This is a genomic window from Caulobacter sp. (assembly GCF_039596335.1).
Taxonomy (GTDB): domain Bacteria; phylum Pseudomonadota; class Alphaproteobacteria; order Caulobacterales; family Caulobacteraceae; genus Caulobacter.
Genome location: NZ_JBCNJZ010000013.1, coordinates 1 through 112,035, shown reverse-complemented (window position 1 = coordinate 112,035; position 112,035 = coordinate 1). Strand labels below are relative to the sequence as shown.

Genomic DNA, 112,035 nt, shown 5'->3' with positions numbered 1-112,035 from the left:
GCCAGCGACAGATCAGGTGGCGTTCTTCAATCGTGATATGGTCGTAGCGCGATCCCATGTGAAAAATCTCCGTGGACGTAAGTCCATAAAAACCCTCACAAATCGCACTTCAAAATAGAATCCGCCCGACTACACGTATTTTGCGTCTAATAAACATTATCGGAAATAATACGTACTGGCCTTCGAGGGGCAATACGCTCGGGTCGGCCGTCGGTTCTTGAATTACGCTACGCGGCCTTGCCGTTCACGAACCGCATGATCTCCGACAGGTCGACCATCTTTTTGATATAGTCCGTCCAGATAAGCGTGTTGCTGTGATCGACATTGCTGGGATTCACGCACAGTGTCCGCGCGCCTGACCGGCTTGCCCAGCTATCGTTTAGGGAATTGCCCACGAACAGGACTTCCAGCGGTGCGCACCGCTGCTCCTCGATCACCCTGGTGATGAAATGCGCCTTGCCCTCGAAGTCGAACTGATGGCCACGAATTTCCTTTATGACGCCCGTGTCGTCGTAAATGAACTCATTGGCCTTGACCTCGCTGAACAGCTTATAGGTTGCGTCTCCAATGACGTTGGAGATGATCTCCTTAATGGAGCCTGATACGACATATAGGGCGATGCCGGCGTCGTGCAGAGTCTTGATTGTTTCAGGAAGTCCGGCGACAGGATATATATCGCCGATAATCGACTTCATTTCTTTGCGGCCGAAATTTCGCTCGCGTAGCTTTGTGCAGGTCAGATTGCACCACTCTTGGTGAGTGATCTTTTTTGCAAGAAACTGACGGTGCAGCTCGGCGGCATCCTCTATCTGATAGCCCACCGAAGCCCAGATGCGCTCCCAAGTGCTAAGCTCGCTGCTGGAGAGGGCAAGGGTGCCTCCAAAGTCGAAAACGACCGCCTTGGTTTGGGGCTTGAAGTCCAGCGGCTTCGTCGTACTGGAGGCCTTCACTACGCCCCGGTTCACCGTGTAGTATAAAATGTAGGTCGCAAGAAAATCGTCGGGACGGCCAAATTCGAGTTCCCCAATACATTCCAGCGCGTGTTCAAGCCGAGCAAGATTTTCCCGCTGTATTGACCCAAAGCACTTCGCCGATGCGGAGACCTTTGTTTTCACTTGTTCGAGATTGTTGATTTCGCGTGCGTCGATCCCTGTCAGCTGGCTGAGGCGCTTCACTGTCATCTGGCGACGAGTGCGGTGGAAATAGAGCTTGTAGCCGTTGACGATCGCGCGATCGAACGAGAGCGTCGGTGCGCCGTTCGGGCGAGGCGCTTCCTTCCGCCGAGGTGGCGAAATGGCCTGGCGCCGTTTCAGCGCCTCGCCGAGCTGGGCGAAGGCTCTGACCCAGTCCTCGTCGTTTTCGATCGGAAGGGCTGTGATTTCGTCGCGCTTGTCGAGCAACGTCCGCTGTTCGGCATTGATCCGCCACATCCACGCATAGTGGCGCTTTCCTCGGCCGGTCATCGCTGTCCGGATCCAAGGCAGGAGGCCTGACATCAGGTGTGGATCGGAGAATGAATAGCCGGCGAAGAGGATGGTCTTGTTCAGCGCGACGTTCTTTAGGTTCGCATAGCCGAGCGGGTTCTTCTCCGGCCAAAGAGAGTAGTCAGAGCCGGTCAGCGTTCCAAGATTGTCCAATGTTCCGTGGAGGTGGATAAGGCGTGGGCGACTCCCGTCTTCCCGCGCCATCCACTCATACTTCTGATCGGTGTCTACAACTGTCTTCTCGCCCAACACCCGGGATAGAAGGTTGTCGTAATTGGTCGTGTAAACGGTATGCCAGGGAAGCTTTGCGAGCTCGAGATGCGCTGGTGACGGATCAAAGTCGTTTTCGGGGATGGCGCGGCGCACGGCCTCCTCGAGTGTCATCCGCGACTGGTTCGCCTTGATGGCGTCGAACAGGTCCAGGATGTTGCCATTATACGCAGACATGTCCTCGCCGGTTTCACGGGCGACTTTCTCCGCCAGATCCTTCCAGAGCGGCATCTGGTCGGTGGGGTCGATGTTCTTCTTGGGGATCGCTTGGCGGGAGATGCCCGCGCCAACGAACAAAACTAAACGGTCAGTCGCCAGTAAGTCGGCAAGGTAGTCGACGTGGGCCTGCAGCAAAGGTCCGGGCATTGTTCACCGATTGCTAGGCCCGCGGGCCCGTGACTGACAAACTCGCACTCACTACTCGGCAGGGTTTAAGCTTGGCCTTTCGCTCGTAAACCATGCAAGTGGTTTTTGGGCGCGCGGGCGATTGCTGTCTGAAAATTGTGGCGTCGGGCCGGGCGTTGCCTGCGATCGGGCTCGCGGGGCACAGGTTCCAAGAGGGCCAAGCCATCTCCGTCGACCAATTGGTCCGACAGACCGCGCTGTCGCCTCAAGAAGGCCATGGCGACGGAGCCTGACTTCTTCATGCGCCTTCTGAAGCTTGTCTTACGACCTGATCCAGAGAGCGGCGTAGAAGAGCCGCCACGGCGCCCAGGAGCGGGTTCTGGTCCAACGCTACCGTGACGAGGCGAGAAAGGTGGGTCACCGTTTTCCCCGCATGGGCAGAGTTTTGGAGCGCGTGGCCGCCTATTATGAGGCCAACGCGGTCCGGGAAGACCAGTCCGCCGAGCGTCGGGACTGGTAGGCGCTTCGGCGGCGGAATTTCGGGGAAGCGGCCAGGGCGATGGTCTAGCCCTCGTCGTCCCCCTTCAGAAGTTTGCTGGCTAGCGCGCGCGCCGACTGCGGATCGGCGACCAGCTTCTCCAGCTCGGCCAGGCGTTCATAGGGCAGCCTGGCCATCCAGTGCTCGTCGCGGACGTCGTAGCCGAAATGAAGCTCCACAGCGTGGCCAGTCTCACGTACATGCTGGTGGGCCCAGGCGCGAGCATCGTCAAAGTGCTTGCGGTCGCACGTCTTGCAGTAGGCCTTCCCGAATACCTCTTCCTCGACGGGGGTGAAGCTGGTCGGCAGGAAATCTGACGCGTCGGCCATCGGTGGCTCCATGTTCGCAACGACGTTGAGGCGGACTCAGCAGGTTGGTCAATCTTCTGCGGGACGCGGGCGCTGAAAGGCTCCCCGACGCGAACGAGGCGCGCTCGTTCCGGCCGAAGCGCTAGGCCTAGTCGTCATGCCCCTGTCGGCCCTGGGCGAAGTGGTGGTCACGGGCAAGGTTGCCGAAGCGGGTGGTGTCACTATCGAACGACAGACGCACGGTGCCGATAGGGCCGTGACGCTGCTTGGCGATGATCACCTCGGCCAGGCCTTGTAGGCGGTCCATCTCGTCGCGCCAGGTCAGGTGTTCGGGTGTGCCCTCGCGCGGTTCGGCGCGACCGACGTAGTAGCTCTCCCGATAAACGAACCAGACCATGTCAGCGTCCTGCTCGATCGAGCCCGACTCCCGAAGATCGGAGAGCTGGGGTCGTTTGTCTGGTCGCTTTTCGACTTCTCGCGACAACTGCGACAGGGCGATGACCGGACAGGCCAACTCCTTGGCGAGTGCCTTGAGGCCCATGGTGATCTGGCTGACCTCGGCGACCCGATTGGCATTCGAGCCGAGGTCGGAGCCGGTGACCAGCTGGAGGTAGTCGACCACGACCAGATCAAGGCCCACCTGGCGCTTCAGGCGACGGGCGCGGGCGGTCAGCTTGGCGATCGAGATGCCGCCGGTGGCGTCGATGAAGAGGGGCGCTTCCTGCAGCTCCATGGCCGCGTCGCGGACCCGGCCGAACTCCGAAGCGTCGATCTCGCCCTTGCGGAGCTTGTCGCCCGACACGCCGGAGGCGTCGGCCAGCATACGCAGGGCCAGCTGCTCGGCGCTCATTTCCAGCGAGTAGAAGGCCACCACCCCGCCCTGGACGGTCTTCTTGGTGCCGTCAGGCTGGATCTCGTAGGCGTACTTCTTGGCGATGTTGAAGGCGATGTTGGTCGCCAGCGCCGTCTTGCCCATCGAGGGACGACCGGCCAGGACGATCAAGTCGGAGGGGTGCAGGCCGCCGATCTTCTGGTCCAGGTCCATCAGATCGGTCGAGACGCCCGACATGCCGCCGTCGCGGCTGTAGGCCTCGGCGGTCATCTCGACCGCGCCGCGCAGGGCGTCGCCGAACGACACGAAGCCGGACGAGGCCGCGCCGCTTTCGGCCAGGCTGTAGAGCTGCTGTTCGGCCGCCTCGATCTGGTCGCGGGCGGTGCGCTTTTCCTCGTTGCCGCCTTGGGCCGCCGTGGCGATGTCGCCGCCGATGCGGATCAACTCGCGGCGCAACGACAGGTCGAAGATCACCCGGGCATAGTCGCCGGCATTGGCCGCCGGCGGGGCGCGGTCGACCAGGTCGGCCATGTAGCGCAGGCCGCCCAGCTCCTGGAACGCCGGATCGGCCTTGAACTCGTCGGCCAGCAGGATCGGCTCGGCCAGCTGGCCCTTGCGGACATGGGTCTCGACCGCCTGGAACAGGCGCTGGTGGAAGGGCTCGTAGAAGCAGCGCCCCTGCAGGCTGTCGGTCAGCCGTTCGTAGGCGGCGTTGTCGTAGAGCAGGATCCCGAGCAGCGCCTGCTCGGCTTCCATGTTGTGGGGAGCCGCGTTGATCGTGGGCGTGGATACGGGATCCGGTTCGAAAACGACGGCACGCGCGGCACTAGTCATCGACGACCTCACGGCGCTCTAAAGCGAGGTGTGGATAACTGTGGATGGATTCGGCGAACGACGTCACCCAGCGCGTGGCGCCTCTCGCCTATCCGCCTGCTTGGCGTTCGCGCAGGGCTTCGACTACCACGGTGGCACGATACCGTTCCTCCGGGTCGAGACCGGCGACGACGTCAAGGAGCGCGGCCCGATAGGCCGAACCGCCGGCCTTGGACAGGCTGGCGCCCGTAACCAGGGCCTGGACGAAATTGTCCTTCAGATACTGGTCGCCCGCACCCCAACCGAGATCGCCGATCCGCCTCACAAGGTAGCCGACGATGCTTTGTTTGATCTCGGCGTCGAGGAAGAGGCTGTCGACGACGTGCTTGAGACTGATGGCCATGCAGCGCAGCGCCGCCTGCGGTACGCTATTGGTCGGTTCTTCTAGCTGGGCAGCGTCGAGGTAGTGGTGCGTCGAGCCCTCCGGCCGACTCGGCGCCAGGCGGATCCACTTCACATAGGTCTCGAAGATCTCGTAGAGCAGCCGCGCGCCGAAGGTCGAAAACTCTTCATCGAGGCGGGCTTCCGCGGCCGACTGATCGTGGGCCTGGACGAGGCCTTTGACGATGTCGGGCCAGTAGGCCAGCCACATGGTGTCGGCGACGTCCTGGAAGACCGCCTCGGTCACCATCATGTCGAAAAACGAAAGCGCCGCCCAGGTAGGGTCCTTCAAGCTGTCGGCCTCGAAGCGGTTGGCCGGACGATTGAGGGCAAGCCGATAGACCGGGTCGGTCTCCGGCTGAAGCAGCGCCAGGACGTGGTTGCCGACAGGGGTCCAGGCGCCGAGCCGTTGAGCGCGGGTCACATCGTCGAAGAGGTAGCGAAGCAGGCGCGCGCGCTCGGAGATTTGGTAGCGTTGAGGAACGCCCGTCAGAACCTGGCTCTCCTCAAGTTCCGCATAGAGGATGCTCGACGGCGTGGCGATCAGACGTCCCAGGAACCGGTCGGCGTAGTCGCCAACCCGAACACCGTCCATTTCCAAGAGCGCGAGCCCGAAATAGGGCCGCAGCGCCACGGTGAAGTCCAGGAGCGCCGGCGAAGTGTAGAACGTCTGGGTCAGGTCGCGCCCGATTGTCTCGGCCCATTTCATCGACGGCGCCCAGACACCAGCCCAGCCGACCAGGGGAAGGGCTCGCCGCCATGCTGACCAGCCGGTGTCGGGCAAGTCCGGCTGACCGGTGAGCATCGCGCGCATTTGCCCCCGCGGCGTGTGGCGGTTGCGCCAGATCCAGAACTGGTCGGCGAGCTTTTGCCGACGCAGGCGCCGCCGAGCGACCTGGCCGATCATCGGCAGGGACGGCGCGATGGCGTCGACAAGTTCGGCCTCCCGTCGCTCGTAGAGCAGTTTCTCGACCAGACGCTGCAACGTCGGCAGCGCGTCCGTTCCAGGGCGCGAGACGCGATGCAGAACGAAGGCGCCCAGCATCCAAGCCACCAGCACGAGGAACGCGACCTGGTTGGGCTTGATGCCGTTCTCGTGGAACGTGATCAGGCGACAGAGATCGGCCGACAGCCAGCAGGGCCGTCCCGCCCAATCGAAGAACTCCAAGTAGATTGCTGCGCCGAACGCGAGCGTGGCCAAGCTCAGCTGCGCCGCCATGCCGAGGCGCGCCTGAAGGCGCTGCACGGGCGACATGACCGCGTAGATCGCCGCCAGCAGGCCCAGAACCGTCAGGATACCGTCGAGCGTCACGTCAGGCCGGGCCCGTCACCATTCGACCTCGAGGTCGTCGTCATAGCGCATTCCCTGCAGGTAGCCGCCGACATAGTGGTCGGGAAACAGCTTGCCGACCTTTTGACGACGTTCGTCGTAACCCGGATAGGCATCGCCCAGGATCGTCCAGAGCTGCTGTTGAAGGTTCGGCTCCAGCGCCTCGATGATCTCCACAAGCATCATGTGGGTGGCCTCGTAGTCCGCCACGGCGTCCAGCGGCCGGTAGTGTTTGGCCAGCGAGGCCTTGAACTTGCCTATGTGGTCGCCGCCTTCGGGATAGAGCGGGCGCTTGCCGTCGAAGTACACGGTTTCGATGCCTTCGCGGACCGGATCGATGTTGCCGTGAATGGAATTGTTGCGCTTGTCCATGACGCGCTTGAAGGCCTTGGCGACGTCGGACTTCATGTCGACGGCTGTGGCGAAACCCCGGCATTTGTAGGAGAGGTCCGCGATCTTGAGGTCGATCTGCTCGCGGATGAACGCGTCGTAGCGGCGCTTGTCGGTCCGAACCTCCGGACGGCACAGCACCAGGATCACCATGTTGATGAAGGCCTCGGCCATGATCGGGGTCAGGAGCGCCAGCTGTAAACAGGCGCCATACAGCGCCGCGTCGGGAGACTCGACCATGCGGGTCTTGCCCGGTTCATCGTCTTCAGGCCGATGCGCTGCGACGGCGGATCGGCCGTCGAATTCAAACGGGTCACCGCCGGCCAGGACGTCGGTGATGACGGCGTGATGGTCGGCGCATAGCCCGGCGATGGCCACGTATTTGTTGGGAAACAGAGACCACTTCTCAAGACCGTCCAGGATGGTCTTCTTCTCCGGGCCGACCCGGGCGAAATCCGCTTTCAGCGCGAGGATAAGGGCCTTCCAGTCGGCGTCGGCCATGGGCTCGGCGATCATGAAATGAACCTCGCGCGAGGTGGCTATGATGTAGACGTCCGCCGCGCCGGCCTTCAGGTTGAAGTCCCAGTGGACCAGATTGTCGCTGTCGTCGCGGCGCAGGAAGCTTTGGATGCCGTTGGGCGCTCCGAAGCGCGCCATGAGATAGCAATACATGTCCAGCGTGCTCAGGTGATGCCGGACGCTGAGCGCATCGCCCTTGGCGCCCGCTGCGCTCTCCGATGAGGTCTTGTCCTTGAGCTTGCCGACATAGGCCAAGTGCTCTGCACGCGTTGGCGTCCGCCACGCCTGGACGTCAAGGCAGCAAGGTCTCTTCGGCGACGTCATCAGGCCCTCCCCTGCCCCGAAGGTGGATCGTCGGCGTGGCGCTTGCAATGCCAAGCTTGAAGGCTATTTCGGTCACGCCCCGCGCGATCGCACCGCAAGGCCAAGGTTGTGGCGCCGAACGCGGACGCGGACCATGTTTGGGTTGTGGCGCACGCGGACGGCGATCATAGCCGCTGGCGACAGGGGACCGTCAGGCTGGCCTACGGCGCGGTGACAGCGCCCATGGGCTACTTAGTGACCTTGCCGCCGAGCAGCCCGAAGATCGCGCCCACGCCCATCTGGGCGATGGTCTTCGACCATTCCAGGGCCGCGCTCTGAAGCGGCGTCGGATGGGCTCCCAACATCATCGACGAAGCGAGGAAGAAAAGGCCGGTCACGCCGGTGATCACCAGCACTGACACGAACACCAACTTGAACTGAGGACTGATCGGCGCCGGACTTTTAGGCCCAGGGACGCGGCGCGTGACCGTGCCTGCCTTTGTGTTGAAGGTCAAAACCTCCTGGTCGATGCCGAACTCGGTCGTCGTCAAGGGATGGGCTACGCTCTCGATCGCGATGACCGCGGCGTTGGCGAACGCATTGTTTTGGTCCTTGACCGATCGTCTCTCGCCCATCGCCGCCTGCCGCTCCGACCCGCGCCCAAGACGCCCTGAGTCGGGGCCGCACGCACACGGAAATGTCCGCGAAAAAGCGTGGCGTCCGGGTCAGCCCGGGACATGGCCTTGCGGCTCTAATCTTCGACCATCACCTGGATCGCATCCTTCGACCACGGGCGGCCGCGGGCCAGCGTGACGAGTTCACGCGCCAGCTGGTCCTGTTCGAACTGACCCAATGGCGTCTCGTCTTCGTCGCTTCGGTCCCCCACCGTGAAACTGGCGGGCCCCTCTCCAGCGAGAAGAATGAACTCATGCAGGCCGGCCGGCGGCCCGAAATCGGCGCTGCCGGCCGGGCCCGGCACGCGGCCAAAACCACGGCTGTCCAGTCGCCCGCCCTGCCCCGCGATCGGTTCGGCAAGATGCAGTCCGACGGGGCTGCTGATGAGGAGGATAAACCAGCCGCCGAAGGGGCCGTCGATGTCCAGTTCGAAAAAGTCGCCGACGGAGGCGCGCAATCCTGGCCAGTCCGGCTCCTGGCGCCGGAATCGCACCAAATGCCGTTGGCCTGAGGCAAGCTTGCGGAAGGTCAGCATCTTGCGGCGCGGCGCATTGGCCAGGACGTCGGCCAGGCGCGGATCCGCCGCATCGCGGATCGCCCGCTCGAAGGCGTCGAGCGGACCATGCCAAAGGTCCCTGGCCTGGTCGATCGTCAGGGCGTCGACAATGTCGGCCAGCGCCTCAGCCAGAGGCTGAAGCATCGCCTCGGGCGTCTCGCCCGGCGCTGAGGTCCTCGTGCCGTTCGCCCAGCCTGAGACCGTCTGCTTGCTGCGATCGAGGCGTTCGGCCAACGCCTCGGCGGTGACGCCGCGAAGATGGCTCAGGAGCCCGAGCTTCTCGCGCATGGCCTCGATGATCACGCCCAACCGGTCCCCCTGTTTCTCGCGCGCGCGTGGCCGGGCTCCCGAACCAGGTTCGGGAATCGGCGTGACCACGCTCCCTGTCGTGATCCTATTGAGGCGGTCGCTTTCCTTGAACTGGAGACGACCATGTCCATCCAACATTCCATCCAAACCTACGCCCTCGACGCTCAGACCCATATCCGCCTCGCGGACGGCTTCGCTGATTTCCAGTTGCCGACCGCCATCAGCGCCGTCGACGCCGCCGTGTCCGACGCCGTGGACCGCTGGCGTCGCCTCGCGCCCCCGGCCCTGCTGGCCGCGACGACCGCCATGGCCGATGGCCGCGGCGCGGCGGCTGTCCTTGTCACCAACCTGCCGTTCGATCCGACCCTGACCCACGGCCCCGAGGACACCGATCAGGAAATGGTCTGCAAGCCCAGCCGGCTCAGTGAAGGCCTGCTGCTGGGCGCGGCGGGACATGTCGGCGCCCCCTACGGCGTCGCGCCCGAAGGACGGGGCCTGATCAACAACCTCAGCCCGCGCCGTCGGGATCGGTCGGCCCTTACCGGCTTGGGGTCGCGCGAGCCGCTCGATCTCCACATCGAGACCGCGGCCGCGCGTCGCTGCTCCGGCGACCCTTGCGCCGACGGCCTGGCGCTGATCGGTCTCGTCGCCGATCCCAGCGGCGCGCCGGCCACCCGCGTGGCCGATGCGCGCGCCGCCTTCGAGCGCCTATCGCCCGAGGACCAGGCCGTTCTGCGCCAGGCTCGGTACTCGATCTCCTTGCCCAAGCGTTGGTTGGGTGAAGGCGAGACCCGCCGCCAGGTCTGCGCGATCGTCGCGGGCGAGGACGAGGATCTCAGCTTCGCCTTCGCCTTCTACGGCGACATGACCCTGCCTCTGGACGCGGAAGCCGGAGCCGTCCTGACCCGCTTCCACGCCGCCCTGGACAGTGTGGCCGGCGAGGTGATCCTGCAGCCGGGTATGCTGCTGCTGATCAACAACCGCGTGGCGGGTCACGGACGCGGCGCCTTCGAGCCGAGCTATACGGCCGACGGCGCGCCGATCCGGTGGGTCCAGCGCGTCTTCTGGATCCGCGATCTGCGGCGCCTGGGCGCCTGGCGCGAACTGAGCGGCCGGGTGTTCCAGCCGACCTTGTGAGCTCTGCAGGGCGGTTCGCGACTGCGGACCGCCTTTGCCCGTAAACCCTAGGCGCCACGCCTTTTGCGTGATGACCTTGGCCATGACCATCGGCGGAGAGCAGGTGATGGGTGAAAGCTCAAGCGAGCGCAATGTCATCAACCTGCGCGGCCGCCGGGCCCAGGCCCCTTCCCTGGCCGCGCTCGTCCACGATCTGCAGCGGGCGGCCTATGTCGACGCGCCCTGGCTGATGCGCCAGCTGGACGTCGACAGCACGGCCGGCTTTCTGGACGACCTGGCGCAAGCCTACGGTCGCGTCGGGGTCGAGCTGCCCTCGGACGCCCAACATCTCCTCGGGCAGTTCAACGACACGGCGGCCGGGCCGCCGCCGCGATCGCCGCTGACCTTACAGGATCCGTGGGCCTATGAGGGCCTGCGGCGCCTGTGGGGCCGTGTCGACGCCCTCAACCGCTCCCGCGGCCGCACGCTTGGCAAGCCCCCTTTGCTGGCCACCCTGCCGACGGGCCAGATCAACGCACGCGCCATCCGCGCCGACCAAGGCGAGATCGCGATCCTGTTCGACGACGAGATCCGGTCGTTCGCCTACATGATGAGCAAGGTGGTGGCGACCGTCCTGATAACGCCCGCCAGCGCCACCGAGGATCACGCCGATCTCGACTTCGAACGCGCGGCCGATCCGGTCTCCTTGGCGCCAAAGGCGGCGCAGTGGTTCGCCGCCGTTCTCGACAACTATATCGGCCAGGGCTGGGTGCGCACCCTGCCGCCATGGGTGGTCACCCGGCCGGTCCTGGAGCTGGCGCTTGTCCTCTGCGGCGGCTTCGAGACCTTCGTCATGGCCCATGAGTTCGCCCATCACGCACAAGGCCATCTCGTCGGCGCCGTTCCCGACGCCATCGCCGATATGGGCGAGCTCACTGCGCTGGAACGCGCCCAGGCCCAAGAGATGGAAGCTGATGCTTTCGGGTTGCAGATCGCATGCGACGCGGCCCTGGATGAACGCGGCGACGCGCTGACGGGGTTCTGGGGCGCCTATCTGGCCTTCAAGAGTTTCGAACTGATCGAACGGACGCTCTACACTGTCGCTCACGGCACAGATTGGGCCCGCGTCCACGCCGAGGTCGCCGCCTGGCGCAGCGAGCAGGACGCCCATCCCGCGCCGGGGATCCGGGCGGCGGCCTTGTTTTTCTGGTTCGCCAAGGGTGACTATGAGGGGCCGGCGGCGACGTTCGCCAACGCCATCGACCTGATGTTCGACAAGCTGTTCATGAACGCCTTCCCCGCTCTCGTGCGCCTGGGCCACGCCGGCGTGCACCCGCGCTTCCACGAGGCGCTGGCTGTCTATAGAGACGCGCCCCGGCCGACCTACGCGGAGCTCTGAGCCGTGCCGATCGGCGCTCAGGCCGCGCCTCTGGACCTTCGCGAGATCGTGGCCCGGCTCCAGGCCCGGGCCTGGGCGCGGATCGGCGTCGACGAAGGCGCCTTGGCCGAGCGCTTCGAACAACGCCGGCAGGCCTACAGGCGCCTCGCCGATGCGGCGCCTGGCTATCTCGACTTCGACTGGGGACTGGATCCGTCCGTCACCCTCGATCACGGGCTGGTCGGCAGCCTCGAGGAAATGTTCTCGATCACCCCCGCCACGCCGTTGCAGGACCCAGCCCTGCAGGCCTGGCTGCAATTGGTCTGGCGCTACACCGCCGTGCACCTGCCGTTCCAGTCGGACTACGTGCGGGACGTGATCCTGGCCACCGCCCCGACCGGCGACTTCAACGCCATGGCCGTGCCGCTCGGCGACCGCGGCGCCATCGTTGTGGAGGAAGGCCTCGTCCGGCTGGCCCGCCGGCTTTGCGCCCTCGTCACGCCTTTGTTGTTCTTCGAGCGCGACGGCGCAATCCTCGTGCGCACCAAACAGCAGGTCGAGGCCTTCGTCGCGGCCGACGAGGGCCCGTGTTTCGACATCGCCCAGCTCTTCATCGACTACATCACCCAGGGCGAGGTCGACTTCCCCTCCCCGCGGCTGGCCGGATCCAGCCTGGTCGAGCGTTATGCCGACACGCTTTTCCAATCGTTCATCGCGTTCGTGCTCTGGCATGAGGCGCTGCACCTGGAAGTCGGCTGCGGCAACCCCACAGCGGTCAACCACGAGTCGGTTGAGCGCGACGCCGAGCGCATGGCCGCCGCCCTCGCGGAGGCTTGCCTTCGCGCCGGGTTGACCCTCGACCCCGAGCGGCTGCGACAGACCTATCGTCACCAGCGCGAGGAGTCCGACGCCGACGCCTACGCGATGATCCGCGTGGCCGTCTACGGATCGCGAACCAACAGCCTGCCGGGCAACGTGACGGGCGCGGGCGCCTTCTTGCTGGCGCTCGACACCGTCCACCGCATGCTGACCCAGATCGTCAGCCCCGAGCTCTTCGCCCGGGAGCAGGCGAGCGACCTTGCCCAACTGAAAGCCGCCGCCTTCCTGGGCGGGCGCGATCATCCCCATCCTCGCGTGCGACGCGCCGAGGTCATCGGCTTGATCAGCGCGCTCGACCCTGGCGTCGGCGCGATGGTCGGGTTCGAGATCGACCGCTTGGCCCTTGTCTTCGATAGGGTCTGGGGCCTGCTCGCCGCTACGATCGCGCTCGAACACGATCGGATTGGCGCGGCCGCGTCGCGCTGGCTGACGCCGGCGAGCGCGGACCGCGAGCGAATGATCCGCGCTCTGGCCCCCTTGGACGGAATCGCATGGATCACCGACGCGGCGGACTGAACGGCGCAGCATCGGGTTGAGGACCGTCCATGCTCGGGCGAAGCTGTGTCATGCTCACGACCGACACCCTGATCGAGATCGTCCAGGCCGACCTGCCCCGCCTGACCCGCATCGCCCGTCAGGCCGCGGTCGCGGCCGCCGGACAGCTTCGTATCCAGGGCGTCGTGGCCACCCGCGACAGCGCGGAATCAAGATCACTGCGATCGATGCTCACCGTCGCACCGGATTTGTTCGCGCCGAGCGCCCTGGGTCGGTTCGACAGGGTCGAGCTCTATGGCGTCGCATCGCCCTTGCCCCTGGCCTCGGTTCGCTTCGACGGCGCCCAGCATCAGATCGTGATCTTCAATGGCCTGATCCAGCAGGTCCATTTCTTCGCCGATCTGATCACCGTGCTCGACGGTCTGATCGCCCTTCGCCCCGAGACAAGGGTCGACCCACGCGAGGGCGCTCTATTGGAGGCCGAAGCGTTCTCCATGGCGGGCTTTTCGTTGCTCTCGGCCTTTCTGCGCACCGGCCAGCCCCTACCGCCCCTACACGACATGCTCGGGCCGGGTCGGCGCCAGAACGTCAAACTGGGCGTGGCCGCCGCCATCGCCTTCGCTCTGCTGCACGAACTTTCCCATGTCGAGCTTGGGCACCTGGCCGGCGGCGCACGAAACGATATTGGCCATATGGCCCTGCTCGAACCCGAGCACCTCAGCCTTTACCAAGCCGAGGAGCTTGAGGCCGACCGCCACGCGCTTGAACTGATCGAACCGCACTATCGCCAGGATATCCAGTCCAGCCTGATCTTCCTGTTCGGAAGCTATGCTTTCCTTGAGGCGTTCAGCGGCGGCGAGGAAAGCCATCCGCTGGCCATCAACCGGCTGGCGGCCCTGGCCGACGCGGCCGCCCTACCTGAAGACGTGCGCGACATCGTGGTCGGATGGATTACGGCGCGGTCTCGGCAGTTCCGCGCCCTGGCCGAGGCGCGGTCCAGCGCAGGCGGGGATGCCGCCCAAAGGATCGAGGAGGTGATGCCCGCGGCCCTGGCCCTGCAGATGATCGCCGAGATCAAACAGCGGGTTCTGGCCGAACATGGCCTGATCGATTGAAGCGGCCAGAAGCCCATTTCGTCCGCACTATCGGGCCTCTGACGCAGTCGTGTCTTGGCGGCGATCGACATCTCGGGCGATCCTTGGTCGAACAAGGAGACTTCGATGACCGAACGCGTTTTTCGCCAGGGCGATCAGCTGGTGCGTACGGGCGTCAGCCTGCCTCATCTTGGCGTGCATTCTGGTCAGATCTACGAAGTCGAGGACTACGACGGAGAGCGCGACGGCTTGTTCCTGAAGGGCGTGGCCGAGGGCCTGGACCCAGCCAGCTTCCAGCCGGCCGACCTCTAGCGCGCCATTCCGGATCGGATGATCCAGCCGCGCGGCGCTGGAACGCCATGCGGGACAACTCTTGTGACCTGCCCTCTTGGCCGGGCCGTCCGCCGCGCCATCGACGCCCGACGGGCTTCAGGGCTTTGGCGCGGGTTGGGGTTGCGCGAGGTCCGGTCCGCCATCGATAAATCTGCGTTTGACGCCCAGGCGGTCATCGACTGGTAACCGCCTCGCCCTTGTATGGCGAAGGGGGGCCAAAGAGGGTTCGTCATGGATTTTCAGGAACAAGCACAGCGTCACCTTCAAGTTCGCGATGAGCTGCATGAGGCCATCGCCAGCCAGTCCCGCGTCGATGCGCGCGCCTTGCGCGCAGACAGCACGTGCGACTTGGGCTGCTGGCTGCAGGGCGAGGGCCGGCGACGCTGGCCGGGAAATCACGCGTATCTGAGCCTCCTCGAGGCGCACCGCGACTTCCACGCCGCCGCCGCCGACGTCGCCGAACTCATCAATCGCGGTGATTTCACCGAGGCCCAACGCCGTCTGCGCGCCAACACGCCGCTCTCGGTGGCCTCGGCCGCCCTGACGGCTGGGGCGCGCCGCATGCGTCTGGCCGTCGAAGAGACTGTCGGCTGACCGTCCACCGCGATGGGGCGATGGATCGACGTTAAGTCCGCTAAGCCGCCGAGGATGATCGATACGGTCCCAACCGAGCAGGATGTTTGGGCGTTGGCGCCGGCCTTGGACCGTCGAACCCGCCGATCAACGGCGCGGCCGGATCGGGAGGAAAGAGAAACCGCCCCGCCCGCGCCCCGCCGCGCAGCTTGATCTCAAGTACAGCCGGCTCGCCCGCGTCAGCCAGGCGTTGGCAAAGGTCGCGTGCGGCGGCCTCGGCCTCTGCCCCGGTGCGATAGAACATGCCGTTCTCGACCTGACAGGCGCGGACCGCCCAGCCCTGATCGATCGGCTCGACAAAAACTCGAACTGTCATGGCGAAACTTCGTGACGGACGAGTGGGTTGACGGCCGGCCCCGGAGGCCGACCGTCCGCCCCAACTCATGAGAAGCCCAAGCTATCTAGCCGGCTGAGCGCCGAAAGCACTTCGCTCAGCGGCACGGGGGCTGGGGTTCCCAAGAGCCATCTCTGGCTTGGCCGATGGGGCACGGCGCTGGCGTCCGAGGCCCAGGCGGCGAGGATTTCGCGCTTGGCCTGCACATCGAGGTCGCCATCCTTAAGGACCTCGAGCGGGTGCAGGAAGCCGACGGCGGGCCGCACCGGCCAAGGTCGAGCACCGTCCCAGGAATTCCATGCAGCCGGGGCAAGGCCCTCGTGCTCGTTCGGCCGCCCACGCGACGGAGCCGCACGGGCTCTGGCCGACAGACCCTCCGGCGAAGCGTTCGGAGGGGTGTGATCGAACGCAATGCTCATTTCCATCTCCTCGCATAGCAAGTTGGATATGAGGGGCGCGTCGAAGCGCTCGGCGCCCCAAGTCCGAGCCCTGCGGGGCCCGGCGGCGCATTTGAATTAGTCAGCGCACGCCCATCGTCAAGAGCCGAATCCTTCGGTCTTGACCGTCCTTAGGACGACCGTCTCGGCCAGGCCCGGGTCCTCCAAGGAACAGGCTTTGGTCTCCTGCCGTTGGCACCAGATGGACAAAGCCTTCGGCAAGATGCTTACGCGGCTTGGCGTACTCTCCGCCGATCCCTATCGCACGGTCGACGAGGTCTGGCGTCGCGCCCAGATCGGTCCGGGCGCGCTCTCACGCCTGGCCGAGGCCGACGCCTTTCGCCCGAGCCTTGGCCTGGCCCGTCGCGAGGCCGGCTGGAAGATCAAGGGCCTGCGCGAGGCCGCCCTCCCCCTCTTCGACCAGGCGGGTGCCTCGGAGCTGAACGAGCCGGCCCCGGACCTGAAGGCCATGACCGAGGGCCGCGAGATCGTCGAGGACTACGGCCACGTCGGTCTGAGCCTTCGCCGCCATCCGTTGGCGCTGCTGCGCGACGAACTCGCTGGTCAGGGCTATCGGCCATGCCAGGCCGCCGCCGGCGGACGCGATCGCCAGTTCATCAAGACCGCCGGCCTCGTGCTCGTGCGGCAGATGCCCGGCACGGCCAAGGGCGTGATGTTTATGACCCTGGAGGACGAGACCGGGGTGTCAAACCTGGTGATCTGGAAGACGCTCTACGAGAAGCAGCGCCGGGTGGCGCTGTCGGCGCACCTGCTGGGCGTGGAGGGTCGGATCCAGCGCGAGGGCGATGTCGTCCACCTGGTCGCCTACAAGCTTCATGATCTCGGCGCTGTGCTGTCGAGCCTGCAGGATCGCGGCGCGGACGCCGGCGACCTGTCCTGGGCCAAGCGCAGCCGAAATTTCTGCTGACCTCTCTAATGAACCGTCGGCGCCTCGAAGTTCTCGTCGAGAAAGGTTCGAATGAACTGCGCCCCGTCGATCCATAATCGCTCGGCGACCTCCGGATCGGGGGCTTCATCCATCTGGCGCGTGATCTGATCCACTTGCCGGCCCAGATCGCGATAGGCCTCGACCTGACGCGCCGAAAGACGTCCGGCGCGAAGCTCATCGCGCAGAGCCCGAATGCGCGCGAGAAGCGCGTCAGCCTCTTGATCCATGTCCATCGCCGCAGGCTGACCCCTCGGCCCATCGAGCGCAAGGGCGCTGGACCAAGGTCTAGCTCTGGGCGTCGCCGCCAAGATCCAGGGAGACCAGGAAGGCCTCGATCAACGGCCCTGCCACCATCTCGAAGCGCGCGGCGGAGATTTTGGGAATCCGCGCGCCCAGGCCTTGATGACTCTTCACGAGGCTTCCGCCCGTGAGGCCGACAATCAGCTCCAGCTGGGCGTGGGCGGCCCGCATTTCGCCAGACGGCCCCATCGCCCTGACGGTCGCCCCCTCCGGAAACGTAAAACGATAGATCAGGACGGGTCGGGACGCCTCGGCATAGGCCAGCAGGGCCTCGCGCCGCTGAAGGACTTCGTCGAGATCAACGACCACGCCAACACGAAGCGCGTCGTCCTCGAAGACGATCGGCTGAGCGGCCTGGGCCGCGAGGGGTTTGGGCATGACCAGGATATGGGGTGGAGCGCGCCCTGTCGCCAGGGGTCGGCCGGCCCGCGGACGCAAGAGGGCGTGCACACGAGCCGGCCCCCGTCCACCAGAAACGCGACGCGGCGGACGCTAGATAAGCGATCCGCCATGGGACGCGGTTCCCAGCGAGCTAGTGCTTTTGCCGATCGCCCTTGTCGCCTTGGCCTCGGCCGGCGTCATGGCTGGAATGGCGACGTTGGTCGACGGCCGAAGACTTGCCGACGTCGACTTCCTCGGAAAAGTGACCCTGGTCATCGCGGCGGACATAGCGCTTGTCGCCGGGGGTGGGCTCGATGAGTTCACGTTTGGACATGGCGGTCTCCTTTGTAAAAGACGAATCCGCAGGTCATCCAAACCGTTCCCGCGGCCTGGGAACGCAGTCGCGACGGCAACGGTTGAGCCGGTGTGCGCATCGCCACCTACAACATCAACGACGTGCTCAAGCGCTTCGACCCGCTGCTGGAATGGTTGGATGACGCCCAACCCGACGTCGTCTGCCTGCAGGAACTGAAGACGGAGCAGGGCCGGTTTCCGGCCGAGGCCCTTCAACAGATGGGCTACGGCGCGGTCTGGAAGGGCCAACGCACCTGGAACGGCGTCGCGATTCTGGCGCGCGGCGCCGAGCCCGTGCTGACCCGCTCGGCCCTGCCGGGCGAGCCCGATCCTGCCCAGTCCCGCTACATCGAGGCAGCGGTCAACGGCGTGTTGATCGGCTGCCTCTACCTACCCAACGGCAACCCGGTCCCAGGCCCCAAGTTCGACTACAAGCTGGCCTGGTTCGAGGCCCTGGCGCTTCACGCCCAAGCGCTGCTGGCGACTGGCGCGCCCGTCGTCCTGGCCGGCGACTACAACGTCGTGCCGACAGAGGCCGACATCTATCCCAACCACTCCTACGGCGGTGACGCCCTGCTCCGCCCCGAGAGCCGCGCGGCCTTCCATCGCCCGCTCGATCAGGGCTGGACCGACGCCTTGCGCGCCCTGCATCCCAGTGATGCGCCCTGGACCTTTTGGTCGTACCTGCGCGAGCGATGGCCGCGAGACAAGGGCCTGCGCATCGACCATCTCCTAATCTCGCCCAATCTCGCGGAAGACCTGAGGGACGCCGGGGTCGATCGCTGGGTTCGGGGTCTGGAGGGCGCGAGCGATCACGCCCCGACCTGGATCGACATCGATCAATGAGCACGCCGCCAGTCACGCCGGACGGTCGCTACATCGTCGTGCGCGGTCGGCTCTGGCGACGAAGCAACCCCGACCTTGCTCCCGAGGTGCGCCAGTGCTTTGTCGACGTCCTGATGGCCGCGCGCCGTTCGGTCCGTGAGGCCTTGGCCTCGTGCGACGGGACGGCGCTTTCGGCGGCCCGCGCCAAGGTCCACGCCGCCAAGGTCAGCTTGGGCGAGCGCGGCCCGGTCTGGTGGACCGACGGCGCGCCCGACCTCAACCGTCATATGGCCAGGAACACGCCCTATGCAGAATGGTGGGCGCGACACGGCGACGCCTAGCGTCGCCATATGCGGCGCCTTAGATTGCCATTATGCCTGCTCGCTCCCGCCCGACCGGTCGTCTTCTGTCCCCCACCGGCTGGGCGGGCCTGGCGATGGTTGTTGCCGCCCTTGCAGCCGCGGCCATCGTGGCGTTCGTTTTGGTCCACCCGCACCTAGCCTAGCGCGTCCGGCAGACGCCGATCCGGTTTCCGGTGATCCCAACGCCAAAGGTCCGCCGTGACGATCACCGCCTTCGACTTGACCGTGGCGCTGCACGATGAGGACGGCAGATAATCTCCCGCCGACGGGGAACGCCTTTCCTGTCCACGACTTTTCATAGCGTCCGCACGGCGCCATTTGGCCCTGGGGACGCCAGCGGCCCGGCCAGACGCCCCCCGACGATCGCCGGGCCGCACCCTTTCTTGCTTCTTCCACAGCTTTGCCCGCAGCCACACGCGAGCGTGAGCGTTGTGGCACTATGCCAAGATCTTCGAAACCTCCCCGGACCGGCCAAGGCGAACTGAAGCTCGCCCGTCAGGCCCATCCAGTCGCCTTCTCCTTCCAGATGCTGGACAGCAACCGCGGCACACGCTCGGCCAAGGGCGGCTTGACGGGAGATCCGGAAGCGATGCGCGCGGCCTTTCGTGAAGGCCGGGCCAGCTTAGCGCTCGACGACGGCAAGACCCTCGACATCGCCATTGTCGCCCATGCTGAGGGAAGCGACACGGCCTATTTCGAGAGCCCAGAGACCCTCCGGTAGCACCGCGAGTCGCCCAGGCTGAATTCTTCTTTCGCCCCGGGCGTTTGGAGCCGGCAGGAAATGCGCGACATCGAGCGCCTCGTCCAGCTGATCGGCTGATCTCTCAGCCCTGTGCCGCGTCGTTGTCCTCGTGCCACGGCGCGGCGGCGTTCAGCTCAGCCTCGAGCCGAGAGACGCTGGCCATCACCACATCGAAGTCGGGGACTGGCCCGAAGATCATGCCGCTCATGTCGACATAGTCGGCCCGCAGCCGATCGATCATCCCATCGTGGGGCACGAGGGCGAAGCTGCCGGGACGAGCGCTGGCCTGGTCGGCGTCGGCGCGGAAGAAGAACAAGCGCGCGTGCAGGACGCAGTTGGCGCCAAGGTCCATGTCCGCCAAGGCGCGCGCGGCCACCCCCGCCTCCATCAGCCGGTGCAGGTCGTAGTAGTGACGCGACACCCTCTGTCCATCACCACGCAGGATACCCTTGGCGTCGAACGTGCGCCGTAGGCCATGGACGATCACCACCTTGTCCCAGAAGGTTCGTTCCGGCGCGACCGTGGTGACGTTGGGCACGGCAAGGTCGATCTCGGGGAGGTCGTCGTCGGCGTAGGGCCTGACGGTCCGGGACGTATGCGGGTCCAGCGCCGACTTGGCGCCGCTCTCGATCTTCACGACCTTGCGGACATAGGCGTCCTCGGCCGTCACGGCCGGATAGCGCAGCAAGAGGGTTTGTCCGTCCTTGTCGTCGGGATCGACCTCGACAGTGAAGGCGGTTTCCTCCAGCCCATTGCGCGCGATGCAGGCCCGGGTCAGGTCGGTCAGCTGGGCCCGGAAGTCACCTTGGATGTAGGCCGAGCAGGTCGCCTTCAGGGCGTCGAGCCACTTGCCGCGCGCCGTCTTCGACATGTCCTTGATCGTCTCGACCGTGGTCGTCGAGTCCAGATCCTCACGGAACACCGTCACGTCGATGTCTTCGGAGAAGCGGCTGATCAGGCCAAAGCCCTTGGACAATGACGTGCCGCCCTTGAACAGCAGGCGATGATCGCCCGGCAGGCCGTTGAAGAGAACGTCCAGGGTCCAGCAGACCCAGAAGTCCTTTTCGATGTTCGAGGGCGTCGACCCCAGGCGCTGGGCCGTGGTGTTGAAGACGCCCTCGCGGGTTTCGGCGTCGGCTCTGACCAGCTGGTCGAAGTTGATGTTCATCATGGAGCGATGGCCTGCTCGGTCAGGGCGTCGGCAAGATGTGGGCGGATCAAGTCCTGCATCCAGCTGGGCAGGGCCGAGAAACCTTCGGCCAGGTCCTTGCGCATGGCCGGCCCTGCCTTCGGGTCCTGGAGCAGCTTGGCCACGCGCCGGCTGTAGTCCTGGCCGATCTCGTCTTGATCGAAGGTGTCGCGCAGCCAATGCAGGGCCTGGACCAGGCGCATGGCCGGCCGGCCGGCCCAGAAGAGCTTGCTGGCCGCCGTCGGCCGGAAGGTAATGGCCAGCTGGCCCAGCTGGATCGGCCGCAGGCGCGCGTCGGCATGGACCACGATCTTGGCCGGCACCGCGTTGGTCAGGCCCAGGTCGTTGGCCGCCGTCATGCCGTCGACGAGCAGACGGATGTGGTCTCGCCGCGCCACCGCGTCGATCACCGCCGCCGGATCGGGCGGATTGAGTTTCTTGGTCAGGCTGTTGAGCTTGGGCTTGTCGTAGAGGCCCCGATCTATCCGGCGCAGGACGCCCTGGTGGGCTCGCCGCTGCAGGGCCTTGTCCACGGCATCGCGACCGCCCAGGTCGGTGAAGTCCGACGGCGTCCAGACCTGCCGGCCGGAAGCCTTGGCGATCCGGTCATCCATGATCGAGGTCAGATATGATCTCGGGGCGCTCATGTCCGAAATATGTATACAAATTTCGGACATTGGCAAGTGATGAGTGTCCGAAATTTGTATACATATTTCGGACGCACCTACGCACTGCCTGCTGGATCCGCTCCGTCCTTTCCGCCGCGCGGTTTGAATGTCGGCTTGGCGGGCGGCTCCTGGCCCGCCTTCGCCGCAGCATCGATCTCGGTCTGGGTCGGCTGGTAGGCGACATCAAGCACGACGACGTCCACGAAGCCTCGCGCCGCGTCTGGCAATTGGCTCGTCAGGGCCTGTTGCAGCGCCTTGGCGCTATCGATTGGCTCTAAACCGGCGGGAACCTTCGGCACCTTTTCGTACTCGGCGCCAAACCAGAACACCAAGTAGACGCCGTGGCCCGACGATCGCAGGCTCAATGCGTAGTCGACGACCTGGTCCTGAACCGCCGTCCAAATTTCCTTGTTGTAGTGCCGCTTGGCCTCGATCGGCAGAGAGGCTGCGTTCTCGCCGATCAGCACCAGATCTACGCGACGGTTCCCCCGACTGCGATGCTCCGTGGACGGCGCCACCGGGATGCGGAACGGTCTCAGACGGTCGTTGAGGCGGTCGGTCAGGAGATCGCGGCAGTCGTTCTCGTCCTTGGGCGAGCCGTCCGCGCCGGAGGGAAAATTCCAGTATCCGCGCCAAGGCGACGTCGGACCGGTGAGGATATCCTGGCCCAAGTCCGCCAGCACTTCACGCAGCACCGCCCTCAGGTCGGCCGGCGTCGCCGGCGGACCACCCGTCAAGGCGCGCGCGACATCGCCAGGGGCGGGCGCAACGAACTCGGCCTCTCTTCTGACAGCGTCTTGAGCGCTCATCCGATTGCGCAAGAGCTCGTTCCAGACCGCAAGCGCCGGCGCCTCGGTCAAATCCTTGAGGATCACACCGGCCGCCGCGAGCGGCGAATCCGCGAGGCGGTGAATGGCCCCGGACACAAGCTGCTGCAGCACGCCTTGCTGGTGAGGACTGGCCGCCGGCGCCGTCAGCGACCCAAGCCGCTCGACGATAATACGATCTCGATCCAGGGCCTCGGTCGCGCCTTGGCTTAGGCCGCGTTCCACCGCAGCCTTCACCACTTCACTCAGGCGACGATAACCATCGTCATCGACCACGTCCTGATCGAACAGGGTCCCGGTCGACCCAGGAGTGAGGGCGAAGGCGAGGATCCGCCACTGCCGTTCAACTTCAAAGGAGAGACCCTTCGCCAAGCTCTCGGTCACCAGCGTGCGGAGATCTCCAGGACTCAAGAGCCGTGCTGCGGCCATGATGGCCGGCCACAAGCCCTCAACAGGAAGATCGGGATGCTGCCGCAGGAGGCTCTCGACTACGGCCGCCAAGCCCGAGCCCACGGACTCGAAATCCGTAAGGTGCGGCACGTGGGTGGCCCCAGTCCTGAGCGCCTCGGCCCAGAAGGTCAGCAAGGCGTCTCGGCCGCCCTGATCGCGCAAGATCCGGTCGATGGCGATCCTGGCGACGGCCATGCGAGCGGCGTCTTCGCTAAGCATGTACGCCCCGCGCAGTACGGCGAAGGCCGTCGGCAGCGGCAAGGCGAAGCTCTGGTCCGCGGCGAGACGCTCGGCCATGAAGACCACGGCGACGGTCTCGAGATGGTCCGTCAGCCGCCGCCCTTCATATTGACCCTGCTCCTCCACCGAGCAGGGAAAATCCGTCGCCAGCCGCTCCCAGCCTTCCCGAATGTCGCTCGCGATCTCGGATCCGAACCGGGAGATCAGCCGGTCTTCGCCCCCCTCGACGGCGTCACCATCCTCATGACCCAGGGCGACGCCGGCGGCGAAGACCAGAGCGCCGGTCTGGAAGCCACTGCGAACGGACTCGGCATGCTCGGCAAGCCATTTACGGTCCGAGTCCTGCTGAGCTTGGCGTTCGGCCGCCTGGCGTTCAAGGCGCTCGGCCTCGTCCTGTTCCCAAGGCCGCGTTCGCGAGGACACCACCCAAGTCAGAGTATTGCCGTGAAGCGTCGGGCGCAGGTCCAAGACTGCCTGCGTTCGGTCGCCAAGCTCGTCCTGCTGGCGGCCCGCCAGGGTCAGACGCGCGGCCAGTTCGCCGAGGTCGACCAGCTTTTCCTCGTCGGGTTGCCCCTCAGCGGCAGCGGCCTCCAGCCTGGCGACCACGGTTTCCCTGACGGTCTCCGGGACTTGGCTGCCGACCATCGTGCCGTACAGATAGTTGGCGTTCCAAAGTCCTCTCCGTTGCTGGGAGGCGACGATGGCGTCGTACAGCGCCTGTGGCCGTTCGGGCGCAGCGGCCGCCCAATCCGCAATCGCCTCCTTAAGAACGGCCTTGTAGTCCGAATAGGGCTGCAGTCCGAGATTCGCGACCCATGTGACGATCGTTTTGCCAGTGACGTCCGGTGAAGCCCGGACGGTCGCAGCGAGAATGCGTTCCAGAGCGTCTGCCAGCTCATAGCCCCGGGAAAGCGGCCGGGAGGCCTCGGTGAAGGGGGCGTCGAACAGCTCAGGGATAGGCGTCGCGATGAGCGCATCGGTCAAAGGACGCAGGTTTCCGGTCGTTCGGTCCCGTGTGGATCCATATTCCCGAAGTAGCGTGTGAACTTCAGCGGCGGTCGCGCCCTTCCCGATCAGTCCGGAAAGCGCGAAGAGGCGCAACAACAGCGGGCCGCCGTCAGGTTCAGTCGAGAACCCACCGAGGAGTGCGCGACCAATCTCCACCGGATCGGCAGCGCCGTTCAGCGCCGCGTTGAGGGCGCGCCGGCGGAACCCTTCGACGAGGTTCGGATCAGCGGCCATCGCCAGCAATCGAGGTCGCAAACTCTCGACCGGCTTGCCGATCGAAAGCGCCTCCAGCACCAGGATCCGCCGGTGATCGCTCTCATCTGGATCCTCGGCTACGGCGATCAGGTCCGCCGCCAGGTCTTCGCCCGCCAGCCCGCCGATCGCGGTGGCGCCGCGGGCTGAGCTGAGGAACCACGGATCGCTTCGGCCAATCTCGCCGAGGACGGCGCGCCGATGCTCGGTCGGCAGCATGGCTGGGTCCCCATGGAAGACGATCATCTCGGCGCTATCGCGCGCCAGCTCGAGCGCCCGAGCAACATGGCGCGTCCTCGAAAGTTCGGAAACGAACCAGGCGAAGACACCTGAAAGCGCCGGCGCGGGCCGATCCTCCGCGCCGCCCAGAAACGCCAGCGCGCGGTCCACGGTGATCGCCGCGCCGTGGGCGGGGTCCGTCGCGCGCGCCAGGGCCCGGCCGGCCAAATATTCCGCCACGATGCGATGGGTCGGTTTGAACGCGCCACCGGCGCCAACGAACAGCGGCGTGTCGAGCGCGAACCTCAGGGCCAGCGTGTCGACCCGGGCTTCCAGCAGATGGTCCTGGGTGACGAACTGGTTTCCGACCGGCGCACGTCCCGAGCTCCAGATGTCCTCGCGCCCCGAAAGCAGAAGAACGAGGCTGGCGACCTCGGCGGCCGCCAGGATGCGGCTTGGCTCCGGCCGATCGTCTCGGTCCGGAAGATCGGGATTGATCTCGTGGGCCATCTGATGCGTCGCCTCGCGCAGCAGCGCGCCCCGCGTGGAGATGTCGGCCGACGTCAGAACCGTCGACTTCAGAAGCTTCAGCGTGGCGGGATTGGTCATCAATCCACCGGCGGCCATGGCGTCGACGCGCCCCATGAAGCCCAGGGGGTCGCCCTCACCCCAGAAGGTCAAGATCGTGCGGATGTCGAAACGGCTGAGGGGCTGCAGCAGCCAGGTCTCGAACGCCCCGAGTTCGCGGTCGAGATAACGGATCTCCGGTTCCGGCAACGAGATCGCCCTGCAGGCGATGCGCCAGCGGGTGCAGTTCGACGCCTTCAGGACCCTGACGATGTCAGCGAGCCGGTTTCGCGCCGGCTCGCCGATCCGGTACTCCTCCAGGGCGTCGATGAAGACGGCGCCCCCGACGGACCGACCGTTCTGTACAAGGTCCTGGGCCCTGACGACCTCTGCCCCTTCATCTGCGGCTGCCTGCGCGAACGCGGTCGATTTGCCGATGCCTGGCTCGCCCAACAGGACCAGCCGGTCGCTGGCGGCCAGATCGCTCATCGACTTGAAGTCGCCCGGCTCCGGATCCGACCCACGCTTGACCACGAGACGATCAATCCGGGCGTAGTCGAGGGTCGAGGACATGGGCGATCTTTCAACCAGAGCTTGGCTGTTATCTAGAATTCGCCTCGCCGTCCGTCATCAAGAACCCGCCGCCACTGGCGACATCTTGTAGTCGCCATCGATCCAGCCCTCGACCCGGACCAACGCGTCGAGCACCGGGCCATTAGGTCCACGCTTGAGGAATGCGATCAGGTTGATGGCCTGGCCGATGGCGCGATGGGGAATGGTCGGCACGACCTCGCCGATCAGGTCCTCCAGACGGCTGAGCGCTTCGCGCGCGCTGTTGGCGTGAAGGGTGGCCAGCCCTCCCGGGTGACCCGTGTTCCAGGCCTTGAGCATGTCCAGGGCGCTGCCGTCCCGCACCTCGCCAACGACGATGCGGTCGGGCCGCAGGCGAAGGGCGGCGCGCACCAGGTCGGCCATGGTCACGACCGGCGCCGTGCGCTTGGTCAGCAGAGCGATCTGATCCAGGGCCGAGCACTTCAGCTCGGTCGTGTCCTCGGCGATCAACACCCGATCCCCGGCGAACGCGGGCTCGGCGAGGATGGCGTTGGCGAAGGTGGTCTTGCCGCTGCTGGTGCCGCCGGCGATGAGGATGTTGTCGCGGTCGGTGGCGGCCGCGCGCAGCGCCTTAGCCTGGTCAATCGTCATCGCGTCGCGGTCGACGTAGTCGCCGAGCGTGTAGATCAGCGCCGGCGGCTTTCGGATGGCCAAGGCGGGTCCGGCGGTCACGGGCGAGAACACGCCCTGCACGCGCTCGCCGGTGAGCGGAAGGGTGGCGCTGAGCAGCGGCTGGTCAGCGGTGATCACCTCGCCCACGTGATCCGCGACCAGGCGCAAAATCCGCTCGGCGTCAGCCCGCGCCATGGTCTGGCCGCTGAACACCCTCCCCTGCCCCAGGCGCTCCACCCAGATCTTGCCGTCCGGATTGACCATCACCTCCACCACTAATGGCTCGGCCAAGGCCTGGGCCACGACCGGCCCCATGGCCTGCCGCAAGGCCGCATTCTTCCGGTCCAGCGCTTCTTGCGGGACGATGCTCATAGGTCCTCCTCGTCGCTGTAGATCAGGTCCACGACGCTGAGGCCGTCCGCGCAGGCCATGTTCATGGCGACGTCGGCTGTGCGCATCGGGGGCTCGAATGGCTCGACGGCCTGGACGCCCAGCCAGTCGATCGGGGGCGGACCCGGGGTGTCCAAGGTCTCCGGGGTCTGGACGAACTGAGCCCGCTCGCCATGGAAGAAGTCGCGGGTGTGAGCCGAAAAAAGCGGTTCTTCCCAGAAGCGGATCTTCTCGGCCATGAAGGGCTTGGCGTTGTTGACGAACAGGAACTGCTTGTCGCCCGGCAGCGCCCGCACATCCTGCTCGGCCAGCACATAGCGCTCGACCTCGCTCTGGCTGCGGCTGCGATGGCCCGTCCCGAACGCCAGGCGCGGGTCGCTGAAGCTTTCGCGCATCTCCAGGGCCCGGCCGGCTCGCTTGACGATGCGCTCAATACTGGTCGGCTCGGACGTCGCGAAGGCCGCCGTCACGTGGCAGTTATCGAAGATCGAGGTGTGCACCCCGTAGTGCTTGAAGACGTCATTGAACGACTGACAGATGAGATGCGCGGTCAGCCCGTAGCCCGCCATCTCGCCGAGCGCGTTCTCCAGGAACGGCAGTGCTCCAAGTTTCGAAAACTCGTCGATCACCTTGAGCAGGCGATGTCGTTTTTTCCGGCCGCGGCTGTCGGCGTCGATCGTCTCCATCAGGCTGTTGATGCTCTGGCGCAGCATCACCCGGACCAGGAACGCCAGGCGGTCGGCGTGGGCCTGCGGCGTGATCAGATAAAAGCTCACCGGCGCCTCGGCGCAGACCAGGTCGCCGATGCAGAAGTCCGACCAGGAGGTGGCGTTGGACACCAACGGGTCGGCCCACAGCGCCAAGGATTTCTGGGCCGTGGCCAGGACGCTGGAGCGAACCCTTGGCTCCATGCTGCGAAACGCCGTCGCTCCAAGCCAGACCTCAGGATGGACCTCGGCGATCGGCTCGCCGTAGGCGTCGCGCGCCAGGCCGTCGGCCGCGCGCGGGTCGGGCCGCCAGCGATGCTTGGTGCCCAGCATGGCGTCCAGGGTCGCGTTGATGTCGATCAGCAGACGCCGGACATAGGTCAGGTTCTTCAAGTCGTCGGGCGCGGTGTACAGCGCGTGCAGGATCACGCCGGTGAAGAAGTTGGCCGCGCTCTGGTCGAAGAAGTCGAGATTGCCCTGCTTTAGGCCGATGGGATCGACCAGGATGCCGACGATGTTCTGGATGTCGGCGATCTCCATGGGGCCCTTGCGGACCTCGAACAGCGGATTCCACCGCGCGGTGTTGAGATCGGTCGGTGCGAAATAAAAGGTGTGGGAGAACTTGCGGCGATGATCGGCGGTGATGTGCCAAAGCTCGCCCTTGCGGTCGTAGACAAAGAGGCTCTCGGGCCACGAGATCACCGTCGGCACCACGTGCCCCGCGCCCTTGCCCGAGCGAGAGGCGCCGACAATGATGCAGTGCTCCACGCCGGTGAAGGTCAGCAGGCGGCGCTTGAGCCGGCCAAGCACGCGCCCGGTCAGGCGCTCGCCGTTCAGGAGGCTCGCACCCTTGGCCTCTGCAAGACGGCCCCAGGCCGCTGTCCCGAAAGGCTTTGGGCGGGCGATGAAGCGGCGGGTCAATCCCGCGATCATCAGGATCGGCCAGACGAAGACGCCCAGGCCCACGAGCACGGCCTGGTCGAAGGCGTGGGGATAGGTCGCCGCCCATCGACCATACCAGCCGAGGATGGACCAGGGCGCGTAGAGCCGTACCGCGCCAAAGCCGGCCCAACCCGGACCGAAGGCCTTGGGATAGGCGAAGAGATGGCCGGCCATCTGGGTTGCGGCCGACAGGCCAAGGAGCGCCAGGACGAGGGCGAGCGGGACGAGCCAGCGGGCCTGAGGAGAGGTGCTCATGGCGCCAGCTGAGATCAGTCGACGCCGGCGGCCAATTCCGCAATTCTCTAGGGGTCGCCCCGGCCTGCGCTGGCGCTATCGCTCAGGTCCGATGCCGGGGATCTTGCCCTGGACCAGCGCCATCACCTTGCTCAGGGCCCGCTCCTGGGCGACCGGCGCGTGCGCCTTGACCACATCGACGACGCGGCGATCGACCTCCCGCACGGCTTGACCAACGCCAAGATCCATCCTTGTCGGCGCGACCATGCTGTCATGTCCAAGCTCGCGGGCCACCAGGAGCTTGACCCGCGTGCGGGCCACAGCCTCGATCCGGCGGTCGGCGCGCTTGATCTTGCGCTCGAGGGTCCGGGCTTCGCGCCGCGCATCCGCCGCCGCCTGCCGCGGAGGATCCAGGCGTGATGCGAGATAGGCCTGGCCAGCCTCGCTGCGCAGCCACTCCTGGCGAACCTTGAGGTCGATTTCCGCGCGCCGGTCCGCCGCCCGCGCGCGATCGATCGCGTTCAGTTCGGCATGCGCCGCCCAGATCATCCGGGCCGGGTTTCGGACCCATCGCATCAGGCTCTGGCGACGCGCCCTGCCCCGCTCGATCCGGTTCTGGGTCCAGTCCAGCCGCCGGGCCGCCATCGCCCGCCGCGAGAAGGCGTCGCCCATCACCTCGCTCACCACGGACCGTGCCGTCGGGACCTCGATCGGCGCGGCGACGCGCGCCTGGGCGCGGGCCCAGCTGTCGCGCTCACGAACCATGGACTGGTGGATGGCCTCGAACTCACGGATCACCGCATCGATCGGATAGGCCTGGCGCGGACGCCCCGCCGCCATCTGGTCCTCCAGCTCGCGCACCTGGCCTGGGCGCGTTTGGCGCTCGGCGTTGCGGGTCTGGACCCGGCGGTTGATGTCACCACGATCGGACGCCTCGCCGCGTCGCTCCATCCCCGAGGCGGCCGGTCCCAGGTGGATGGTCGGCTCCTGGTCCAGGCCCTGGTCGTTCAGGCTGCGGCTAGTGACCTGCGGCGCCTCCTGACCAAGATGCTGGCGCAGATGCAGGTTCTGGATCTGCTCCCACTCCAGGCGCAGCGCTTTCACTGCATCCGGGTTGTCCCACTCCCGAGCCTTCAAGCCGAAGCCTTCCGGGCCAACACGGCGGGTCGTCACCAGGATGTGGGCATGATGGTTTCGCTCATCGCCGTGGGCGTCGGGATAGTGGATGCCGTAGTCGGCGATCATGCCCTTGCCGACCAGGCTCTCGGCGATGAAGGCGCGGACGAGGTCATGGCGTTGATCGTCCGACAGCTCGTGGGGCAGCGACACCAGGATCTCGCGGGCGGTGCGCGAGTCCGCGCGCTTGTCGGCCGCCTCGGCCGCGTTCCATAGCCGCTCGCGGTTCTGCAGCTCAGCGGGCGCGGCGTCCGGAGCCATGATCCCGCTGAAGGCCACCCCGCCCTTGTCGGTGTAGTCGAACACCATTTCGAGGCGCTCGTCGAAGAGCTTGCCGGCGGCGCGATAGGCCGACGCGGCCACGGCCGAGCGGCCGTCGCTGCGTTTGATCGCCTTCATCTCCAGCCGATAGTGGGCCACTGGATCCTTCCCTTGCTGGGCGTGGAGCGCCCGATCTTCTAGCCGCGCAGCGAACGGGATCGCTAAGGGGCTTGCCCCTTGGCTCGACGCCAGACGACGCCCCGATCTTTCGGCGTCGGCGGGCTGCCGGGTCTCCCGGTCGCAGGCATTGCAACGCAACGCATAACTGCGCCCTTGTCACTAAGTGCTGAGAAGGGGTACGCTCAATCCGTCGTCAGTTCAAGCCGAAGCCTTTCGATGGACGCCGCCTTCAGACCTAAGCGCGCTCCCCGCCGCGCTCCCGAAAGCCCAGCCGCCAAGGCGCGTCGGCTGCAGAACCTCGCCGTGCAGCTGGCCGACCGCGAGCACCGCGCCAAGTCGGCTCTGGCCAACCTGACCGGCGCCCTGCCCCGGCATCGCGGGCATGTGACGCGGCTCGATCAGATCGAGGACGAAGGACGCCGCCTTCAGGTCTGGAGGGCCAGGGTCGAGCGCCTCGAAGCCCTGCTCGATCAAACCGAGCGCAAGCGCGAGACCCGCGCCAAGATCGTGCTGGGCGGCGCGCTGCTGGCCGAGGCGCGGGCCGATGACGAGGGCGCGGCGCTGATGGCGCGACTGCTCGACGTGCTCGATCGACGGGTCAGTCGCCCCCGAGATCGCAAGGCCCTGGCCGATACGCTCGGGCTGGCCATTGCGCCGCTGCCAGGCGCGCCGGCGCCGTCCCTGCCGGATTTCGACGCCATGGCGCGGGCGAGGTTGGAGGGCGCGGCCGCAGAGCCAGGCGCTGAGGGTCGCGGGCGCAAAAAGGGGGCTTAGCGCGCCCCCTCCTCCGCGTTTGCCCACCGCTCGAACATCGCGTCCAGGGCCTCGTCGCATTCGGCTTGCAGCTGCTCGGCCGACTTGCTGTTGGCCGGAAAGGCCACATCCAAGGCCCAGACCGTCATGTGGTCGAATGCAATGGCCCAGGACAGTTTCGGGTCGGCCCGGTCGGCCTGCAACTGGGTACGGGCCTCGGCCTCGTCGTCGGTCCAGCGCCGGATGAAGCCGCCGCCGGAGAGATGAAGCGTGTTGCTATATCGCGGCATGCCGCTGGCCAGATGCTGGGCGATCAGGTCGTCGTCGATGTGATCGAACGTGGTCTTGGTGAACTCGAACATGGGACATCTCCGGCTAGGCCGACGCTCCCCTTGAGCGCCTTTGTCCCTTCCCCGCTGTCGGGCCCCGGCCAGTCACCGGAGGGGTCGCGCTCGCGCGGCCCCGGAGGGAAACCCGCGCAGCGGGTTGACGGGCTGGGTGACAGGGTAGGATTGGAAGAGGCGCCTCCAGGCTCAGTAGCCGAAGCCGCGCCGTCGCCAGTCGACGGCGACGAGCGCCATCAAGGCGCTCGCCAGCGAGGCGGGCCCTCGGGTGGACGCCGAGGCGACCGGGACCTGGCGCCCTGCGCCAGGCCCGTGGAGACGAGCGGGCGCCGAGGCTCAGGAAGGGCGCGCCCCGATGAGGCGCAACCCTGGCCCAGCGTCAGGCAAGGAGAGGGCTCACGCCCCCTCCCCGCCGCGCGACTTGCCGACCAGCGCCTGGCAGAGGGCGAGATAGGCCATGGCCACCAGATCGACCGCCAGCAGCGCCCCGAAGAGCACCAGGGCCTTGGGACCGGCTGGACGCCCGATGAAGAAGGACGCCGTCAGCCCAAGGCAGGCGAAGAAGCCGACGACGAGGGTCAGCTTGAACCCGATCAGGACGATGAGCTTTTCAGTGCGCGTGAAGGTCATGGGTCTGGTCTCCGATCGACGCTCCCGATGAGCGTCTTCGTCGACCGGGCCTGTCGGGCCCCGGACCGTCACCGTCCGCGCCCCGCGCGGCGGGACACCCGCGCCAGCGGGTTGACGGACCGGGTGACAGGGCAGGATCGGCAGAAGCGTTCGCGGGCTCGGGCAGCCCATACCCTCAGCAGCCTGCCAAGGCGCGGTTCGGTCGCTCAGGGTTGGGGCGCGGCGAGCCGTGCGGGGTCTTCGACGATCTCGCCGGTCGGCAGCACGATCAGGCCGCGCGGACCCGCGGCGGCCAGCGCCGGGGACCCGGGCGCTGGGACCGCGACAATGATCGTATCGGGCGAACGCCCCTGATCGGGAAAGATCGCGCCACCCGCCGGCGCGAGGGGATCGACCGGGGCGGCAGCCGTCCCGCCCCCCTGGTCCGGGTAGAAGGCGTGGTCGCCAATCACCACGCTGGGCGCGGCCCCGCCGAAGTGCACCAGGCGGGGCGACACCGTGCCGGCCGCCGCGCGCGCGGCCACGATCTTGGGGTTCTGGAAAAAGAGCGCCCCACCCGTCAGATCCGGCAGCCGCCCCTCCAGGGCCAGGTTCAGGATGGTGTCGATACGCGCGCGCTCGGCCGGACGCACCGCCGGCAGGGCGCGCCAGTCGCCGCCGGCGCGCAGCACCGGCTCGAACTGGGCGCGGGCGTTGACGACCTGGTCGATACTCTCCCCCCAGCGCCCGGCGGAGAGCCGGTTGAGGATGGTGTAGACCACCCCGGCAAGGCCACTGTCGCCCTGTCCGGCCGCCTCGGCCCAGGTCACCCGGGCGATGGCGTCGCGCGCCCCGGGCGCCTCCACCACGGCCCGCAGCCGCGCAAGGTCCGGCCGCTCGGCGGAGACCTGGCCCCAGGCGCAAGCGGGAGCCGCCGACAGGGTGACGAGGGCCAGCGCGCCGGCGAGGACCCGCCCCTGGCTCACGAAGGCCTCCCTGAGGTGAGAAGCGGCGTGTAGACGCCGAGGATCTCCGCCCGATGGACAGGACCGTAGTAGCGGCTGTCGAAACTGTTGGGGATCCGCGTCGAGAGCACGAAGACCTCGTCGGCCGCCAGGCGCCGGCAATCGCGCCATTGCGGTAGGAGACGACCGCGCCGATCGAACCGCGCCGCGGCCGGCCAGACCTGGTCGTTGACGAGCACGCGCCGCTCGTTGGCGCAGACGAGATCCCCTTCCCCGCCGCGCACGGCTTTGAGGATGCTCGTGCGTGCGCGCTCGGGCATGGCGTCTGCGACATAGGGATAGGCGCCGGGCGGCGGACGGAAGGCGATGATCCGCCCGACCGCCGGCGAACGAGGCGAGCGAATATAGAGTCCGGTCGGCTCGCTGGGCGAGGTGTTGACCAGGACCATCGGCGCCGGTGTGAAGGCTTGGACCGCCGCGATCGGCGCGGGGATCAGGCCGAGCAAGGCGATGCGGAACCCTCGATGCATGGCCAAGGCTCTCACCAGGCCCATAGCTTCGGCAATTCCGGAGAAATCGGGGGTCGGTGGGACTTCTCGGGTTTCCCCGGCCTGGGTCGCAGACCCCGAGCCGGGGAAACAGGGCCCCTCTTTTGGCCCTGTGTTTCCCGGCGGCGCCTCAGCTGCGCCGTTAGAGATAGTGTTATGTACAAAGTTAGATAAGTTAAGTGGCCCGGAAGGGTTGAAAACCCCATATTTTCCCGTGGTTTGTCGAAACCCCGAGTGGGCGATCCCCCGTGGATTGGTGTCTGTTCCCCCGAAGGTCGGGTGGGCGTTCCCCCGCGTGGCGCGTGGGTGAAATCCCGTGCTGTCCACAGGCTGGACCGGTGGGCGAAACACCGAACCCGGCCAGAAGACCCTCCGGTGGGCGAAACCCCGACGCTTCCAGGCCGCTGAGGTCGCAAAGTCCCCGCCAAATGGGCGCTTTGTCGATCGGGCGTACCTACGAGGGGACAAAACTCCGCCCTTGGATGGCCCAGCGCTTCCGCGAAGGCGCCTCGGTGGGCGAAACCCCGACATCCGGACCGGTTGCGGTGTGCGAAACCCCGAAGCCAAGCCGAGTGCACGGTGGGTGAAACCCCGAAGCGGCGCCCGAGCGTGCGGTGTGCGAAACCCCGAACGATGAGCGCGTCCATGGTGTGTGAAACCCCGTCGCGACGCCCTCGCCTCGGGTGTGTGAAACCCCGAGGGGCGGCCCCTCCCCCGGTGGGCGTTCCCCCGACAGATCAGAGACGTGCCGGTGGGTGAAACCCCGAAGGAAGGCCAAGATGGTGTGCGAAACCCCGACGAACCGGGTCCTATCGGGTGTGTGAAACCCCGACGAGTCCCTTCGACGGCCGCAGCCGGCGTTTTCGGGCTGAAAATCGACGTCAGCGCCCGGTTTTAACCCGCTGTTTACCAATTTGGCGGGCGCCGAGGGCGACTCTGGTGTGTGAAAGACCGTCCCTCAGGGCCGAAACGCCACTTGAGGTCTTCGCAACAAGCGCTTGAAAATATGAGGAATCGGCAATTGCGGTGTGCGATAGACCGTTAGTGGTCGTCGCGCACGACCCGGCGCTTGGTCCAGGGCTCCATCAGCCCATCGAGCTCGACAGCGCGACGATCTTCCCGCTCCCGGCGGGCCCGCGTGGCCGTCTCGACCTCCAGCTCGGCCTGGACCTGGAGGCGCTCGACGACCGAGCGGCGGATGAACCGCACCGCCTGGGAGCCGTCGCCGGCCGTCGTATAGGCCATGTCGTATTCGGGCAGGTCGTTGGCCTCGACGATCTTGCGCAGCATGCGCGCAAATTCCTTGGGCGCGCTGTCGGACCCGCTCTTTTCGTGCAGCAGGCTGACCCGGCAGGTCCAGCCGTCATCCTGGTCGCCGGCGTGCTTGCGCGCGATGCGGTAGATGATGCGCTCGAGACCGCCGGAGATCTGGAAGTAGTCGGGGTGCATGGTCAGCACCGCCTTCTCGTTCATGATCCCTTCCCAGACCCAGTTCGACAGCACGATGCGCAGCGCGACCGGGTTGCCCTGGCCGTCGGTCTCCACGCCCCATTCGTCCAGCCAGCTGAAGCGCGCGTCGTGGCCCTTGCGGGGCCGGCGGATGGAGGTGTGGATCGACGTGGTCGCGAGGCGATCCAGCGCCGCCTTCAGGTCGGCATAGCCCTTGCCGCCGGTGTCGCGCTGAATGGTGCGCAAGAGGTCGTAGGCGGTGACGTGCAGGGTCCTGGGCACGTCGTTGCGGCCCTCGGCCTTCATGCGGTTGAGCGCGCTGGTCGCCCAGATCAGGATGTCGGCGTCCCAGATGGTGGCCATGCCGTAGGCGGGCATCGCCTCGACCTTCACGGTGACCTCGCCGTCGGCGCTCTTGTACTCGATGGGCTTGAGGCGCTTGCGCTTCTGTAGCGAGAAGAACGGCCGCTCCATCGTCTCGCGCTGATCCTTCAGCGAAAGATCGCGCATCAACGGAATGAAGAGGTCGAACTGGTTCTTGCTGTCTTTGGGGGCCGTCATGCGCCCTGCCCTACTTTCGATTGGTCCGACCTAACGCGATTCGTCGGCGTACTGGCCGTCACGCCGAACCTGCAACGTTCGGTCCGAGGTCTTGGGGAGATGGGTAAAGCCGAACTTCCCTATTTCCCCCTTTCCACACTTACCTACTTCTTGGCCCGGCGACCGTCCTGGGGAAGGTTGACCAGGTCGATGGGGTAGCCCTTGGCGGCCAGGGCCTCGAGGATGATGTACTTCACCGTCACCCGTCGCTGGACCGCGTCCAGCTTCAGCGCCGTGGAGAGCTCGTCGGAGATCGCGAACTTGATCGAGGTCTCGCGGTCCTCGAAGGCCGGCGCGGGCTCCACCTTCGCCGTCTTGGGCTTGGGCGCGATCTTGGTGACCGGGGCCGGAGCGACCGGAGCCGGCTGCGCGGCCCGAGGCGCGACGACGGGGGCCGGCGCGGGCGCCGGCACGGGCTTGGCGGCCGCGGCGACGGGAGCCTGAGCCTCCGGCGGCGCGGCCTCCTCGGCGCTGGTCTTGCGGGTGAAGCCCAGGTCGCGGGTCGCCTCCTGCAGCGCCTCGGCGCTACCGGCGGGATTGATCGGCCGCGGACGGGGCGCGGGTTGGAAACTCGGGCGGGTCGTCTTGTCGGTCATGGTCCTCCCCTCCCCTATCAGGCCGCCTGGGCCTGGCGGGCGAGCGCCTCGAGAAGCTCGGCCAGCACGGCGGCGATCTCCTTGGCGGCCTTCGGCTCGCCGCCAGGCGCGCTCGGGGTCATGCCGGTGAAGTGGATCTGCTGATAGGCGGCGCGCTGGATGACCTCGGTGTTGAGCACCGGGATGTCGTTGTCGCGGATCTCTTGGCGGGCATGGCCGGCCACCCGGCTATAGAGCGGGTTCATCTGGCTGAACACGACACGCGCGGGGATGCCGCGCTTGAGCATCTTTTCGGCGCGCTTGACCACCTCGTAGGTGCGATAGACCTCCTGCAGGTCCATGCCCGAGATCTTGGTCGGGATCAGAACCATGTCGCTTTCGGCGATGGCGTAGGTCACTGCCTGCGAGGCGGCCCCTTCCAGGTCCACGAACACCAGGGCGTACTCGCTGGCGGCGTTGGCGATGACGTCCTGGATCTTGGTCTCGTTGGCCTCGCTGATGACGGTGACCTTGCAGTCGTCGCCGGCGCGCTCGCGCCAGCTGGCGACGTGTCCGTTGGGATCGCCGTCGACGATGGCAACCGAGCCCCCCTGGCGGGCGAAGGCGTCGGCCAGACACATCACGAGCGTGGTCTTGCCGACCCCGCCCTTCGTCGAACACACGCTGATGACCGCCATGGGGAATTCCCTTCAGTGGAAATGGACAAGAGGACATTTCGGCGCTTGGGGAAGACCCCATTTGCTCACTTGAGGATATGGGGAAAGGGTGAACATCCCTTTAACCCAAGTCCGCATTTCACCTTTTGGGTAAGCGTGGAAACCCGCTTTTCCACAGAAACGCATCACCGGTTTTCCACATCCGAGATTTTGCCCAGGCGTGGACACCCACACTTCCGCAACGCCGCACTTACACAAGCGCACTTTCACCCAAAACCGGAGAAGCGGAAATTCACAAAAGCGGGAACGCGGAGATGCTGATTTCCACAAAAGGGGAACTTCCCCATTTACCCCTTACCACTTTCGTGGAGGTGGGGACCTGAGGTCTTCCGCATCACCGGCGATCCTCATTGCCCCTTGGTGAGGCGCTTCGCCTGGGCCGGCAAGTCCACGCTTCCACGAGAGGGCAAGTCCACACTTCCACATTTACCCATGAGCGACGGGCACGAGGCTAGAGCCGCCAGGCCCGATAGCGCGAGCGCCCGCTGACCTCCATCAGGGACGAGCCCAGGCCGCTCAGCAGCCGGCGCGCCGAGTGAGGGGCCACACCCAGATGCTCGGCCGCCATGGGGGCGCTGACCAGGGGCCTGGCCAGCAGCAGGTCGAGCAGGTCACCAGCCCGGTCATTGGCGCGGCGATCACCGATCCTGCGAAGCACCACCTGTCGCGCGAGCTCCAGGCGCTTCATCTCCGCCAGGCCCGTTTCAGCGCCGACCGTCATGATCCTCAGCCAATAGGCCAACCGCACCGGGATCGGAGCCATAAAGCCGCGCGGAGGCTGAAGGTGGGTCCGGCGCGCGGTCTCGAAACCAAGCAGGCAAGCGCGCGTCCGCCCCGAGAGTTTCAGCGCCTGGGCGACCATGACGCCGCCGACGAAGTTCTGACGGGGCAGGGGATTGACCAGGCGCCACCCCTCGACCGCCGCGGCGGCCCTGAGCAGGGCCGGGGCGCGCTCGGGAAGGCCATGGCTCCAGGCTACCCATTCGGCGATGGCCTCGTCCGGATCGGCCGTCTCGCCCCGGCTCAACGTGCGCAGCTGATGGACGAGCTCGGCGACGAGGTCCCGCGCCTGGCTCTCGCTGGAAGGCTGCGGCGGATCGGGCAGGGGCGGCGCACCCTGGGGCGCGCCGCCGCGCCGGCCCGCCAGCCAGGCCGCGCCCTGCGCCGACTGCAGCTCCGCCCCGGCCCGGCGCGCCTTGCGACGGGCGCGCACGACGCCGTAGGTGGCGCGCAGCATCTGGTCGGGGAGGCGCGCGTCCATCTCCGCGTCGTGGAGCACCAGGTCCTCCATGTCGACGATCTCGCCGCTGACCCAACCCCAGGCGTGGGCCTCGTTGAAGTCGATGCGCGCGGCCCAGCCCTCGGCGAAGGCGCAGGCCTGGGCGCGCGCATCGACTCGGCTGACCATGTCCTCGGCCCGCGCGAGCGCCAGAAACAGGGCTTCGGCAGAAGCGTCCAAAAAGCCCTCCGAGGGGCGTCAAAACCCCGAACCTATGTGACGCACATTTATAGGCCTTAAGTGTGCGTTACGCCACTGGCGTCCACCGTTGAGTTCGGTCCGCCGACGGGTCGGGCGCCGCCGCGCCCGGTCATGGCGGCTGACCGACCGTCTTCACTGTGAGACGACGAAACCCCGCCCCGGACGGTTCCGGGGCGGGGCGGCGCCGATCGTCAGGCTTCTTCCTCGGCCGCCGGCTCGGGATTGGTCTCGGGACGATCGAGCGACTTCAGCTCGTGCCCCGGGCCGGCGACCACCACCTTGGTGAAGTAGCGCTCCTGGCCGTCCTTGTCGGTGTAGTGCTCGTTGCGGATCTCGCCTTCGACATAGACCTTCGAGCCCTTCGGCAGGGGCCGCGAGGACAGCCACTTGACGGTCGCCGGGCTCCAGATCTCGACCGTGTGCCAGGTGGTGAAGTCCTGACGGTCGCCGTTCTTCTTGGTGTAGCGGCTGGTGGCGACCCGCAGGACCGCCAGGGCCTTGCCGCCCGAGGTGGCGCGGATTTCAGCGTCGGCGCCGGTGAAGCCGATCATTTGAACCTTGTTCAGCATGGTCTCTCTCCGTCTTCCGCCGGGAAGGGCCCCGGCGGCTCGCGGTCCCTGCCGCGATCACGCGTCCTGGAAGGGCGGGGCAGGAGGGCCGGGCCAAAGCCCGCGGTCGGTGGACACCGGCCTGCACGGAGCACAGCGAAGGAAGGCCGGAGGCTCCGCCGGCCCGCGCCTCGCCGCGCGAGGTCGGCTTTGACCCGGCCCGCCCCGCCCTAGGGATGGCGTGAGCGATCGCGCGGGTCCGCACGGCGCTCCGGGCCAGGAGCCGAAGACGTCGAAGACGCTCTGGACGAGGGGCTGATCACTCGCACGGCGACGACCCGATCCATCCCACCTTGCGGCACGGTCGCGATCCGCTGGGCGCCCGCCTCGCCAACCAAATTGATGGAGACGCGGGCTCCGGCCGCCAGGGCGAGATCACGCCCGTGCGCCCGCGTGGCGGCCTTGGCCCTGAACCGAGCGCGGACGGTCTCGTCGACGGCGCGCAGGGCGCTGCGCACAACGGCCGGCGCTCTAGGAGCTGAGGGGATCGTCCGCGCGGCCTCGGCGACGCGCTGGAGCGTCCATCGCCGATACCGGACGGAGAGGGGGAGGAGAGGGAAGGCGGCGCAGCGCCGCGTTTCCGGAGGCCCAGGGACGAGGGGAGGGGGCCGATGTGAACGAATCGCCAACCGCTACAGCTAGGGTGACGTCTCCGTCACAGCGGTAGATGTTGCATTCCGTTCCTGATCGGTTCCGGCGCTAGACGGGCTCGTCCGCCATGGCCCGAACGAGCTGAAGAACTTGCCGGCGCACGCGCCCAGGCCCGATACGGGCGAAGTTTTCGGCAAGCTCGAACCCTTCTGGCGTGCTCAAGAAGCTGTCCACGGCGCGGACAGCGACCGCGTCGGCGGCGTCGGCCTGGTCATCGGCCGGGTCGGCCAGGCCTTCGAAGAAATAGGCGATCGGCGCCTTCAGGAACGCGGCGATCTCGTAGAGCTTGGAGGCGCTGATCCGATTGGCGCCACGCTCGTACTTCTGGATCTGCTGGAAGGTCAGCTTCAAAGCCGAGGCCAGTTGCTCCTGGCTGACCCCGGCGACCTTGCGCCGGGTGCGCACGCGCGCCCCGACATGCAGATCGATGGGATTGGGCGGTCGGGAATCGGGGGGAGAGGTGGCCACTGTTACTCGGTCCTTCGTCTAGCGTCGCTGGGCTTTCGCGGCGGCAAGCGCTGGCCGAAACAAAAACCTCCGGGGTTGGGTTTTCAACCCTAACGTTCTCCAGGGACGAGGCGGCGCGCCCGACCCGCACGAAAGCGGCGCGACGACCCATCGGCCGCCGCGCCGCTGTCTTCAGGCCCGCAGCTTCACCGAAACGCAGCGGATACCGCGCTCGGCCGCCTTCTGGGCCAGGTTGAGGGCCGGCCCGAACGGCTTGAGGTCCGCGCCGCGCGCCGCGTCCAGCGAATTGGCCAGGGTCAGGACGCAGACCGGCTCGAGCTCCAGAAGCTCGTCATTGGCCCGGAAGGGCGCGGCCCGGCCGTTGCGATCGAAGTCGGCTCGCGCCAGCACGGTCGTGACCCCGTGCGAGCGGGCCCACTTCTGGGCCAGCTTCTCGCCGCCCCGGGCGCCGGTCACGGCCAGGGCCATGTCCGGCCAGGTCTGGCGGGCCCAGTTCAGCGCGTCGAAGATCCTGCCGGCGTCGAGCGCGGTGTCGGCGTGGGGCGCGGCCCGGAAGCCCACGACCACGGCGCCCGGGTCGACGGCGCGAGTCCGCCGCGCCTTGATGGCGCGGATCGCCTCGCGGGCCTCGATCTGGGCGGCCGACAGGCGCGAGGCCCTCACGCTCCCGCGCCAGGGCTGCCAGGCCTCGCCGGTGGCCAGACCATAGGCCTGGGCCGCGGCGTCGCGGATCATCTCCACGGCCCGGACGGCGACGTCGGCGGCGCGGGTCCGCTGCGTGGCCTCCTGCAGGTCGGTGTCGGCGACTTCCGAGCCGTTGAAATCGCGGACCTGGCGCTGGAGCTCGTCGCGGGCCCGATCGGCCTCGCGCTCGATCCGCTGGGCGGCCGAATGGAAGGCGCCGATCAGCGTCTCGGCCAGGGTGGTCTGGAAATCCTCGAGGGCCGTGTCGGCGACGAGGTCGAGCAGCTCGGTCATCACACAGTGGCCCAGCTGGACGAGGGCGTCCTCGGGCGGGTGCGGCCGCGGATCGTCCAGGGTCAGGGCCTGAGCCTCGAAGGCGGTGAGCGGGCCGGTGAGGAGGGCAGGGGCGTTGACGGTCATGGGACCAGTCCTTCGAACGGTGGGAGGGGCGAGCCCTTCGGCTCCCGACCGCCCCCCGCGCCGACGGCCCGGCCCCGGCCACAAGGGCTTTGAGCGCAGCGCCCCTTGTGGCCGGGGCCGGCCGGTGGCGAGGTCGCTGGAGCCAAGGGCCGCCGCCCCCGTCGGACCTGGTCACCCCACGATCCGGCCCCCCGCCCGCCGCCTTTCCCGCCCGCATCGGCGGTCGGGCTCGACCTGCAGGCGCGGCGGATAGGCCGCCTGGTGATGTCCTGGACAGTAGGGGCCCTGGGCGAGGACGGCCGCGCCGCAGAAGCCGAAGCCGGGGACCTTCGGATCGCCGACCGGCCAGCGGCACAGACGCCGGGTCAGCGCCGTGGCGTCGAAGATGCGGGCGATGGCTTCGACGGGCTCGGCCGGGGCCGCGCGTCTGCGAACGGCCGGCGCCGCGGGCGGGGGAGGGGGCTTTGGCGGACCCGGCCGCCTCGGCGCCTTGGCCACCGGACGGTCCGGCCGGCTGCGGCGCGGCGCGGACGGCTCCATGCGACCCGACAGCCCCAGGCGGTGGACCTTGCCGATGACGGCGTTGCGGGAGACCCCGCCGAGGGCCTTGGCGATCTCGGCGGCGCTAGAGCCGTTCAGCCAGAGGGTCTTGAGGGTTGTGACGCGCTCGGCGTTCCAGGGGGAAGACGGCATGGGAGATCCTCGTCTGCTCGCGCCTCACACGGCGCGCAGACCCACCCCCTCTCTTTCCCCTCCGGCCGGGACGGCGACCGCTACTGAGATTCTTCAGTATTGGCAGAGGCCTCACGGCCCCCTAATGGCTAGATCCTCGATCCAGGCCCCGCCCCATCGGGGCGCGCCCGGGAGGCCAGCGTTATGTCCAGGCTTCGGCTAAAGACGCTGGCGGGTGTCTATCAAGCGCCTTCTCAACTCCCGGAGCGGCTGATCGACCGGCGACACGCGGACCAAGGACCTCCATGTCGATCATCAAGGCCACGCCCTTGCTTCCCGGCGACGTGCTTCTGGAACCGGGTGATCCGAAGATCGCCGCCGGCGCCGAGGGCGGCGTCTTCGGACATGCCAGTCTGGCGGTGACCCGGCTCACCTGGATGCAGGTCGGTCTGCGCGCCATCATGCTGCAGGCCCGACCGATCGCCCGCTACCGCTCCGGGTCCGAGACGTTCATCGGCTTTGAGATCGACGGCCAGGCCCTGGTGCGCCGACGCCACGCGCCGCGGACCGCGACGGACGTCTGGGCCGAGGTCACCTCGGAGCTGGGGCGCAAATACGCCTCCCGGGTCAAGCTGCAGCAGATCAAGGATCTGATGCCCGATGCGATCGAGGCCTTGGCCCAGCCGCTAGATTACGTGCCGGAGACCGACGACCCGCTCGCCCCCGGCCGACTCTGTTCCGAGGCCTGCGCCGTGGTCCTGGGCCTGTCCGAAACCCTCATCAGTCCCGGCGCCTTGGCGCTGACCGACGAGCTGATGGATCCGCCGGGCCTCGTGGTTCCACACGCGACCTTCATCGAGGCGCACCCCCGATCGGACGAGCTCGCCGAGCTGGTCAACACCATCTCCCGCCGCGCCGCCCCCAGGCTCTCGCGCGCCTTGCAGGATTGCGCCGAGCGTCTGAAGGCGGGCGAGGACATTGACCGGGACGCCTTCTTCGCGTCGATCGAGGCTGAATTCACCGATACGGTCGGGGCCAATTCGCAGCTGGTCCGACAGATCGAAGCGCTCGAAGCCCTGATCCTGGACGCCTGACGATCGAAACGTCGCTTTTGCTTGTGACGACCGGGCGACGACGCCAGAATCGCAGGCGATGAACTCGAATCTCGACTACCTGCCCGACCGCCAGCACCGGGAGCTGGACAAGATCGTCGGCCACCTGCTGGCCGGCTTCGAGACGGCCGTGGCCGGCGGCACCCAACCGTGGCGGCGCGGGGCCAAGATCTACAAGATCATCCTGTTTGGCAGCTACGCGCGCGGCGACTTCGTCGACGAGCCGCACAACGGCTATCTCTCCGACTTCGACATCCTGGTGGTGGTCAGCGACGAGAAGCTGACCGATATCGCCGACTACTGGTACGAGACCGAGGAGAAGGTCGCCCACGACCCGTCGATTGGGCGGATCGTCAACCTGATCGTCCACGACCTTGGCGAGATCAACGCCGCCCTCGACGCGGGCCAGTACTTTTTTCGGGAGGTCATCGAGCAGGGCGTCGTCCTTTACGAGGTGCCCGGCCATGCCTTCCACCCGCCCAAGCCCCTGACGCCCCAGGCCGAACTGGACCTGGCGACGATGTACCATCGCAAGATCTTCGACACGATCCAGACCTCGTTCGAGACGGCGATCTTCCAAATGTCGAAGGGCGAGCAGCTGGACTGGCCTCACAAGGCCGCCTTCAACCTGCACCAGACGGTCGAGGCGGCCTATATCGCCATCCTGCTGCTGACCGGCTTCTACGCGCCGCGCTCGCACAACATCCTGTTCCTGCGCGGCCTGGCGGAGGCCAAGGCCCCGTCGCTGGTCCCCGTCTGGCCGCGCGACACGCGGGCGGCGCGCAAGCCGTTCGGCAAGCTCAAGCGCGCCTATGTCGACGCCCGCTACAACCAGGAAACCTTCCACATCACGCAGGACGAGCTGGAGCACCTGAAGGCCAGCGCCGAGCAGTTGATCGGCCTGGTGCGCACCGTCTGCGACCAGCGACTGGACGACCTCAAGCGCGCGGCCGGCGAGGGCTAGGACGATCCCATGGACCTGATGCTCGAGCACAACAAGGTCGCGGCGCTGAGCGTGCGCGCGGTCGGGCTGCGCGCGGCGGTCGGCGCGTTCGATCTGGTGGTTTCGACGGAGATCGCGCCGACGCCACCAAGCGCCTTTCCAGGCCAGCCCCCGGCGCCGCGTTGGATCACCATCGACGGCCTGGAACTCTACATCCACCCCCCGGCCAAAACCGCGTGCGGCTGACGACCCTGCGCGCGAGCGCGCCGACGCGCGTGGCGCAAACGAACGGCCAGGGCCAACGCACCCTCGACTTCCAGGCGCAGTTGACACCGCGCCAGATGCTCGCGCTGGAGGACCTGCGCGACGGCGGCGCCCTGGCCTTGCAGCTGCAGCCGTTCGGGGTCGGCGGGCTCGCCGACGACCTCGTCGGTCACTCGTCCCTGCAGGGCGACGGCTATCACACGATCGCGCAGTCGGACTAGATCGCGCAGCTCAAAGGCGCGGGCGCGCTTGGCGTGATCCTGCTCGAGACGAGCCTGCCGCTGTCGCTCGGCGGCAAGGACGACGCGGTGATCGCCCGCCAGCTCGAGAAGGCCGAGAACGCCTTTCACAACGGCGACTACCAGAACTGCGTCGGTACGTGCCGGCTCGCCTATGAACGACTCAAGCTCGGTCCCCAGGGAAAGCTCAAGACGCCCGCCGACCCCAAGACCATGGCCTTTCCAGAACGCCTTGAACTGCTGTTCGCCTCGGCCCGCCACGCCACGCAGCTGGCCCACCACGACGACGGCGGAGCCTTGAGCCAGCACGTCTATAGCCGCGACGAGGCGCGGCTGCTGCTGCAGGTGACGGCCGCGGCGATGACGTTCCACCTCAAGCGCTAGCCCCAGCCACAGCCCGCGTCAGGGATCGTGACCCGCCAGGGCCAAGACCCGCCGACGCGCCAGCCAGGGCGGGGCTTGGGGCGGCTCGGCCGCCTAGAGCCCGGCCGCCGAAGGCGGCGACGCCCCTTCTGCTCTATCAGTAGCCGACCTCGGCGGCCTGAACGTCCGGATAGCGGGCGAGCAGAGCCTGCACGGTCGCGACCCGACCGCCCGTCAATCCACGGCTGGTCAGCAGGTGATCGAGGCACTCCAACCGCGCCTTCAGCTTGTTAACCGGAGCGGTCGGCAGGTTCTGACGGCGCAAGCGGCTCGGTTGTTTCTGGAAGATCCGATTGAACAGTCGGTCGTGATGGGCGCAGACGTTGCGAAGATCGACCAGACACTCCAGCCAGTTGGTGAGCACCTCGTGGGTGGGCATGCCGAAGTCGTGGGCCACGGCGGCTTTTATCGGATTGGACAGAAGGGCGTAGAACCTCACGGCGGCCCCGAAGGTCAGAAATTCCTTCATGGTCCAGAATGGCGGCAGCACCGGATCGCTGTACTTGGCCATGTAGTTGTGAGCGCGCGCGTCCCTGGACTTGGCGTAGAGAGTCGACAGCTGGTCGAGGGCTACACGGCGTGAGCTGCCGTCCTTGAAGGCGTCCTCGGCCTTGTGGGGATGGCTGCCGTGTGCGCGGGTCAAGGCCTCGGACATGCTGTTGCGGAAGGCCAGCTCGAAGTCACCGCAGGCGTCGAAGCAGATTGCCCGCAGGCGCCGGTCGCAATCATATAGGTTGAGGATTTGGTTGTAGGTGGTGCCGGCTCGGAACGGCTTTCCCGGCAAATGGGTCTGGCGTCGCGCGATGAAGTAGATGCGCAGGCGCTCGTACCCGACCCGCTCGATCTTGCGGGCCGCGACATTGGGCCGAGGCACCACCAGACCGCGGGCGCGCAGATGCGCGACCCAGTCGGTGGGCGTGGCGTGCGGCTTGGTGTAGGGAGGAAGCGCCATCTCAAACGAGAAGGACCGCCCTTTTGCACTCCACCCGAAGGTGGATCGTGTGGCGGCCCGTGACCCCTTATAAATAGCCTTTCGGCCTTTAAGTTCAAGTAAAAAGGCCCGCTGGCGTCGCACGTCCGCCAGGGCGCCCACTAGACTTGGCAATATTGGCGGTCGTCGCGCTCCTGGCAAGCCGGCCGCCCCGGATGGAAATCCCGCCGATTTCGCCGTAGGATCACCGCCAACCCCGCCCGGCGGACGTTTTTTCGCGCCCACCCCGGGGCGCCAGCGCCTCCCGGGGAAGACCTCGGCGTCGCCCGCCCCCCAGGCAACCCCGTCGCCCCAGCGGGAGACCCCCACGCCCGACCAAGCAGATTGCCGCCATGCTGTATCCCGTGGGAGCTGCATGCCCTGTCGCTCATTCCCAGATTCCCGCAACCGGGGGGCGCCCGTGCCTCCCCCTCGAAGTTGCGCCGGGCCCGGCGCGGGCTCATATCGGTTTCAGCAAGACCGGAGCCGAAGCGATGAGCGCCAAGGAAAAGGGCAAGGCCGCCGACGCGGACCTGCGCACGAACGAGAAGAAGTGGTCCAAGCCTCTGATCGAGGCCGGCTACACGGTGTTCCCCACCGTGATCATCGAGAACCAGCGCCAGCTGGGCCTCGACGCCGTCGACGTCAACATCCTGATGCACCTGGCGTCCAAGTGGTGGAAGGCCGAGGGCAAGCCTTATCCCTCAAAGGGCACGATCGCCCAGGCCATGAACCTGGACCCGCGCACGGTGCAGCGCCGGATCGCGGCTCTGGAAAAGGCCGGCTATGTCCACCGCGAGGAGCGGCGAGAGACCCCGACCGGCAGCAAGACCAATATTTACCACCTGGACGGCCTGATCGCCGCGGCCAAGCCCTTCGCCGAGGAGAAGATCGCCGACATCGCCGAACGGGTGGCCATCAACAAGGCCAAGGCCGCCCGCAAGGGCGCCCCCAAGCCCAAGCTCACCCTCGTGGCCACCGAGGAGGACTAGGACCCCAGCCCTCCTCCCTGACGCGGCGTAGCTCAGCCAGGATAGAGCCCCTGTTTTCGACATGGACTGGACGGTGACGCGCCAGACTATGGGCAGGGAGGTCGCGGGTTCAAGTCCCGCCGCCGCGTCCCATCCCTTTCCGCCGGCGACGTCCCTCGCGCCGCCCGGCCCTTCTCCGAGCCGCTCGATGCGCCCCGAACTCGAAGACCATCCCGCCATCCTGTCGATCCGCGCCGAGGGGTTCCTGTCCCCGGCCATCGCGGCCTTCACCCCGTCGCTCCGGGCGATGCACGCCGCGTGGTTCGCGCTGGCTGAGGACATTAGCCGCCACGGCCAGGGGCTGATGAACGGCCTGGAGCGCGTTTGCCACGGCCGCTCGACCCACGACCCGGTGTGCCTGACCACCCGCCTGCTGATGCGCAGCCTCTCGGGATTCCAGGGCGCGGTCCTGCTGGCCGAGCGCGGCATGGCCGTCGACGCCGAGACGCTGGCGCGCGGGGTCCTGGAGAACGCCTTCTGGCTGGGCTATCTGGCGCGCACGCCGCAGGAGGCCGTGGCGGCCCTGACCGCCGAGGAGCAGTTCAGCCAGAGGGCCCGCGACCGGGCGCTGCTCAAGGATCTTCAACAGGACCGCTCCGGCCGCCAGGCCCTGGCGGCGAGCCTGCGCGCCCGCATCGCCAGGGCCGATGCGGACCTGAAGGGCGCCAAGCCGATCAGCCTCCCGCTTCTGGCCGAGCGGGGCGGCGGTCCGGCGGACTATTTCGCCTACAAGATGCTGTCCTCGGGCGCGGCTCACGCCTCGCTCCACTCGCTGTCCAAACACCTGGCAAGCGACGGGGAGGGGACCTGGTCGGGCCACGTCACCGGACCGGACGCGGACGGCGCCCAGCGGGCCCTGGTGCTGGCCACCCACGCCTTGCTGACGGGCCTACGCGCCGTCGAGAGCCGAGACGGCGCCGCGCCCAGCGACGTCCTGGTCGCTCTCAGCCAGACGCAGGCCGACCTGTGGGCCAATCTTCCCTCGACAGGAGAGCCGCTGTGATCGACATCGACGAGATACGCGAGGTCGAACTGGCCATGGGACTGCCGCGTCTGAACGCGGTGTTCACCCTCTACTACGACGAGACCAACAACATCCGTCGCCTGCACATTCGGCCCGATGGGCTGAACGTCAAACAGCCCAAGGTCTTCGTGCTGGGCGGAGTGGCCCATCCCGGGGCGCCCAAGCCGATCGAATTGACGCGGCTCCGCGCGGACCTGCGCCTGCAGCCTTCGGTGCGCGAACTGAAGTTCAAGCACCTGGCGGACGGCGAGTTTCTCGAGGCCCTGGCCTCACCCAAGGTCGGGGCCTTCCTGGACTGGCTCCTGGCCGAACACCTCACCCTGCACGTCTTCGCCTTGGACCCCCTCTATTGGTCCATCGTCGACGTCATCGACTCCATCTTGGCCGAGCGCCGCGACCGGCGCCTCAACTCCGCGCGCGACCACCTCAAGAACGACCTCTACGGCCTTCTTCGTCTCGACCCGGACCGCACGGTGGATCTGCTGGGACGCTACAACTATCCGGACGTGGGACGGGCGCGCCGCAAGGCGTTCATCGCCGAGCTTCTCGTCCAGCTGGAGGAGAATGTGGCGGTCTTCCCCGAATTCAACTACGACATGCTCAAGGGCGTGCTGCAGATCGCCTACTCGCTTGAACGCCTGCCGTTCCTGGAAGACGAGCAGGCCAACGTGCTGATCGACCGGTTCGCCACCTTCTTCGTCAAGCGCATCTGCCTGTTCAAACACAGCCACCACGTTCTGGACGTCGAGGAGTTGATCGAGGCTGAGATGCTGCGCCAGCCGATCCTCGATCGCGGGGCGCCCTATGAGGGCTATCGTTTCGCCGTTTCGCATGATGAAGCCGGAATACAGGTCGCTGACCTGACGGTGGGGCTCTTGGGACGCTTGTTCAGCTTCGTTGTCATCCACGACCGCGACAGCCTGGACGCGATCCGCCAGTCTCTCAGCGAGCGCCAGGCCGCCACCCTGGCGAGCCTCTCCCAGGTGCTGGCCGCCAGCCTCAAGGAAACGCCCGCCTTCGTCCAAGTCGTGATGAGCCTGGAAGACCAGTTCAAGCTCTGGAGGTTCGTCGATGCCGGCTGATCCGAAGGCCGCCGCCGACGCCAATCCCAACACCGAACTCGAATGGATGAAAGCGGCGCGGATCGTCGCGGAGATCCCTTATCCCCCGGTGTCGGCCTGGGAGTTCAACCAGCTCAAGACCGAAGCGGCGGTGCGAGAACGCCTGCAGGACGCGACGGTCTACATCATCGCCCAGCGCCCGATCCTCTGGTTCGATCGGGTCCGCGCCGAAGGCGGCGACGTCAAGTTCGAGATCAATGACGGCCATGGTCCGCCGGTGAAGGGGATCATTGACCCGCTGCGCCTCGGGCTTTTCGAACCCGGCGAGCCGATGTTGCTGGAATGCGGCTTCCACCGTGACGCCGAGGAGGCGCCGCCGCCCTGGGACCGCGCCGGCAGTATCAAGCTTCTAGACCGCGACCAGCGGCTACGCGCCTGGTGGAGCCCGCAGAAGCTGCTGTTCGAGGCCCTGGCCCACGATCTGAAGGTTCCCTTCGCCGGAGACCCCGAACGGTTCATGGAATTTGAGATCCACTACATCGGCAAGGCGTACGACCAGAGCCTCTGGGAGCGGCTGGCCGCCCATCGACGCTTTCTCGAAATCCTGATCAACGAGAAGGTAAGAGGCGTCGACCATTCACAACCGTCGCTGGAAATCACCATCTTCGCGCTGGAGGTCGTGCACCTGGAGGAGCTCGCCGGCGTCCGCGACGGGCCCGATGCGGCTGCGCCCGATCCGCCCCACTTAAACATCTTCCGGCACCCCGACGATCCGGCCGATCCGCGCTGGCAAGCCTTCAGGCGCCGCTGGGCGCACCCCCACGACGCGGCGGTCACCACCGAGTTCGAGGCGGCGCTGATCGACCTCTTCAAGCCCGAGCACAACAAGATCCAGGTCAAGAAGTACCCCAAGATCGCCGGTGGCCTTCACGCCCTGGGCTACAGCGACACCCTGCTGCGGCTGAGGAACTGCCCCTACATCTTCCGCACCGAGGCTGGCGGCGCGCCCCTGGAAGGGGCCGATCCCGGGGATGGTTGGTAACCCCTCTGGCCGGGACGCATCACTCCTGAGCCAGGCGAAAGGCCTCAGCGGTCCAGCCGCACCCGCAGCCGCCGGGCCCGCTCCATGAACGCCGCCTCGCCGCCCTCGAGGATGTCGCAGACGTCCTTGCGGATGGCCGCGTTCTCCAGGCCGCCGGAGCGGTAGGTGATCTCCGGCAGCTGGCCGCGGGCATGGGGGCCGGCATGGGCGACGATGATCTGGTCGGCGTCGGTGTTGACCACGAGGTTGGCGTTGTGGGTGACCATGATCACCTGGCGCTTGGCCTTGGCGGCGATGAAGAGCTCGACCAGCTCGTCATGCACCGACTTGGGATCGAGGTTCTCCTCGGGCTGGTCGATGATCAGCGGCCGGTCGTCGGCCTCGTCGAGCGCCAGGTAGAGGAGCAGCAGGACGATCCCCCGCGTCCCGGGCGAAAGCTTGCGGATGTCGATGTCGTCGTATTCGATGCCATATCGGATTTCGATATGGTCGGTCGAATAGAGCCACTGGGCGAACCGCTTGGTCCAGGCCCGGTAGGCGGCCGCGTCGGTGCGGGCCACCAGGGCGTGTTCGAAAAGGTCGGCCTGGTAGAGATCGCGAAACCCGTCCATCGCCTGGCTGACGGCCTGCGGATCACCCGTTTCCCACGCCGCCTTCAGCATAGCCTCGGCCGCGCCCAGGAAGCTGCCCCGGCCGCGAAACGGCCCCTGACGGCGAAGATCCAGCAGCTGCTCCTCGGCGGTCTTGGCCCATTGGGCGACATCGGCCACCCGCGCGACCGAGAAGGTCAGCTTCTTGAGCGTGCCCGTCTCCGTCGCCAGGCGATCCATCAGGGGCTGGTAGAGGGCGCGAAGGATGTCCTCCTCGGCGGACAGCGCCTCGAAGACACGGCGATAGGCGGCGGCGCGATCGTCGAGCAGGCCCCGCACGCGGGCTTCCGCCCCCTTGGCGTCGACCAGGCGCTCCTTCAGCGCCTCGAGCAGGGCGCTTTCCTGGACGATCTTGGTCGACAGGGTCTCGAACTTGCGCTGGGTGTCGGTGTCGACCGCCACCAGCTTCTGCAGGCGCTCGATCTCGGCGGTGAGGATCGCGAGCGGCAGCTGGGTCAGGTCGGCGCCGTCGCCGACATAGGGCGTGGCCGGATCGGTCAGGAGCGCCGGGGCGGTTCCGCGCCAGGAGGCGGCCAGCTCCCTGCAGCGCTTGAGGTGGGCGTTGATCTGGGCGTCGACGTCACCGGTGAAGTCGACCAGGAAGTCGTTCCAGTCGTCGTCCTTGAGCTTGGCGGCGGCATAGGTCGCCTGACGGGCGCGAAGGCCCTCGGGGGCCTGATTGTCGCGCAAATCCTTGACCTCGTCCTGCAACGACAGCAGGGCCTGATCCTGGTTCGCGAAGTGGCGCAGATAACCGCGCACCTTTTCGGCCGCCGCGGTCAGCTCGGTCAGGCGTCCGACCCGCTGCTCGCTGCCCGGCGTCACCAGCTTGGCCCGATCGGCGGCGTACCCGGCGATCTGGCTCTCCTTCAGGGTGATGGACGCCGCGATGCCGGGACCTTGCCGGTTCTTCTCCAGCTCCGTGGCGATGCGGTCGGACAGCACGACCAGTCCTTGCTGCTCGCGCTGGCGCGCCTGGCGGAACCGATCGGCGCGCAGGCCGAGCAACTCGGCGAAGTCCACGGCGCCGTCGCGTTCGAGGACCGGGTGGGCCTCGAAGATCACCCGCTCGACTTCGGTCAAGAGGGCGTTGGTCATCCCCTCGGCCGAGCAGAGTTCCTCGACGAACTGCTGGGAGAGGTAGCGCACCCGCTCGCCGGCGAAGCTGGGGCCCATGTCGGTCAGCGATCGGGTCATGGTCTGACCCGAGCCCCAGTCGAGCGCGACGCTGGACCCGTCCAGAAGCGATCCGGCCCGGGCCACGAACGACGCGCTGGGCCGATCCTCATGAGAGGGGTCGGGCAGGGCGTCGGCCCCGGCGGCTATGAGGTCGGCCAGGGCGGTCTTGCCCGACCCGCGCGCGCCGATGATGGCCACCAGGCCTGGATTGAGCGGGATGGAGGGGGTCTTGGCCCAGGGCGCGTCCTGGATGCGCACCTCGGTGATCACCTGGGACGGCGGCGCGCCCGCCGGCGGCGCGGTTCCCACATAGGCCCGGCTTTCCGGATCGATGCCCGCCTGGCGAAGGGCGTCGAACACGGCCGCGCCCTTGATCCAGGAAAACCGCCCCTCCGGATTGGCCAGCCGCTTGGGGTCGTGCGCGTCGCTGCCGTGCAGGCAGGGCTTGAGGCCGCCATAGCGGGCCTTGATCTGCTCGGGGCTGTCGGCCTTGCGTCCCAGCCAGAACTCGCGCTGGGCGACGCTGCTGGCGAAGATGACGTGGGCGAAGCACTCGATCTCCTGGCGCAAAGTGGTGTCGCCGGCCTCCCGCACGCCCGAGGTGCCATCGGTCTTGGAGCCGGCCACGGCGATCAGGATGTTGGTCCTGGCCCAGGCGCTGGCCCGGTACTCGTCGCGAAGCTTGCTGAGATTGACCTTGAACTGGGAGGCGCCGTGGCGCAGGGCCGCGCGCTCGTCGACGATGGCCGGATCCAGCTTGCGGCCAAACCGCGCCAGGTCCTCGGCGGTGCAGTTGAACTTGTCGTTCAAGCTCTCGAACGAAAGGCGGCCCAGGAACCGGTCGAGCTCGGCGAGGTGGTCGGGATCCTCCGGGCTGACCAGGAGATGGATGTTGGCCCAGTTGCCCGACACCGTGGCGATGTCCAGCCGCAGCTCCACGTTCGGGAACAGCAGGACGCCGGCCAGGCGGCCTTGCCGCTGATGAGCCAGCACGGCGCGGTAGGTGTCGGCGCTGTAGTAGTCAGTGACGCCGATGGCCTCGATCGGCGGGTCGGCGGTCTCCAGGCCGGTCAGGTAGTCCGCCCACGGATCACCGCCGAACTGGTCGTTGAACAGGGTGCCCGGCGCGTGGACATGCGGCTCCCAGCGACGCCAGACCGAACCGCGGCTTGCTGCTTCAACCATCCTGTCTTCCCCCTATGGGGGCGAGGATAGACTGGCGACTAAGCCAAGCGCCACCCGCATCGATTGCATGTGGACAGCCGAACGCCCGTTGGCGCGACCCGCGGGGTCAGAGCGGCTGGCCGGTGCTCATGGCGCGGTAGAAGTCCGCCACGTTGTAACGGGTGCCGTCGGCGGTCTCGATCACCACCCGCGTCGAGCCCTGCGCTTCGAACTGCCGGCCGACCGCATAGGCGTCCTCGGCCGTCTCTCGGCTCGTCGTCACCGCGCCCATGGTGTTCGTCCCGGTGATCTTGTAGCCCATCGCCTGGTCCTTTCCCTCCGACCGCGGCCCCTGTCTTGCCATCGACGCGGCGTGCGTTCTAGACTCAAGCCGCGTCGCTGAAAGCGCGGCGCCGAGGCGTGAGAACCTCGCTTGATAAAGCCGCTTCGCGCTCCGGACGTCACCCGGCGCGACCGGTGCGCCCGCGCGGCGACGCCCACGTTGGCGACGCGCCTTGCTGCTCAAGCCATGGTCTCAAGGACGACCCGGCCCTCGCCGGGCGACGCCTCATCACGGAGGCGAGCCATGGCCGTTGGCCAACAGTCCAGAGGCGGGTCGGTGACGACGCCCGCCGTCATGCGTGGGGAGGGCGGGCGATGAGCGACATTGGCCGATCCCCGGCCCGCGGCGAGCGAACCGGCGCCGGCCGCCAGCGGCGCGGAGGTCGAGCGCCTCTTCCGCAGCGAGGGCCCACGCCTACTGAGACTGCTCACCCGGCGCTACAGCCGCGAGGAGGCCGGCGACATCGTCCAGGAGGTCTTCCTGCGCCTGACCGGCGCGGCCGATCGCCAGACCCTGACCAATCCCGAGTCCTACATGAAGGGCATCATCTGGAACCTGCTTCGCGATCGCTCCAAGAGCTTCACGCGGCGGATCGAACGGACGCACGCCGAACTGCAGCCTGACCGCCACGCCGCCGAGGAGGGCGATCCTCATCAACTCCTGGTGGCGCGCCAGACCCTGGCGCGCTACGAAGCGGCGGTGCGCACGATGAAGCCCAAGACGCGCGAGGTGTTTCTTCGCGTTCGCATCGACGGCGAGAGCTACGGCCAGATCGCCGAGGCCCTGGGCATGAGCGTGAGCGGCATCGAAAAGCAGATGGCCAAGGCCGCCGTGCATCTCAAGCGCGCCCTGGCCAAGCGCTGAGCAGGGAAGGGGGCGTATGAGCAAACAGGACGAGGCGCGGGACCAGGCGGCGGCCGAATGGTTCGCCCGCATGCGCGGCCCCGGGGCCCTGACCCATCGCGCCGCCTTCGACGCCTGGCGCGCCGACCCGGCCAACCGGCAGGCCTATGAGGAGATGGAACAGCAGTTCGACGAGGCGGGCGTCCTGGCTCAATCTCGCTTGAACACGTTGCGCCAGCGGACCCGGCCGCGCGACCTGACCGGGGCCTACAAGCTCGTCGGCGCCCTGGCCGCCTGCGTCGTCGCCGCCCTGGTGTTGTCGCTGACGATCTGGCGGGGCGGCCAGGCCGAGACGCGCTACGCCACCGGCCTTGGCCAGATCCGCGCGGTGAGCCTGGCCGACGGCTCGTCCATGGTGCTCGACACCGACAGCACCGTGGCGACCGCGATGCGGAACGGCCGCCAACAGGTCCGCCTCGAGCGCGGCCGGGCCCGGTTCGTCGCGGCCGGCGCCCTGCGCGTCGAGGCCGCCCGGTCCCAGCTCGACGGTCACGGCGCCACGTTCGACTTGGCGCTCGGGCCGCAGGGCGGTCTGGCGCTGACCGTGCTGTCGGGCCAGCCCCGGCTTTCCGGTCCCGCCGCCCGGCTCCTGCCGGCCAAGGCCACCCTCACGAGCGGACGGGAGATCCTGTTCGGGCCCAACCTGTCGACCGTCGACATCCGCCCCGCCTCCAAGGTCGAGGCCCAATGGCCGTCGGGCCTTCGCACCTTCGACCAGACGCCGCTGTCGGAGGTCGCCGCGATCGCCAATCGCTACAACAGCCGCAAGATCCGCTTGGCCGATCCGGTCGTCGGCGCCTTGCGCGTCTCGGGCGCCTTCCGGGTGACCGGGGCCAATGACCTTGCCAACGGTCTGGCGGCGGCCTTCGGCCTCATCGTCACCCCGGCGCCGAGCGGCGATCTCATCCTGAGCCGCGCGTCGGCCTAAGACGCTACCGTGACGAGCGCATGAACTTTTTTGGGCGCCCCCATGGCGCCCCTTCGTCCCTTGCCCCCAGACACGACGCCTCTCGCGTCCTTTGGGGGAAACCATGTTTTCGATCTCGACCCGCCGGGGCCTGCTCGCCAGCGCCGCCGTCCTCACCCTGACCCTGGCGGGCCAGGCCCTGGCCCAAACGCGCGACGCCGTCCAGACCTACGACATCAAGGCCCAGGACCTGGGCCGGGCCCTGGCGGCCGTGGCCCAGATCAGCGGGCGCGAGGTGATCGCCCCCTCCGACCTCGTCGCCGGCCGGACCGCGCCGGCCCTCAGGGGCCGCTATGGCGCCGACCAGGCCTTCGAGCGCCTGCTGGCCAACTCCGCCCTCGTCCTCGTGCCGGTCGGCGACAAACTCATCGTCCGGCGGGCGCTGAGCACCGCCCAGGGGGAGCCCCAGGCCGGCGACCCTGAGGTCCTGTCGGAACTCGTGGTCACCGGCACGCGCATCCGCGGCGCGGCGCCGGTCGGCGCCAACCTCATCTCGATCACGCGCGAGGATATCGTCGCCAGCGGCTACGCCACCACCCAGCAGATCGTTCAGGCTCTGCCCCAGAACTATGGCGGTGGCCCCAATGACACGACCTTCGGCCAGAGCATCCGGAACGGGGCCGGACTCAACTCTGGCCGGGGCGCCAGCGTCAACCTGCGCGGCCTCGGCTCCACGTCGACACTCGTTCTGATCGATGGTTCGCGACCCGCCATGGGCGGGGCGTCTGGGGTTTTCGCGGATCTGTCCCTGGTGCCCTCCAGCGCCGTCGAGCGCGTCGAGGTTCTGGCCGACGGCGCGTCGGCGCTCTACGGCTCGGACGCTGTCGCCGGCGTTGTCAATCTTCGCATGCGCCAGCGGTTCTCGGGTGGCGAAACGAGCGTGCGCTACGGTTCGGCGAATGGAGATCTCAGCGAGGTTTCCGCGAGTCAGATTTTCGGAAAGCAATGGAACGCTGGCCGTCTGGTCCTGGCTTACGAGTACTATCAGCGTGATGCGCTGAAGGCAGCGGATCGTTCATACGCGACCGAGGATCTGCGGTCGTTCGGCGATCTCGACTACCGCAACAACTTCGGCGCGCCGGGCACGATTGTCGCCGGCGGGCGAAATTTCGCCATTCCAGGCGGCCAGACTGGCGCCGGCCTGACGGTGGGACAACTTCGCGCCGACCAGGTCAATCGAGGCAACAGCTGGCTCAACGCCGACCTGTCGCCCCGGCAGCGTCGCCACTCTATTTACGCCTCGGCCGCGTGGGACCCCAATTCAAGCCTGAATATTTTCGGCGCCCTCCTGGCCGCGCGCCGTGACTTCTCCCAAGCGACGGCTCCAGACCTGTCGACGGCCACCGTGCCGACGACCAACCCCTTCTACCTCGATCCAATCGGCACGCGGCAGCCGGTCCGGGTGCAGTACAATTTCGAGTCGGACCTTGGACATCGGCAGGCTTCTGGCCGGGTCTCCGCCATCGACCTCCAGCTGGGCGCGACCCAGCACTTTGGCCCGTGGTCCGCGACGATTTCATCAGGCTTCGGCGAACAGGTCGAAACCACCCGGATCGACAACCAGCTGAACACCTTCCGCCTGTCTCAGGCATTGGCGGACATCAATCCGTCGACCACCTACAATGTGTTTGGAGCGGCCCGCACGACCAGCCAGGCGACCATCGACAAGGTCCGCGGCTACACCGCCTCACGCGGCCTCTACGACGTCTGGACCGTGAGCGGGAAAGCCGACGGTCCGCTTTTCCGTCTTCCAGCCGGCGACGTGAGGCTCGCTATCGGCGGCGAAATCCGTGACGAGCGTTACAAGCAGACCACGCTCAGTGATATCCGAGGGGCCGCTCCCAGCATCACGGGGAATGCCTACCCCGGCGGGCGCCGCATCTCCGCGGGCTATGCCGAACTGTTGATCCCCGTCATTGGCGAAGGCTCGGGCATTCCCTCCCTGCAGTCGCTCGATGTGTCGCTCGCCGGTCGCGTTGAGGACTACAGCGACTTCGGCACGACCGCCAATCCGAAGGTCGGGATCGACTGGAAGATCTCGTCCGACCTGTCCTTCAAGGGCTCGTTCGGCACCTCGTTCCGAGCGCCCAGCTTCAGGGATGAGATTCAGGGACCGAACTACGTCGCCTACCAGCCCGTAGCCGTCCCAGATCCGCTTTCTCCGACGGGCTCGACGATCGTGCTCGGCCTGCTCGGCAATCCTCCGAAGCTGGATCCCGAGAGGGCCCGCACCTACACAGCGGGCCTGACGTGGCGGCCCAAGGCCGTAGAGGGCCTAAAGCTGGGCGCGACCTATTTCCGCGTGGCCTACCGCGACCGCATCTCCGATCCGAACGCCAATTTCTTCAATCTCCTGAACAATGCGGCGACCTATGCAAGTCTGATCAACCGGTCCCCGAGCGCCGCGGAGATCGCCCGGTACTATGCCGATCCCCTGCTTCTGAACCCGTCAAACATCCCCGCGTCGGACATCAAGGTGATCCTCGACGCCCGTGTCTCGAACCTCGCCAAGGTGGTGATCGACGGACTCGATCTCGATTTCAGCTACGTCCGCCCCTTTGCGGGGGGCGCCCTACGGACGTTACTAACGGGCAGCGAAATTTTCGGTCTGCGCCAGGCGGCGACCGCGAGCGCGCCGATGAGCGATGTGGTCGGGACCGTAGGCAACCCGGCCAAACGGCGCCTGCGCGGTCAGGCTGGATGGTCTGGCGAACGATGGGATGGAACGATCGCGGTCAACTACGTCAGCGGCTATTCGAACCAGACGATTACGCCCGCTGCCCACGTCTCGGCTTGGACGACGGCAGACGCCCAGGTCGGCTATCGGCTTGCTGGCGGCCAGGGGCTTCTGTCAGGCGTGCGGGTGTCGCTTTCGGTCAGCAACATCTTCGATCGCGACCCGCCTTTCATCGTTCTGAAGACCGTCAACTCCACGATCGGGTACGACGCCGACAACGCCAGCCCGGTCGGACGCTTGGTGGCCGTTCAGGTGGTGAAATCATGGTGACGAGGCGCGTCGCCGGCGCGGTCTTAGCCGTGGCGCTCGGCTCGAGCGCCGCGGCGGACCCCACGCTTGAGGACCTCATCGGGGTCCCTAATGTCTCCAGCCCAGCGATTTCGCCAGACGGGCGCTGGGTCGCGTTTCGGCGAGACGAGGCCTTGGTCGCGGCCAATCGCCATGAGACGAGTTGGTGGGTCGTTCCGGTCGACGGTTCAAGACCGGCGAAATTGATCGCGGACGGCGGCGAGGCGCTGTTCAACGACGCCGGCGTCTTGCCCAGCGCGCCGCCAACCTGGTCGGCCCACAGCGACGGCATTTTCTTCACGGCGCTCACGGCGGATGGCGTACAGGTCGTCCGGGCCGGCCTAGATGGCGCGACGGGCTCGGTGACGTCGAGCTCAAGCGACGTCGTCGCCTTCGCTGTGGACCCCGATGGGACCATTGTCTATGCGGCCGGTCCCACGCGCGCGGAGATCATCGCGGCCGAAGCGCGGAACCACGACGATGGCGTCCTCATCGACGCCGCCGTCGATCCGGCCCAAAACCTGTTCGGGGCAATCCGCATCAACGGCCGCCTGGCCGCCCAGAGGTTGGCAGGGCGATGGTTCTCACGTCGAGGTCTCCTTGGCGACCGCGACTTGGCGTTCTGGCGGTCGAGCCCTCGGGGCGCGGCCACGGCGATCAGCGCCGAGACCGCACAGGCCCAGGGCCTTGTCCTGGACGCCGCCCGAAAGCCGGTCTTCGGGCGTCCGCCGCTTGTGGCGCGTAGCGCAACCGGAGACCAGGCTCGGCCAGGGGCTGGCGCAGACGTCATCATCGTCACGGACCCTCACGGCCTGACTACCGCTTGCCGGTCAAGCGTCTGCGGCGCGGACAAGTTCACTCAACTCGCCTGGCGGCCCAACCAGCGCGAGCTCGTCATCGTCGCCAAGACAGGTTCAGGCGGCCGAGCGCTCAGAACCTGGCGTGTCGGAGCAGACAAGGCCCGAACCCTTTTTGAGACGGACGGCCTCCTTCATGGCGGAGGCTTGACGGGCTCCCCCTGCGCGATCGGCGATCGTCTCGCGGTTTGTGTGCTCGCCTCGGCGATCACGCCGCCACGCCTGGTCAGCATCGATCTCGACAGCGGTCATCGTCGCGACCTCACGCACGTCGAGGCCGACCCCGGCGTAGTGCACCATCGGCTGCAATGGACGGACGGGGAGGGGCACGCTTTTGTCGGTGAGTTCCTCGAACCCCCCGGTCCGCCGCGCCAAAGGCCGCTCTTCATCACCTACTACAGCTGCGACGGTTATCTGCGCGGCGGCGTCGGCGACGAGTGGCCGATGTCCGCTTTCGTTCGTTCCGGAATCTCCGCGCTCTGCATCTCGGCGCCGACGGAAAAGCCGGGGGAGCAGGACGGCAACCTCAAGGCCAACGAGACCGCCATGTCCGGGATCACGGCCGCGATCGACCTCCTGGACGCGCGAGGCCGCGTTGAGACGGGCCGAGTTGGGGTCGGGGGTGTCAGCTTCGGCGCGGATGTGGCGATGTGGGCGGCGATGCGCCTGCCACAAGTTGGCGCGGTGTCGATCGGGTCCCTCCAGCTTGAGCCGACCTACTGGTGGTTCAACACGGTGAAAGGCCGTGATGCGGCCGACCTGATCCATCAGGCGTGGGGCCTTGGAAGCCCCGACGCGACCCCGGACCGTTGGAAGCTCCTGTCACCGGCGCTGAATGTCGAAAAGATCAAGTCGCCGGTTTTGATGCAGTTGCCCGAGCAGGAGTTCCGTTCCACGATGGAGCTGTTCACTCGGCTGTCCCAGGGTTCTGTTCCCGCGGAGCTTTTCGCCTTTCCCACCGAGCCCCATATCCTGACCGAACCTCGTCACCGTCTCGCTGCGTACGAGCGCAATCTGGATTGGTTTCGCTTCTGGCTGCAGGGTTGGGAAGACCCTTCAGCGGCCAAGATCGAGCAGTACCAGCGCTGGCGTTCAGCCAGGAGCGTTTGGAAGGGCGGCAAGGTCAGTCCGAGCGACTCCAAGCCCTAGCCCAGTACTCGGCGTCAGCCAGGGCAAGCAGGCGTTGCCCACGCGGGCCGGCCAGTTGCTCCGGCGTCGCCAAGGCCTCGGCCACTTTCGGAAGATCGAGAAGGCCTTGGCGCGCAAGGAGGCCGCCGGCGAGAATTTCGCCGATTTCCGTCAGGTTCGCGAGGATGGCCTCATAGACGAAGCGATCGATCGCGCCCTTGGACCGACGTCTCAACACGCTTCCCGGCAGGACATCTTTGAAGGCGCGGCGGGCAACGGCTCGATCGCGCCCCCGGTCCACCGCGAACCAGCTGGGCGTTCTGAGAACGGTTTCGACGATAGGCTGGGCCAGGAGCGGCGACAGTTGCGCCAATCCATCGCGAACAGCGTGGCCGTCGAGAAAGCCCATGATGTAGGCGATTGACGCGACATGCCGTTGTCGGCCAGGCGGCGCTCCTTTCGGCCTCGCAGCCATCCAGGGATGCACGTCCGCCTGGATTGGCCCCTGGCATGTCAGAAAGGCGTTGTCTGCGCCCCTGTGCAGGTCGAGATCAGGCCGTAGCGCAAGGCGCCAAGCGCGGTCAGCAACCGACCAGACCGTTGCGTTGTTCAGCCTCGCGACGTCGAACGCTGTTTGGACTAGCCCGCTGCTGAGGCCTCGCCGGCGCAGCCTGTCGGCCACGGGCGCCGCTGAGTTGGTGTAGAAAAACACGCTGTCGCCGCCCATTCCGCCAATGAAGGCCTGAGCCCCCACCTGCCGTGCGTGTGTCGCGAGGGCGTCGTTGAGGGGTGAGAGCGTTCCCAACCGGCCCGGTCGAGCCGGACGAAGCTCATGGCTTGGGGGCTCGAGGCGCGCCAAATGAGGGTCGAGCGTCTCCATCGTCAGCGGAAAGCCCATGGCTGCGGCCACCTCGACGGCGAACACGCTCTCGTCTCCCTCGGCGTCTCGTGACACCGCATTGAAAGCCGACAGCCGGGGGTCATCGCGCAGGGCGCCCGCGACGATGGAAGAATCCAAGCCCCCGGAAAGCTCGATCGACAGCGCCGAATAGTCGGCTGCAGAGCCCCGGACGCTCAGTTCCACGGCTTCTCTGAGCGCTTCGGCCGCGTCGTCAAGATGGCGGAAAGCCATGTCGGCTGTCGTGTAGCGCCAAGGCGTCCAGGCGAGACGGCTAAGTCCGTTGACAGCAAGATGTTCGCCGGGCGCGAGTTCTGTGACGCCGACGAGTCCTGTTCGAGCGCCACGCCGGCGTTTGTAGACGAGGTCCCTGACAAGGGTGTCCCAGTCGATCACCGGGTTGATCAGGTTTAGTCGCGCGGCGAGATCGATCTGGTCGGTGACCACGAGCGTTTCGCCTGTCCTGAACCAGAAGGCCGGGACGGCCCCTGACGGGTCGCGGAAGATTCCCATCGGCTGGTCACGCGGCGTCAGGACCGCCAGGTACGCGCCCCAATGATCTTGAATCAGAGACGCCAGGTCGACCGGCTCGCGGACGCTGGATTGCCTTGGACTGAGGGATCCGAGGATGACGCCCAAGCCCGACGCCTCGCGGACCCTGATTGGCCCCTTGGCGAAGATCTTCAGATCCTTTTGCGCGAACGCCTGATAAAGGCCGAGACTTTCCAGGCGGTTGTGGAGCGAAACCGAGACCAGCTCGGCAGCGCCGGGACCGAGCGCGATAAGATATCCGCCAGTCATGCGACAACGATCGGCGTGAACGAGCGGGCGCGCAGCAGGGTCTCGTTGAGCGCGACACCCCGCCGTTCCACCCAGCAGTGGGCTTCGAACGGCGAGGTTCTGACGCCGATGACGAGCTGCGCGACGTGCCCAGCTTGCCGGAGGAACTGCAGCATGGCGACGGAATCAAGCAGGCATACCGGGGTCCAGGGCGCCCAAAGCCGCGCCGTGAGAAAGCGGCGCGCTAGCGTTTCTGCCGGCGTTTGTGCCGGGCGAGCGTTTGGCGCTCGACGTTGCTGATCGAGAACTCCGGACAGACGGTGTTCGGCGATCGTCCGACGCGCCACGCAGAATGCCGCCATAGCGCCAACAATATCCCGCAGGCTTGCCGCCTCAGGGTCATTGTCTTCGATCAGGCTGGCTTTCGGCGGCGGATGGGCCGGAGATAGATCGGCCGAAAACCTCGGCGCCGAAATCAGAAGGTCGCGGCGTAGAAGCGGAGCGATGACCTCGGCATCTGGAGGGGTGGCCTTGGTCGCCGACAGCAACGCCAGTTCTTGCCGACGCGTCAAACCGAGATAGCGGTTCGCCCGCTCGTCAAAGACGATAATTTGGCCGCCGCTGCGGACGGCATGCACGCCTTCGCGAAATGTGTAGCTCATGGCGGCAGCAGCAAAGCAAAGGGCGCGGAGCTGCCTCCGCGCCCCACTGCTCAGTCGTCGGCCAGGCCGGTCACCAGGCGGTAGCTGCCCGGCTCGATGCCGCCTTCTTCCTGGCCCTTGGTTTCGACGCTGGCGTCGCCGAGGTCGATCAGATCGTCGACCCGTTGCTCGATGCGTTGCATGATCGTCTCCTTCGCTAGGTCACGCTCACCGTGACAACTTCAGGCTGACCGAGACCTGGAGGAACACCAAAACGATCGTGATTTTACTCGCAGATAATCCACCGGAAATTCTGGGCGTGCGTCGATCCCGGAGGGAGCCGGGCGCGATGGACATCGCGCCCGACCGCCTCAATCGTCGGACAGGCCCGACGCCATCTTGAAGCTTCCGGCCTCGATACCGCCGTCGTCGCCGCCCAAGGTGACCTCGGTGGCCGCGCCGAGATCGATCAGGTCTTGTTCAACGCGTTCCATATCTTTTTCTCCATTTCCGCCACGGATCGTGACCGGGTTAGGCTGCGCGTCGTCAGGAAGAACCCCAAGTCGATCGCAACAGGATCCGGTGAAAATTCAAATGGACTGGCGGGGGGGACGATCACCCAAGCCGTGGAGCGCGCGCGACAACGACGGAACCAGCTTGAGGCGACGCCGGTGGTAGGCGGGGATCGCGAGGCGCAGTCCCGCAAGGTCGTAGTCCTTCAGCAGGGCTTCCATACCCGCCAATTCGGCTTCGGCATCGGCGACAAAGCCCTCTTCGACGCGGCGAATCCGGTGCATGCGGTCATTTAAGCCCGCCACGGCCCACTCCAGTTCAACATTGTCCGAGAGCGCCGCAATCAGGGCAAAGAGTCGTTCGACGCGTACGACGGCCGCGGTCCCCTCGGGGATTGCAAGCAGCGGAGGCGCCGAGCCGGGATGGGATGTTCGCAGGGCTTGGCCAAGAACCGCAGCGTTCCAGGTATAAAGGTCCGTGAGGCCAACCTCAGTAATACGAGGCGCAGAAAACCCTTCCCCCTGATGGCTGACAAGAAGGCGTTCCCCGCTCATGCGGTGAAGCGCCGCACGTACGGGCGTGGCGCTGGCGCCAACTCTCCGTGCGAGGTCAGCGACGTCGATGCGGTCTCCGGGTCTGTGGTCGCTCTCATCCAGAAGAAAGGACTTGATCGCGAGGTAGACCCGATCGCCTGTACCGGCTTTTTCGATCATGGCTCGAGATGATGGCCGTAGGCGGCGCCCAGCGCATCCCCGGAAAAATCCACCCGCATTTCTCCAGGGGGGTCACATGAGCCCTTCGGCCTTCAGACTGAGGACCCTTTCGCTTCCGACGATCATGTGATCCCAGACGTGCAGGCCAAGCGACTTGGCGCCGGCCATTATCGCCTTGGTCATCTCGATGTCCGGACGTGAGGGTGCTGGATCCCCACTAGGATGGTTGTGTCCGAGGATCATGGCGGAGGCGCCGATCTCCAAGGCGCGGCGTAGCACTTCGCGTACGTAGACCGGCGCGTGATCCACCGTGCCGACGCTTATGCGCTCGACAACAATCAGCTGATTGCACTTGTCGAGGAACAGAACCCAGAATTCCTCCCGGGGCAGACCGCGCATCTTAACGGCGAGAAACCCGGCGACGGTGCTATGGGCGGTAAGCAATTGCCGTTTGGCCAACGTCCCGCGACTGACGCGGTCGGCGATCTCGCGCAGCAATTTGAGGTTCACGACGGACTGGGGGCCGACATGCCGCAGGATCTCGGTGACGTCGGCGGCCAATACCCCAACAAGACCGCCAAAGCGCTCGATCAGGCGCTCGGCCATGGCGAAGTCATCGCTGCGATCGTCAGCCGCCAGATGAAGCTGCAAAAGCTCGACGTCCGGCAGAAGGTCTTCCGTCATCCGACTACTGACTTGGCGGACGGCCTCGGCCGAAACGTTCGCGGGCACGAAGTTTCGGCTCCCGCAGACCTCGCCGACGCCAAGACTGCCCATCGCGGCCGTCGGGGCATCGATCTGAGGGTGTTGAAAGGAAGGGGGAGAGGAGGCGGACATGGCGCCCTCGGCGCTGACGGCGCCGGACCCAATTCCGGATCGCCCGCTCCTCCCGCCCTTCCTCTAACCTTTGCCCTTACGCCGCCGCCGGCAGGATCGTCTGCGCCGGCCATTTCTCCAGAAGTCCCGACAACACCTCGGTCTGGTCCACCGGCACGAAGACGCGCGGCTGGTAGTTGATGATCTCGACGAAACAGCCGAGCAGCTGGAAGGCCTGACGCTGGGCGGCCGCGCCGACCACCTCGATGCGCCAGCGGTCCATGACCCGGGCGCGTCGCAGCCACAGGCCGCCGGCCAGCGCGATCGAGGCGCCCTCGTCCAGGAGCATGCGGCGGGCCAGTGCTCCATCCCCGATCGCCTGGGCGGTGTCGGTCAGACCCAGCGCCACCTTCACGGCCGGCACCTGGCCGATGTCGAGGACGCGTCCCAGCCAGCGGCGACCGTCCGGGGCCCGGATCCGTCGAACCGTGGCCTGGCGGCTTGGCAGGCTGGACCAGACCGGCAGCAGCAGGCCGGTCACCAGGGCCATCTCACGCGAGACCCAGGGATCGGCCGCCGCCAGCTCCGCGGCCCAGGCCGAACGCCAGGTCGTCTCGTCGACCTCTTCCCAGGCCGACTCCTCGAAGGCCTTGAGCGGCGCGATCGTGCGCTTTTCAGGGCGGATCAAGCGTACGGCCTGGATCAGCCGATCGTTGTCGTCGGTCGTGGTCAGGCCCTGGACGATCAGCGCCGCGCGCTGCGACTTGCTGTTGACCGCAAACAGCAAACCCGCCGGCTCCTGGCCCGCCAGCGCTTCGTCAGGCGTGATCAGCACCCGCCGCGTCCGGACGGCGAACCGCACCAGCCGCGTCTCGGCCCCGGTCGTCAGGTCGGTGCGCAGCACTTCCTCGCCCAGCACTTCGAGGTCGTCGGCCACCACGTCCTCCATGCCCTTGTCGAGCGCCCCGGAGGCGGCGGCCTTTTCCAGGATGCCGCCCAGGATGGCCTCGAACTTAGCGAAGAGACCGTTTTGATCCTCGATCCGCAGCGCTAGCAGTCGGTTAAGGAAGGTGTTCATCGGGGGCAGGTCGTCGGCGTCCCTCAGATTGCCCTCATGGTCGAGCAGGGACAGGCCGGTCTTGGCCTCGAACACGTCGCGGCTCATGGCCTCGACCTGGCCAAAGTGCAGGGCGACGTAGAAGGCCTGCAGGGCCCGATGCGCCCACGGGCTTTCCAGATTGTCCTCGGCGCGGAAGAGGCCGTTGCCCGCCGTACGACGCTCGCCGCGCGTCAAGGCGCCCAGGCTGTCGAGGCGCCGGGCGATGGTCGACAGGAAGCGCTTCTCACCGTGGATATCGGTCGTGACGGGACGGAAGAGCGGCGCGCTGGCTTGGTTGGTGCGATGCGAGCGGCCCAGACCCTGGATCGCCGCGTCCGCCCGCCAGCCGGGCTCCACAAGGTAATGGACACGGCGCTGCTGATTGGCCGCCGTGAGATCGGCGTGATAGCTGCGCCCGGTGCCGCCGGCGTCGGAGAACACCAGGACCCGCTTGCGCGCCCCCATGAAGGCGTCGGTCTCGGCCTTGGCGGCCGAGGCGCTGCGTCGCTCGACCACGCGGCGGGCGTCCCGCATCACCACCCGGCGCGATCGCCCGGTCACCTCGGCGACCAGATCAGGCCCGAGGATCTCAAGCACGGTGTCGAGGACGCCTTGGACGGCGGGCAAGCAGGCGAGGTCGGCGATCGTCGCCTCCCGAAGCCGGAGCGCCTCCTGGCTCAGCACCGGCTTGCCATCCTCGAACAAGGGGACAACGGTCGTCTCGCCGGACTCGGTCTCGACCTCGGTCATGGCCTGCACCGGGAAGGCTGACATCAGATAGTCGAGCACCTGGTCCTTGGGCGTCATGTCGATAGAGAGGTTGTTCCATTCCTCGACCGGGATCTGCGCCAGGCGGCGCTCCATCACCGCGGCGTTGGTCGAGACGACCTGGACGACGGCCGAGCGCTCGTGGGCGAGGTCCTCCCGGATCGCTGCGATCAGGCTGGGCGTCTTCAAACCGGCCAAGAGGTGGCCGAAGAACCTAAGCTTGGCGCCTTCGAAGGCCGACATCACCGCCGAAGCGGCCAAGGCGCTCTTGACCTTGCCGTCCTCGTCGGCGACGCCCGTGGCCTGCAAGGCCGCGCGAAGATTGCGGTGGATCATCTGGTAGGCGTCGGCCCAGGCGTTCCAGATCTCGATGTCCTGCTCGGTCAGGGCGTGGCCCAGCGCCTCGTACTCCACCCCGTCGAACGACAGCGACCGAGCGATGTAGAGGCCCAGCGCCTTCAGCTCCCGGGCGATCAACTCCATCATCGCCACCCCGCCGGCCTCGACGGCGTTGAGGAAGGCCTCGCGATTGAGGAACGGCGCCTCGGTCCCGCCCCACAGGCCGAGCCGCGCCGCATAGGCCAGGTTCTCCGGCGTGGTCGCGCCGGTGGCCGAAACATAGACGATCCGCGCCCTGGGCAGACGATTCTGCAGCGCCAGACCCGCCATGCCCTGGAGCGAGGTCTTCTTGGGACCGCGCGCGCCTTTGCCGCCGCCCGCGGCATTGGCCATGGCGTGGGCCTCGTCGAAGACGATCACGCCCTCGAAGTCCTCGCCGAGCCAAGCGACGATCTGGTCCAGGCGCGAGGGCCGCGAGCCTCGGGCCGGTTGGCGAAGGGTGGCGTAGGTCGAATAGAGCACGCCGCGGTCCAGGCGGATAGCGTCGGCCTGTTTCCAGGCGCTCTGGGGGACAATGTCGCGCGCGCCGCCGCCGATCGAGGCCCAGTCGCGGCGCGCGTCCTCGAGCAGCGCGTCGTTCTTGGACAGCCAGACGGCCTGCAGGCGGCCTTGGGCCATGTTGTCGGCGATGATCCCGGCGATCTGGCGGCCCTTGCCACAGCCGGTGCCGTCGCCCAGGAAGAACCCGCGACGGAAGCTCACGGCGCCCTCCGCATCGGCCGACGCGGGCGCTGCGGTGTTGGCGCCTTCGCCCAGGATCCAGCGGCCGGGAAGCATCGCGGCATGCGCCTCGCCGGCATAGATCACCGTCTCCAGCTGGGCGTCCGACAAGCGCCCCTCGGCCAGGATCGCCACCGGCAGGACCGGTCGGTAGGTCGGGGCCGGCGGCGCGACCGAGGCCATCGGGCGCGACTCGACCAGGGCCGAGGGGTGGGCCGGGGCGCCGTCGATGGCGATGCGTCCCAGGCGATAGGCCTGGTAAAGACCGACGTCCTGGCCCTCTCCGCTCCAGTCGATGACCCGATAGTCGAGGCTGGTGGTGTGCGCCACCAGACCGAGACGCCCGGACGGCAGGGCCAGGGATCGCACCCTGGGCGCCAGAACCGCCGTCTGGGACACGACCTGGAACCTGCGAGGCCTGGCGCTCGGGCGCGCGCGGATCGCCGCAGCCGCCTGCGCGGCCTGGGCGAGGTCCTCGCACGTCACGAGGGCGGCGCGGTCGCCGGACCCTAAGCGATCGAGGACCAGCAGCCCGGTCTCGACCGACGTGCCGTGAGCGGCGTAGGCGCGCGGCGGGAAGGCGATGCGGCCGACGATGGCGGCTTGTGCGGCCAGGCGCGCCAGCGCCGGCTCGTCGTCCAGAAGGCGGACCGGCACGATGGCCGCCAGCCGACCGCCGTCAGCCAAGGTGGCAATGGCCGCCACAAGATGAGCCTCCAGATGCTGGAAGGGCGGGTTGAGCACCACGGCGTCGAAGGCGCCCGACCTGGCCAGGAGGTCCTTGAGGTGAACCGCGTCGTGGCGCGTGCGCGGGGCCTGGGCGAAGAGACCGTCCAGCAGGGCCGCGCGGCCGGGGGCCATCTCGTTGAGGCAGACCTCGCCGCCGCAGGCCTCGGCGATGATGGCCAGCAGGCCCGTTCCCGCCGAAGGCTCCAGGACCTGGTCGCCCGGGCGCACCTGGGCGGCGAGAACCGCCAGGGCCGCCAGCTGCGGCGGCGTCGAGAACTGATCCAGATCCACTTGCTCTTCGGAGCGCCGCGTCTGGGTGGGGGTCAGGGCCGACAGGCCGGCCAGCAGGGCGCAGATCTCGGCCGGCGCGTCCTCCAGGCGTGAGACCTGGGGCGTGAGGCGGCGGATCTGCAGCACCATGGCCGCCTCCACCGCATCATAGGCGTCGCGCCAGGACCAGGCGCCCTCGGCGTCGGACGCGCCGAAGGCCGTGGTCATCACCCCCGACAAGAGCTTGCGCTCCAGGGTGCGGGACCGATTGAGGTGGGCGCAAAGGGCGCGGGCGGCCGAGAGGACATTGGCGCTGGCGTCGATGGGGCCGGCGGCGAACAAGGATAGCGATGCGGTCATGGGCAGGGCCTGGATCACCCGCGGCGGAGGGCGCCTCCCTCCAGTCCCGACGGGCTCGCCCGCCTCCCGCTGTCCTTCCCCCTTTGATCGGGCCTCGCGGATGCAAAGGCCGAGCCCCCGCCAGTTGACGAGGGCTCGGAAGGATCAGGCCGCGATAGTCTCGGGCGTCTCGGCCGCCAGTTGCGAAGACTGAGCCTCGGCCTGCTCGGCGCCATCGGAGATGTCGCCGTTGTCCTCGGCCGACTCTTCGACCGGCTCGTCGACCTCGACCTTGGCGCTCCAGGCCAGGGACCCGGGCACCCATTGACGCTCGGCCGCCGCCTCGGCCACGAAGGTCACCAGCTCGTCCTTCTTCAGGGTCGCCGCGCGCGCGTCCTCCACCTTCATCTCAACCAGCATGGCCATCAGCTGGGCCTTGGAGTGAGACGACAGGAACGCCTGATCCGGCGTCCAGTGGACGCTGAGGTCGGCGTCGCACAGCGCGGCGATCTCGGCGGCCTCGGCCCGCGCTCCATGTCGCAAGAGGCTGGTGCGAGCCTCCCGCGCATTGAGACTGATGGCGACCAGTTCGGCCAGAAGGGCCATCTTCTCGCCGTGCGGCAGGGCGTCCACGAAGCCGATCGGACGCTGACCGGACGCGAGATAGGCCTCGCGCCGCGCCGCCAGACGGTCTCGAACCTCGCCGTCCAGGGCTGGGTGCGGGCTCATGCCGCCGCGCGAATACTTGGTCGCCGACACCGTCAGGGCCGACTCGTCGTGATAGGTGTGAGTGGTCAGGGCCAGGAGCTTGAAGAGCTGGGCGACGATCGCCGTCAGGGCCGCGCCGGGATTGTCGGCCAGGTCCCGGATCAGACCGCGCGTGGCCAGGTCGGTGCGCACCTCGTGCAGGCTGTGGCTGACCCCCTCGACCGCCACCACGGCCTTGGGCGTGACGAGATCGACGACCGTGGCCGCACGCGAAACCCCGGGACGCTCGTCCTCGTCTTCGTCCTCCTCGTCCTCCAGCGCCTCGTCCGCCTCGACCTCGGGATGGGTGTAGAAGGTCGCATCGACCCCGCGCTCGGCGTTCGGCGACAGGAGCACCGCGCCCAGGGTCAGGTTGTCGAGCGCCGCGGCGGCATGGGTCTCGCGTGCGATCAGCACCTCGGCGATCGCGTCGATGGCGTCGTCGGCGGCCAGGCCGACCTCGCGCAACGCCGCCAGCTTCTCGTCGACCACGTCGCGAGCCTGCAGCCGCGCGGTCCGTTGCGCCTCGGGCAGCGTCGCATGGATCACATACGGCAGGCTCTCGAAATCGTCGGGCGCGCGGTAGCCGGCGTCGGGACCGACAAACACCGCCAGGCCCTTGTTCTGCAGCTTGGCGACCAGCGGCTTGATGCGTTCGCGCCAGACCTGCTCGAGGATCTCCGGGTCGAGCACGCCGTCAGGCAGTTCGCCGAAGAGGTCGACGTCCAGGCGCCCGCCCGCCTTGATGTAGCGATCCGCGCCGACCAGCGAAAAGCGGTTGTCCAGCGTGGTGACACGATCGGTATCGACGATGTTGCGCAGCTGGTAGTCCTGGAAGTGGCCGTCGAGCGCCGATTGGGCCAGCTGCTCCTGCTGCTTCTTGTCGGCGATGCGTGTGAAGCTGCGCACCTGCTTGAGCGTCAGGCGACCTTGGCGCAGCGCGGTCAAGACGGTCGGGTGGACGCCGGCCAGCGCTTCCAGGCGTTTGACCTCGAGTTCGGAATAGCCGAGCGAGGCGGAAATGAAGGCCGTATCCATCTTGGCCTTCCGCAGATTGCCGATGGCCACGATGATCGAGGCGATGTGGACCGGCGCGGTCTCGGCATTGGGCAGGACGATGGCGGCGGCCTGGGCGGCCTTGCCGACGGCCAGGATGCACTCGACGCCGTAGTCCTCGTCGATCACGCCGCGTTCGACCAGGGCCAGCAGCGCCAAGCGGCGGCGCCGTCCGTCGAGCGCCATATAGGCCTGCTCGTTCTTACGACCGGCCCGAACGATCGGCGGGATGATGACGCCGGCCGCGGCAATGGTGTCGGCCAACTGGCCGATGCGGTCATCGGCGGGCTCGCTGAAGCGAAGGTTTTCGGGCGCCAGGCCAAGGTCCCGCAACGGGATGCGGATCTTCGACTCGGCGGCAGACAACGAAGGCGATTGGCGGGTCATGGGACGGTTTCCAGCGCCCCGGGCCAGGACCATCCTGCCGATCGGGCGCACCCGCCCCCATCCTCACTCTCTCCTTTTCACCCCGCCGACGGGGCCGCGGTCATGGCCGCCTGGTCAAGTTCGTTCCAGTCCCCGAACGGCTCGGGCGGAAGGGCCAGCTTGGCGGCCAGACCCAGATCGATCAGCGCCCGGACCAGCACCCGGGCCGAAGCCTCGCCATCGGCTCCGCGATCGGCCGCCACAAGAATGGAGGTGACGCCGGACGGCGGGCGCCAGCTTCGCAGGTTGGAGGTCGACAGAAGGGCCCAGGCCGGCAGTCCAAAGCGCCGCCGGGCCGACAGCGTGGTGAAGACGCCCTCGGCGACCAGCATGGTCTCGGCGGCCGGATCAAGGCGCACCGCGCTGCTCGGCGGCACCAAGCCCACCGTCTTGCGAGCCAAGCGTAGGCCCGGCGCGATCTGACCGCCCGATCCCAGATAGGTGATCTCAACGCCGGCGATCTCGCCCTGGGGATCGCGGATCCCCGCCAGCAAGGCCGGGCGGGTCGCCGGACCAGGTCGATAGGCCGAGAGGGGCGCCAGACCATGGTGACGCAGAGCCTCGCCGCCCGGCAAAGGCCCTTCGACGCCGCGCAGCCGGCAATGGCGTTCGGCCAGGGCGCCGGCGATCGGGCGACCTGCCTCCCACAGACCCTGGGCGACCGCCCGGCGGCGACGACGGCTGGCGTCGTCCTCGACTGGCTCACTCCGCGCGACCGACACGGTTTCGGCAGTGAGCAGGCCGCGGGCCCTGAGGTCATCGCGCACGGCGCGCCAGTCGCTGTCGCCGAAAGTATGGACGATCAGGCGGCCGTCCCGTTCGAGCAGGGAGACAGAGCGATCCTGGCGACTATGGCCGGGCGCGGGAATATTGGCCCGCCGACCGCGATCATAGAGATCGCCGCCGACGGCCCGGACGATGGCGCGAAGGGACATGGCAAGACTCCGGCGACCGCACTCCAGCGGCCCACGGCCCCAAGCCCTCGCTCTGGCCTTTTCCGCCGCCGAGACGGCGCGGGCTCCAGCCACCGCGCTGGCGCTTTCCGGATAGGCCTCGCGCCCAGGCGGCAGATCGACCAGGCCGAAGGCGTCGGTCCGCCAACGCGCCTTTCACCGCACGGCGACTTTTCACCACCCGATGAAAAGTCGGTCCATAATGAAATTACGTCTGACGCGCACAGCGCGAACAGTACGGGGACGATCATCGCTCGGCGCGCCTGGGCGGCGTTTTTCCGAACCTGTCCTTCAGGCCGTAGAGGCTTGGCAGCAGGTGGAGGCACCCCACCTTCTCGCGCTCGCACATGGCGCGCAGGTATCCGCCGGCTGAGCTCCTGATCTCACCGTCCTTCCAGCGCGCCAGAATGGTGGTCAAGGCGACGGCCGCCCGGTTCCGGCCCATGACTTCGCGGGCCTCGCGAACGGCCGACAGGTTGACGCCCATCAAGGGCGCGGCGCGACCAATGGCCTCGACCAGGTCCTCCCACGACGCGGCGGCCAGGTCCCCCAGATAGTCGGCGACCTCCGGCACGGCCTCCAACACCAGCGATAGCGGGATCACCTCGTCGCTGATCGGCGCCTCCACCCGCGAGGGTTCAGCCATCGCCGGAGCCAGGGACGTTCGCGCCGAGGGCTCGACTACCTCTTTCCGAGGAGATGAATACGTTGATCCTTCAGATCTTGGATGGGTTGTAGGTTCTTTATGGGCTTCGCCCACGACGCCCCTGGGCTCAGATTGACCTTCCTGACGGGCCTTGACCCAGGCCGCGTCCACGGCGGCCAACAGCGCCTGGAACGTCTCGTGCAGCGCCTCGAGCTCTCCGAGAGAGGGGGTTCGCGGAAGCCGGCCCAGCGCCTGATCGACGGCACCATGCCAGTCAAAGCCGCCATAGCCGCGGTGAAGCGCATCGGCGCAGACGGTGCGGATTTCACGCCGGATCTCGCCGAGCTTGCGCTTCAGATGCCGGCGCTGAGCCTGTTCGACGCCCCGCGCGGCGGCCAGGTCGGCGAACTCGTCCCAACGCACGGCCAGCGGCGCGAGATCAAAGCCGAAAGCCTCCAGGATGTGGCCCCGATCGTCGCGATAGCCCCAGCGCTTGCCGTTGCCGCTGTCCTTCATGTGGACCAGGCCCGCGCGCACCGCCGAGCGGATCAAACCCTGGACGCAGCTGCGCGAGCGCTGCAGCTCCTCGCAGAGCGCGTCGTTGGACGGCCAGGCGATCGGCCGGGTGCGGCCGATCCAGTCCTGCTCGGCGGTCACCCGCACCAGGGCGCGCATCAGGCGCACGACCCCGTCGCCGAGCCCCAGCCTGGGCGCGGCCCGCTCGAAGCGATCGAGCAGCATGGCCTTGGAGATTCCCTCCGGCAGGCCCTGGTAGGTGTCGGCGAGCTTGGCGGCCGCCCATTGGGCGTCCGCCAGACGGCGCACGTCACCGATCCCGTTCGAGACGGTCTGCATATCCTGCTCCTCCTGGGGGAGGCCGCAGGCGCACAGGTTCCCGTCGCGCGAACGCGCGTTTTTGGATTGCGGCGATGTCGGTGATTCGGTTAGAAAGAGCAGGACTTGAGAGCTCGGGCGGGACGCCAATCCCGTCTAGCGAATGACCTGGAGAGCCCGGCGCGTTTCGGCGAGCCGGGTTTTTCTATGCGCTCACGGCATGGTTCCTTTCCGATTGCCCCCGCTCGAAATACTCCGTGAGCGCCTGCTCAAGGGCCGACGTGCGGTTGGTGAAACCGCGCGCGTTCTTCATCGCATCGAGCCTGTCGATGAGATCCTGGGCCACCAGCGCGTTCAGTTGTCCCTTGCCGCGCGCCCGGGCCTCGGCCCGGAGACGCTTCTGGTACTGCGCGTGATATTCAAGGTCGCGTGCGGTTGTCATGGCAGCGTCGATAAGATCGCGATTCCAGCCACCTGAACTAATAAAGGTGACCGGCCAAAACCGACGACGCGCGAATAAACGTCTTGAACTGAAGAAGAATCGGACTCGCGGGTCGAGTCGCCCCGCATCAACGACCTCCCACTGCTTCGGGCGGCAGGACCAGGTCCTTGTCGACCATCACTCGAACGGGAAAGCCCGGCCGAATTCTCAAGGTCGGGCTGCGCTGCAGATCCCGTTCGACCAGCCGTTGGCCGGTCTGACTGGCCTGGGCGGCGATCCCGCCGCCGCTGTCCTGCAGCACCAGATTGTCGCTGCCGCGCGAGCCGCTGTTCTGGGCGAGGGTGCCGCCGATCGTGATCAGGGTCGAAAGCCCGATCGCTCGCGCTAGCACCGGCAGGTGGGTGTCGGCGCGGTCGGAGAGGCCGGCCGCGCCGGTGGCGTCCGCCCCGGTCATGCCGCCTAGGTCCATCGAGCGGCCGCTCGGATAGATCAGCCGCGTCCAGACGAGCAGGACCCGGTCCTGGCCGTAGGCGACCTGGCTGTCGTACTTGCCGATCAACCGCGCGCCTTGCGGGATCAGCACCACCGTGCCGGTGCGATGATCGAACACCGGCTCGGTGACCTGGGCGATCACCAGGCCCGGAAGATCGGAATTGAGGCCAGTGATCAGGGCCGCGGCGATCACAGAGCCCGCCTTGACCTCGTAGGGGCTAAGCGGCGGCTGCGGGAGGCTGGCGACATAGGCCTGCGACGGGCCTGACGTGCGGGCGATGAACGCCTCCTTGGCGCCGACCGGCGCCGGCGTCGGTGGCGCGCCTGCGCCAGGTGGCGTCGACGGAACTGCCGATGGCGCGGCGCTGGCCTGACCTACCGCCCCGCCGAAGAACGGTCCGGACCGATGGGCGGCCGAGAGCTCCTGGAGCTGTTGCTGACGGGCAGGATCGGGTTGGGGCGAGGCCGCGCCCGTGCCGGAACCGGGGACCGCGCCGGGCGCCGCCGCGGGGGCTGCACCCGCCGCGATGCCGGCCTGGGCCGCGGCGGGAGGGCCAAGCTCGCCGTAGGACGCAGGCAGCCGATCGTCGATCGGCGCGGGGCCGGTCGCATCATTGGCGGGCGGCTGGCTGGTCGCTTCGGCCGGTGGCTTGCGACCGCCGCCGAAGGCGACCATGAAGCCGACGCCGACCAGGAGCAGGACCAGAAAGAGCCCGCCCAGAATCGCGGCTGGACGATAACGGGCGATGGGATGGCGCGGCGCGTCCAGGACCGACCGAGGCGAGACCTTCGCGCCGGCCGCGGGATCATCGACCGTGGTCCCCGGGGGCGGCGCCGGACTCATCGTCCGCCCCCCTGGCGGGTGATCCGAACGACATCCTGGCGCTTTTCGCCCAGGCGCAGCTCGGCCCGCTCGATCAGCCGATCAATGACGTAGTAGACGCCCGATTGCCGGTAGTTGACGAGCTCGGCGCGGTCCCGATCGCCGAGCAGGAACAGCGGCGGGGCCGAGCGGGTCGAAAGGTCGGCCGGAAACTCGATATAGGTCTTCTGTCCGTCATCGAAGACGCGCACAGGCGTCCAGGCCGGGGCGCGGCGATCGCGCGGATCGATCCGGTAGCGGAAGTTCAAGCGGTCGACGACAACGTCCGGGGCGATGGAGACGGCCGCGGCGGCCAGGGCCTGCTGGCGATCGGCGGCGGCCGACCGGGCCTCCTCCTGCGGGTAGTTCCAGGCCATGACGCTGGTGTAGCTGGCCGCGGCGTTGCTCGAGGCGTCGATCAGATAGGTCCGCTGGTCCGTGGTCAGGACGATATTGGTGCGCAGGCCAGGGCGGATGGGTTTGACGAAGACGGTCACCTGGGCGGTCTCGCCCGAGCCGGCGACCGTCTCGCCCAGCACCCAGCGCACGGTGTCGCCGGCGGCCTTGGCGATCAGCTTCTCGCCGGCGCGCAGCTGGATGGTGGTCAGAAACCGCGGGCTGGTCTGGATCGTGTAGATGCGCCCCGGCTCGAAATCGTAGAACAGCGCCGAGTTCACATAGGCCGCCGAGCTTGGCCAGTCGCGGGCCTGGGCGTTGGCCTGGGCGGCGGCGCTAGCCCGGCGTTGATGGCCGGGCCTGGCCCTCGGAGCCCGCGGCTTTGCCTCGGGCGGATTGGGAACGGGCTTCATGGCGACGGACGCAGGCGAGGCCGCGGGCTTTGGGATCGGCGGTTCGGACCCGACCTTGGCCTTGGAACCGGACGGCTCGGCCGGCGCGGCGAAGGCTGCCCCGTCCGGGGTCGATATGGCCGGCCCCACGGTGGCTAGGATCGCGGCGGAAAGACTGGCCACGAGGAGAACGACGGGCGAGCGGCTCATAGTTCGCGGCTCCACTGGAAAGCGGTAATGACGATGCCGAGCGGGTTGGCGCGCAGCTCGACCTCGTTGCGCGGCCGACGCTGGTTGATGGTGAAAACCCCGGTCCAGCGCTCGGGCGGGGCGGGCGCGCCCTGCTCGAAGCGGGTCTCGCGCCATTGGACCTGGTAGCTGCTCGGACCGCGCGGCAGGACCGCGACGATCTCCACCGACACCGCCTCCTGGCCGAGCCGCGCGAATGGATCGCTCGTGCGGGCATAGTCGGAGAGCGTGGTCTTGGCGTCGCCGGCGATGAAGCCGTAGGCGCGGGTCCAGTTCTGGCGCAGGACGATAGGGTCGGTGCTCTTGGCGCGGACGAGTGAGACGAAGTCGGCCACGACGAAGGCGATCTGCGCCTGGGTCGGCCGATAGACCTGGTCGGCCGCCTCGATCCGGCCGGGACGGCCGGTGGGGTCGACCGGCACATAATAGGCCCGGACCGGCCGGGTCAGCTGCACATAGGCGAAGGCGCCCGTGCTCAGGCTCGCCAGCGCCAGGCAGCCGAACGCCATCAGCCGCCAGTTGCGGGCCTGGACGAGCTTGGCCCCGTCTCGGTCATCGTGGACCTGGGCGGCCCGGTGATAGGGCGTCTCGACGGGACGCGAGTCGCCGTACCGCTCTGTGGGACGTTTGAAGGCGTTCTGCATAGAATGCTCCTGGGCGCGATCACGCTGAGGCGCCGTCGTCGGCATCGCCGAGACGCGGCCCGCCGGACGGCGGGATCGGTGGGTCGGGGTCGCTGGGTCCCGACCAGCGACGGGGGCTGAAGGCCCGCCCCGACGCGCTGGACCCGCCGTCATCGCCGTCCGCCGCTGGCGTCGATGCGCCGCCGTCTCCGGCCGTGGTGGTCGCCGCCGACGCCGTCGCGCCCCCGGTCGCTCCCGAACCGCCAGAGCGCTTGTCGCCGGACGCGCCGCCCGTCGAAGAAGAGGACGGCGACGAGGAAGACGCGGCGGTCGGGCCTCCGCCGCGAATCTGGCGCGCGGCGGTCATGGCCGCGCCGGCGCTCTGGGCGGTTCCGCTGGCCAGCCAGCGTCCAGCCAGGGCCGCCCCGCCGATGGTGGCGGCGATGCCGACCACGCTGGCGGCCGCCGAGCCGGCGCTGAGCTGGGGGCTGCCGGTGATCTGGGCGGCCGCGACGGCGGGGATCTTCAGGGCCAGCATCAAAAGGACGATCGCGGCCACCAGCATGCCGCAGCTCTCCTGCCAGGTCGGCTCGGCCGAGAGCGTGTAGGAGGTGAAGATCTGCTCGCCGATCGAGATGACCAGGGCCAGGGCCATCATCTTCACCCCCACCGACGGCACGTAGGCGATGGCGCGTTCGGCCAGGAACGAGGTCTGGGTGAGAATGCCGAAGGGCACCATGACGAACGAGATCAGGGTGACGACGTAGAACTCGATCACCGTCACCACCACCTCCACGCCTAAGAGGATGAAGGCTAGGATCACGCCGACGATGACGATGGCGGTGACCAGTATGGTGTCGATGTGGGTAAAGAACCCGACCCCCATCCCTTCGCTGGCGACGCGGCCGACGTACCTGAGCAGTTCGAACGCCACCCCCAGCCCGTCGAGGACGATCTTCGAGGGCGCGTTCATCAGGTCCGACGCGCTCATCTGACCGCCGCCGGCCTTCAGGCCCAGAGCCACGAAACCCTTGACCACGGTCAGAGTCAGGTCGTGCCAGCTGGAGATCAGCCAGGCGAAGAAGCCGAACAGCAGCATCTTGCGGATCAGGCCCGCCGGCACGTTCTGGTTCTCGTCGATCGCCCAGAGCAGCGCCGCCAAGCAGAGGCTGATCACCATCAGCGCGCCGAACGTGGCCTGGACGTCGCCATGGATCAAACCAAAGCCAGCGCCAAGCTGACTGGTGTAGCGGGCGATGAAGTCATCGAGAGCGGCCGGAGAAGCGGTCTGCATCGAGGCCCTACTTGAGGATGTCGACTTTGAAGCGCGGCTTGTGCGGGGTCAGATAGGCCACCGAGCACGGATCCTTGGTGTCGCGGATGTCCGGGTCCGGACATTTGCGCCCCTTCGCCGCGACAGGCTTGGCCGGCGCCTTGGCGGCGTTAGTCGGCTGGGGTCCGCAGGCCGCAAGACCAAGCGCCAGGGCGAGGGTCAGGAAAGGAAGTCGGGTCATTTCAGGATATCTCCGGAGAAGCGCGGCGGGCTGCGCGTCAGCACCGAATTGCGCTGGCGGTCCGCCTCGCTCTTAGAGACGACCGCCTGCCGTTCGGCCTCCCAGGTCTGTTGCTGGCGCGCCTGGCTGATCAGCAGGGTCTGCAGCTGAGTCAGCTGGGTGGAGAGCGCCATCAGGAGCTGGTTGGTCGCCTGGACGGCGGCGGTCTGCCCCGCCGCGTTCTGGGACGCGGCCACGGCCGCGCCGACGGCCTGAGCCGTGGCTGGCTGGGCCTGGACAATCTGATTTTGCACCTGCATCGCCTGTTCGAGCGTGGCGCGGCTGTTCTGGCCCCAACTGGCCAGGCGCTGGGCCAGGGCCTGCGGCGACAGACCGGCCAGGTCCTGCGGATAGAGGTTGGCGAAGTCGCGCGAAAGGTCGGCGGCCTGGTAGCCCAGGCCCTGGGCCTGGCGCATCAGCGCCGTGGCGTCCGAGACGATCGATCCTAGAGGACCGGTGACGTCGGTTCCCAGGCTCTGCAGCATCCGGGCCTGCTGAGCCACCTGATCGCGCAGGTGCTGGATCTGCTGCAGGCCCTGCTGGACCTGCTTGATCGCCTGAGCGATGGCGCTGGGGTCCTCGACGATCAGCTGGGCGCGCGCCTTGGCGAGCGGGACGGCCCCCAACACTGCGGTGATGAACAAGAAAAGGCGGCGGCGCGACGCGATCATGGCTCGGGCTCCGGGATCGGCGGGGCGGGACGGGCGGGTTGGCTGATGACCAAGCCGCGCAGGCGCCAGACCATGACGCCGATCCAGACCAGGCTCAGGGCCAGCAGCCAGGGGCTGGTCCACAGATTGACGGCCGCCACCAGGCCAGCCGGTCCGGGCGCCAGGGCCAGGACAAAGGCGAGCCGGCGCGCGCGCGGCGTTCGAAGGCGGAACATCGGGAGGTCAGGCCGCACGGCGCGCCTCGCTGACAAAGGCGGCCGCCTGCGTGAGGCCCTTGGCCCGGAAGAAGGCGGCGGCAAAGCCTGCCGCCCCGGCCTCTGCCCAGGCCTTGTCGATCAGGCGTTGATCGCCGGGGCTGCTGGACCCGGCCACGGCCAAGGCGATGGGGCCAAGACCCAACTCGAACAGGCGGTGGCCGGCGGGGCTCTGGTAGTAGTACTCGCGCTTGGGCGCGGCGGTGGCGATGATCTCGATCTGCTGGGCGTTCAAGCCGAGGTCCGCATAGAAGGCGGCGATCTGCGGGGTGCGGGCATCGGGATTGGGCAGGAAGATCCGGGTCGGGCAGCTTTCGATCAGGGTCGGCGCGATGGCCGAGCGCTGTATGTCGGCCAGGCTCTGGGTCGCGAACACCACGGCGACATTGAGCTTGCGCAGGGTCTTGAGCCACTCGCGGATCTTGCCGGCGAAGGCGTCGGAATCGAGGAAGAGCCAGGCCTCGTCGAGAACCAGGAGCGTCGGACGTCCGTCGAACCCGCGCTCGAGCGCGTGGAAGAGGTAGGTGAGCACCGGCCCGACCACGGCCGGCTGGGCCATCAGGGTTCCCATCTCGAAGGTCAGCACATCGGCCAGGGCCAGGCCGTCATGATCGGCGTCGAGAAGCCGGCCATGCGGGCCCGACAGGGTGAATGGCGCCAGGGCGTCCTTGAGCACCCAGTCTTGGATGGTGGCCACCAGGACGGTGAGGGTCCGCTGCTGGCGTGGACCCTCGGCGAGATTGCCCAGGGCCGTCCAGAGCTCGGCCTTCTGCCCTGGATCGAGCGCGATGCCCGCGCCCGCCACGATCCCGGCCAGCCATTCCAGCGCCCAGATCCGGACCTCGGGTCGATCGATGTCGGCCAGCGGCTGGAACGCCAGGCCTCCGGCCTCACCCAGCTCGTGGTGTTGTCCGCCGACCAGGAGGGTCGCGGCGCGGGCGCTGCGGCCTTTGTCGAAGAAGCGAACCTGGGCCTGAGGGTAGCGCAGCCACTGCAGCACGAGGACGTCGAGCAGCACCGACTTGCCCGCGCCCGTGGGCCCGACCACGAAGGTGTGGCCGACATCGCCCTGGTGCAGGTCGAGCCGGAAGGGCGTGGTGGCGGCCGTGCGGGCATGCATCAGGGCGGGTTGTTCGCCGCCGACGCCGCGCTTCTCGGCCTCCTGGCTCAGATGCGCGTTGCGCAGCGGCCCGGGCCAGATCGCCGAGACGGGCAGAACGTCACAGAGATTGAGCGTCGAGACCATTGGCCGGCGAACGTCTGCATAGGCTTGGCCGGGCAAGCTGCCGAGCCAGGCCTCGACGGCGTTGAGATCCTCGACCTTGGCCACGAACCCGGCGCGGTTGATCACCGCCTCCACGCGCCGGACCTTGGCCGCCAGTGCGTCCGGATCGGGATCGAAGAGGGTGATGGTGGGCGTCAGATAGCCCATGCTGGCGCCGTCGCCGCCGAGCACGGCCAGGGCGGTGTCGGCGTCGCGCGCCTTTTGCAGGGCGTCGGGATCCTCCAGCAGCGAGGGCTCGTGGGTGATCGCCTCCTTGAGGATGGCCAGCATGCCCTTGCGCTTTGAGAACCAGCGCTTGCGCAGGGTGGTGATGGCGCGCCGCGCGTCCTCCTTGTCGAGCGGCAGGAAGCGGCAGACCCAGCGATAGGCCAGGCCCAGGCTGTTGAGCTGGTCGAGCATGCCGGGCCAGGACACCGGCGGATAGGCGCGGATCGAGATGGTGCGCAGGTACTGGCGGCCCAGGCGCGGATAGAGGCCGCCGGCGAAGTCGTCGTCGGTCAGCACCGCGTCGAGATAGGCCGGTGGATCGGGCGGGGTCACCGGGTGGGGCTTTGATGAGACGCAGGCGTGCAGGAAGGTCAAGGTCTCGGCGTCGTCGAGCATCCGCACGAGCGGAAACACCCCGGCCAGGATGTCCCGGATTCCGCCGACCGTGGCCTGGAACTCGGCCAGGGCCTGGCGGTAGAGCGCCTGGGCTCCGCGCCCCTGCGGCAGGTTCTCGATCAGGAGGCTCTCGGCCTTGCCGATGGCGTCCTGGGGCGGCAGGTAGGTGAAGCTGGCGAAGTAGCGGGTCTCGAAGTGAACCGCCTCGGCCTCGAAGGCGGCGCGGCGCTCCTCGTCGACCAGGTGGCTGACCGGATCGGGAAAGGCGCTGACCGGATAGGATCGCGAGGCCGCGCGCACGGCCTCGACGTGGAGGCACCAACGCGATCCGAGGCGGCGCAGAGCGTTGTTGAGCTGGGCGCGTACGCCCATCAGACCCGCGGCGGTGGCGCTGGCCAGGTCCGGACCGCGAAACTCCAGGGTCTGCTGAAAGCTGCCGTCCTTGTTGAGCACCACGCCCGGCGCGATGAGCAACGCCCAGGGCAGGTGATCGGAAAGACGGCGCGAACGAGACCGGTACTCACCCAGGTACAGCATGGGTCAGCCGTCCAGGTGCGAAGGTTGGCGAAGATGGCGGCCCAGGATGTCGAAGACATAGGGGTCGCGCTTGGCCATCCAGAGCGCCACGGCGTAGAGCACAGCGCCCAGCGGCAAGCCGATCCACGGGGTCTGCAGGCCCAGGGCCAGGATCGCCGTCAGCCCGCCGATCAGCACCGCGGCCGTGTGCGGGACGCCCGCCAGGGTGACCGGCTCGGACAGCGCGTCGTGGAATGGGAGCTCGAAACCGTCGATCGCGTCCATCAGAACGCCGCCCCGCCGGTGAACCCCAGGAAGCCGATGAAGGTGACGGCTGAGAAGGCGATGCTCAGGGCGAACATCACCTGCATGCCCTTGCGCACCCAGGACCCGCCCTCGGAGACCGCGACGCCCAGGGCGGTGATGGCGATGGCGATAATCCCGATGGCCTTGGCCACGGGCCCAGTGATTGAATCGGCGATCGAGGTGAGCCAATTATCCCAGGGCATGGCGCCGCCCGTTCCGCCCGCCCAGGCCGGTTCGGTGGCCAAGGTGGTCAGCACCAGGCCAAGCATGAGCCGCACGGCGACGGAACGGCGGCGGTCGTAGTCGGATTGGGGGCGGGTCATGGGCGCCTCGGGTTGAGTCGAAGCGATCGTGTCAAACCCGTTATGGGGACGACAATTCCGAGGAAATCGGGGTGGAGTCCTGCGGGTGGAGATCTCCAACCGCATAATCTCAGTGCTGAAGCTTCCGCCTCCGCGCGGCTTGGACGATCGCGGGCCGCCGCCGCCGTGCGGACGCAGCAAAGCGCGCCGCAGGGTCTCTACGGCGCGCTGCGCAGGCGAGTTCGAGAAACCGTCAGATCGCCGGCGGCGGCGGTGACGTCGGCGACGACGGAGAGGGCGAGGGCCGATCAGTCGAAATCGGTACTAGCATCGGCTCGGTGGGCGGGATCTCGCCGCGCTGGATGGCGATGGCGACCGCCTGCATCCGATTGCGCGCGCCCAGCCGTTTATAGGCGTCCGACAGGTACTGGTTCACCGTCCGATACGACAGTCCCAAGATGAAACCGATCTCGACAGCCGTATGACCGTCACGCGCCAGGATCAGGCATTGGCGCAGGCGAGGCGATAGAACATTGCTCACGAAATCTACTCCTGCTGGTACGGATCCAGCCGGCGTCACGCGTCGTCGACACACTCAAAGCACAGGCCGTTCTCAAGCGGCGAACACTCCGCATGCCGGATTCTTTTCGGAACACCGGCAAATTCACTTCGCTTGGGGCGGCCGTCACACCAAGGGGCGTTCAGCTCGTCCCGTGTCGCCCGGGCCCACGTCATCAGGCGGCCGGGCTGGGTTCATCTCCTTAGATCTGACGCCGCAAGGGCGCGGGCAGCTGAAGGCCAGATCCCGCGCCCCAGACGAGACAGGCGACCGTGCCGTAGCTCCATAAGGCCAGGACGGTCAGATAACCGGGCGCGCCCAGACGACCGTCGGCCGCCAAGAACGCCAGGTGAGCCCCGACCGTCAGGACCTGGAACCCCGCCGCCACGATGGGCCAGAGCTTATGCGAGGCCACTACGACGGCGAGCGCGGCGATCAGCACGAGGCCGTCGATCGCGATTACGGCGCCCTGGGGTCCGGTCCAGGGACGCCTTTCGACCGCCAGGCTGGCCATGCAGGCCGCCAGATAGATCGCGCCCATGACCTTCTCCTCCCAGCCGCCGCGCACGAGCGCGGTGATGCAGACCACCACCATGCCGATCGCGAAGACGAGAGGAGACCAGGGGAACACGGGCGCGACGATCCTAGGCGGCCGCCTCGAGCGCACCCGTGGGGGTCATGCCTTCCGGCTTGTGCAGGACCCCCGCGGCGATCGCCTCGAAACCGTATTCGTCGCGCAGGTCGGCGAGACCCTCGTGGGTGTCCAGGACGCTGCGTCGGGCGCGCTCCAGGGCGGCGAGCGCTTCGGTGGCGCCGCCGATCACCCTCTGGCCGGCGATGGCCGGCAGCTTGTTGGCGATCCGCGCCTCGCACATGGAGGTGATGAGCTTGGCCGTTTCGCCCAACGTGTGATCGATGGCGTCCTCAGCTGAAAACAGCTGCTTGGCGACGCGCGCCCCGGTCAAATTCTGCATCGTGCGTACTCTGGCTTCGGCCTGACCGGCCGTTTGGGTGGCTGACGTGGTCGTCGAGCATCCGATCAAACGCCCGGTTCAGGCCAGCTCCCACGGCGACAGCGCCAAGGGTGACCAGGCCTAAAACCATCGCGGCGATCGCAACGGCGACCAGTCGTCGGGCCGGCGATCCCAGGCCCCATCTCACCCAGCGGCCTGTTCGTGGCCGCATGCGCTCGGCGTGAGCGCCCCACGTCTCCGCCTCGGCGGCCGAGGATGGGTGGCTCGAAGCGGGGAGCGGTTCGTGATCACCGTCACCGACGACGGATGCAGTTGGAGGGGAAGGATCGGGCGCCGACACTGGCGATGATCCAAAGTCGAGATCGTCCCGATGGACCGCCGTGCGGGCAGACGTGGCGGCGAGGTAGGCGATCACCGCCTGCTTGCGGCCGGCCACCCCGAGTTTGCGAATGATCGCCTGCATGAACGTGTCGACCGAGGCCGGGCGGATGCCCAAAAGCGGCCCGATCTCTTTGGACGTCAGATGGCGCGCCGCCAATTCGAGGATCTGGCGCTCCCGCTCCGTGAGGCGCTCAATCATCCGACTTACCGCCGGGCATCCGCCGAAACGCTACAACCATAGGTCTTTTTGGCGCATGGCTGCACCATGATCAAGTGCGGACGCACGGGTGAACGGACTTACTAGGTTTAAGACCTCACTTGCACCCTAGGGCAGCGCGCGAAGGTCTAGATGCCCGCGCCACAGCACGCGCGACTCGGCCGGATCGCTGCGGCGGACGAGGGCGTCAAAGACGGTGCGCCAGGATGGGGCGCTTTCGGGCCACGTCCGCGCCAAGCTGACCGCGAGGCCCGCGAATTGGGCAAGCGCTTGAGCGCCGTCCGGGCCGCGGGCGATCGCGGCGGCCATTTCCAGGAGTTCGTCGAATGCGGCCGAAGCGGGCCCGCCCTCGCGCAGGGGACCAGGATAACGGGCGCGAGCGGCGGTCGCATAGGCGCCCAGCTTGGCCTCGAGGACCAGCGGTTCAAGCCGCGGCGCAGAGCGCACCTGGGTTTCGACGGCGACCCGCGCCGCTTTCGCGCCCGGCGAGGCCTGATCGAGGATCCATAGATCGATTGTCTCGAACAGGGCGTTGAACCGTTGGCCGTGATCGGCGGTGAAGGCCGGGCGTCCCAACGCCGCCAGGGTGGCCCAGGCCGCCTCAGCGCTCGGATCGGCTTCGAGCCGCTCCAGGGCCGCGTCGATTTCCAACTTGCGCCGCGCTTGCGGCATGGCCTCTTCGTCGAAGAGCCCCTTGGGCGCTCGGGTCAGAAAGCCATTCAGGCTGTTCTGCAGGTGTGGGCCGCGAAGCAGGAGGCCCGAGGCGGGGACCAGGCTTTCGCCCCGCACCAGCACCAGGCGACTGAAGACCTTCAGCGCCAGCGGCTCGCCAAGATCGGTCGGCTTTAGGCCCTCGCCGTGCAGCACCGCCAAGCCATGATAGAGCAAAGCCTCGACGCTCAGAATCTCAGGGCAGGCGCAGTCGAGGACGTAGTCGGCTTGCCGGGTCAGCACCATCGACAGCGGGCTGCTGGCCAGGTTCTCCTCGAAGAACGCCACGGCCTTCTCGCCCCAGACATTGTGGGCGATCTGAACTTCCAAGAGCCTGTCGGCATAGGCCCACAAGGCTTCGAACCGCAGGCTCGCCTCGGCCCTCGCCCACTCTGGATCGCTCTCGAGTTCGCGCTCCAGCCACCGCAGCACGGCAATGAAGTGCGCGCCGTGCCGTTCGACCGCGTAGACGAAGCGCTTGACCAGCGTCTTGGCCGCCTTGGCGCGGCCTAGACGTTTGGCCAGCGCCGCCGCCTGTAAGACGCCCAGCGGCGTTTGGGCGGCGTCGAAGATCTGCTTGGCCGCATCGCGACCGGCCTTGCCCTTAATACCTGGCGCGACGACGTCAGCGAGCAGAACCGGCGCCCCTTGCAGGCGTCGAAACGCGTGTAGAGGTCCGATCTTGGCCTCCAACGCCGCCCAGCGTTCGGCGAGCGGCTGGACGCGCGACGGATCGCGCCGAACATAGTGCAGGAGCCGGGAAAAGGTTGGAGGCTTGAACAGCGACACGCCGGCCGGTTCGCGCGTGCGTAACGTCTCGGCTATGCCGGCGAGACCCTCGATGATCGATAGGCGCGCGCCTTCGTTGAGGGCGGCGATGCGGTCGGCCCAAAGCTCCGCGCCGGCGATCTCCGACAACAGGCGGTCACGGTCCTGCGGGCCAAGATCAAGCTCATCGAAATAGGGCCGCGCCAACGCGAGCAGGTCGCGCTCGTCCGCGCGGGCCATCTTGAACAAGGGACTGGTCACATAGGTCGGTGGCGCGGTGGCCATCGAAACCCCTTCGCGGTCGCGACGGAAGGTTATCTGTTCGCCGTTCTCGTCGGACAGGACGGTCTCGCCCTGGCGAAGGGCCCGACGCAGACCATCCCAAAACATCTCGGCCGGAAATCGCCGATCCACGCAGACCATGTAGCGCACCGTCGGCAGATCGAGGCCCTCAACGAACGCTCGGTCCTCGATCAAGCGGTCGCGGACACTACCCGGGAGTAGCGATGTGAGCCCCCGCAGGGCAGCGCGCACCTGATCCGGATCGACCCCATCCGACAGGTCGGACCGTCGCGCCATCGTGCCCAGCAGCAGATCGCGGACGTGACCCGCGAGCCTTGCGAAAAAGGCGCTGTTCCCCAAGATGGCTCGGGGCGTCAGAACCGCCATTTCCAACCAGTCGAAATAGGCCCGACGACGCTCCAGCGTGGCCTCGGGCGTCTCGAGGCAGATCGCGTGGGGGGCCGTGAGAAGAGCGGCGACCAACAGGGCGGGGAAGGCCGCCGCGCCCGCCGGGTTGAACGGTCGAACGAACTGCTCGACCCGCAAATTGGCCCACAGCCAATCGGACCGCGCCATGCAGGCCTCGATCGAGAGCGACGGATCCGACCAGGTCGCCACCAGAACGTCGTCGACCAACCGGCGCGACGCCTTCAAGAACTCGGTCTCCTCTGGTTGGTCCCGAATGGAGTCGTGCGGCGTCCGGCCGACATGCAGGCGTGCATCCTGGCCAAGCGCCAGCGCCAGATAGCGCCGCAGGAGGCGAAGGCCCGCCGTCTCGATCACGGCGCCGCCGACGACCGGAGCCTTGCAGAGCTCGACCAGCACCTCTTGCGGATCGATGGGAATAAAGAGCGCGCCGGCGGCGCGCAGCTGCTGCAGCTTGCCATGACGCGCCTCTTCAGTGAGGTCGCCGGCCGCGGTCATGGCGTTGAGGATTTCAACCACGCCGATGACGAGGGCTCCATCGGTGGTGTTGAAGCCTGAGACGAACCGATCATCGACCCAGACCACGGTCTGGGGACCGGCCGGAGCGGCGATCATGTCCATCAGGCCTTGTTCGAAAGGGTCCGGCGGCGGTCCCTCAGGACGGTCGAAATCGGCGCAACGCGGCGCCAGGGCGTAGTGCTTGCCGATGCCGGCGGCGATCCGCTGTCGAAGCGCCGTGAGACGATCGCCGAGCCGGTCGCGGTCGCGCGCACCGGCATGGACCGCGGTGACCGCCTCTATGAAACCCGGCTCGACCCGACACTCGAAGCGGGCCAGCAGGGCGGGCAGGAGTCCGGCCGCCGTCAGGGCGATCAGGCAATCGCCACCGAACAGCAGGATGCCATCGGCCGGCGGGTCGACGGGTGCGCTTTGGCCAAACCGGCTCGAAAGGCCCTCGATCGCCTCGGGGGCGATCTCCCCTACGGCCGCCAGCCAGTCCACGATGGAGGCCGGGGTAGGGCCCGCCAGGTCGCCCCGCCGTCGATCGCGCCTGTCGCGCACCGTGGCGCGCTCGGGCTCTTGGCCGTCGGCGATCCTGAGCCTGCTCTGGACGAGGACGATGTCGGCGGCGGCGCGAAGAAAGGCCGCGTGTCCCTTCTGGGTGTCGCGCTCAAGCAGGAAAAGCGCGTCCAGCACGCTGGCGCTGATCAGGATCGGGCGACCCAGGCCTTCCAGCAGACGCAGGAGATCGAGCTGGTCGGCGATCAGCAGGGCCGTCAGGTCCAGATGATAGGTCAGCTCACGCCAAGCCAAGCCGTCGCCAAGGTCGATCGATCGCCCGCCGTGACGCAGGAACAGATGTCGAAGGGGACCCTGATCCTGCGCGGTGCGATCCAGGCGATAGAGTTCGGCCAGGCTGACGCCGAAGGCTGGCGCGGCCATGTGAACGGCCGCCGCGCCGGCCTCGTAGGGCTCGACGATGCTGGCCTTGACCGCCCTGGCCTGTTCGCGCGCGGCTTTGATGTCCTCGGCGGAGATTTTCTGAACCGGCCCGTTCGGACGCTCGGCGGCCTCGTCCAGATGGGGGGTCAGGGCGGCCATTTCGGCGTCAAGACCCATGTGCCGCACCTGATCGTACAACAGCGGCAAGGCCGCGTCGGTCACGCCGGTGTCGATGGCGTGACGGACGAGATCGCGCGCCAGCTGGGGCGCGGTTCGCGTGAAGGCCAGCGAGTACTGGACCGCGTCGAGCGCCGGGATCGATCTGGCGGCCAGTAGCTCGCTGACGATCGGCTGGGCGGCGACGGCGTCGCCGCGCATCAGATGGATCTTGGCCTCGTACTGGCGATCAAGCGGCGAGCGCGTCTCGGTCGCCAGGTCGCGGACCTTGTCCAGCGCGGTGATGATCTGGCGGTCGCGGATCTGCGCCTCGATTTCGAGACGCCGCAGATCTTCCGGCAATTTGCCGTCGCGAAACGCGCTTCGGTTCGCTTCCAGAAAGCCCAGGAGGTTGGCCGGTTCGGTTCGCCGGACGACAAACGCCGCCACCTCGACGCCGCGCCCGACCTCGTAGGCCAGCAGCGCCTGCTGATGGCGGGCCAGAGCCGCCTCGCGGCCAGCGCCCGCGAACGCTTCGGCCAGTTTCAGACCCAGCGGATGGGGCGGGGTCTCGCTCAGCCGGCGGTCAAGCTCCGCCTCCAGCGCTTGCCAGTCGCCCGTCGCTTCGGCCTTGGCCAGGTGCTGTTCCAGCGCCATCCCGACCACACCACCGGTGAGGTCCAGCGGGCCAGGCTCACCGGACGCGAAGGCGGCGATCCAACCTTCGGCCTCGGCGCGCGCTTCAGCATGCTGAACCGCAAGACCCGCCCGAAGCGCCGCGGCGGCGTGGTCCGGCCCGCGATGGGCGAGCAACAGCCAAGCATAAAGGCTGACCGCGGCGACGTCGGCGAATCCGTCTTCGTAGAGTCGGCCGAGGGCGACGATCGCGGACTCGAAATCGACGCCAAGCTCATGGACGTGCGCCCAGCCGAGCGCGTCGAGATCGATCGGATCATCCGCCAAAAGCGCGCCACAGGCCGCCTCGGTCTCGCCCTTGCGGTCGCCGAGCGCGGCCAGGCAAGCCATCCGCCAGACCCGGTCCAGGCGCTCGCCGCCCGGTCGCTGGACGAGCCGCGAGAAGCGGACGAGCGCTTCCTCCAGTCGCCGCCGTGCGACGTCGTCTTCCTTGACCAGGGCCGCATCGATGGGATTGGGATAGAAGATCCACTCCTGAGGCACGCTGGGCGACAGCGCCAGCGCGTAACGGACCATCGCCGCGCCCCGGATCACCGAGACCCACTCTGGAGCCAGCGCCTCGGCGCGATCCGCCGCGGCTAAGGCCAGGTCACGGCGACCATCGGCCAGGTAGGCGATCGCCAGCAGACGGTGGGTTTCGGCGTCGGCGGGCGCGGCCTCGGCCAACGCCTCCAGGACCTTGGCCGCCGCCGCCGGGTCTCCAGCCTCGATCAGGAACCCGGCCTTGGCCTGCCGTCCCTCCAGGCTGACGGGCTGACCAAGCACGGCCAGGGCGTCGCGCGCCCCCGAGCGTCTCAGGGCGATATGAGCCTGCAGGCGCGGCTCGGCCGTTGGCGCCAGGGCCTCGGCCTGGGCGCAGACCCGCTCGGCGTCCTCGACGCGCCCCTCCTGCAGGGCGATCGTGGCGGCAAGGCGAAGCACCCTGGCCTTGGCCGCGGTCGGGAGGCTGGCCTCGTGCTCAAGATCGGCGATCAAGGTCTTGGCGGCGCCGTGCTGGCCGCGGCGCACCGCATCGATCGCCGCGCTCGCGGCGTGATCGACACGTCCGGACAGAAGCGCGCCAAGCGCATGGATTTCAGCCGTGAGCTGGGCGGTCAGATCCGGATCGGCCGATGCCGCGGCGGGGCCGCCGCAGATCAGGGTCGTCCAGTGGTCGTCCAGATATTGGTAGGCGATCTCGCGCCGGGAGCGCAGGCGATGGGTCAGGTCGTCGATGGCCCAGATTTCGTAGTCGACGCCCAGGGCCTCGAACCGCGCGGCCTCCTGTTCGATGGCCAGTTCCACCTTCTCATCGGTGATGTTTTCGGCGGCGATGGCCAAGATGAACCGCCGGACCTGACGCGGACCCCACCGATTGTCCCAGTGGCTGAGGAAGTCCTTCGACCAGGTCTTCAGCTGGGCGGGCTTGACGCTGCGCACGCATTTGCAGGACACGACGTCGAGGCCGCCGTCCAGGCGCTTGGCCCAGACGTCGATGCCATGCTGACGCGCCCCATTGACGCGGTAGAGCGCGGCCCGGACCACGCCGGCCTCGCCATAGAGCAAGGCGGCCGACAACTTCTCGAACCGCTTGGGATGATCGTTCATCTCCCAGTAGGGCGGCGCGCGGGATCGGTCGATCGAGGGCGAGAGAGCAGGATAGGACGGCATGAGCCCAGCCTGAGGGTGACCGGGCATTAGGCGGCGATTCGCCCGGCCGCACGGAAGTTTCCGCGATTCTTCCGCCCGACCCCGGAAAGCGTCACCAGTTGCGGCGCTCGGCCGCCTGGTCCTGACGGACCGCGTCCTGCTGATAGTGCTGGGCGATCCGCTCCAGCACCCTGCGCACGCGGGGCCACCGGGCCCCGGCCGCCTTGGCGTCGTCGCGATAGCGCTGCACGAGAACCCGCTCCTGGGCGCCGCCGTCGCCGGGCATACGCACGGTCATGCCCCGGCGATTGTAGACGCCCAGTTCAAAGCCGGTGTCCAGCTGATCGCTTCGGGTGCGCTCGAGCAACTGGCAGATCGCCGGCGGCGGCCAAGCCGCGGCTTCGGCCCGGGGGGCGCTGGCGAGCATGCGGCCGATGGTGGAATCGGCGACGCCGAGCCGACCGCAGACCTGGGCGTCATGTCGGACCGCTTCGACCCAAGTTTCGAGGGCGGCCGCGTCGATCGTCCCGGCGGCGTCGCGGCCGGGAATCGTCGAAAATTCGTCGAGCAGACGATAGGCCTGGTCGATGACGCCGGTCATCAACGCCGGCCCCTCGGGGGCTTCCTCCGTCACCCCGCTCTCGGCGCTGGGGAGGTAGGCGAACTTCAGCAGCTGCAAGAAGAACTCGGGGCTCTCGGCCATGGCCGCCTGCAGACGCCGCGGCGGCCGGTCCGAATGCTCCAGGAGTCCGCACCACTTCCATTCGAGGATGAAGAGGGCGCTCTGCGCCTCGGGCTGGTCGTCGAGATGCTTGAAGATGTCGACGACGCAGTCGCGGAAATCCAGAGCGTCGTTGTCGATGTCGCTCTGGCGATTGATCGGCACGGCCTGCTCGAGGAGCGCGATCAGGCGCGTCGACGTGATGGCTTGGCCCTTGTCGAGCCGATGCCCCGCAAAGCATACGGCGCTGGCGATGCGATCGGTCTCTATCAGTCGGTCGATCACCGCCTCGACCGCCACGTCCTCGGCAATGGCGTGGATCGTCATCGCCTTCCAGTAGGCCGTCGCCACGTCGGGTCCGGCGCGGTCGATCCGGGTCCAGCTCTCGGGATGCGCCGGCAAGGCCAGCGCCAGGCGCAGGGCGTAGTGCAGGGGGCGGGCGTCCGCGATCGCCCGGTCGAACCGTTCGGCGACGGCGCCAGCGTCACTCTGCGAGAGCCCGCTCAACAAGACAAGCGACAGATGGTCGGCATTGGGCTCAGACGAGTCCAGGACGCCCTCCAGGATCTCGGCGATCACCTCCGGCGACAGGGCCGCACGCCAGATCGCCCCGCCTACCGCATAGGTTTGCCGGGCCCGCAGGGCGAAGGCGACCAGGGCTTGGCTGCCGTCATGGGCGGCGATGTCACGCACGGCGCTGGCTTGAAGCGCTTCACCCTGGTCCCGAGCTTCCTGCCAGGAGAGACCCGGAGCGCGGTGACCGCGGCCGGACTCGAAGAGCCAGGCATGGCGGGCGGCCAAGTCCGCCGGCTCGAGGCGGGCGCGCAAGCCGTCCAGCTGGTCGACGTCCGCTGGCGGCATCGCCCATTCAGCCTCCGCAAAGCTGCGATGCTGAGCGACCAGGTCGCGGATTTTCTCACGCAAGGGGTCGCGGCCTTCACGGTCCGCAGCGCGATCGATGACCGCCGACAACGCGGCGGCCGCCCGTTCGCGCCATTCGGTTTCAAAATTGGCCCAGTGCTCCATCAAGTCTCGCCATCGCCCCAGGTCCTCGCCGACCGCATCGAGGAGCGCATCGCCGATCCAGCGATGCGCGTCCTGGACGATGGAGAAACTCAGGACCTCGGGGCGTTCAGGCGCGAAGTTTCGCCAGGTCGGCTTCGGACCGCACAAGGCGAAGCCGTGCCCCGTCGGCGCCAAGCCGCGCAGCAGCGCCCAACCGACTTGCGGGTGGCGTTCCAGAACCGTCAGCGTGACCTGGCGGCGATGGTCGGCGCTGGCGAAGGTCTGCGGGGTCCACGGCAGCAGGATCCGCTCCAGCGTGCCGAGGGGATGATTGGACTTGCGGTCGCTGCGGTCAAAGGCGTCGAGCTCCGCCAGACGCAAGGCCGCTTCGAGGAGATAGTCGGGGCTCCAGGCCAGGATCTCGAGCGCCCAAAGCAGGCCATGATGGAAGCGCCGCGTCGTATAGTTTCCGTCCGCGCTCTCGAACAACGGCGCGAGCGGACGGTCCTGACGCTGAATGGCCTCCTCGAGGCACTCCAAGAACACGCTGGGCGAGGCCTCGGCCAGCCGCTGAAAGTCCCCCTGCAGCGACCACCACAACACCGGCCCAGCCTCGGCGAGAAGGGTCCTGACGGCCCGGTCGGCGTGGGTCGAAAGCCCGGGAAACTGTCCGGCCGGATCGGGGAAGGCCCCCATGACGATCAGCGCCTCGGTCAAACCCCGGCGCACGAGGCCCGACACGGGCGCGTCCGCTGGGCGCGGCTCGCGAAAATACCAGTTGGTGTCCAGGCGCGACCCGAAGCCCGGATCCTCGCGCGACATCACGGTCTGGAAGAGGGCGGCGTGGCGGTCGAGATCTTCCTGGGTCAGGGTCGCGGCCAAGAGCTGCCAGGCGTCGAGGAGCGAGGCGAGTTTCCACACCTCGCCCGAGCGCCGGATCGGGCCGTCCAGGGTCGTGGCCAACGGCGCCAGCTCGGCGACGACGTCGCGATAGTCCATGCCCGCCAACTGGGCGAGGATAGCCCGGTCGGCGGGCCGGTCGTCGCACCAGGCGCCCACCAGCATCGCGGCGATCAGCGCCTTGGACGGTTTGGCGGCCCAGGCGGGGGCGCCGGTGGTGGTCCGCGGCATCAGACGCCGCAGGACCGTGAGGCTGCCGGCGGCCTGGGCGGCCAGGCCATGGGCCTTTTCGTCCGCGATCTCCGCGTCGATCAGGGCCCGCTCCAATTCATGACGCCCGAGGCGGGGAAGCCGGACCACCTCGCGGGGCGAGCCCACCTCAGAGCCGTACGCGACGAACACATGATGCCCATGCTCGACGAGGCGCTGGGCCAGGCCCGCATCGCCTCCATTCATGACCACGACCAGCTTGGCGCCGACGCCGACGAGGTCGCGGGCGACGTCATCGGTCTCGGCCACCACACAGCGGTTCAACCAGAACGACCTGAAGGGCTCCGGATAGGGGTCGATCGACGCGAAGAGAAACGCCATGGCCTCTCCGACCGCCTCGGCTTGGACCGAGCGGATCGATGCGGGCGCGGCGAGCCAGGCTTGGGTCGCGGCGGCTTCGCCGTCACGATCGACCAGCAGCAGTTCGGCCGGAAGCGGCGGGCGCGTGGCCTTCGACCATTCGTCGAACACCTCGGCCAGCTGACGCAGCCCTCCAGGTCGCCGTCCAATGCGTTCGGCCCAGCGCAGGCCGATGCCCGGCGTGGTCTCCAGCCAGTGAACGAGGTCTTCGGCGTCATAGGCCTTCACGTCGGCCCATTGGCCCTTCTCGGCCTGCGACTTTGCCCAGACGTCCTTGTCGGGCCAGCGCCGCGCGGTGACGAAGATGAAGGTCGCGCTGGCGCGATCGATCGCTCCGGGATTATCGGTGCGCTTGTCGTAGTCCGTCTGAGCCTTGTCCCACTTGTCGCGCTTCTGGGTCCCGAACTCCCAGGCCGTCTCGCCCGCCGGAACCCTGCCGCGCGCCTCGGCCGTCTTGGTCAAGCCGTCGACGCCGGGATGTTGCACGCCATCGCCGGACGGCATGCGGATATAGGCGGCCGGGCCGTAGGCCGCGAGGATCAGATCGCTGATGAGCTGCGGCAGGCGTTCCTGGCCGCCCGAGCGGCGCTCGGCCCATTGCGCAAGGTCGGTGCCGTCGATCCAACGCAACGCCGTTCCCGGTCCCGCGGCCGGGACCGCCGGAGCGTCCGCCTCGACCGCGCCGCCCGCCGGGAACCGCAGACCCTTGGCTTCGAAGACGGCGCGCAGCGACACCATCGTCGGGCCAGCGGACGCGCGGGCGTTCCGCTCGAAGTCGGCCACGGTGGAGGTGGCGAGTTGGGCGGCCTTGGCCAAATCCTGTTGCGACCAGCTCAGCAGGGCCCGCGCGGCGCGACACTGCGCAGAAGTCAGCTCGATAGCCATATCAAATATCTGGCCCTATTTTTAATAGGGCGATGGTCGGCGATTTTGAGGAATTTGTCAAGATTCCGCCAGGATGGGAGCGGGCAGGGTCTTCAGCGAACCGCGAGGCTCGTCCGAAGCGTTGTTGTGATCCCGGAGCCGGCGCACCACATTTACCGTTAAGCCGGGCCAAGCTATCGTGTGGACCGGAACGAGAGTCGAACATGGCGATCATCACCACTCGAGGCGAACAGGACCGCGTGCGGCGCATGGCCGAGAAGGTCGGCGGCTATTCGGAGCTGCTGCGCCTGGACGCCGAGAAGAAGGCGTTGGGCCCCAACGCTTCGCCCAAGATGGTCATGCGAAATGGCCGCCTGACCTATATCGACGCCGCTCCGCAAGCGAAAACCGGGTGAACCTAACGCTCGCCCTGCTCGCAGGGCTGTTTCTTCTTCTTCCGGGCCTGACGGCCTTGGCGGCGTGGAACGGGATGAGTCCGCGCCACGGCGCCCAACGTCCCGAATTGCCGCTCACGGCGGCCTCGACCCTGTTCGTGGTCCTCAGCGTCTCCCTGGTCGCCCATGTCGTCGGCGTCCTCATCGTCGACCTGATCTGCCTGGCCTCGATCGAGGCTGGGCGCCTGGATCCCAAGCACTGGCCCACAATCGTGACCTGGCCGACGCCGTTCGAGGCGGCGATCGCCATGCAGGGCAGTGACGGCAAGGCCGTCTCCGTGGGCGGCCTGGCGGTGCTGGTGAGCCAGACGGCCCTGGAGTGCCTGCTGGTCTTCTGGATCATCGCTGGACGCGGCTTCGACCTGCTCCTGGATCGCATGGACCTGCAGGCTCAGGGCTGGGTCTACAGCAACATCGTCCGCCCCCACCGTCACGGCCAGACGCCGATCGCCCATGTGCTGACGACCCTGACCGACGGCGCCCTGGGCGTGGGCTATTACGGGGTCGTCGAACACGCCCGCCAAAACGCCGACGGCGAGCTCAAGGTGCTCAGCCTCCGCCAACCCGAGGCCTTCGTCTATGAGCTGACCCCGAAGACGGGCGGCCGTACGCCAACGGCCGCCAAGGTGAAGATTCACGAGGGCCGGATCCTGCCGGGCGTGGTGGTTCTGGAAGCGGCCCGGATCCACAACATCGTCATCCGCTACCTCGCCGCCAGCCCCGCCGCCGAAATCGAACTGAACAAGGAGGTGGAGGCGGCCTTGGCCGAGGCCAAGAAGGAGGGTCAAGAGACCCGCGCCGCGCGCCGCCGCGAGAGCCGCAAGAGCAAGACGCCGACGCCTGCGGCGCCGAAACGGAGGCGCGGCGATGGATAGTCTCCGAAATGTCGTCCTGGTGTTTTGCGCCTTGGGCGTCGGCTGCCTCGCCCTCTTTAGTCTGGCGCATCTGATGGTGATGGCCGCCCTGAGACTCCGTCTCGTCGGCGCGATCTGGCTGGCCACGACCTTGTTCGTGATGGTGCTGGCGCTCTGGGCGATCGAGGCGCGCTTTGGCGCCGCCGCCGTCTGGTCGCCCCTGCTGTTTGCGCTGGCGATCGCCGCGCCCATCAGTCGCGAGCTGTCCGACTATCTGGCCTGGGAGCTCGATCGGGAAATCGCCAAGGGCGGTTGGCTAAAGCTCATCGATAGCGAAGGGCGAAAGGGCTATCGCGGCCACATCTACCGCGCGGCGGCCGCCCAGGCGCGGACCCGCTTCGAGGCCCAGGACGATCCTCGGGACCCCTGGCTGCTCCACTGGGCCGCAGCCCACCGGCCGTCTAGCAAGGCTGAGGAGCCCTTCAGCCCAGGGAAGACGGCTTCCAAGACCTAACCGGACCCGTTCGGACGAGCGCGCCAGACCTTGCAAACGCAAAGGCCGCGTCACCGCTCAGGCCCTGAGCCGCGATATCCCGGCAAGGCGCGGCCAGGACCTTCGCCAGGCGGCTGGATGACGGTGCGGCCGCCCCAGCGCTGTCGTCGTCCAGGCCTTGGTCGCCATCCATGAGCTGGCCGCCCAGAAGAGACCGCCGGCCCAGCCGCCGACCACGTCGTTGGCCCAATGGACGCCGAGATAGACCCGGGTGACCCCCGTCGCGGTCGCGGCCCCAACGCCGGCGGCGAGCGCATAGACCTTGAGACGCGCATCGCTGAGAGATCGGGCCACGACGGCGCCGATCGTCAGATAGGTCACCGCCGACAGCAGCGCGTGTCCGCTCGGGAAGCTATGGCTTTCGGCGGCGGCGACACGGTATTCACGCGGCGGACGGCCACGCGTGTAGACTCGCTTGAGGCCTTCGCTGAGCGCCAGGCCGCCGACGAAGGTCGCCGCCACCCAGGCCGCTTCGCGGCGCCGCCCGGCCAGCCACAGGCCACCGGACGCCAGCGCGGTGGCGCCGCCCACGACGGTCAGGCCGCCGAGCGCCGTCGTCTCCTCGGCCGCGCGCTGCAGCCATTTGGGGCCGACGGGATCCTTGGGGTCGCCATTGCGCCGCAGGGCCTTGAGCACCCGCCAGTCGCTGGCGCGGCCATCGGGTTCAGCCTGGTCGTCGGCGACCTCGGCGAAGAGCGCCGCCGCTCCGGCCATCAGGGCGACCGCGCCCAGGCCGATGGCCTCATGGTCAAAGGTCTCGGCGAGGCCCTTGGTCAACAGCTTGGCCATCCGCGCTACTTCTTGGCGTCCTTGACGGCGTCCTTCAACTCGCCCTGCTTGAGATTGCCGGCCACCTTGTCCTTCTTCCCCTCGGCCTTGAGGTCCTTGTCGCCGACCAGCTTGCCGGCGCCGGACTCGATCTTGCCGACCGTCTCCTGCTTGCGCCCGGCCTCCCGATCGCAGGCGGCGAGGCCGGCCAGGGCGGCGGCGAGGGCAAACGTCAGGACGCGGTTGGTGTTCATCGGCAAAGCTCCGTTCGTGAACCTCAACGTCTGTTCGCCCGTGTGGTTCGCGGTTTTGAAACAGGCGATCGCCAATCGCGTTGAACCTGAAAGGTCCAAGGAGGCTGCGATGCCCGCCAAGTCCGCCGCACAGCAGAAGGCCGCCGGCGCGGCCCTGTCCGCCAAGCGTGGCGACACGCCCAAGAGCAAGCTCAAGGGCGCGTCCAAGTCGATGATGTCGATGAGCGAGAAGCAACTCGAAGAGTTCGCCCACACCAAGCGCAAGGGCAAGCCTGAGCACGCCGCCAAGTCTTGAAGCCGATCTCGCGATCCGCTGTCGGCGCCCTGGCTCTGATTGTGGCTGGATGCCAGCCGCTTTCCAATCTCGGCTTCGATCGCAGGCCTGTCTATATCACCGAGCCCATCGACGGCTCGACACGCGGACGGCTGCTCTACGCGACCCAGGACCCACAGGCCTGCGCGGCTTGGTTGACGGCGGCGGGACTGAGCTTTCGTCCGGTGGCCGACCGGTCGGAGGGCGGATACTGCATCGTGACGGGCGCTGGGAATCTCATCGACGCGCCGCGCTCGAGCGACCCTCCGCTATCGCCGCCGCGCCCGATGATGGCCTGCGATCTTGCCGCCGCGGTCGCGCTCTGGCGTCGCCAGTCCGTCGAGCCGGCGGCGCGCGAACTTCTCGGCGCCGAGGTCCGACGCATAGATCATCTGGGGGTCTATGCCTGCCGCGGGGTGGGGGATCCGGTGACCGGGCGGCCGAGCGCCCATGCTCAGGCCAAGGCGATCGACATCGCCGGGTTCAGGCTGTCCAACGGCAAGCAAATCACCGTCGAGAGGGACTGGAGCGGCCAGGGAGCCGAGGCGAAGTTCCTGCGCCGGGTCCGGGACGACGGGTGCCGCCTGTTCGGCGTGATGCTCTCGCCCGACTACAACGCCGCCCACGCCAACCACCTGCACATGGAGATGGGGCGCGGCGGTCTCTGCAGCTGACGCCATCAGCCGGGCGCGTTCAGTTCGACCCGCACGCCGTTGGGATCGGTGACGTAGAGTTGTCGAAGCTCACCGCCGGGTGTGGTCTCGCTCTGGAAGGGGACGACGCGTTCACGAAGGCGCTTGGCGGCCGCGTCGATGTCGGCCACGCGTAACGCGAAGTGGTTGATCGACGCCACGCGCGAGGGCGCCTTATCTTGGTCGGTCTCGACGAGATGGACGACGTCATGCTCGCCGGCATAGAGCCAGGCGCCACCGAACTCGAAGGCCGGCCGCGGCCCGTCCCGCAAACCCAGGACCTCGGTGTAGAAGCTGCGGCTCTCATCGAGCCTGGAGGTCTTGATGGCCGCGTGGTCGATCCCGAGGATGAGCATCTCAAGCGATGCCCGCGCCGCCGGTCACGCCATAGACCTCGCCGGTGATGAAGCTGGCTTCCTGCGAGGCCAGGAGCACATAGACCGGCGCGATCTCCACCGGCTGGCCGGGCCGACCCAGTTGGCTGTGTTCGCCAAAGTGCTGGACCTTCTCCTGGGTCTGGCCGCCGCTGGGCTGCAGCGCGGTCCAGAACGGGCCCGGCGCGACGGCGTTGGCCCGCACGCCGACCTTGATCAACTGCTTGGCCAGGGCCTTGGTGAAGGCCACGATCCCGGCCTTGGTCGTGGCGTAGTCGAGAAGGTTTTCCGACGGCTCGTAGGCCTGCACCGACGCGGTGTTGATCACCGCCGCGCCGGGCTTCAAATGGGGCTTGGCCGCCTGGGTGATCCAGAACATCGCATAGAGATTGGTCTTGAGGGTCTGGTCGAACTGGGCGCTGTCGATCGCGCCGACGTCGGGCCGGCTGACCTGTTTGCCGGCGTTGTTGACCAGGATGTCGAGGCCGCCGAGTCCTTCGACCGCCTTGGCCACCAGGTCGCGGCAGAAGGCCTCGTCCTTGATGTCGCCAGGCAGGGCGACGGCCGTGCGGCCCTCGGCCTCGATCAGGGCGATCACCTCGCGCGCGTCGGTCTCCTCGCTGGGCAGGTAGCCGATGGCGACGTCAGCGCCCTCGCGGGCGAACGCGATCGCCGCGGCGCGGCCGATCCCGCTGTCGGCGCCGGTGATCAGCGCCTTGCGCCCCACGAGCCTGCCGCAGCCCTTGTAGCTTTCCTCGCCGTGGTCGGGCTGGGGATGCATCCGGGCCGCCAGGCCCGGCGTGGCCTGAGGCTGGGCCGGGAAGGGGGGCTTGGGATACTGCCCGCGCGGGTCCTGCATGCGTAGCCGATCATCCTGGCTCATCGAAGGTCTCCAACGGATTGAAACACCAACGGGGCGCCGGGGTCTGTGTTCCGCGAGCGAGTTGTGTGTCGCGCTGATCGCCCCAGGCGGTGTTAAGCGCGACAATAAAGAAGGGGCTCAATATGGGCGCCTTGCCCCTCAGGCTTCGACCACAGCGCAGATATCCTGAAATGCTCCCCAATTGTCTGGAGCGATCGGTCTTGCGTCGCCTTACCTGCGGCGTCGTCCCGATCATCATCTTCCTATGTCTGCTCTACGCTCGTCTTCGAATGTTCGACCTCGGTCTTTGTCGGCTCAGCTGGGACTTGCCGCCATGGACGATCAGCCGGGAGCTGGCGGCGACGACACCGCGTTGCTGCTGCGCGCCCAGCGGGGCCCGTCTCGCAGAACCTTTATGGTGTCGTGTTCAAGCGATCCGCCCAACACCCTGTCGGCGGGCTACAATGCCGTCGTCCGAAAGCCGCTGACGGCGGAGGCCGCGGCCAAGGTCCTGGAGAGGCCCTGGCGTTTCCAACGCTTCGCCAAGCGCGCTGAGCGCTCGCGTCTAGCCGCGGCGCTTCCGATGAGACACGACCTCGTGGAATTTCAACGCCAGGCGCTCGATCTCCTCCCGCGCCGGGGTCAAGGCCCGATAGGCCTCGGCGGTGAAAGCCGGCCCCTGCGGCGTCTGGACGATCCAGCCCGCCTTGGTCAGCGAGGCCAGCTTGCGCCGTACGGTTTCACGCGGCACGCCGGTGGAATCGGCGATGGACCGGATATTCAGGCCAAGGGTCGGGAAGGGCGCTTGGACGGCCGCGTTCCGGTCCGCCTCGTTGAGCGTCCGAAAGTCCGGGTGGCCGACCGTGCGCTCGGTGATCGCCAGGAGGATGATGTGCAGTTCCAGATCACCGCCCCCGGCCGTTCGAAGCGCCTGCAGAAGACGCAGGAGCGGCGAGACCAACTCATCGGCGAGGGGAACGTCGTCTGTCATCCAACGGCAGCCTCACACCTTCGCCGTGGCTCGACAATCGACAATCCGATCGCTGGCTTGAACAGCGACAATGCCGACAGGGCCCAAACTGGGCCACAAGCGGAGCCTGCTCTAATCCAACTACGGTAGAGCTACGTCTGGAGGGCCCCGTGACAGTCTTCACTTTCATCTGCCTGACGGGCAGCGGCGCAACGACCGTCATGGACATCCAGGCGATGGCGGCGACGTCCTGCCGCGAGCACGCCCAGGATCTGCTGCGACGCCATGCCAGCGCGATGGTCGTTGAGATCTGGAGCGACGACGTCATGGTCGATCGCGTCGAACGCTAGACCCCGAACGCCGGCGAGGACCCAACCCGGGCGGCGATCGTGGGATGGCGCCGCGCGCGCCGTTAAGCCCTGTCGACACCCGGAGGGATTATCGCGCAACCTAGCCCGTATGGATCACCAACCTGTCCCCCCAGGTTCACCGGCCCTGGAGCATTGGGCCGCGCCGCTAACGAAAGTCGGCTGGTTCATTCCGCCCTTCGTCCAGATGGGCGCGATCGACAGCGTCGTGAAGGCGGTGATGACGCAGCCCGCGTTCGGGCAGGATGATCTTGAGCGGGAACTGGCTCCGCTCTATCGGCCGATCAGTTTGGCGGCCATGGTTCGCTTGCGCCATGCGCAGGCCGCGGTGATCGAGGAGTACGCCGTCACAATCGAAGAGGCGATCGAAGCTCATATCTTGGGCCTAGACCATGTGGCCGTCGCCGGTCTGGTTCCGGTGATCGAGGGCGCGGCGCGGCGTCTAGCCACCCGCCACGGTGTGGCGTCATCGGGTCAGTTGAAACCGGTGTTGCGCGGCCTGATCGACGCCTGCAAATCCCATGCGGTCACCCGTCAGCTTGGGGCTGTCGGCGAAGTCCTGAGCATGCTGGAGAGTTTTCGGGGGTTCCTCGAAACCTATCTCTACGCGCACTCCGAAACCTACCCCTTGGCCGATCGAACCAATCGACACGGCATCGCCCACGGCGCCTACGCCGATCGAGACTACGGTCGCCCCTTGAACTTCTACAAGACCATCGCCGCGGTCGATTTCCTGACCTTCGTCTCGACCTTCATCGGGGGCGGATCCTGGTTCGCGCCGGCCTTCACGCCCCGCACGCTCTTCCTGGCGCGCGACTGGCTCGAGCAGCGCGTGGCCCGGGACGTGCGGCTCGGCCGCACCACGCCGAAGGGCCTGATGATCGAATTGGCGGAACTGCGGGCGGCGGCGCCGGACCTGAGCGGCCAACCTCTCGATGAAGCGCTGCAACTGTAGTTCATGCGCTTGGCGGCACGGCCTGCGTGTCCTGAATCTGTCGACAAGCGGACGGAAAGTATAATCTGACAGGCTAGAATTGACGGGTCGAGGGACCCATGGCGACCTTTACCTTCATATGTCTGCTGCCCACCGGCGGCTCCGCCGCCTTGGACATGCAGGTTCTGGAAAGCGGCGATGTGCGGAAGCATGCACGGTTGCTCTTGCAAGAACACAGCAGCGCGTCAGCCGTCGAGATCTGGCGCGGTGAGGAGTTCATCGAGGCTGTGGCGCGCCCCGCCGCGGGTTGGATGAACGAGGCGCCGACGACGGCCGCGGGACGTTCACCGGCTCACGGCGCGGACCGTGTCGACCCGTCTGCGGCGAGATGAACCAACGATAACGGCGGCGTCCGCAACGGTTCAGGCGCGTTGTCCTATCCCATGCTCCGAGGCGCCCAATACCGCCCCGCGAAGAAGGAAAGGCCATCGCCATGAAACGACTGATGTTGTCCCTGACCGCTCTGGCGGCCGTCGTCGCCACCCCGCTCGCCAGCCAGGCCGCGCCGTGGCAGTCGGTGAACCAGCGCCAGGCCGCGCTCGAACAGCGCATCGACCAGGGCGTACGCAGCGGCGCCTTGACGCGCGCCGAAAGCCAACGCCTGCGCTCGGATTTGCGAGCGCTTGCTCAACTTGAGACCAAGTACCGACGCTCCAATGGCCTTTCGGCCCGTGAGCGCGCCGATCTCGACAATCGCTTCGACCGGCTGAGCCGCCAGATCCGGGTCCAGAAGAACGATCACGACGCCCGCCGTCACTAGATGGCCGTCCGCCGGCGAAGCCTCCCAAGGGGCGCTTCGCCGGCCAACGCCCTGGTCACAGCCGCCAGGGCTGCGTTCGCTCAAGGTTGGAATCGTCGGACGCTACCGGCGTCGCCAGGGGAGGGGAGCACAAGCCAGGCAATCGACCTGGCCGCCGGCCTCATGGACGAGGCGGCAAATCATCCGCACGGCCAGACTGTCGCCGCCGCTATTGAGGACCGGGCGGGTTCGGGACGGGCTTGGTGACCATAGCGAGCCCCGCGGCCACGCCGGCCGCCACCCAAAGGCCTCCCAGTCCCAGGTGGGGATAGATGCATGCGCCGGCCAGGGCGCCGAGGACCAGGCCTGCCCACAGCAAAGCGTAGGGCGACCAATCCCAACGAGGGCCGCCGACCAGCGCCTGGGCGAGCCGCTGGCCGATCTTGACCAGCGCGCCAGTCATGTAGGTCAATCCAATCCGCGTCTCGCCATCCTCCTCGAAGACGGCGTTTTCCGCCCCCATCGCCAAGCCCATGGCGGCTATGGCCGCGCGCACCACGCCGGCCGCGTCAAGCGCCCCGGCCATGACCAGCAAGATCGCGACAAGGGCGAGGACCGCGCGACGTCGAGCGTTCCCCGCCACACGGCCGGTCAAGGATCCCAGGACAACGCCGGTAACGAAGGTCGCGATCAAGAGACCCGCGGTGACGGCCGTCGCGCCGCCTTGAGCCAGACCAACGCCTAGGCGGGTGGAATTGCCGCTCATGAAAGACAGGAAAAAGCCGCCCAGATGAAGAAATCCCAGGGCGTCGACATAGCCGGCGAGCGCGGCGAGGCAGGCGGCGAGAAGGCGTTCGCGGTTATCGAAGCGAGACATGGCCAACCGTAGAACCGCAAAGCGTCACCTGACCAGCGGTCGTCTGATGACACGCGCAGGTGGCTGAGCCAAAACATGTCGGGCAGGATCAAGGCGCGGCCGGCGGAGCCAGGCGCCAAAATCCGGCTTCGACACAGCCGCAAGGGAAACGATGGACCAGGACAACCCCATCGCCGAGGCCGCGCTCACGGTCATGGACGCGATGCTGGACGCGGTCGTGGCGATCGACGCCGACGGCGTCATCCTGGCCTGGAACGGATCGGCCGAGCGCATCTTCGGATGGACCCGCCAGGCCGTGCTCGGAACGTCGTTGAGCGAATTGATCATCCCGCCGCAGCATCGGCAGGCTCATCGGGATGGAATGAGCCGCTACAAGGCCACGGGCGACGCCAGCGTGCTCAACCGCCGCATCGAGATTTCCGCGCTGGACCGACAGGGCCGGGAATTTCCGGTCGAGCTGTCGATCATCGAAACGCCCAGCGGGCCGGCTGCCTTTATCGCCTTCCTGCGCGACATCAGCGACCGCCGGCGCGCCCAGGAACGGCTCGTGCTGAGCGAGGAGTCGCTTCGGCTGACCACCGACGCCGCCGAGATCGGCACCTGGGACCTTGACCTGGTCACCGACGTCCTGACCTGGTCGGATCGCACCAAGGCCATGTTCGGCTTTCCCGCCGATGCGATCTGCAGTCTGGAAGACTTCTATGCCGGTCTGCACCCGGACGATAGGGCGGCCACCAGCCTGGCGTTCGCGCGCGCCCTGAATCCGGCCGAGCGCGCCGTCTACGACGTGCAGTATCGTACGATCGGCAAGACGGACGGGGTCGTGCGTTGGGTGGCCGCCAAGGGCAAGGGCCTGTTCGACGCCGAAGGGCGGTGCGTTCGGGCGGTGGGCACGGCGATCGACATCACGGCCCGCAAACTGGCTGATGCGCGCCATGCCTTCATGCTCGAACTGAGCGATCTGCTGCGCGGCGTCGACACCGACGAGGCGCTCCAGGCCGCCAGCGCGCTGATGGGGCGCTATTTTGGCGTCTCCCGTGTCGGATATGGCCAGCTCGATCCGGCCGAAGACATGTTCGACTACACGATCTGCTGGACCGATGGTGTCGCGCCGCCCTTGCTGGGCCGCTTTCCGGCCGCCGCCTTCGGTCGCAAGATCGTCGCCAAGCTCGGGGCTGGCGAAACCGTCGTGGTCGATGATCTCTTCGAGGATCCGATCAGCGACGAAACAGAAACGCGCCAGACGGCCTCGAGTGTCGACACCCGCGCCATCCTGGTCGTGCCGTTGCTGCGCGCCGGCCGGCTGCGGACGATCGTCTATCTCAACGATCGGCCCGCGCGGCGCTGGACCCACGACGAGATCGCCTTCATGCAGGAGGTCGCCGAGCGAACCCGACAGGTCATCGAACGCGGCGAGGCCGAGGCGGCGCTGCGCGCCCTCAACGCCACGCTCGAAGCGCGGGTCGAGGCGCGCACGCGGGAGCTACGCTCGACCGAAGAGGCGCTTCGCCAATCCCAGAAGATGGAAGCGATCGGGCAACTGACCGGCGGGATCGCCCACGACTTCAACAATCTCCTGCAGGGCATTTCCGGCAGCCTTGGCCTTATGCAACGACGGCTGAACGAAGGGCGTATCGCCGACCTCGAACGCTATCTCGCCGCAGCCCTGGCTTCGGCCGACCGCGCTGCGGCGCTGACCCATCGACTCTTGGCGTTCTCCCGTCGCCAGCCGCTCGATCCGCGTACGGTTCGTCCAGCCCCCTTGATCGCTTCGATGGAGGAGCTTCTGCGTCGAACGCTCGGCGAGGCCATAGCGCTCGACCTGGTATTGCCCGACGATCTCTGGGTCATCCAGTGCGATCCGAACCAGCTCGAGAACGCGGTCCTCAACTTGGCGATCAATGCGCGTGACGCCATGCCCGAAGGCGGCCAGCTGACCATCGAGACCGCAAATGTCGAGGTCGACACGCTGCGAGCGTCGATGGGCCATGAGCTTCGTGCGGGCCAATATGTCCGCATCCGCGTTCGTGACACCGGCGTGGGCATGGATGAGGAGACCATCGCTCACGCCTTCGAGCCCTTCTTCACGACCAAGCCGACCGGGCAGGGGACGGGGCTGGGTCTGTCGATGATCTATGGCTTCGCCCGCCAGTCGGGGGGCCATGCCAGGATCGAGAGCGCGCCGGGCGAAGGCGCGACCTTCGAGCTTTATCTGCCGCGATCGGAAAGCAGTCTGACCGAAGAGGACACGCCGTCGCTGTTGGTCGAGCCGCCAAGCACCAACGACGGTGAAACGGTGCTGGTGGTCGAGGACGAGCCGGTCGTCCGGTCTCTGATCATCGAGGCGCTGTACGAGCTGGGTTATGCCGCGCTTGAAGCCCACGACGGACCATCCGGCCTTGAGATCCTGCAGTCCAGCCGACCGGTCGATCTGCTGATTACCGACATCGGCCTGCCCGGGCTCAATGGACGCCAGATCGCCGAGGCCGCGCGCCTGCAGCGCCCTGACTTGAAGGTGCTGTTCATGACCGGCTACGCCGAAGCCGCGGCAAGTGCTTCCGGCTTCTTGGCGCCGGGCATGGCGATGATCACCAAGCCCTTCGCCATGGACGTGCTGGCCGGGCGTATCCGTGACCTGATCGAAGGGCGCTTGGGTCAGGTAGAGGGCGCAGACAGCCCCGACTAGATCCGGGCCGGATTCGCACCAGCATCCCGCAGTCCGCAGCCGTCGGCTCGCCGACGACTTTGGCGGTCGGTCCCCACGATCTCGGCCACGGGTGACCGGCTTCACGAGGAATTGTGGGGGAAGGCGGAGCTTCAAGCCCTGCGCCGCAGGACGGTCATCCTTCCGATCACTGTCCGGTCGTGGCTTCGCTGAAATAGCCGGCGGCTAATAGGGCTCACCTCAAGGTTTGTGCGCTAAAAGGCGCTTAAAAGTACGAACCATGATCACGACCTATGCGGCGCGGTAGAGCCGGTCAGCCGGGTCGTTCAGGCGCTTGAGCGCGGTCAAGGTTTTGGGATGCAGGCCGTGGGCGTCGTCGATGAACAGCGCCACCGGCTTCTTGGCCTTGCGAAACAGCTCCTGGAGATCACGTTCACGCCGCTCGCTCTGGCGCGAGATCACCACGCCCTTGTCGGACGACAGATCGTAAAACAAGGCCGAGATCAGGAGCGGTACGGTAATCTTGACCTTGTCGACCGTCAGGGAGCGGGAGACGATCACACGCCCTTCGCGTTCGAGATCGGCCCGCAGCCGGCGCGATAGCACCGTCTTGCCCGACCCGATGACGGCGGCGCGCCAGATGAAGATCGGTCGCCCACCGATCATGGCGACGGCCTCATCGATGCCATCGGCCGGTCATGGCCGGAAGACGCCGCCGTACGCTCGAACGGTAGACTGGCGCTAACCCAGCGATCCCGCGCCACTCCCGACAGATGAACTGAACCGCGCCGGGTTTGCCGGAGGCCGGATGGTTTTAGTCACGCCGCCATAGCGGACGGCGTGAGCGCGGCATAGTAGGCGGCTTCGGCCAGCCGCTCTGTGTACTTGATTGCTGACGTATTGCGAGCCGTGGTCGGAGGAATGCGCCAGGCCGACGTGATGCCGCGGGCGCCGCTCATGCAGGGCCTCCTCCAGGGCGTCGAGAAGCTGGCTCGGGCGGTGCGGCTGACGCGCCAGCCGACGATGCGCCGGGCGTAGGCGTCGATGTCGAAGGCCAGGTAGACGAAGCTCGCCCAGGTGGCGAGGTAGGCGATCGCCCTCGTGGTCCAGCACCGTCCGCACCGCGCGCTCGCGCACCTCAGGCGAAAACTTGTTCGTCGTCTTGACGCTCATAATGGCCTCTATCTCTCGGGAGTTGGGGCCTGCGACAAACCCGGCGCGGTTCAGTCCGGCGACACCGAAGAGACGTTTTACCCTTTGCCTGAACGCACCCAGCCGCAAAACGAAGCTCGCACGCATAGCAAGTTGCCAAGTGTTGACAGTGAACTCGCATGTGACTACCGATTGTCAACAATTGACTACGCGTCGATGCGGGCCGTGCCGAGCGAGGCTTTTTGGCCCAGTAGCGCGCTGTGCCATCAAGTCCGGCATACCGGATCAAAGAGGGGAGAAACGGGAAGTGGCAAGGAACACTAAGCGGCTGTTTTGCTCGACCGCGCTCGTCGCGATCGGCGCCTGTCTGCTTTCGGGGGCGGCGTCGGCGCAAACGGCTCAGCCAAGCCAGACGAAAGACAACGCTGGCGATACCGTCGTCGACGAAATCGTCGTGACCGGCATTCGTGGCAGCATCGTCAAGTCAATCAACGACAAGCGCAAATCGGGTAAGATCGTCGACACCGTGAACGCCGAAGATATCGGCAAGACGACGGACCAAAATATCGCCGATGCGCTGAATCGCATATCGGGCGTTAGCACCAGCACCAACGACGGTCAGGGCAGTTTCGTATCGGTGCGCGGCGCGAATGCCGACCAGACCGTCGTCACCATGAACGGCGTAACCCTAGGGTCGACCGGATTTTCGCAGGGCGTGGACCTGTCGGCCTACTCGGCAGCCATTCTGTCCAAGGTCGAGGTCGTCAAGACCCCCTCCGCCGACGACGAAGAAGGGTCCCTGGCTGCGGTGGTCAACCTGATCACGCGCAAGCCGCTCGACGTAAAGGAGAACATCCGTACGTTCTCGGCCCAGGGGCGCTATAACGCCCTCTCCAAGGACTTCGATCACCGTCTAACTGGAACTTTCTCGCAGAAATTATTCGACGACAGGTTCGGCGTACTCTTCACCGTGTACGACGAAGCCAACAAGGTTCAGCGCGAACAGCAGAGCTTTGAAAACTACAACGTCTTCCAAACCAATGCTTATACCGATCAGAACGGCAAAGCCTACGTGAACAACTGGGCCTTCCAGAAGGACGCCCAGAACGCGCTGCTTCACAATCGCGCCAACGCCTTCGCAGGAGCCCAGTCGGTCGACACCGGCGCGTGCGCCACCTTCGCGACCAACGCCACGCCCTGCGTCTATCGCCCGATCGCCTACGGCCTGGCGCCAGAAACGGCGGCCTACGAGTATTTGCAGAACAACTACACGCGCACAGGCGTGGATGGCTCGGTGCAATTTGAGTTTACGCCGCGCAACCGACTGACGCTTTCGGGCACATACAACAAGCAGAAGTTCCGCAGCCGGAACAGCGCCGTCTTCGTCAGCACCCAGCGCTTCCCAGGGGTGATCGACAATGTCGACCATCCCAATCTCGGGTTGGGCGCGCCCTTCCGTGATCGCACGATCGCCTATGACGCCTCACCGATCAGCTATGGTGGCACTGTCCAAAACTTTGGTGATCCCGTCACCAATCCGACGCTGAACGATTCCCTGATGTGGACCGACCCGGTTCAAAAGTGGGTCACACTCGACACCAAAACGCGGACCTTTACGCAGTACCGCAATCGCTTCGAAACCGGCGGCACACGAGAATCGATCAACAACTACGACTCGACCAACCTTCTGTTCAGCGGCGAATTCGAGTCGCGGCTCACCGACAAACTTCGCTTTGTTGCGGGGGCCTCTTACGCCAAGTCTAAGCAAGACCCCAAGGATCAAATCTACATGATCGCCAACCGGGTGCGAACGGTCGGCCCTTGGAACCTGCACCAGGTTCCCGCCGACGCGCTTGTCCCGGCGGGTTACGATTGTTCCTCTGGGGCCTGTGCGCTGGTCGGCGGGGCGACCACGCCGTTCCTCGGCAAGGTGATCGACCCCGTCGCCAGCCAGGATGACCTTTGGGACAATATTGGTCGGACCGGCTTCAATCCGGATGACCTTCCGTCTCACACGCTGAGCTACATCTCGACGGGCTTCACCAAGGTCGCGGACGAGCAGAAAGTGGCTTTCGCCGACTTCGATTGGGACACCGATTTCGCGGGCATCAGAAGCATTGAGTTTGGTGGAAAGTACACCAAGCGCAGCAAGTTCGTGGACCAGCAGACGGGGACGCCGCGCGCCAGTAAAGAATTCATTCAGGTCATCAGCCCCTTCACCGGCCAGACGATCGTCCTGGATCCTCAAGCGCTCAACCTGATTTCAGCCTCGGTGTTTTCACAAGGGCCGTTGCCGACCAATAGCTTTGGCGAGGGCATCGGCCTTCCGCGCGACAATATTACGGACGGCTGGCAGACCTTCGACCCGGTGAAGGCCTTGGCGGCCGTCGCCCAGGGTAGTCGTGATTTTACACTGGACCGCACCCAGACACGGGGCGCCGATTTCGCGAACTTCTCAGGCTATCTCAAATTCAACTTTTCCTATTTTGACGACCGACTGCGCGGCGACATCGGCGTGCGCCACGTGCGAACCAAGGTGAACACCTCCGGGTTTGCTGGGGCGATCTTCGCCTTTGATACGCAAGGCGCCGGTCGCGTCATCGATCCGATCGCTTTGGCGAATATTCGAAACGCCAATCCCAACAATCCGTGTCCGGTGCTGTCTGAGACACCCTCTCCGGTCGGCCTTGGTCCTTCGTCGCAGTTTTGGACGAACGCACTTGGCGACGGTAATGCCAACGACGCCCTCAACTACAATCTGACGGCCTACCAGCAGCGCAACCGTGAGGCCCGCGTGGATGGACTTGGTCGGTCGGCGGCCGTGCCGGGCGGTGTTTGCTATGATCCCCTTCTGCAGCCCGGAGCCCTGCCCAATACGTTCCGCGAGCGCTATCTGGTTCGCTACAGCGACATCTCAACCGAACAGTTCGGCACGCAATTCTTCTCAGGTCTTGCTGACCACAGCCGCGCGTCGATCGCTGCAACGGACGAATACAAGTACAATGTCTGGCTTCCGAACCTCAATCTGAGCTTCATCGTAAACAACGAGATGGTCGCGCGGGCTTCCGCTTATCGGACCATGTCCCGTCCGCCGATCGACGACCTGAGGGCAGGCTTCCGAGCCACCGAGGGCAATATCTTCGAAGGCACGACGGCCTTCCGGCCAGGCTCGACGGTCAATCTCTACTCGGCCAAGGTCAAGCCGCTCGTGGCTGACAACTTCGATGTCGCGTTCGAGTGGTACTTCAAGCCCGAATCCCTTGTGTCGATCAACGTTTTCTACAAGAATATCAATAACCTGATCGAAACCGCCGATAGCCGTTGGTACATCGGCGATCTTCGAAACATCGCGGCCGACCCGGCCAAGGCCAGCTTCGACGGCGTCAATCTCGTCGACTCGACAGGAACGAGCGTACCCTTGCTACTGACGAATTCGGGTGGTCAGGCCCAGCCGGACATCAACAGCTGTATGCCCCGGCGCATTCAGGGCGAAGGCACGATCGTCACTGCGGAAAGCTGGCTGTTCAGTAACGACGGCCGCCTACTCTGCGATGAGTACAACGTCACCCGTCGCGTCAACGCCGGCAAGGCCACGGTTCGTGGCGTGGAACTTCAGTTCATTCACAATTTCCGCTCGTTGCCGGGAATCCTGCAGTACCTGGGCGTTGCGGCGAACTACACCTATCAGAAGGGGGAGTATGAGGACTCGCGCTTCCCGATCGCCGGTACGCCTCGCCACTCCTATAACGCTACGGGTTATTGGCAGAAAGGCGGCAACCAGTTGCGCCTGGCCTATTCGGGTAATAGCGACTCGCTGCTGCAGCGCTCGTTTGCGGGTGGCGCGCTCTGGCAGGAGGGCCGTGACGTTCTCGACTTCTCGGCCTCCTTCCAGATCACGCGGCGAATGAGCTTCACGTTCGATGCCCAGAACATCACCGACTCTCCGGTGCGGAGCTACTTCACGAGCCGGATTATCCGCCTCCCCGACGCCACCGGCGCCTTCGTAAACTTCGACGAAGGCACGATTTTCGACGGTGCGACCAAGAGCAGGACGATCCAGAAGTACAACACCGGAACGAACTTCCGCGCTGGTGTGCGTCTGAGCTTCTGACGGTTGCGATCCTGATCTACTTGATGGCCGCGCGCCGCAGATCCTCAGTGATTTGCGGCGCGTTGCTGCTTATTAGCGGCGCCGCAGCGTCGTGACGTGATTAGCTGTAGCGGCGCGCAATAGTGAACGGCTCGACGCGAGATACAAGGCGTGTTTCGACGCATATTAGCTGAGACGTCTGTGCCTACTCGGCGCACATTGTGTGAGACTGAAACCACAATGGTTGAGACCG

101 protein-coding genes, 1 tRNA gene and 1 pseudogene are annotated in these 112,035 nt (G+C 67.2%); 36 read left to right on the top strand and 67 right to left on the bottom strand.

Annotated features, from left to right (window positions below; translation table 11 throughout):
* Positions 1–227: 227 nt before the first annotated feature.
* From ABDW31_RS23230 to ABDW31_RS23200, 7 genes are all read right to left on the bottom strand, one after another.
* Positions 228–2,108, bottom strand: a complete 1,881-nt coding sequence (locus ABDW31_RS23230) for an SIR2 family protein (RefSeq protein ID WP_343699663.1) — start codon at positions 2,106–2,108, stop codon at positions 228–230.
* A gap of 555 nt (positions 2,109–2,663) precedes the next feature.
* Positions 2,664–2,966 carry a hypothetical protein gene (locus tag ABDW31_RS23225; protein ID WP_099539233.1) on the bottom strand — a complete coding sequence of 101 codons (303 nt, stop codon included), beginning with the start codon at positions 2,964–2,966 and terminating at the stop codon, positions 2,664–2,666.
* Between the two features lie 127 nt (positions 2,967–3,093).
* Complete coding sequence (locus ABDW31_RS23220; RefSeq protein ID WP_099539232.1) at positions 3,094–4,611, bottom strand: replicative DNA helicase; 1,518 nt, start codon at positions 4,609–4,611, stop codon at positions 3,094–3,096.
* 88 nt (positions 4,612–4,699) lie between these two features.
* The gene (locus tag ABDW31_RS23215; RefSeq protein WP_099539231.1) at positions 4,700–6,343 is read right to left on the bottom strand and encodes a hypothetical protein; all 1,644 of its coding nucleotides are present in this window, start codon (positions 6,341–6,343) and stop codon (positions 4,700–4,702) included.
* A 15-nt stretch (positions 6,344–6,358) separates the two neighbouring features.
* A complete protein-coding gene (locus tag ABDW31_RS23210; protein ID WP_143324244.1) occupies positions 6,359–7,594 on the bottom strand; it encodes a hypothetical protein in 1,236 nt (411 codons plus the stop codon).
* 227 nt (positions 7,595–7,821) lie between these two features.
* Positions 7,822–8,124 (bottom strand): hypothetical protein, encoded by a 303-nt coding sequence (locus tag ABDW31_RS23205; RefSeq protein WP_143324243.1) that lies wholly within the window; start codon positions 8,122–8,124, stop codon positions 7,822–7,824.
* Positions 8,125–8,324: 200 nt separating this feature from the next.
* The gene (locus ABDW31_RS23200; RefSeq protein WP_143324242.1) at positions 8,325–9,113 is read right to left on the bottom strand and encodes a helix-turn-helix transcriptional regulator; all 789 of its coding nucleotides are present in this window, start codon (positions 9,111–9,113) and stop codon (positions 8,325–8,327) included.
* A 123-nt stretch (positions 9,114–9,236) separates the two neighbouring features.
* Between ABDW31_RS23200 and ABDW31_RS23195 the strand changes: the two genes are divergently transcribed.
* The 6 genes from ABDW31_RS23195 (at position 9,237) to ABDW31_RS23170 (ending at position 15,002) form a co-directional block, all read left to right on the top strand.
* Positions 9,237–10,250 carry a TauD/TfdA family dioxygenase gene (locus tag ABDW31_RS23195; RefSeq protein ID WP_161495670.1) on the top strand — a complete coding sequence of 338 codons (1,014 nt, stop codon included), beginning with the start codon at positions 9,237–9,239 and terminating at the stop codon, positions 10,248–10,250.
* Between the two features lie 82 nt (positions 10,251–10,332).
* The gene (locus ABDW31_RS23190; RefSeq protein WP_143324241.1) at positions 10,333–11,628 is read left to right on the top strand and encodes a hypothetical protein; all 1,296 of its coding nucleotides are present in this window, start codon (positions 10,333–10,335) and stop codon (positions 11,626–11,628) included.
* Positions 11,629–11,631: 3 nt separating this feature from the next.
* Positions 11,632–13,002, top strand: a complete 1,371-nt coding sequence (locus tag ABDW31_RS23185; RefSeq protein WP_099539225.1) for a hypothetical protein — start codon at positions 11,632–11,634, stop codon at positions 13,000–13,002.
* A 50-nt stretch (positions 13,003–13,052) separates the two neighbouring features.
* The gene (locus ABDW31_RS23180) at positions 13,053–14,096 is read left to right on the top strand and encodes a hypothetical protein (RefSeq protein ID WP_343699662.1); all 1,044 of its coding nucleotides are present in this window, start codon (positions 13,053–13,055) and stop codon (positions 14,094–14,096) included.
* Between the two features lie 105 nt (positions 14,097–14,201).
* Positions 14,202–14,387, top strand: coding sequence for a hypothetical protein (locus tag ABDW31_RS23175; RefSeq protein ID WP_343699661.1), 186 nt, complete (start codon positions 14,202–14,204; stop codon positions 14,385–14,387).
* 252 nt (positions 14,388–14,639) lie between these two features.
* A complete protein-coding gene (locus ABDW31_RS23170; RefSeq protein ID WP_343699660.1) occupies positions 14,640–15,002 on the top strand; it encodes a CZB domain-containing protein in 363 nt (120 codons plus the stop codon).
* 40 nt (positions 15,003–15,042) lie between these two features.
* Here the strand turns inward: ABDW31_RS23170 and ABDW31_RS23165 are convergent, their stop codons facing one another.
* Positions 15,043–15,357 carry a hypothetical protein gene (locus tag ABDW31_RS23165; RefSeq protein ID WP_343699659.1) on the bottom strand — a complete coding sequence of 105 codons (315 nt, stop codon included), beginning with the start codon at positions 15,355–15,357 and terminating at the stop codon, positions 15,043–15,045.
* 657 nt (positions 15,358–16,014) lie between these two features.
* Here ABDW31_RS23165 and ABDW31_RS23160 point away from each other — a divergent pair.
* Positions 16,015–16,740: an OB-fold nucleic acid binding domain-containing protein gene (locus ABDW31_RS23160; protein WP_343699658.1), complete on the top strand. Its 726-nt coding sequence runs from the start codon at positions 16,015–16,017 to the stop codon at positions 16,738–16,740.
* A 5-nt stretch (positions 16,741–16,745) separates the two neighbouring features.
* Here ABDW31_RS23160 and ABDW31_RS23155 read toward each other — a convergent pair whose 3' ends face one another.
* From ABDW31_RS23155 to ABDW31_RS23145, 3 genes are all read right to left on the bottom strand, one after another.
* The gene (locus ABDW31_RS23155; protein ID WP_343699657.1) at positions 16,746–16,988 is read right to left on the bottom strand and encodes a hypothetical protein; all 243 of its coding nucleotides are present in this window, start codon (positions 16,986–16,988) and stop codon (positions 16,746–16,748) included.
* A 58-nt stretch (positions 16,989–17,046) separates the two neighbouring features.
* Entirely contained in the window at positions 17,047–17,439 is a 393-nt protein-coding gene (locus ABDW31_RS23150; protein ID WP_343699656.1) for a hypothetical protein, read from the bottom strand.
* A gap of 154 nt (positions 17,440–17,593) precedes the next feature.
* Positions 17,594–17,776 (bottom strand): hypothetical protein, encoded by a 183-nt coding sequence (locus tag ABDW31_RS23145; protein ID WP_343699655.1) that lies wholly within the window; start codon positions 17,774–17,776, stop codon positions 17,594–17,596.
* A 92-nt stretch (positions 17,777–17,868) separates the two neighbouring features.
* On the opposite strand from ABDW31_RS23145, the gene ABDW31_RS23140 reads away from it, so the two are divergent.
* The 3 genes from ABDW31_RS23140 (at position 17,869) to ABDW31_RS23130 (ending at position 19,704) form a co-directional block, all read left to right on the top strand.
* Positions 17,869–18,642 carry an exodeoxyribonuclease III gene (locus ABDW31_RS23140; RefSeq protein ID WP_343699654.1) on the top strand — a complete coding sequence of 258 codons (774 nt, stop codon included), beginning with the start codon at positions 17,869–17,871 and terminating at the stop codon, positions 18,640–18,642.
* Positions 18,639–18,962, top strand: a complete 324-nt coding sequence (locus ABDW31_RS23135) for a hypothetical protein (RefSeq protein WP_343699653.1) — start codon at positions 18,639–18,641, stop codon at positions 18,960–18,962. Before ABDW31_RS23140 ends, ABDW31_RS23135 begins: the two co-directional genes overlap by 4 nt.
* 547 nt (positions 18,963–19,509) lie before the next feature.
* Positions 19,510–19,704, top strand: a complete 195-nt coding sequence (locus ABDW31_RS23130; protein WP_343699652.1) for a hypothetical protein — start codon at positions 19,510–19,512, stop codon at positions 19,702–19,704.
* Between the two features lie 103 nt (positions 19,705–19,807).
* Here ABDW31_RS23130 and ABDW31_RS23125 read toward each other — a convergent pair whose 3' ends face one another.
* From ABDW31_RS23125 to mobQ, 6 genes are all read right to left on the bottom strand, one after another.
* Positions 19,808–20,896 carry a nucleotidyl transferase AbiEii/AbiGii toxin family protein gene (locus tag ABDW31_RS23125; protein WP_343699651.1) on the bottom strand — a complete coding sequence of 363 codons (1,089 nt, stop codon included), beginning with the start codon at positions 20,894–20,896 and terminating at the stop codon, positions 19,808–19,810.
* A complete protein-coding gene (locus ABDW31_RS23120) occupies positions 20,893–21,561 on the bottom strand; it encodes a DUF6088 family protein (protein ID WP_343699650.1) in 669 nt (222 codons plus the stop codon). The genes ABDW31_RS23125 and ABDW31_RS23120 overlap by 4 nt, the downstream gene beginning before the upstream one ends.
* A 77-nt stretch (positions 21,562–21,638) precedes the next feature.
* Entirely contained in the window at positions 21,639–25,718 is a 4,080-nt protein-coding gene (locus tag ABDW31_RS23115) for a hypothetical protein (RefSeq protein WP_343699649.1), read from the bottom strand.
* A 57-nt stretch (positions 25,719–25,775) separates the two neighbouring features.
* On the bottom strand, positions 25,776–26,741 hold the full coding sequence (gene trbB / locus ABDW31_RS23110; RefSeq protein ID WP_343699648.1) for a P-type conjugative transfer ATPase TrbB: 966 nt from the start codon (positions 26,739–26,741) through the stop codon (positions 25,776–25,778).
* Entirely contained in the window at positions 26,738–28,663 is a 1,926-nt protein-coding gene (locus ABDW31_RS23105; protein ID WP_343699647.1) for a type IV secretory system conjugative DNA transfer family protein, read from the bottom strand. Before ABDW31_RS23105 ends, trbB begins: the two co-directional genes overlap by 4 nt.
* A 75-nt stretch (positions 28,664–28,738) precedes the next feature.
* The gene (mobQ, locus tag ABDW31_RS23100) at positions 28,739–30,238 is read right to left on the bottom strand and encodes a MobQ family relaxase (RefSeq protein ID WP_343699646.1); all 1,500 of its coding nucleotides are present in this window, start codon (positions 30,236–30,238) and stop codon (positions 28,739–28,741) included.
* A 237-nt stretch (positions 30,239–30,475) separates the two neighbouring features.
* Here mobQ and ABDW31_RS23095 point away from each other — a divergent pair, with 237 nt between their 5' ends.
* On the top strand, positions 30,476–31,033 hold the full coding sequence (locus ABDW31_RS23095; protein ID WP_343699645.1) for a hypothetical protein: 558 nt from the start codon (positions 30,476–30,478) through the stop codon (positions 31,031–31,033).
* Here ABDW31_RS23095 and ABDW31_RS23090 read toward each other — a convergent pair.
* The 12 genes from ABDW31_RS23090 to ABDW31_RS23035 form a co-directional block, all read right to left on the bottom strand.
* A complete protein-coding gene (locus ABDW31_RS23090; RefSeq protein WP_343699644.1) occupies positions 31,030–31,374 on the bottom strand; it encodes a hypothetical protein in 345 nt (114 codons plus the stop codon). The two genes, ABDW31_RS23095 and ABDW31_RS23090, sit on opposite strands and share 4 nt — an antisense overlap.
* A gap of 378 nt (positions 31,375–31,752) precedes the next feature.
* Positions 31,753–31,986: a hypothetical protein gene (locus ABDW31_RS23085; protein WP_343699643.1), complete on the bottom strand. Its 234-nt coding sequence runs from the start codon at positions 31,984–31,986 to the stop codon at positions 31,753–31,755.
* A 206-nt stretch (positions 31,987–32,192) separates the two neighbouring features.
* Positions 32,193–32,951, bottom strand: a complete 759-nt coding sequence (locus tag ABDW31_RS23080; protein WP_343699642.1) for a cell wall hydrolase — start codon at positions 32,949–32,951, stop codon at positions 32,193–32,195.
* Entirely contained in the window at positions 32,948–33,460 is a 513-nt protein-coding gene (locus ABDW31_RS23075; protein ID WP_343699641.1) for a S26 family signal peptidase, read from the bottom strand. Before ABDW31_RS23075 ends, ABDW31_RS23080 begins: the two co-directional genes overlap by 4 nt.
* A gap of 1,059 nt (positions 33,461–34,519) precedes the next feature.
* Positions 34,520–35,488: a replication initiator protein A gene (locus ABDW31_RS23070; protein ID WP_343699640.1), complete on the bottom strand. Its 969-nt coding sequence runs from the start codon at positions 35,486–35,488 to the stop codon at positions 34,520–34,522.
* A 143-nt stretch (positions 35,489–35,631) separates the two neighbouring features.
* Positions 35,632–36,123 carry a hypothetical protein gene (locus ABDW31_RS23065; RefSeq protein ID WP_343699639.1) on the bottom strand — a complete coding sequence of 164 codons (492 nt, stop codon included), beginning with the start codon at positions 36,121–36,123 and terminating at the stop codon, positions 35,632–35,634.
* Between the two features lie 17 nt (positions 36,124–36,140).
* A complete protein-coding gene (locus tag ABDW31_RS23060; protein WP_343699638.1) occupies positions 36,141–36,800 on the bottom strand; it encodes a ParA family protein in 660 nt (219 codons plus the stop codon).
* Between the two features lie 490 nt (positions 36,801–37,290).
* Entirely contained in the window at positions 37,291–38,298 is a 1,008-nt protein-coding gene (locus tag ABDW31_RS23055) for a helix-turn-helix domain-containing protein (protein WP_343699637.1), read from the bottom strand.
* 212 nt (positions 38,299–38,510) lie between these two features.
* On the bottom strand, positions 38,511–38,888 hold the full coding sequence (gene ssb / locus ABDW31_RS23050; RefSeq protein ID WP_343699636.1) for a single-stranded DNA-binding protein: 378 nt from the start codon (positions 38,886–38,888) through the stop codon (positions 38,511–38,513).
* Between the two features lie 738 nt (positions 38,889–39,626).
* The gene (locus ABDW31_RS23045; protein ID WP_343699635.1) at positions 39,627–40,046 is read right to left on the bottom strand and encodes a helix-turn-helix transcriptional regulator; all 420 of its coding nucleotides are present in this window, start codon (positions 40,044–40,046) and stop codon (positions 39,627–39,629) included.
* 171 nt (positions 40,047–40,217) lie between these two features.
* Positions 40,218–41,150, bottom strand: coding sequence for a DUF2493 domain-containing protein (locus ABDW31_RS23040; protein ID WP_343699634.1), 933 nt, complete (start codon positions 41,148–41,150; stop codon positions 40,218–40,220).
* Positions 41,151–41,321: 171 nt separating this feature from the next.
* Positions 41,322–41,843 carry a GcrA family cell cycle regulator gene (locus ABDW31_RS23035; RefSeq protein ID WP_343699633.1) on the bottom strand — a complete coding sequence of 174 codons (522 nt, stop codon included), beginning with the start codon at positions 41,841–41,843 and terminating at the stop codon, positions 41,322–41,324.
* A 284-nt stretch (positions 41,844–42,127) separates the two neighbouring features.
* Here ABDW31_RS23035 and ABDW31_RS23030 point away from each other — a divergent pair, with 284 nt between their 5' ends.
* From ABDW31_RS23030 to ABDW31_RS23010, 5 genes are read left to right on the top strand one after another with little or no spacing between them, the layout of a single operon-like run.
* A complete protein-coding gene (locus ABDW31_RS23030; protein WP_343699632.1) occupies positions 42,128–42,916 on the top strand; it encodes a hypothetical protein in 789 nt (262 codons plus the stop codon).
* Between the two features lie 58 nt (positions 42,917–42,974).
* Positions 42,975–43,898: a HEPN domain-containing protein gene (locus ABDW31_RS23025; protein WP_343699631.1), complete on the top strand. Its 924-nt coding sequence runs from the start codon at positions 42,975–42,977 to the stop codon at positions 43,896–43,898.
* 9 nt (positions 43,899–43,907) lie between these two features.
* Complete coding sequence (locus tag ABDW31_RS23020) at positions 43,908–44,123, top strand: hypothetical protein (RefSeq protein ID WP_343699630.1); 216 nt, start codon at positions 43,908–43,910, stop codon at positions 44,121–44,123.
* A gap of 29 nt (positions 44,124–44,152) precedes the next feature.
* A complete protein-coding gene (locus ABDW31_RS23015) occupies positions 44,153–44,362 on the top strand; it encodes a hypothetical protein (RefSeq protein WP_343699629.1) in 210 nt (69 codons plus the stop codon).
* A 33-nt stretch (positions 44,363–44,395) separates the two neighbouring features.
* Positions 44,396–44,764 carry a hypothetical protein gene (locus tag ABDW31_RS23010; protein ID WP_343699628.1) on the top strand — a complete coding sequence of 123 codons (369 nt, stop codon included), beginning with the start codon at positions 44,396–44,398 and terminating at the stop codon, positions 44,762–44,764.
* A gap of 136 nt (positions 44,765–44,900) precedes the next feature.
* Here the strand turns inward: ABDW31_RS23010 and ABDW31_RS23005 are convergent, their stop codons facing one another.
* Positions 44,901–45,755: an Abi family protein gene (locus ABDW31_RS23005; protein ID WP_343699627.1), complete on the bottom strand. Its 855-nt coding sequence runs from the start codon at positions 45,753–45,755 to the stop codon at positions 44,901–44,903.
* A gap of 512 nt (positions 45,756–46,267) precedes the next feature.
* Between ABDW31_RS23005 and ABDW31_RS23000 the strand changes: the two genes are divergently transcribed.
* The 5 genes from ABDW31_RS23000 (at position 46,268) to ABDW31_RS22980 (ending at position 49,931) form a co-directional block, all read left to right on the top strand.
* Entirely contained in the window at positions 46,268–46,765 is a 498-nt protein-coding gene (locus tag ABDW31_RS23000; RefSeq protein WP_343699626.1) for a helix-turn-helix domain-containing protein, read from the top strand.
* Between the two features lie 21 nt (positions 46,766–46,786).
* Positions 46,787–46,893 (top strand) — tRNA-OTHER (locus ABDW31_RS22995).
* A gap of 59 nt (positions 46,894–46,952) precedes the next feature.
* Positions 46,953–47,807 carry a DUF5677 domain-containing protein gene (locus ABDW31_RS22990; protein ID WP_343699625.1) on the top strand — a complete coding sequence of 285 codons (855 nt, stop codon included), beginning with the start codon at positions 46,953–46,955 and terminating at the stop codon, positions 47,805–47,807.
* Positions 47,804–48,910: a DUF3800 domain-containing protein gene (locus tag ABDW31_RS22985; RefSeq protein WP_343699624.1), complete on the top strand. Its 1,107-nt coding sequence runs from the start codon at positions 47,804–47,806 to the stop codon at positions 48,908–48,910. The genes ABDW31_RS22990 and ABDW31_RS22985 overlap by 4 nt, the downstream gene beginning before the upstream one ends.
* A complete protein-coding gene (locus ABDW31_RS22980; protein WP_343699623.1) occupies positions 48,900–49,931 on the top strand; it encodes a hypothetical protein in 1,032 nt (343 codons plus the stop codon). Before ABDW31_RS22985 ends, ABDW31_RS22980 begins: the two co-directional genes overlap by 11 nt.
* Before the next feature lie 44 nt (positions 49,932–49,975).
* Here ABDW31_RS22980 and ABDW31_RS22975 read toward each other — a convergent pair whose 3' ends face one another.
* Complete coding sequence (locus ABDW31_RS22975; RefSeq protein WP_343699622.1) at positions 49,976–52,945, bottom strand: TrlF family AAA-like ATPase; 2,970 nt, start codon at positions 52,943–52,945, stop codon at positions 49,976–49,978.
* Positions 52,946–53,051: 106 nt separating this feature from the next.
* Entirely contained in the window at positions 53,052–53,246 is a 195-nt protein-coding gene (locus ABDW31_RS22970) for a hypothetical protein (RefSeq protein WP_343699621.1), read from the bottom strand.
* A gap of 345 nt (positions 53,247–53,591) precedes the next feature.
* On the opposite strand from ABDW31_RS22970, the gene ABDW31_RS22965 reads away from it, so the two are divergent.
* From ABDW31_RS22965 to ABDW31_RS22950, 4 genes are all read left to right on the top strand, one after another.
* Positions 53,592–54,131, top strand: a complete 540-nt coding sequence (locus ABDW31_RS22965; RefSeq protein ID WP_343699620.1) for an RNA polymerase sigma factor — start codon at positions 53,592–53,594, stop codon at positions 54,129–54,131.
* Positions 54,132–54,147: 16 nt separating this feature from the next.
* The gene (locus ABDW31_RS22960; RefSeq protein ID WP_343699619.1) at positions 54,148–55,098 is read left to right on the top strand and encodes a FecR domain-containing protein; all 951 of its coding nucleotides are present in this window, start codon (positions 54,148–54,150) and stop codon (positions 55,096–55,098) included.
* Positions 55,099–55,201: 103 nt separating this feature from the next.
* Positions 55,202–58,144, top strand: coding sequence for a TonB-dependent receptor (locus tag ABDW31_RS22955; RefSeq protein ID WP_343699618.1), 2,943 nt, complete (start codon positions 55,202–55,204; stop codon positions 58,142–58,144).
* The gene (locus ABDW31_RS22950; RefSeq protein ID WP_343699617.1) at positions 58,138–60,168 is read left to right on the top strand and encodes an Atxe2 family lasso peptide isopeptidase; all 2,031 of its coding nucleotides are present in this window, start codon (positions 58,138–58,140) and stop codon (positions 60,166–60,168) included. The genes ABDW31_RS22955 and ABDW31_RS22950 overlap by 7 nt, the downstream gene beginning before the upstream one ends.
* On the opposite strand, the gene ABDW31_RS22945 is transcribed toward ABDW31_RS22950, so the two are convergent.
* The 27 genes from ABDW31_RS22945 to ABDW31_RS22815 form a co-directional block, all read right to left on the bottom strand.
* Positions 60,143–61,846 carry an asparagine synthase-related protein gene (locus ABDW31_RS22945; RefSeq protein ID WP_343699616.1) on the bottom strand — a complete coding sequence of 568 codons (1,704 nt, stop codon included), beginning with the start codon at positions 61,844–61,846 and terminating at the stop codon, positions 60,143–60,145. The two genes, ABDW31_RS22950 and ABDW31_RS22945, sit on opposite strands and share 26 nt — an antisense overlap.
* Complete coding sequence (locus ABDW31_RS22940; RefSeq protein WP_343699615.1) at positions 61,843–62,487, bottom strand: lasso peptide biosynthesis B2 protein; 645 nt, start codon at positions 62,485–62,487, stop codon at positions 61,843–61,845. The genes ABDW31_RS22945 and ABDW31_RS22940 overlap by 4 nt, the downstream gene beginning before the upstream one ends.
* A gap of 50 nt (positions 62,488–62,537) precedes the next feature.
* Positions 62,538–62,669, bottom strand: a complete 132-nt coding sequence (locus tag ABDW31_RS22935; RefSeq protein ID WP_343699614.1) for a benenodin family lasso peptide — start codon at positions 62,667–62,669, stop codon at positions 62,538–62,540.
* Positions 62,670–62,837: 168 nt separating this feature from the next.
* On the bottom strand, positions 62,838–62,960 hold the full coding sequence (locus tag ABDW31_RS22930) for a hypothetical protein (protein ID WP_343699613.1): 123 nt from the start codon (positions 62,958–62,960) through the stop codon (positions 62,838–62,840).
* 96 nt (positions 62,961–63,056) lie between these two features.
* Positions 63,057–63,692, bottom strand: coding sequence for a GntR family transcriptional regulator (locus ABDW31_RS22925; RefSeq protein ID WP_343699612.1), 636 nt, complete (start codon positions 63,690–63,692; stop codon positions 63,057–63,059).
* Positions 63,693–63,764: 72 nt separating this feature from the next.
* A complete protein-coding gene (radC, locus tag ABDW31_RS22920; protein ID WP_343699611.1) occupies positions 63,765–64,529 on the bottom strand; it encodes a DNA repair protein RadC in 765 nt (254 codons plus the stop codon).
* A gap of 76 nt (positions 64,530–64,605) precedes the next feature.
* Entirely contained in the window at positions 64,606–68,853 is a 4,248-nt protein-coding gene (locus tag ABDW31_RS22915; protein ID WP_343699610.1) for a bifunctional class I SAM-dependent methyltransferase/DEAD/DEAH box helicase, read from the bottom strand.
* 144 nt (positions 68,854–68,997) lie between these two features.
* On the bottom strand, positions 68,998–71,022 hold the full coding sequence (locus ABDW31_RS22910) for a ParB N-terminal domain-containing protein (protein WP_343699609.1): 2,025 nt from the start codon (positions 71,020–71,022) through the stop codon (positions 68,998–69,000).
* Between the two features lie 77 nt (positions 71,023–71,099).
* On the bottom strand, positions 71,100–71,996 hold the full coding sequence (locus ABDW31_RS22905; RefSeq protein WP_343699608.1) for a toprim domain-containing protein: 897 nt from the start codon (positions 71,994–71,996) through the stop codon (positions 71,100–71,102).
* A 265-nt stretch (positions 71,997–72,261) separates the two neighbouring features.
* Positions 72,262–73,515 (bottom strand): plasmid replication protein RepC, encoded by a 1,254-nt coding sequence (repC, locus tag ABDW31_RS22900; RefSeq protein WP_343699607.1) that lies wholly within the window; start codon positions 73,513–73,515, stop codon positions 72,262–72,264.
* Positions 73,516–73,699: 184 nt separating this feature from the next.
* Positions 73,700–73,936, bottom strand: coding sequence for a ribbon-helix-helix protein, CopG family (locus ABDW31_RS22895; protein ID WP_343699606.1), 237 nt, complete (start codon positions 73,934–73,936; stop codon positions 73,700–73,702).
* A 127-nt stretch (positions 73,937–74,063) separates the two neighbouring features.
* Positions 74,064–75,272, bottom strand: a complete 1,209-nt coding sequence (locus ABDW31_RS22890; RefSeq protein ID WP_343699605.1) for a TrbI/VirB10 family protein — start codon at positions 75,270–75,272, stop codon at positions 74,064–74,066.
* Positions 75,269–76,288 (bottom strand): P-type conjugative transfer protein TrbG, encoded by a 1,020-nt coding sequence (trbG, locus tag ABDW31_RS22885; protein ID WP_343699604.1) that lies wholly within the window; start codon positions 76,286–76,288, stop codon positions 75,269–75,271. Before trbG ends, ABDW31_RS22890 begins: the two co-directional genes overlap by 4 nt.
* Positions 76,285–76,971, bottom strand: a complete 687-nt coding sequence (gene trbF, locus ABDW31_RS22880) for a conjugal transfer protein TrbF (protein ID WP_343699603.1) — start codon at positions 76,969–76,971, stop codon at positions 76,285–76,287. Before trbF ends, trbG begins: the two co-directional genes overlap by 4 nt.
* 19 nt (positions 76,972–76,990) lie before the next feature.
* Positions 76,991–78,244 (bottom strand): P-type conjugative transfer protein TrbL, encoded by a 1,254-nt coding sequence (gene trbL / locus ABDW31_RS22875; RefSeq protein WP_343699602.1) that lies wholly within the window; start codon positions 78,242–78,244, stop codon positions 76,991–76,993.
* Positions 78,245–78,251: 7 nt separating this feature from the next.
* Entirely contained in the window at positions 78,252–78,464 is a 213-nt protein-coding gene (locus ABDW31_RS22870) for a hypothetical protein (protein ID WP_343699601.1), read from the bottom strand.
* Positions 78,461–79,174, bottom strand: a complete 714-nt coding sequence (locus ABDW31_RS22865; protein WP_343699600.1) for a conjugal transfer protein TrbJ — start codon at positions 79,172–79,174, stop codon at positions 78,461–78,463. The genes ABDW31_RS22870 and ABDW31_RS22865 overlap by 4 nt, the downstream gene beginning before the upstream one ends.
* Entirely contained in the window at positions 79,171–79,407 is a 237-nt protein-coding gene (locus ABDW31_RS22860; RefSeq protein ID WP_343699599.1) for a hypothetical protein, read from the bottom strand. The genes ABDW31_RS22865 and ABDW31_RS22860 overlap by 4 nt, the downstream gene beginning before the upstream one ends.
* Complete coding sequence (gene trbE / locus ABDW31_RS22855; RefSeq protein ID WP_343699598.1) at positions 79,397–81,853, bottom strand: conjugal transfer protein TrbE; 2,457 nt, start codon at positions 81,851–81,853, stop codon at positions 79,397–79,399. Before trbE ends, ABDW31_RS22860 begins: the two co-directional genes overlap by 11 nt.
* Before the next feature lie 3 nt (positions 81,854–81,856).
* Entirely contained in the window at positions 81,857–82,117 is a 261-nt protein-coding gene (locus tag ABDW31_RS22850) for a VirB3 family type IV secretion system protein (protein ID WP_343699597.1), read from the bottom strand.
* The gene (locus ABDW31_RS22845; RefSeq protein ID WP_343699596.1) at positions 82,117–82,461 is read right to left on the bottom strand and encodes a TrbC/VirB2 family protein; all 345 of its coding nucleotides are present in this window, start codon (positions 82,459–82,461) and stop codon (positions 82,117–82,119) included. Before ABDW31_RS22845 ends, ABDW31_RS22850 begins: the two co-directional genes overlap by 1 nt.
* A gap of 232 nt (positions 82,462–82,693) precedes the next feature.
* Positions 82,694–82,981 (bottom strand): helix-turn-helix transcriptional regulator, encoded by a 288-nt coding sequence (locus ABDW31_RS22840; RefSeq protein WP_343699595.1) that lies wholly within the window; start codon positions 82,979–82,981, stop codon positions 82,694–82,696.
* Between the two features lie 220 nt (positions 82,982–83,201).
* Positions 83,202–83,630 (bottom strand): hypothetical protein, encoded by a 429-nt coding sequence (locus ABDW31_RS22835; RefSeq protein ID WP_343699594.1) that lies wholly within the window; start codon positions 83,628–83,630, stop codon positions 83,202–83,204.
* Positions 83,631–83,643: 13 nt separating this feature from the next.
* The gene (locus ABDW31_RS22830) at positions 83,644–83,973 is read right to left on the bottom strand and encodes a hypothetical protein (RefSeq protein ID WP_343699593.1); all 330 of its coding nucleotides are present in this window, start codon (positions 83,971–83,973) and stop codon (positions 83,644–83,646) included.
* Positions 83,924–84,553, bottom strand: coding sequence for a helix-turn-helix transcriptional regulator (locus ABDW31_RS22825; RefSeq protein WP_343699592.1), 630 nt, complete (start codon positions 84,551–84,553; stop codon positions 83,924–83,926). Before ABDW31_RS22825 ends, ABDW31_RS22830 begins: the two co-directional genes overlap by 50 nt.
* Before the next feature lie 126 nt (positions 84,554–84,679).
* Entirely contained in the window at positions 84,680–90,703 is a 6,024-nt protein-coding gene (locus ABDW31_RS22820; protein ID WP_343699591.1) for a hypothetical protein, read from the bottom strand.
* A gap of 91 nt (positions 90,704–90,794) precedes the next feature.
* On the bottom strand, positions 90,795–94,823 hold the full coding sequence (locus tag ABDW31_RS22815) for a hypothetical protein (protein ID WP_343699590.1): 4,029 nt from the start codon (positions 94,821–94,823) through the stop codon (positions 90,795–90,797).
* A 203-nt stretch (positions 94,824–95,026) separates the two neighbouring features.
* On the opposite strand from ABDW31_RS22815, the gene ABDW31_RS22810 reads away from it, so the two are divergent.
* From ABDW31_RS22810 to ABDW31_RS22800, 3 genes are read left to right on the top strand one after another with little or no spacing between them, the layout of a single operon-like run.
* Positions 95,027–95,218, top strand: coding sequence for a hypothetical protein (locus ABDW31_RS22810; RefSeq protein WP_343699589.1), 192 nt, complete (start codon positions 95,027–95,029; stop codon positions 95,216–95,218).
* Positions 95,215–96,132 (top strand): hypothetical protein, encoded by a 918-nt coding sequence (locus ABDW31_RS22805; protein WP_343699588.1) that lies wholly within the window; start codon positions 95,215–95,217, stop codon positions 96,130–96,132. Before ABDW31_RS22810 ends, ABDW31_RS22805 begins: the two co-directional genes overlap by 4 nt.
* The gene (locus ABDW31_RS22800) at positions 96,125–96,625 is read left to right on the top strand and encodes a hypothetical protein (RefSeq protein WP_343699587.1); all 501 of its coding nucleotides are present in this window, start codon (positions 96,125–96,127) and stop codon (positions 96,623–96,625) included. The genes ABDW31_RS22805 and ABDW31_RS22800 overlap by 8 nt, the downstream gene beginning before the upstream one ends.
* Positions 96,626–96,682: 57 nt before the next feature.
* Here the strand turns inward: ABDW31_RS22800 and ABDW31_RS22795 are convergent, their stop codons facing one another.
* Together ABDW31_RS22795 and ABDW31_RS22790 are read right to left on the bottom strand one after the other, a co-directional pair.
* Positions 96,683–97,453 (bottom strand): phosphatase PAP2 family protein, encoded by a 771-nt coding sequence (locus ABDW31_RS22795; protein WP_343699586.1) that lies wholly within the window; start codon positions 97,451–97,453, stop codon positions 96,683–96,685.
* A 5-nt stretch (positions 97,454–97,458) separates the two neighbouring features.
* Positions 97,459–97,686 carry a CsbD family protein gene (locus ABDW31_RS22790; protein ID WP_343699585.1) on the bottom strand — a complete coding sequence of 76 codons (228 nt, stop codon included), beginning with the start codon at positions 97,684–97,686 and terminating at the stop codon, positions 97,459–97,461.
* Positions 97,687–97,795: 109 nt separating this feature from the next.
* On the opposite strand from ABDW31_RS22790, the gene ABDW31_RS22785 reads away from it, so the two are divergent.
* Positions 97,796–97,981: a DUF3008 family protein gene (locus ABDW31_RS22785; protein ID WP_343699584.1), complete on the top strand. Its 186-nt coding sequence runs from the start codon at positions 97,796–97,798 to the stop codon at positions 97,979–97,981.
* Positions 97,978–98,673 (top strand): extensin family protein, encoded by a 696-nt coding sequence (locus ABDW31_RS22780; RefSeq protein WP_343699583.1) that lies wholly within the window; start codon positions 97,978–97,980, stop codon positions 98,671–98,673. The genes ABDW31_RS22785 and ABDW31_RS22780 overlap by 4 nt, the downstream gene beginning before the upstream one ends.
* Before the next feature lie 5 nt (positions 98,674–98,678).
* On the opposite strand, the gene ABDW31_RS22775 is transcribed toward ABDW31_RS22780, so the two are convergent.
* The 3 genes from ABDW31_RS22775 to ABDW31_RS22765 form a co-directional block, all read right to left on the bottom strand.
* Positions 98,679–99,047 (bottom strand): VOC family protein, encoded by a 369-nt coding sequence (locus ABDW31_RS22775; protein ID WP_343699582.1) that lies wholly within the window; start codon positions 99,045–99,047, stop codon positions 98,679–98,681.
* 1 nt (position 99,048) lies between these two features.
* Complete coding sequence (locus ABDW31_RS22770; RefSeq protein ID WP_343699581.1) at positions 99,049–99,948, bottom strand: SDR family oxidoreductase; 900 nt, start codon at positions 99,946–99,948, stop codon at positions 99,049–99,051.
* A gap of 544 nt (positions 99,949–100,492) precedes the next feature.
* Positions 100,493–100,918: a helix-turn-helix domain-containing protein gene (locus ABDW31_RS22765; RefSeq protein ID WP_343699580.1), complete on the bottom strand. Its 426-nt coding sequence runs from the start codon at positions 100,916–100,918 to the stop codon at positions 100,493–100,495.
* Between the two features lie 149 nt (positions 100,919–101,067).
* Between ABDW31_RS22765 and ABDW31_RS22760 the strand changes: the two genes are divergently transcribed.
* From ABDW31_RS22760 to ABDW31_RS22745, 4 genes are all read left to right on the top strand, one after another.
* Entirely contained in the window at positions 101,068–101,247 is a 180-nt protein-coding gene (locus ABDW31_RS22760; RefSeq protein WP_343699579.1) for a hypothetical protein, read from the top strand.
* 109 nt (positions 101,248–101,356) lie between these two features.
* Positions 101,357–102,220: a hypothetical protein gene (locus ABDW31_RS22755; RefSeq protein WP_343699578.1), complete on the top strand. Its 864-nt coding sequence runs from the start codon at positions 101,357–101,359 to the stop codon at positions 102,218–102,220.
* Positions 102,221–102,318: 98 nt separating this feature from the next.
* Complete coding sequence (locus ABDW31_RS22750; protein WP_343699577.1) at positions 102,319–102,591, top strand: hypothetical protein; 273 nt, start codon at positions 102,319–102,321, stop codon at positions 102,589–102,591.
* A gap of 101 nt (positions 102,592–102,692) precedes the next feature.
* Positions 102,693–103,019, top strand: coding sequence for a hypothetical protein (locus ABDW31_RS22745; RefSeq protein WP_343699576.1), 327 nt, complete (start codon positions 102,693–102,695; stop codon positions 103,017–103,019).
* Positions 103,020–103,227: 208 nt separating this feature from the next.
* On the opposite strand, the gene ABDW31_RS22740 is transcribed toward ABDW31_RS22745, so the two are convergent.
* On the bottom strand, positions 103,228–103,875 hold the full coding sequence (locus tag ABDW31_RS22740; protein WP_343699664.1) for a YoaK family protein: 648 nt from the start codon (positions 103,873–103,875) through the stop codon (positions 103,228–103,230).
* A gap of 151 nt (positions 103,876–104,026) precedes the next feature.
* On the opposite strand from ABDW31_RS22740, the gene ABDW31_RS22735 reads away from it, so the two are divergent.
* Positions 104,027–106,561: a PAS domain S-box protein gene (locus ABDW31_RS22735; RefSeq protein WP_343699575.1), complete on the top strand. Its 2,535-nt coding sequence runs from the start codon at positions 104,027–104,029 to the stop codon at positions 106,559–106,561.
* 270 nt (positions 106,562–106,831) lie between these two features.
* Here the strand turns inward: ABDW31_RS22735 and ABDW31_RS22730 are convergent, their stop codons facing one another.
* Both ABDW31_RS22730 and ABDW31_RS22725 read right to left on the bottom strand, forming a co-directional pair.
* Positions 106,832–107,206 (bottom strand): AAA family ATPase, encoded by a 375-nt coding sequence (locus ABDW31_RS22730; protein WP_143324247.1) that lies wholly within the window; start codon positions 107,204–107,206, stop codon positions 106,832–106,834.
* A 197-nt stretch (positions 107,207–107,403) separates the two neighbouring features.
* Positions 107,404–107,628 (bottom strand): annotated as a pseudogene (locus tag ABDW31_RS22725) (DDE-type integrase/transposase/recombinase); the annotation flags it as partial.
* A 371-nt stretch (positions 107,629–107,999) separates the two neighbouring features.
* Here ABDW31_RS22725 and ABDW31_RS22720 point away from each other — a divergent pair.
* Entirely contained in the window at positions 108,000–111,803 is a 3,804-nt protein-coding gene (locus ABDW31_RS22720) for a TonB-dependent receptor (protein ID WP_343699574.1), read from the top strand.
* The last annotated feature ends 232 nt before the right edge of the window (positions 111,804–112,035 follow it).

What these genes read in the sequence shown, in the direction of transcription:
- ABDW31_RS22970 (WP_343699621.1), bottom strand. Translation starts at nt 53,246, where the DNA reads ATGGGCTACAAGATCACCGGGACGAACACCATGGGCGCGGTGACGACG.
- ABDW31_RS23135 (WP_343699653.1), top strand. Translation starts at nt 18,639, where the DNA reads ATGAGCACGCCGCCAGTCACGCCGGACGGTCGCTACATCGTCGTGCGC.
- ABDW31_RS22905 (WP_343699608.1), bottom strand. Translation starts at nt 71,996, where the DNA reads ATGTCCCTTCGCGCCATCGTCCGGGCCGTCGGCGGCGATCTCTATGAT.
- ABDW31_RS22815 (WP_343699590.1), bottom strand. Translation starts at nt 94,823, where the DNA reads ATGGCTATCGAGCTGACTTCTGCGCAGTGTCGCGCCGCGCGGGCCCTG.
- ABDW31_RS23040 (WP_343699634.1), bottom strand. Translation starts at nt 41,150, where the DNA reads ATGACCGTCAACGCCCCTGCCCTCCTCACCGGCCCGCTCACCGCCTTC.
- ABDW31_RS23155 (WP_343699657.1), bottom strand. Translation starts at nt 16,988, where the DNA reads ATGGATCAAGAGGCTGACGCGCTTCTCGCGCGCATTCGGGCTCTGCGC.
- ABDW31_RS23130 (WP_343699652.1), top strand. Translation starts at nt 19,510, where the DNA reads ATGCTGGACAGCAACCGCGGCACACGCTCGGCCAAGGGCGGCTTGACG.
- ABDW31_RS22870 (WP_343699601.1), bottom strand. Translation starts at nt 78,464, where the DNA reads ATGACCCGACTTCCTTTCCTGACCCTCGCCCTGGCGCTTGGTCTTGCG.
- trbL (WP_343699602.1), bottom strand. Translation starts at nt 78,244, where the DNA reads ATGCAGACCGCTTCTCCGGCCGCTCTCGATGACTTCATCGCCCGCTAC.
- ABDW31_RS23025 (WP_343699631.1), top strand. Translation starts at nt 42,975, where the DNA reads ATGAACTCGAATCTCGACTACCTGCCCGACCGCCAGCACCGGGAGCTG.
- ABDW31_RS23150 (WP_343699656.1), bottom strand. Translation starts at nt 17,439, where the DNA reads ATGCCCAAACCCCTCGCGGCCCAGGCCGCTCAGCCGATCGTCTTCGAG.
- ABDW31_RS23095 (WP_343699645.1), top strand. Translation starts at nt 30,476, where the DNA reads ATGGACGCCGCCTTCAGACCTAAGCGCGCTCCCCGCCGCGCTCCCGAA.
- ABDW31_RS22825 (WP_343699592.1), bottom strand. Translation starts at nt 84,553, where the DNA reads ATGATTGAGCGCCTCACGGAGCGGGAGCGCCAGATCCTCGAATTGGCG.
- ABDW31_RS22830 (WP_343699593.1), bottom strand. Translation starts at nt 83,973, where the DNA reads ATGCAGAATTTGACCGGGGCGCGCGTCGCCAAGCAGCTGTTTTCAGCT.
- ABDW31_RS22925 (WP_343699612.1), bottom strand. Translation starts at nt 63,692, where the DNA reads ATGATCGAAAAAGCCGGTACAGGCGATCGGGTCTACCTCGCGATCAAG.
- trbB (WP_343699648.1), bottom strand. Translation starts at nt 26,741, where the DNA reads ATGAGCATCGTCCCGCAAGAAGCGCTGGACCGGAAGAATGCGGCCTTG.
- ABDW31_RS22845 (WP_343699596.1), bottom strand. Translation starts at nt 82,461, where the DNA reads ATGACCCGCCCCCAATCCGACTACGACCGCCGCCGTTCCGTCGCCGTG.
- ABDW31_RS23030 (WP_343699632.1), top strand. Translation starts at nt 42,128, where the DNA reads ATGTCGATCATCAAGGCCACGCCCTTGCTTCCCGGCGACGTGCTTCTG.
- ABDW31_RS22730 (WP_143324247.1), bottom strand. Translation starts at nt 107,206, where the DNA reads ATGATCGGTGGGCGACCGATCTTCATCTGGCGCGCCGCCGTCATCGGG.
- ABDW31_RS22755 (WP_343699578.1), top strand. Translation starts at nt 101,357, where the DNA reads ATGGATCACCAACCTGTCCCCCCAGGTTCACCGGCCCTGGAGCATTGG.
- ABDW31_RS23115 (WP_343699649.1), bottom strand. Translation starts at nt 25,718, where the DNA reads ATGTCCTCGACCCTCGACTACGCCCGGATTGATCGTCTCGTGGTCAAG.
- ABDW31_RS23190 (WP_143324241.1), top strand. Translation starts at nt 10,333, where the DNA reads ATGACCATCGGCGGAGAGCAGGTGATGGGTGAAAGCTCAAGCGAGCGC.
- ABDW31_RS23210 (WP_143324244.1), bottom strand. Translation starts at nt 7,594, where the DNA reads ATGACGTCGCCGAAGAGACCTTGCTGCCTTGACGTCCAGGCGTGGCGG.
- ABDW31_RS22945 (WP_343699616.1), bottom strand. Translation starts at nt 61,846, where the DNA reads ATGACTGGCGGATATCTTATCGCGCTCGGTCCCGGCGCTGCCGAGCTG.
- ABDW31_RS22865 (WP_343699600.1), bottom strand. Translation starts at nt 79,174, where the DNA reads ATGATCGCGTCGCGCCGCCGCCTTTTCTTGTTCATCACCGCAGTGTTG.
- ABDW31_RS23225 (WP_099539233.1), bottom strand. Translation starts at nt 2,966, where the DNA reads ATGGCCGACGCGTCAGATTTCCTGCCGACCAGCTTCACCCCCGTCGAG.
- ABDW31_RS22850 (WP_343699597.1), bottom strand. Translation starts at nt 82,117, where the DNA reads ATGGACGCGATCGACGGTTTCGAGCTCCCATTCCACGACGCGCTGTCC.
- ABDW31_RS22765 (WP_343699580.1), bottom strand. Translation starts at nt 100,918, where the DNA reads ATGACAGACGACGTTCCCCTCGCCGATGAGTTGGTCTCGCCGCTCCTG.
- ssb (WP_343699636.1), bottom strand. Translation starts at nt 38,888, where the DNA reads ATGCTGAACAAGGTTCAAATGATCGGCTTCACCGGCGCCGACGCTGAA.
- ABDW31_RS22795 (WP_343699586.1), bottom strand. Translation starts at nt 97,453, where the DNA reads ATGGCCAAGCTGTTGACCAAGGGCCTCGCCGAGACCTTTGACCATGAG.
- ABDW31_RS22895 (WP_343699606.1), bottom strand. Translation starts at nt 73,936, where the DNA reads ATGACAACCGCACGCGACCTTGAATATCACGCGCAGTACCAGAAGCGT.
- repC (WP_343699607.1), bottom strand. Translation starts at nt 73,515, where the DNA reads ATGCAGACCGTCTCGAACGGGATCGGTGACGTGCGCCGTCTGGCGGAC.
- ABDW31_RS23125 (WP_343699651.1), bottom strand. Translation starts at nt 20,896, where the DNA reads ATGATGAACATCAACTTCGACCAGCTGGTCAGAGCCGACGCCGAAACC.
- ABDW31_RS23165 (WP_343699659.1), bottom strand. Translation starts at nt 15,357, where the DNA reads ATGACAGTTCGAGTTTTTGTCGAGCCGATCGATCAGGGCTGGGCGGTC.
- ABDW31_RS23000 (WP_343699626.1), top strand. Translation starts at nt 46,268, where the DNA reads ATGAGCGCCAAGGAAAAGGGCAAGGCCGCCGACGCGGACCTGCGCACG.
- ABDW31_RS23075 (WP_343699641.1), bottom strand. Translation starts at nt 33,460, where the DNA reads ATGCATCGAGGGTTCCGCATCGCCTTGCTCGGCCTGATCCCCGCGCCG.
- ABDW31_RS22980 (WP_343699623.1), top strand. Translation starts at nt 48,900, where the DNA reads ATGCCGGCTGATCCGAAGGCCGCCGCCGACGCCAATCCCAACACCGAA.
- ABDW31_RS22735 (WP_343699575.1), top strand. Translation starts at nt 104,027, where the DNA reads ATGGACCAGGACAACCCCATCGCCGAGGCCGCGCTCACGGTCATGGAC.
- radC (WP_343699611.1), bottom strand. Translation starts at nt 64,529, where the DNA reads ATGTCCGCCTCCTCTCCCCCTTCCTTTCAACACCCTCAGATCGATGCC.
- ABDW31_RS23020 (WP_343699630.1), top strand. Translation starts at nt 43,908, where the DNA reads ATGGACCTGATGCTCGAGCACAACAAGGTCGCGGCGCTGAGCGTGCGC.
- ABDW31_RS22910 (WP_343699609.1), bottom strand. Translation starts at nt 71,022, where the DNA reads ATGACCCGCCAATCGCCTTCGTTGTCTGCCGCCGAGTCGAAGATCCGC.
- ABDW31_RS22770 (WP_343699581.1), bottom strand. Translation starts at nt 99,948, where the DNA reads ATGAGCCAGGATGATCGGCTACGCATGCAGGACCCGCGCGGGCAGTAT.
- ABDW31_RS23060 (WP_343699638.1), bottom strand. Translation starts at nt 36,800, where the DNA reads ATGGCGGTCATCAGCGTGTGTTCGACGAAGGGCGGGGTCGGCAAGACC.
- ABDW31_RS22890 (WP_343699605.1), bottom strand. Translation starts at nt 75,272, where the DNA reads ATGAGTCCGGCGCCGCCCCCGGGGACCACGGTCGATGATCCCGCGGCC.
- ABDW31_RS23035 (WP_343699633.1), bottom strand. Translation starts at nt 41,843, where the DNA reads ATGCCGTCTTCCCCCTGGAACGCCGAGCGCGTCACAACCCTCAAGACC.
- ABDW31_RS22740 (WP_343699664.1), bottom strand. Translation starts at nt 103,875, where the DNA reads ATGTCTCGCTTCGATAACCGCGAACGCCTTCTCGCCGCCTGCCTCGCC.
- ABDW31_RS22940 (WP_343699615.1), bottom strand. Translation starts at nt 62,487, where the DNA reads ATGAGCTACACATTTCGCGAAGGCGTGCATGCCGTCCGCAGCGGCGGC.
- ABDW31_RS23105 (WP_343699647.1), bottom strand. Translation starts at nt 28,663, where the DNA reads ATGAGCACCTCTCCTCAGGCCCGCTGGCTCGTCCCGCTCGCCCTCGTC.
- ABDW31_RS23070 (WP_343699640.1), bottom strand. Translation starts at nt 35,488, where the DNA reads ATGACGGCCCCCAAAGACAGCAAGAACCAGTTCGACCTCTTCATTCCG.
- ABDW31_RS23195 (WP_161495670.1), top strand. Translation starts at nt 9,237, where the DNA reads ATGTCCATCCAACATTCCATCCAAACCTACGCCCTCGACGCTCAGACC.
- ABDW31_RS23145 (WP_343699655.1), bottom strand. Translation starts at nt 17,776, where the DNA reads ATGTCCAAACGTGAACTCATCGAGCCCACCCCCGGCGACAAGCGCTAT.
- ABDW31_RS23170 (WP_343699660.1), top strand. Translation starts at nt 14,640, where the DNA reads ATGGATTTTCAGGAACAAGCACAGCGTCACCTTCAAGTTCGCGATGAG.
- ABDW31_RS22820 (WP_343699591.1), bottom strand. Translation starts at nt 90,703, where the DNA reads ATGCCGTCCTATCCTGCTCTCTCGCCCTCGATCGACCGATCCCGCGCG.
- trbF (WP_343699603.1), bottom strand. Translation starts at nt 76,971, where the DNA reads ATGCAGAACGCCTTCAAACGTCCCACAGAGCGGTACGGCGACTCGCGT.
- ABDW31_RS23085 (WP_343699643.1), bottom strand. Translation starts at nt 31,986, where the DNA reads ATGACCTTCACGCGCACTGAAAAGCTCATCGTCCTGATCGGGTTCAAG.
- trbG (WP_343699604.1), bottom strand. Translation starts at nt 76,288, where the DNA reads ATGAGCCGCTCGCCCGTCGTTCTCCTCGTGGCCAGTCTTTCCGCCGCG.
- ABDW31_RS23220 (WP_099539232.1), bottom strand. Translation starts at nt 4,611, where the DNA reads ATGACTAGTGCCGCGCGTGCCGTCGTTTTCGAACCGGATCCCGTATCC.
- ABDW31_RS22775 (WP_343699582.1), bottom strand. Translation starts at nt 99,047, where the DNA reads ATGCTCATCCTCGGGATCGACCACGCGGCCATCAAGACCTCCAGGCTC.
- ABDW31_RS22810 (WP_343699589.1), top strand. Translation starts at nt 95,027, where the DNA reads ATGGCGATCATCACCACTCGAGGCGAACAGGACCGCGTGCGGCGCATG.
- ABDW31_RS22955 (WP_343699618.1), top strand. Translation starts at nt 55,202, where the DNA reads ATGTTTTCGATCTCGACCCGCCGGGGCCTGCTCGCCAGCGCCGCCGTC.
- trbE (WP_343699598.1), bottom strand. Translation starts at nt 81,853, where the DNA reads ATGCTGTACCTGGGTGAGTACCGGTCTCGTTCGCGCCGTCTTTCCGAT.
- ABDW31_RS22950 (WP_343699617.1), top strand. Translation starts at nt 58,138, where the DNA reads ATGGTGACGAGGCGCGTCGCCGGCGCGGTCTTAGCCGTGGCGCTCGGC.
- ABDW31_RS23180 (WP_343699662.1), top strand. Translation starts at nt 13,053, where the DNA reads ATGCTCACGACCGACACCCTGATCGAGATCGTCCAGGCCGACCTGCCC.
- ABDW31_RS23005 (WP_343699627.1), bottom strand. Translation starts at nt 45,755, where the DNA reads ATGGCGCTTCCTCCCTACACCAAGCCGCACGCCACGCCCACCGACTGG.
- ABDW31_RS23160 (WP_343699658.1), top strand. Translation starts at nt 16,015, where the DNA reads ATGGACAAAGCCTTCGGCAAGATGCTTACGCGGCTTGGCGTACTCTCC.
- ABDW31_RS22960 (WP_343699619.1), top strand. Translation starts at nt 54,148, where the DNA reads ATGAGCAAACAGGACGAGGCGCGGGACCAGGCGGCGGCCGAATGGTTC.
- ABDW31_RS22990 (WP_343699625.1), top strand. Translation starts at nt 46,953, where the DNA reads ATGCGCCCCGAACTCGAAGACCATCCCGCCATCCTGTCGATCCGCGCC.
- ABDW31_RS22800 (WP_343699587.1), top strand. Translation starts at nt 96,125, where the DNA reads ATGGATAGTCTCCGAAATGTCGTCCTGGTGTTTTGCGCCTTGGGCGTC.
- ABDW31_RS23090 (WP_343699644.1), bottom strand. Translation starts at nt 31,374, where the DNA reads ATGTTCGAGTTCACCAAGACCACGTTCGATCACATCGACGACGACCTG.
- ABDW31_RS22790 (WP_343699585.1), bottom strand. Translation starts at nt 97,686, where the DNA reads ATGAACACCAACCGCGTCCTGACGTTTGCCCTCGCCGCCGCCCTGGCC.
- ABDW31_RS23065 (WP_343699639.1), bottom strand. Translation starts at nt 36,123, where the DNA reads ATGACCGACAAGACGACCCGCCCGAGTTTCCAACCCGCGCCCCGTCCG.
- ABDW31_RS22745 (WP_343699576.1), top strand. Translation starts at nt 102,693, where the DNA reads ATGAAACGACTGATGTTGTCCCTGACCGCTCTGGCGGCCGTCGTCGCC.
- ABDW31_RS23120 (WP_343699650.1), bottom strand. Translation starts at nt 21,561, where the DNA reads ATGAGCGCCCCGAGATCATATCTGACCTCGATCATGGATGACCGGATC.
- ABDW31_RS22935 (WP_343699614.1), bottom strand. Translation starts at nt 62,669, where the DNA reads ATGCAACGCATCGAGCAACGGGTCGACGATCTGATCGACCTCGGCGAC.
- ABDW31_RS23175 (WP_343699661.1), top strand. Translation starts at nt 14,202, where the DNA reads ATGACCGAACGCGTTTTTCGCCAGGGCGATCAGCTGGTGCGTACGGGC.
- ABDW31_RS22930 (WP_343699613.1), bottom strand. Translation starts at nt 62,960, where the DNA reads ATGGAACGCGTTGAACAAGACCTGATCGATCTCGGCGCGGCCACCGAG.
- ABDW31_RS22750 (WP_343699577.1), top strand. Translation starts at nt 102,319, where the DNA reads ATGGCGACCTTTACCTTCATATGTCTGCTGCCCACCGGCGGCTCCGCC.
- ABDW31_RS22785 (WP_343699584.1), top strand. Translation starts at nt 97,796, where the DNA reads ATGCCCGCCAAGTCCGCCGCACAGCAGAAGGCCGCCGGCGCGGCCCTG.
- ABDW31_RS22915 (WP_343699610.1), bottom strand. Translation starts at nt 68,853, where the DNA reads ATGACCGCATCGCTATCCTTGTTCGCCGCCGGCCCCATCGACGCCAGC.
- ABDW31_RS22975 (WP_343699622.1), bottom strand. Translation starts at nt 52,945, where the DNA reads ATGGTTGAAGCAGCAAGCCGCGGTTCGGTCTGGCGTCGCTGGGAGCCG.